This is a genomic window from Sinomicrobium weinanense (assembly GCF_018863395.1).
Classification (GTDB): Bacteria; Bacteroidota; Bacteroidia; order Flavobacteriales; family Flavobacteriaceae; genus Sinomicrobium; species Sinomicrobium weinanense.
On sequence record NZ_JAHKRR010000006.1, the window covers coordinates 115343 to 209368 of the forward strand.

Here is a 94026-nt window from a genome sequence, read left to right on the forward strand (position 1 = left end):
CAGTTGTCTCTATAGATGTTCAGGGTTTTCCCGACTACCTGCTCGCGGCCAAATAATTTTAATGCAGTGCTTTTGGTCAGGACTACTTCATTGGGTTGCCGGAACAGCCCTTTTTCCGAGCCATGGATCAAAGGATATGTAAATAATTTAAAAAAGGAAGAATCTACGGCATAAGTCCTGTCTACGGTATATAGTTTGTCCCCGATTGAAACACCTACTTTGGGTTCCCCGATCTGGTATGCCCTGGTAAAATTCGTAACCTCCGTGAGTTCGTTGGTCATCAGGGGGCCTAAAGGTGAATAAGTTTCACTGTCCTGGGTTGTGACAGATTCCCCGTCGAAGTAATCCATAGTAAGCCTTACAATATCATCTGCATTTTCATGGGTATTCTCATAACTCAGCTCAAACCTCGCATATTGTACAATGAGCAGTGTTATGGCAAACCCGGTAGACAGGCCGATCAAATTGATCAAAGTAAAGCTTTTATCTTTCCGGAGATTTCTCCATGCTATTTTAAAATAGTTTCTGATCATGGCTTTTTTAGGTTATTCGGTTCTCAGGCTTTTTACGGGATTGGACATAGCTGCATGCACAGTACTTAAACCGACCACTAACAGGGTAAGCAATAAAATAATGACTCCTATCACAACAAATAACACTGCACTTATTTCAATATGATAGGAATAGCGCTCTACCCAGTTTTTCATCAGTAGCCAGGCCACAGGCGTGACAATAGCAAAAGCGATGATAACCAATTTCAGAAATTCGCCGGACAGCAATACCAATACCTGTCTGACAGAAGCCCCCAGGATTTTTCGTATACCAATTTCGCGGGTACGCTTCTCTACGGTAAAAGAAGCAAGCCCCACCAAACCGATACAGCAGATAAAAATGGCCAGGCCTGCGAACAGCTTTGATATCTTGCTGATGAGTTCTACTGTTAAAAATTTCTTACCGAATTCCTGGTCTACAAAATTGTATTCAAAAGGAAAGGCAGGGTTGTACTTTTTCATAATATCTTCTATGGAGCGCAATGCGTTTTGCGGCTGGATGCCTTGCTGTAAACGCAGGGTGAGGACGTCGAAGTAATCGGGATTACAAAATATCATATTTGGGTTAACTGGTTCGTGTGGAGACTCCATGACCACATTATTGGTGACACCAATAACCGTATAATTTTTATCTCCATACCGCATGTTCATTCCAACGGGGTTTTTTAAGCCCATGGCTTCTACTGCAGTTTTGTTTAACAGCATGGCAGATGAATCTGCCGGCATACCTGAAAAACCCTTTCCACTTAATAATTTGATCCCCATGGTTTCGGTGAAATCTGCATCTACATTTAGTCCTGAGATAATAATTTCACCATCTGTCGATTTGCCTTTCCAGTCCGGAGAGTCAGACCTCCACTGTATTTCCGTGATGGCCGCACCGGTCCTGGTCATTGCACTGACCATACCGGAACTCAACAATTCCTGCTTTATGACATCAAAGTTTTTTTGCATATCATCTGATGAAGGGAGCATAATGAGGTTGTTAGCATCATACCCCATATCCCGGGATTTAACATGTTGTATTTGCTGGTAAACAACGACCGTTGCCGAAATAAGAAAAATAGAGACCATAAATTGCCCTACGATCAGGACACGTCTTGATAGGATGGCGTTTTTACCTGCAGAAAATGTACCTTTTAAAACCTTTACCGGGTTAAAAGAGGAAAGGTATAAGGCCGGATAACTACCGGCGATGGCGCTGGTAAAGAGTATGATGATCAATGCTCCTGCCCAAAATAACGGATCTCCTAAACTTAATGACAAATCCTTGTTTACTAAGGTGTTGAATGAGGGTAATAGTATAAAAACCATTATAATAGCCAGAATAAAAGCACTAAAAGTAAGCAGGAACGATTCTGCGAAGAACTGCCGGACCAACTGTCTTTTGACCGCTCCCAAGGTTTTGCGTATCCCCACTTCCCTGGCTCTCTTTTCGGACCTGGCTGTAGATAAGTTCATAAAATTTACACAGGCGATCAGCAATACAATGACGGCAATGATCAAAAATAACCGGACATATGCTATCATTCCCCCGGTATTCTGTCCGTTTTTAAAATCACTGTACAACCGCCATTTATGCATTGGGAAGGCAAAATAAGTGCTTATTTTATCATTGGGGGAGTGTTGTTTTTTTATGGCGTCGATGCCTTTGTTGAGTTGAGAGACGGTCGCTCCCGGGGCAATTTGGACAAACACTTCCCAGGAAGAACTGATCCATTCGTCCATAGCCCGTTTTATAGCAGGGGTGGAGTAGTTAAACGGCCTGATAAAATCAAATTGGAAGGAAGAATTGTCCGGAGTATCGGCTATTACGGCAGAAACTATTACATCCTGCTGATTATTCACCCTGATCGTTTTGTTCAGGGGGTTTTCATTCCCGAACAAGGCTTTGGCCGTGGATTGTGTCAATACAATAGAAGAAGGGTCTGCGATAGCTGTTTCGGCATTGCCCAGGACAAATTCCCAGGAAAACATATCAAAAAAATGTTTGCTCACAGTACGGCCTTCCTTGGAGAGTCTGGTATCCCCATAAGACAATACACGGGACTGAGTATGGGTCGTAACTACGGCCTTTTCTACCTGAGGAGATTCCTTTTCAACAGCTTCCGCCAGGGGTAATACCATGTTGCTGTCGGTAAACACCTGGTTGTTATAATCGCGATGGGCGATCACCTGATAAATAGAGTCATAGTTACTGTGAAATTTATTATAGGTAACTTCATCCTTTACCCATAAAAGGATTAAAACTGCACAGACAATACCAGTGGTCAATCCTAACAGATTGATCATGGACTGGAGTTTGCTTTTCCAGATGTTCCTCCACGCTATTTTAAAATGGTTCCTGATCATTTTTTTCGGGTTGTTCAGTTGCTTTTGTTGTTGAGTTACTCCGTTATCGTGCTTTATAACTTCGTAACCTATCATCCTGAGCGAAGCCGAAGGGCAACAACGCAACAACCTATTAACTAAACTATCCATCATTCGGCCCGTAAACTTTTTACGGGGTTGGCTGTGGCTGCCTTAATAGCCTGAAAACCGACGGTAAGCAGGGTGATAACAAGCGCCAGCACGGCGGCCAGTACGAAAATCACCCAGCTAATTTCAATCCGGTAGTCATAATTGGCAAGCCATTGGCTGAGATAATACCAGGCTATCGGCACGGCAATAATACATGAAGTCATTACCAAAAGCACGAATTCCTTTGAAAGCAGGCGTAACAGGTTGGCCACGCTGGCACCAAGCACTTTACGGATGCCGATCTCCTTGGTCCGTTGTTCGGCCACAAAACTGGCCATGCCAAACAGTCCCAGGCAGGAGATCAATATGGCGAGTACGGCAAAATAGGATGACAGTTTGCCGATGCGTTCTTCGGCCCTGAATTTTTTTCCGAATTCTTCATCTACGAATGTATAATGAAAGGGGACATCAGCTACGTATTTTTTCCAAACCTTTTCGATACTGCTGATCGATTGGCTGGTGCTCTGTTCAGGGTTTAGTTTTATGACAATGTTCCGCATATAATCGTGGGAATCGAAGTGATAAATCGTAGGGCGTACCGGAGAGAACGGCGACTCCTGCAGGATATCACCGACCACTCCGATAATGTTATACGACTCGGTTTGTCTAAGGTTTTTCCATCGAAGCGTTCTCTCTATCGGGTTTTCAAACGCCATAATCCTGGCGGCTGATTCATTGATAATGACTGCCATGGAATCGGTAGTTCGCTCTCTTGAAAAATCCCTTCCTGCTTTAATTTTCCATTGCACGGTTTTGCCAAAATCAGGTGACACCCAGTTATTCGGAAAGTTAACAGTGAGGTTGGGGTCTTTACCTTCCCATTCAAAACCGCTATTGGAATTCCATGCATTGGTTAGCGAGTTGTATGACCCAGCCATTTCCTCAATGGCTCCTGCGTTTATGAGTTCCGTCCGGAACGCATCGAAGTGATCTTCTAACTCCTCCTGTGACCTCAGGTTTATCAATCCGGTTTTGGTATAACCCATCGGTCGGTTTTTTGCATACTGGATCTGTTGGTAAACAATAATAGTGCCGATGATGAGCATCACGGAAACCGTAAATTGTATAACCACCAACACTCTGCGGGGTGCAGACGCAAGCCGGCCGACCTTAAATGTTCCTTTCAGGACCTTCAATGGCCGGAACGACGACAGGTAAAGTGCCGGATAACTGCCGGCTAGTAATCCGGTGATAAAAACAAAGGCCAGGTTGGCCATCCAGAACAAAGGACTTGACCAAGGGATTCTGATCTTTTTGCCGGCCACCTCATTGAAAGAAGGCAAAAATAACACCACCAATAGCAACGACAATACGAAGGCCAGCAGTACAGTGATGTACGATTCGGCAAAGAACCTGCAAATAAGCTGCCAGCGGTGCGAACCTACGGTTTTGCGGATGCCCACTTCCCTGGCACGCTTTTCACTCCTGGCTGTGGCCAGGTTCATGAAATTGATACAGGCCAGCAGCAACACGAAGATGCCGACAATGCCAAACAACAGGACGTACCGGATGCTTCCACCCGTATTTACACCATTGCGGAACTCATTGTACAGGTTCCATTTACGCATGGGGTGTAGGAAAACAGTCCCTGCATGTTTTTGCTCTTCTTCCCCCAGGTTATCCAGTATCACATTCTTGATTTTCGCTGAGATCTTTTCCATGTCTGCCTGTTCGGTAACCTGTACAAAAATCCGGGAGAAGGCAAAATCCCAGTGAGCTTCCCATTCCCTGGCCCCCGGGTTTTGAATGAACCACAATGCCCAGGGCATAATGATCTCCACATCGCTGAATGAGGAGTTAGCCGGGAGATCTTTGTAAACACCTGTAACCTTTACCTCCTGTGCCTCCTCCTGGTTCCGGTCTATGGTGATGGTTTTATTCATCGGGTCTTCATCGCCAAACAGGGATTCGGCGACCGAAGCCGATAACATGATGGAATATGGGTTGTTAAGGCCCGCCCTCGTGCCTTTCAGCATATGCAATGTAAGCATTTCAGGAGCATCCGGATCAAAGAACACCCCATTTTTGTTGACACGCTTATCACCCACAGAGAGTAAATGGCTGTCATTCCATGATGCCTGCACCACGTATTTAAAATGGCTTCCGTATTTCGTTCTTAATTCCGAGGCCATTACTACCGGATTAGGATCCCCCGTTTTTACTTCTCCGTTATAATTGGCATGCTGCATGACCTGTGCTATGTAGTCATAATTTTTATGGTAGGTATTGAATGTCAGTTCACCGTGCACCCACAGACCGATCAGCATGGCCGTGGCCATGCCCACCGCAAGCCCACCAATGTTGATAGCGCTGTATCCCTTGTTTTTAACCAGGTTTCGCCAGGTGGTTTTTAAATAGTTTCTAATCATGGCTTTTAAAATTTTATTCGCTCCGCAAACTTTTTACGGGGTTCGCAGTGGCTGCCTTATATCCTTTGTAACTCACAATGAGCAGCGTTAAGATCAGGACGCAGCCTATGGGCAGGGCAAAGACCCACCAGTTTATTTGTGTCCTGTAGGTATAATTCTGTAACCAGTCGTTCATAAAATACCAGGCAATAGGGGAGGCGATAAGGCCTGCGATGCCTATTAGCTTAAAGAAATCCCTGGAAAACAGTCCGAGGATATGAATGACATCGCCACCCAATATCTTCCGGATACCGACCTCCTTGGTTTTTTGTGCGACAAAGAAGGAAACCAGACCATAAATCCCCAGGCCACCGATAAAAATGGCCAGGAGAGAGAACAGTTTGGTCAGCGCCAGGAACTGTTGTTCTGATTTGTACATTTCGGCTACGCGGTCGTCCAGGAAGTCGTATTCGAAAATAAAATCAGAGAAATAGGACGCCCATTGTTGTTCGATATGTTGGAGGGCTTCCCTGATATTTTCAGAGTTGATCTTGACTCCTACCTCGTTGTACCATTGATCGGGGTCCTGTGCAATAAATACAGGCCTTATTTTCCCCTGGAAATCCTGGTCGTGAAAATCTTTTACAACTCCTACAATGTGCCCCTGAATATAGTTGTCACTAATCTTCACAGGTTTACCCAGTAACTCTTTGGGAGAGCTTATTCCCATTTTTCTGCCGAAGGCTTCGTTGACCAGTATTTCATCTATTGAATCTTTTTCAAAGAAATTTCTACCGGCAACAAGCTGAATCCCGAAAGTATTCAGATAATCCTTATCTCCCATTTTTCCTCGGATCAGGAAATCCTCTTTTTCCGGATTATTATTAAAATATACAGATGTTCCCCAACTGTTAACCGGTGCTCCGGGACTTGTAAAACAAACGGAAACCCGACTGACATTGGAGGATTGGGCAATTTTGTTTTTTAAAATATTTAACTGTATCCTGTCTAATGTTTTCGGAAGTTTTACCATGACTATGGCAGAACTATTGTATCCCAGATCCGTACTTGTAGCATATTTGATCTGTTTTCCGATGACCAGCATGGCGACGATCAAAACCATGGAAATAACAAACTGGCTGGTGACCAGTACTTTTCGGGCCATCGCTCCCCCGGTATCTTTTTGGGTCAGTTTTCTTTTCAGGGCGAGGACGGGGGCAATCCTGGCCAGGATGATTCCGGGGTAGCTTCCGGCCAGAAAAGCGACACCCGTCAGGAGCATAATAGCAAAAACGGCAAACCGGAGATTTAACAGCCCGGCTGCAGAAAGGGAAAGGTTGAAGATGTTGTTAAAGAACGGCAGAAAGAGCAGACTTAACCCGAACCCGATGACCAGGGCAATAAAAGTAACGAGAAATGTTTCGGCCAGGAATTGCCGGAAGAGTTGATCTTTAAAACTCCCCAGGACCTTTCTTATGCCGACTTCCTTCGAGCGATAAACGGACTGGGCCGCAGAAATGTTGATAAAATTGATACAGGCGATAAGGATCAGAAAAAAGCCGATAGCACCTAAAATCCAGAGTAGTTTTACATTAATGCTTCCGCTGTAACGGGAATCCAGATGAATGTCCCGGAAAGGTTGCAGCTTATAATAATCCGTGCCTAAAGGCTCGGCATGGTATTTATCGGGCCACACCTTCATGTCCTGTTCTATTTTCAGGGGATTCCGGTTGGGGTTTAATAATGTAAAGCATTGTAATGAAGTACCCAGGCTTGTCCATTCCTCACGGGCGATCCAGGAGGTGGTAAGTGTGTTAAAGGAAATAAAGACCTGGGAAGTGAACAGCGTGTTTTCGGGCAGATCTTTCAGAACGCCTGTCACCCGGATTGTTTCCTTGTTTTTCCACACAAAAGTCTGATTGACCGGATTGGTATCGCCAAATAGTTTTTTAGCCATTTTTTGAGTGATAATGGCCGTATTGGGAGCATCCAGTTCATCTGAAAACTTCTTGTGAAGCAGGGGAAAGTTGAATATCCGGAAGAAGTCCGGTTCTACGAAAGCCGTCCTTGGTTTATAACGGATGGGAGATGTTCCTGAATTTACGGCAATTAATTCTTCTCCCCAGTCCACTATTTTGGCTACCTTTTCTGCATAATTGTAGTCATTTTTAAAAACATTCGGTAATGCGCGGGGAACAGTGGCTTCATATTCTATATTTTTGTTGTGCCGTTCTGTGACCAGCCTGTATATTCTGTCCGGGTCCTTGTGAAAATTGTCAAAAGTCAGATGAAATTGTATGAACAGGAAAATAAGAATGGCACAGCCAAAACCCAGGGCTAAACCTAAAATGTTAATCAAGGCTACACTTTTCCGTTTCCGGATACTTCTCCACGCTATTTTAAAATAGTTTTTGATCATGGTCTTTTAGCTTATTCTGTTTTTAACGATTTCGCGGGGTTGGCTACTGCTGCTTTAATAGCTTGGGAACTCACTGTAAGCAGAGCCAGTATCAGGGCTCCTGCCCCGGCCACTATAAAAATGCCCCATCCCAGGGAAATACGATAATTAAAGTTTTGAAGGAACCGGTCCATCAACCAGTAAGCAATAGGGAAGGCGATAATGCAAGAGGCCAGGACCAACATTACGAATTCCCGGGACAGTAATTTGGTGATGGAAAATACCGAAGCTCCCAATACCTTGCGTACCCCGATCTCCTTGGTGCGGTTTTCGGCCATGTAGGCAGCCAATCCGAATAATCCCAGGCAGGAAATGAAAATGGTAAGGAAAGCAAATAGCGCAGCTAAAGTACCTGTTCGCTGAGATTCCCGAAACTTTTGTGCGTATGCCTCATCTACAAAATGATATACAAAAGGATAGGCCGGGTTGTATTTTTTAAATATCTCTTCTGTTTTGGCCAGGGCTTCTGCAGTACTCAATGAGGGATTAAACTTAATATGTATGGTGTTAAATCCAAAGACTGCAAATCCTTCTATAAGCATAGGAGGGATGGGTTCGTAGGGGGATCGCATGATAAAATCCTTTACCACACCTACTACGTGCATATCTGTGTCGTTATCCCTGATGATCTCGCCGATAGGATTGTCAAATCCCATCGCTTTTACAGCCGATTCGCTGAGTAATACGGCCGTAGAGTCTGTAGGGTATTTTGCAAGGTCAAAGTCCCTCCCGGTTACCAGGGTCAGGCCTGCTGTTTGCACAAGGTGTTCATCGGCCGAAAAGCGGTCAAAAGTGGTTTTGTCTCCTTCCTGTTTTCCCCTCCATTCAATGCCCCAGGTATTGCTCCAACCCTCAGTGAGGGGAGAAAAGGTCCGTGTTACAGATGCTGCGATGTTATTGTGAAGCAATTCACTTTTTATAAGTTCTGTATTTTTGGGTATATCACCTTGTTCCATAATATACACGAGGTTGTTTTTATCGTACCCGTCCTCCCGGTCCTTGCCGAATTGTATCTGCCTGTGAATAACAAGAGTACTTACAATTAAAATGATGGCAATGGTAAATTGAACCACTACAAGAGCTTTACGCGGATTAAAACCTGAATGAGTCTGGCGGAAAGTCCCTTTTAAGGTCTTGACAGGTTTGAAAGATGAGAGGAAGAATGCCGGGTAACTACCGGCTAACAGCCCAGTAATTAAAATGACGCCGATGGTCAACAGCCAAAATTGAGAATTGCCAAGATCAATGGACAGCGGATGATTTACAAGCGAATTAAAATAAGGAATAGCCAACAATACGATTCCCAACGAAACGATTCCCGCAACAGAGGCGATAAGGATGGATTCACCGAGGAATTGCCCTATAAGAGAATAGCGTCCTGCCCCGGCTACCTTGCGCACACCGACCTCTCGAGCGCGTTTTTCGCTTCTTGCCGTGCTGAGGTTCATAAAATTGATACAGGCAATAAGCAGGATAAAACAAGCTATAAAGGTAAACATACGGACCATCTCGATACGGCCGCCGGCTATTTTTCCGTTTTCGAACTTAGAACGGAGCCACCAATCGGGTATGGAGTGAAGAATAATGCTATTATCTTCCTGACCATTACTGCGACGTTTTGTAATGTCCCGGATTTTGTCTTCCACCAAAGCGCGATCGGCATTGGGCCTTAGCTCTACAAAGGTGGATACCGAGTTATTTCCCCAAGATTCATCAGCCCACCCCAGTTTTTTCATGTAGGACCACGGTAGCAAATATTCAAACTCGAACTGCGTATTTCCGGGCAGGTCATCTAAAACACCCGTTACAGTAGCGTAATCCGTACTGTCTATTTTTATTGTCTTACCGACAACCTGCCGCTCTTTCCCAAATATTTTTTTTGCGGTTGCCGCGGTGATAACCATATTTGAGGGATTGTCAAACAAGTGTTTTTTATCGCCCTCCAGCAAGGGAAAATCGAACATATTGAGAAAATCGGGATCTATAAATGCCCCTGAGGTATTTATTTTACGGTCTCCGTTACTAAACAGGAAACGCCCGCCAGATGCATAACGGGCCGTATGGCCAACTTCGGGATATTCTTCGCTAAGTGCAGGGCCTAAAGGTTTTGGTGTCCAGAACCAGGTGTCGATTTTACCATCAAATACAGACTGATTACCAGCAATATACAACCGGTCCTTTTTATGGTGAAACATATCCATGCTCCTTTCGTTCTGCACCATGAGCAGAATGAGCATGGCTGCCGCCATACCGACGGCAAGTCCGCCGATATTGAGCAGGGAATACCCTTTGTTTTTCCAAAGGTTTCTCCACGCTATTTTAAAATAGTTCCGGATCATGTTTAGCTCTCGGTTTTTTAGTTTGGCCAGTTTCTTTTTTAATTTTTAACCCTATTGCACTGAATTTTTATCTATTTTTCTCCACAACTCCACAACTCCACAACTCCACAACTCCACAACTCCACAACTCCACAACTCCACAACTCCACAACTCTTTATTCCGTTCGCAAACTTTTTACAGGGTTGGCAGTTGCAGCTTTTATGGACTGTCCGCTTACCGTGATCAGGGCAATAGCCACGGCTACCAGGCCTGCGAGGGCAAACACCCACCATTGTATGTTTATTCTATAGGCAAAACCTTCGAGCCATGAATTCATGCCCCACCAGGCGATGGGTGAAGCAATGAGAATGGCTATCAGCACGGGTTTTATAAAATCTTTGGATAAAAGGCTTACAATACCCCCGGTAGAAGCGCCCAATACTTTACGGATGCCAATCTCCTTGATCCGTTGTTCTGCAGCATAGGTAGAAAGGCCGAGCAGGCCAAGACAGGCAATAAGTATGGCTAACAGGGTCATTATTATAAAAATGGTTTCCCTTATTCTGTCATTGCGATAAAACAACTCCCATTGTTCATCGAGAAAATGATACTCGAGTTGATGGCCCTGGTCGATCTCATAGAATATCTCCTGCATTTTTTTCAGCGTAGGAAGGACATCAGTATCCCCCCGGGAAAGCCTCACCGTAAAATAATCTATGCTGTGAACCGGGTTATTCCGGGCCCCGAGCACCATTGGGGCCAGCGGTTCGCGAAGCGATTGAAAATTAAAATCCCGGACAATACCTACCACCCTGGCCAGGAACGGCTTATCGAGCGGAGAAAAATCACCGCCAAAATTCACGGATGGGATTTCGATAAGTTGTCCGGAGGGTTCGACAATACCCAAGGCCCTGGCGGCACTTTCATTGATCAGTACCGAGGTGGAATCTGCCGAATGGTCGGGCAGGAAATTTCTTCCCTGCAGAAGTTTTATATCATAGGTTTGTAAAAACTGATCGTCCACCCCCAGGAAAAACATATCTTTTCCCCGCGAGTCACCGGCATTGTTGTGTACAGATACGCTCGGCAGATTTTTCCACTCACCCGGAACCCTGGAGCTTACCGAAACACGGGTGACCTGTGCCAGTTTTGAAAATTCGTTCCTAATGGTTTTCCAGCTGTCCCGGACCTCCCCGCTGTTGATATCAACCACAACCAACTGATCTTTCCGGAAACCCATGTCTTTGTTGTTGATATATTTCATTTGCAGGTAGATCACCATAGTAGCTACGATCATAACGATAGATACCACAAACTGCAGCACAACCAAACTTCGGCGCAGGGAAACCTTCCCTTTGCTCATCTGGTCTTTGTGTTTAATCAACGACAGTGGTTTCAGGGCGGCCTGGACCAATGCCGGGTATAATCCGGATAACAATCCTACGGCGATAGTAATTAAACCGATACCCATCAGGATACGATAATCGGTAGCTGTTCCGAGTGTCAATTGTTTTTCTGTGAAAGTATTGAACCAGGGCAATACGATTTTGGTGATGATCAGAGCGAAAACAATGGCGATCACCGTTGTCAAAAATGCTTCGGTGAGGAATTGCCCGGTCAGGTTTTGTCTGGATGCGCCCGCTACCTTGCGAACAGCGATCTCTTTGGCCCGGTTGGTATACCGGGCAGTGGTCAGGTTTATATAGTTGATACAGGCGATAAAGAGCACAAAAAACGCAACAATGGAAAAGACATAGATGGTGGTCAGGGAACCTTTTTTCCCCGAATCACCTTCAATGTTTTCCGAATGGAAATGAATATCGGCCAGGGGTTGCAGCGCAAGTTCGATTTTACCGGGAACACTGGTATCCCGATTTTCTGCAATAAGCCTGGTGATGTCAGCTTCAACTTTTTTAGGGTCGCTTTGGTCTTTCAATAAGAAGTAGGTAGCAAAAGCATCCGAATCCCAGTCCGTATTGATGAAATTCTTAAATCCGTCACCGGTCATGCTCGATTCGGAAAAAAGCATGTTAAATGTGATACTTGAATTACCGGGAAAGTCCTTCAGTACTCCGGTGATCTCAACAGGAATGTCATCCATGTCGGTCCTTATGGTTTTTCCCAATACATCGGTAGTGCCAAAGAGCCTGTGTGCCATTTCTTCCGTCATAACAACGGTATGGGGCCCGGTTAATGCATTGGCCGGGGTTCCCTGCAGGAATTCGAAATCGAAAATATCGAAAAAATCCGGATTGCCCAGGGTAATGTACTCATGAAAGACCTGTGTATGATCTGATGCGGAAACATTGGTCCGTCCTAAGGTGATCATCCGGGCTATGCCTTGTATTTCCGGAAGGTCGGTTCTTGCATTTTCCGAAACCTGGTAGCCCGTTCCGGCGATCTTTGTCAACTTGCCATCCGAATTCGTTTTGTGATTTACCGCCCTGTAAATATTGGATGTGTGCTGGTGAAAGCGGTCAAAGGTCAGTTCGTCAAAAATATAAAGGGCGATGAGCAAAAAGCACGATGTACCGATGGTAAGCCCGAAAATATTGATAAAAGAAAAGAATTTGTTCTTTTTAAGGGTTTTCCACGCTGTTTTAAAGTAATTCCTGATCATAACAGTTTGGTTTATTCGGTTCGCAGGCTTTTTACGGGGTTGGCAGTCGCAGCTTTTATAGTATGCATACTCACCGTAAGCAGAGTGATCACTAAGGAAACCCCTCCGGCAAGGAGAAATATCCACCAGCTTATGGATATCCGGTAAGTAAAGTCCTGAAGCCAGTTTTGCATAGAATAATATGCTAAAGGAACTGCAACGAGCAGGGCAATAATGACCAGTATCACAAAGTCCCTGACCAATAGTTTCACCAGGCTGCCGATTTTGGCCCCCAGTACTTTCCGTATTCCAATTTCTTTTTTCTTGTTTTCCGCTATAAAAGAGACAAGCCCGAATAACCCCAGACAACTGATAAGTATAGCCAGAAAGCTAAGTGTAATTGAAATATTAGCGAGGCGTTTTTCTTCTGTATACAATTTTTCAACTTCCTTATCCACAAACGTATATTCAAAAGGGGTATTGGTAATGATTGATTCCCAGCTTTGTTTCAACCCTTTAAGTAAACTCTGATAATCTGTGGTCTTTGCCCGGATAATAAGCCAGGATGGAGTAGTGTCATTATAAAGTAAAATGGGTTTTATAGCCTCCTTTAGAGAAGCGAAATGATAATCCTGGGAGACGCCCACAATCTCCAATTCGGTAGATTCACCTTCGTATGTATTCATGAGTTTTGACCCTACAGCATTATCCAGAGGGATGGAAAAGATATCAAGGGTCGCTTTATTAACTACCACCTGTGAGCTGTCATTGGGACGCAGCTCTCGCCCGGCAAGTAAGGAAGTGCCTACAGTCTTAAAATAATTATTGCTGATACCGTTGTATATCACTGAAATAAGATTGGTAGGATCTTCTCCGGGGAGGTGCATGCTTAAGTCCGATGTATTAAACTCAGAAGGATAACGATTACACCCGGCCACCTGTGAAACACCGGAAACTGCCGCCATTTCTCTTTTTAAAGCGTCAAATTTTTTGCTGGCATCTTCGGTCCCCAGGCGAACGGCAATAAGGTTCTCTTTATCAAACCCCATATCTTTATCCTGGGTATATTTAAGTTGTTGGGTAATGACGATAACCGAAATGATCAGAACAATAGAAACCACAAACTGAAACACAACGAGCCCCTTGCGAAAGTTTCCGCTGCCTGCCTGTCGATGGACCGGACCTTTTAGTACCCTGGCCGGTTTAACAGAAGATAATACCCATGCCGGATAGATACCGGCAATTAAACCGGTAAAAAGCCCCAGACTCAATAGAAGAAGTAAAACCTTCCAATCCAGTAGCACCAGAAAACTCACATTTCCCTGCGTAAGTGTATTTATAAAAGGCAGTATCAATGCCGTTAACGGAAGGCTGATTAATGAGGCAAACAGGGAAAGGATAACAGATTCTCCAATAAACTGACGGATTAAGATGCTTTTATCAGCTCCTATTGCTTTGCGGACTCCAATTTCCGTGGCTCGTTTGCTTGCCCGTGCTGTACTTAAGTTAATAAAATTGATACATGCTACCAATTGAATAAACAATGCCAAAACAATCAGGATATAGAGTTGCTTTATACTGGATACCTTATCAATTTGCATAGTGATGCCATCGGAATAAAGATGGATGTCAGTAATTTTTTGAAGAAAAAGTTTTTTGTCAAAACCGGCCAGGGCAAGGTCCTTGGCCCCGTGTTTTTTTATAAAGGCAGGTAATTTTTTCTGTAAGCGACCGGCATCTGATCCGGGAGCGAGCTTTATATAGGTATGTGTAAAATTCTGGGTAGCAAAATTCTGAATGCTTCTTACAAATTCTCCTTGCCCGGGAGTATTCATGGTCAGAAAATAATTGGGATTTAAATGTGATTTCCCGAAGGTGTCATCAAAAACACCCGTAATGGTCAGAGTAAGCTCGTCTTCGCCGCTTCCGCGTATCAGTGTTTTATGCAGTGCTGTCTGGTTGCCGAACAATTTTTTTGACAATGTTGAAGAAAGCACTATGGTATTAGGAACATTTAAGGCGTTTTTGGGGGTTCCTTCAATAAAACGATAGGTGAAGACATTAAACACAGTAGAATCGGCGAGATAACCACGTGGTTCGTAATAGCTCTGATCGCTATTTGGTTTGCGTATCACTTCTCCTGTATCCGAACCGTAGTAAACAATACGACAGGCCTCGATGACCTCGGGGAAATCTTCTTTGAGCGCAAAGGCAATAGGTGGCCCGGCAGTGGCAAAATTAGAGTTTATACTATTGTTCCCGATACTTTTATTTTCTGTTCTGACCCGATAAAGCGATTCCGCATCCTTATGATGAGTGTCATAATCAAATTGTGCTATGGTATAGACCAGGATACTGAGACAGCAAACGGTGCCCACAGTTAGCCCCAGCAGGTTGATAAGCGTTTGTAACTTATTTTTTCGGAGGCTTCTCCACGCTGTTTTAAAGTAATTCCTGATCATAACCGCTTTGATTGATGGTTGTTTTTTACATTACACCAGCACATTCTCCGTCACTTTCTGCCCGTCCAGCATCCGTATGATACGGTGGCTGAACTTGGCATCGTGTTCGCTGTGTGTTACCATAATAATGGTAGTGCCCTGCTGGTTGAGTTCCGTAAGGAGGTCCATGACTTCATTACCGTTACTGCTGTCCAGGTTTCCGGTAGGTTCATCGGCGAGGATGAGCTTGGGGTTGTTGACTACGGCCCGGGCTACGGCCACCCTTTGTTGTTGCCCTCCCGAAAGTTGCTGCGGAAAGTGCTTGCGGCGGTGCATGATCTGCATTTTTTCCAGCACTTCGTGTACGCGTTCTTTTCTGTCTGCTGCTTTTACGCCGGTATAGATAAGGGGCAGTTCCACGTTTTCAAAGACCGTAAGTTCGTCGATGAGGTTAAAGCTCTGGAAGACGAAGCCGATGTTGTGCTTGCGAAGGTTGGCCCTTTTTCGCTCATTGAAGCCCGATACTTCAATACCATTGAAGACAAAGCTGCCCCCGTCGGGGTCGTCCAGCAGCCCCAGGATATTGAGCAAGGTAGACTTTCCACAGCCCGAAGGCCCCATAACCGCTACAAATTCGCCTTCTTTTACATCAAAAGAAAGTTTGTTCAGTGCAATGGTCTGTACTTCCTCCGTGCGGTAAAACTTTTCTAAGTCGGTGATCTTTATCATTGATGTTGTATTTATTTTCTTGTTTTTCTGCTTTTTTGTGGATGTATCTATCTGGGTTTACACCCCCCCTTGAGGGGGCAGGGGGGTGTCCTCCCGCAAAACCTAAATTAAAATATATCTTATTAACAATAACAGCCTAATTCAAAATAAGTTCCTGTATATCCCCAAAGTTATCATAACCGGAGGTAATAACCTTATCTCCCGGTTCCAAACCTTCCAGTACTTCGTAATATTCCGTGTTCTGGCTCCCCAGCCGGATGTCTTGTCTGTAAGCACTTTCACCGTTTTCATCCAGTTTAAATACCCAGTTTCCGCCGGTTTTCTGGAAAAATCCGCCCTTGGGAATCAGCAGGGCTTCCTTTTCCTGGCTCAGGGCCAGCCGTATCTGCAGCGTTTGTCCGCGACGTATGCCTTCGGGGACATCCTCCTCAAAGACCATATCTACCTGGAACCTGCCATTGGTGACCTGGGTATATACCTTTTTGATGACCAGGGTATAGGATTTATTGTTAAATGTAAAAGAACCGGACTGCCCGCTATATATCCTGGAAATATAGTGTTCGTCGACGTCTACCCTTACCTTGTATCCGCTGAGCACATCGATCTGTCCCAGTCGTTCCCCTTTGGTCTTGGATTGTCCTATTTCTGCATCGAGAGAGGTCAGCTGCCCGTCTACCGGGGCCCGGACCACCAGGTCGCCGACTTTTTTCCGCATGAGTTTCAGGGCGTTCCTGGTCCTGTTATAGGAGCTTTCAGCCTGACTTAATTCCTGATCGGAGGCAATAGAGTCTTGTTTCACCACCTCTTTGGCGAGTTTCATCCGTTCTTGCTGGTAATTGTAATTATTTTTCGATTCCAGCAGGTCCTGCCGGCCTATCGCATCTTTTTCATGCAGTCTTTTATTCAACTCAAAGACCCGTTTGGCTTCCACAAGGCTGTTCTCCACATCGGTCAACTGATTGAGCCTGTTAATGGTGTTCTGCCTGGCTGCATTTTGCTGTATCTGCATCTGTGTAAGCAGGTTGTACACGGCGGTTTCCTGGTTTACGAGGCTCAGTTCCAGGTCGGTGTTGGAAAGCCGGAGAATAGGCTCTCCCTTTTTCATCATGGTACCGTCTTCCACAAACTTTTCCTCCACCCGGCCACCTTCCACGGCATCGAGATAAATAGTGGTAATGGGTAATACAACACCGTTTACCGGGATATTTTCCTGAAAAACCCCTTGTGTAACTTCGCTTACGGTAATACGTTCCTTTTTGACATTGAGCTTGGAACCGCCCGCCGAGGAGACAATGGTGAAGATAATAAGTATTAAAAGCAAAAGACCACCTGCAAACATGGCAATACGCGCAGGGGTAAATCTTTTCTTTTCTATTGGAATGTCCATAAAAGATCCGTTTGGCTTGTAAATGAGTCATAATCGTGCCAAAATGTTAATAGGTTGTTAACCAAATATTTGTACTTTAAGTGACTGAAGAAGGTGTTCGGTTTCGATACACTTTATGTCCGCTGGCAATACACTTTTGCCGTTTTGGAAATTAGAGAGGGCTGTTTTTTTCTTAAAAGGGATAAAGTTGTAATATTGTAAAGGTTTGATGTTTACGGACTTCGAATACAAGGTGTTTCAAGTGAAATTTTGGGGCAAAATAGGTTGTTACACAGAGTTTCACAGAGAACACACAAAGTAACACAAAGTTTTATTGATGGTAAAATATGGAGATAAATGATCTTTCTTATAAGGTGATAGGCCTTGCTATGGAGGTACACCGGCAATTGGGGCCGGGGCTTTTGGAATCGGCTTATCAGGAATGTTTGTATTATGAAATAAGAAAGGCAGGAATCTATGTAGAGAAGGAAAAGGCCTTGCCCATAGTATATAAAGACATCAAATTGGATCACGGATACAGGATAGATTTGTTGATAGAGAACCAATTGGTTATAGAATTAAAAACTGTGGAATGTTTTACAGATGTTCACTTTGCACAGATCCTGACTTATTTGAAATTGGGAAATTATCCAGTGGGACTATTAATGAATTTTGATAGTAAAGTTTTGAAAAATAACATAAAACGCTTTATAAATTGATTTCATTTAAAACAGCAGAAAGACTCTGTGAATCTCTGAGCCTTCTCTGTGAAACTCTGTGTAATAACCCATTAGCCATATTTTAATTCTTAACTTCGATTATGCTCTTAAAAGACGCCCGCATATTAGTTATAGACGATGACGCCGATGTACTCACCGCCATGCGGCTTTTGCTGAAATCCAGGGTGAGGGAAGTGGTGGTGGAAAAAAAACCGGATCATCTCCCGTCCCTGTTGAAAACGAATAAGTTCGATGTCATTATCCTCGACATGAACTTCAACGGATTGGTCAATACGGGAAATGAAGGGCTTTACTGGCTCCGTAAGATCCGGGAAGCCGATGAGAAGGTCGATGTGATCCTCATCACGGCATATGGAGATATCGACCTGGCCATCCGCTCCCTGAAGGAAGGCGCTTCCGATTTCCTGGTAAAACCATGGAAGAACGAAAAGATATTACAGTCCCTGCAAGGCCTGCTGGAAAAGAGAAAGTCCCGGAAGGCCCCTGCCCGGTCCCTGAAAATTGAAGGGGAGAGGATCGTCGGGGAAAGCGATATTATCAAAGATGTCTTTCTCAAACTGCAAAAAGTAGCTCCCACAGATGCCAATATCCTGATCCTGGGCGAGAACGGTACCGGGAAAGACCTTATTGCAAGAGCGCTGCACGAAAACTCCCTCCGAAAAGACAAACCCTTTGTAAAGGTAGATCTCGGGGCGCTGACACCATCCCTGTTTGAGAGTGAGCTGTTCGGCTATAAAAAAGGGGCCTTTACCGATGCCCGGGAAGACCGGAAAGGCCGGTTCGAAACCGCTTCGGGGGGGACGCTTTTTCTCGATGAAATAGGAAATATAAGCCTCCAGCAACAGGCCAGGCTGCTTACCGTGTTACAAAACAGGTATATCACCCCGCTGGGTTCCAACGAAATGGTCCCGGTCGATATCCGGCTTATTTGTGCCACCAATCTCGAACTCCCAGCACTGGCAGACGAGAACAGGTTTCGCAAAGACCTGGTCTACCGGATCAACACCGTAGAGATCACCGTACCGCCACTACGTGACCGGGGAAAAGACATAAAACTGCTGGCCGGGCATTTTGTACAGCTTTATGCCGAAAAATATATGAAAGAACCGTTTACCCTGGATAAAAGCTTTATGCAGAAACTAAAGGATTACAGTTTTCCGGGGAATGTCAGGGAACTTCAGTATGCACTCGAACGCGCGGTGATCATGGCCGAAGGCGATACCCTTCGCGCCGAAGACCTGGTGTTCTCGCCCATTGAAAAATATCAGGAACCGGCAGAACCCCGAAACCTGAACCTGGAGACTATTGAAAAGAACACCATCCTCAAAGTGGTGGAGAAGAATAATGGCAATATCTCCAAATCAGCCAGGGAACTGGGTATAACCAGGGCAGCTCTGTACCGAAGACTACACAAATATGACCTCTGATTCCTATAAAAAGATCCTTTTACTGAGAGTCGGTATCCTTTTGATTTCCCTGACCGCGCTGGCTTTTGCCGTGAGTGCGGGCAATATATATGCTATTGTTCCCACACTGTTGCTCAGCGCCTGGGCCTGCTATTATCTCCATGCGTTCTGTATAAAGCGTTTCAGGGAGATCGATGATTTTTTCGAAGCCGTAAAATACCGCGATTTTTCCAGGTGGTATACAGAAAACAGGGGCCCTGAAGATATGCGCCAACTGCACCGCGGATTCAATGAAGTGAACCGTACGGTAAGGGAAATGAACAGCGAAAAGGAAACGCAATACCTCTACCTGCAAAAAATACTGGAAATGGTAGATGTGGGTATCATGGCCTATAACCTCAATACCGGCGATGTCCTTTGGGCCAACGAGTCCCTGCGGAAAAACCTCGATATCCCTTCGGTAAAGAATATCCGGTTTATTGCCAACAGGAAACCCAAACTGTTCCGTGAACTGTTGCAGGCCGATCACTCCCGGGAAACATCGGTCACCGTTGACGTTGATAACCAAAAGAATAAAATGCTCGTGTCCAATGCGGTTTTTCATGTGGGCAAAGAAGCCTTTAAGCTCCTGGTCCTTCAGAATATCGAAGACACCCTGAACCAGAACGAATCGGAAGCGTGGAAAAAACTGCTCAGCGTTATGACCCATGAGATCATGAATTCCATTGCCCCGATATCTTCCCTGGCCGATACCTTGAAGTCCAACGTGCAAATGGCCATGGAAGAACCGGATCAATATCCCCTGGAGATCGAAGACCTGCACACCGGGATCGAAAGCATAAAAAAACGAAGCGAAGGCCTGATGAAATTCGCCAAGACCTATCGCAGCCTCAATAAAGTGACCAGCCTTAACCTGAGCCGGATTGCCGTGGGCGAACTTTTCAGGAATATAAACCAGCTGATGAATCCTTCCCTGCAAACCAAGAACATCGAAGTAGAATACAAGGTCGAACCCCAGGACCTCGAAGTACATATCGACACTTACCTTATAGAGCAGGTACTCATCAACCTTATACTCAATGCCGTGGATGCCTGCGAAGGAAAAAAATCCCCCGGGATCGTGATCTCCGCAGACCGGCACCTGGATGGTAACACCGTGATCAAAGTATCCGACAACGGAAAAGGGATACCTGAAGAGGTGATCGACAATGTCTTTGTCCCCTTTTTCAGCACCAAGAAAAAAGGCAGTGGAATAGGGCTGAGCCTGTGTAAACAGATTATGCTACTACACAAAGGAAGGATACAGATACGCAGTGTGGAAGGAGAGGGCACGGTGACCAGTCTTATTTTTTAAGGTAATTTCTACAATTTACCAGTTGATCTCCGGGTGAGGACTGCTATGGTCCCTGTTTAAGATAAGTATACCGGAATGGAAAACCCCTTTTCCGCCCGGGTTGATGCTGATCCCATTCAAAATTATTCTGAAAAAATACCTGTTTAATTTTCGGTTGCCGGCCATAGGTCACGGGTATAATTTTGCTGCTATCCGGGACCCGAACGGAATACGGTCCCGGTAAACATGTAAAATTTTTAACCGATGATCTTATGCAAATAAAAAACAGATACAGGATAATGGCATTAGCCGTTGTCTTGACAGCACCTTTGTTATACGTTATAGATATTTTTATCATTAATATGTCCATCCCGGCAATACAAAAGAGTTTGAGTGCTTCGGACGGGGAAACACAGCTGGTCATAGCCGGTTATCTTTTGGGAAGTGCCGCTTTTCTCATTACCGGCGGGAGGGCAGGGGATTACCTCGGGAAAAAAAAGGTGTTTTTCTGGGGAATGTTCTGGTTTACGCTGACCTCGTGTATTTGTGGTATGGCACAGACGGTTTTGCAATTGAATACAGCCCGGTTCTTTCAGGGGGTGAGCTCTGCATTTATGGTGCCTCAATCCATAGCCTTTATACAGGTTTTGTTTCCCGAACCGGATGAAAGGGCAAAAGCTATCGGATGGTATGGGATAACCCTGAGTATTGCTGCGATCATAGGGCAGATATTAGGCGGGTACCTGGTGGAAACCCACATCATAACAGAAGGCTGGCGCCTGATTTTTTTCATAAACCTCCCCGTTGGCCTGGCAGCCTTGTGGGCCATAAACCGGTATTTGGACGAAACGGAAAAAGAGACGGGTACAGGTTTTGACTATTCGGGTTCCGTAATATTGACTTCAGGACTGGGAGCCCTCATATATGCAATTACAGAAGGACGGGAACAGCACTGGCCTTCCTGGAGTATTGGCCTGATCGTTTCAGGGATGCTGATCCTGATCTTTTTCGTCAGGGACCAGAAAAAGAAGCAGTGGAAGAAAGGATACCCGCTTATGGATATGGGCCTGTTTCGCAACAGGGAATTTAATATCGGCCTCGGCGTGGTATTGTTTCATTTTATGCTTCATACGGCCTATCTGCTGATGAGCGCGGTATACCTGCAAAGCGGATTGGGAATTTCTGCCCTGGAATGTGGAATGTATTTTCTGCTTCACGCCCTGTTATTCATGATATCTTCATTAGTAGCGTCGAAACAATTGGTGAAATATGGGAAGAAGGTCTTGCTCACAGGCCTCCTTATTATATTCCTTTCCTTTGTTTTGCAATTGCTTTTTTTTACAACAGAAACGTCCCCGTTTGTTTCCATATCATTGATCGGGCTGTACGGACTGGGCAATGGTATGGTACTGCCTTTTCTCCTGAACATTGTTCTGAACAATGTCCCGCAAAAACACGCGGGGGTGGCCTCCGGGATATTTTCCACTTTTCAGCAAACCGCATCGGCATTGGGAATTAGTATCATAGGAGGTGTTTTTTATTCGGTAATACAAAGCAAAAGTGCGCAGGAGTATACTTTAGGGATTACGTACGGGCTGATAACCAATATAATTTGCCTGGGAATAGTGTCGGTAATGCTTTACTGGCTACCGAACAGGCTTGAGAAACCTACCGGAAATGTAAAGGTAGATTGAGAAGATCTGCACCCTGTCCGGGATATCCCTGCTGGCCCGGCATCCGTTCCTGAATGTTAAAAAAACGCAAAAATGAAAGTTAAACAATCGTTTAATTTAAACGATTGTTTAACTTTGTCCCTTCAAATTTAAAAGGGAAGAAGGATGGAATTGAACGAAAAACAGGCGGCTATTCTCGAAGTCGCCGAAAAACTGTTCGCGGAGAATGGTTTTGACGGCACATCGGTACGCCAGATTGCCCGGGAAGCCAATATCAACATCGCCATGATCTCCTATTATTTCGGCTCCAAGGAAAAGCTGCTCGATGCCTTGTTATATCACCGTCTTGCCGGTTTTCGGCACGAAATGGAGAAGGTAATGCTGGACAAAGGCGATCATATGCACAAGGTAGATCGGATGGTAGCCCTGATCGTGACGAGGATACACCGTAACAGGCGGGCGTATAAAGTGGTCAGTTTTGAGTATTCCAACCCCTCCCGGCAGGTGAGTTTTGAAAATTATATCCGCCGGAAAAAGGATAATTACAGCATGATCGAGAAACTTATAAAGAGTGGCCAGAAAGCAGGGGTGTTCTCCAAAAAAGTTAATATTCCCCTCCTCATTCCCACCATACTGGGCACTTATTTCCATTTCTATAACCACAGGAAATTTTTTGAGGCTTTGCATGGTTTGGACGGAAAACAGACTGTTGAGGACTATGTGAATACCACCTTGATCAGGCATATACAACAAACTGTAAAAGCACTGCTTACCTATGAAATGCCCCGGGGCAAATCACAAATCAATTGATAATGCCCCCGGGAATATTCCTTCCCGATTTTTTCGGTCACCTGCTATCCGTCACCCGTCCCAAAAACAAGCATATATGAAACCAATATGATTAAAGGCGCCTTCAGGCCCATCAGACAATGACTGTTTTATAACTGGATCATTTAAAAAGGGATAGAAGACCGGAGACGGATGTCGGATATGTGCATCGGTCACCTGCCATTCGTCACCCGCCCAAAAAACAAACATATATGAAACCAATATGATTAAAGGCGCCTTCAGGCCTACCAGACAATGACTGTTTTATAGCTGGATCATTTAAAAGGGGATAGAAGACCGGAGACGGATGTCGGATGTGTGCATCGGTCACCTGCCATTCGTCACCCGCCCAAAAAACAAACATATATGAAACCAATATGATTAAAGGCGCCTTCAGGCCTACCAGACAATGACTGTTTTATAACCGGATTATACAAAAGGGGAATGGAAGACCGGAGACGGATGACGAATGTGTGCATCGGTCACCGGTCACCGGTCACCCGTCTAAAAATAAATAAATGAAAATTAGAGTTTTATGGATTTTCTTCCTGTGTTTTACCGTTGTGGAAAGTATTACGGCACAGCAAGACAAACCCCTGACCCTGAAAGAGGCCATCCGGCTTGCACTGGAAAACAGTGATGAAGCCAAGATTGCAGAAGAAAAAGTACATACGGCCAAAAGCGAACTGAATGTCACCAAAAATACGCAGTATCCCGACCTGAAGGTGTCCGGGCAATATCAGTACCTCACCAGCCCCAATATACAGAGTAGTTTGTTGGGTGGTACCGGCACAGACAAAGAAGGTGGTGCCGGGGACCCTCCCGATATCAACCAGCTTCTTCTGGGGCAGGTCAATGCCTCAATACCCGTTTTTTCCGGTTTTAAGCTCAAAAATCTGGTGAATGCCGGAGAAAACCGGCTGGAAGCAGCCAGGCTTACTGCTGTAAGTGACAAAGAACAGTTGACACTGCATACGGTTAAGGATTACATCGATCTGTATAAAGCCAGGCAGACCGTTAAACTGGTTCGCGAAAACCTCAAAAGCGCCCGGCAGAGGGTAAAGGATTTTTCTGCCATGGAAGAGAACGGGTTGCTGGCCCGCAACGACCTTTTAAAGGCAAAACTGCAGGAGTCTAACGTACGCGTTACGCTGGAAGAAGCCATGAAGAACGAACGTATCCTGAACTACAGGCTGGCTACCCTGCTTAAACTGCCTTCCGGAACAGAGATCGGAACGGTCGAAGAGGGGATGGATATGATCCCTGTACCCGAAAGCGATACGGTAGCCGTATCGAGGAGCGATCTCGAAGCATTGCGCTACCGGGAAAAGGCCGCGGAAAACCAGGTCAAAGTGGCTCAGAGCAAATTTTTCCCGGCTATAAGCCTGCTCGGAGGCTATGTTGCGCTGGATGCTCACAATGTACTTACGGTAACCAATGCCATGAATTTCGGTGTAGGGCTTTCCTATAACCTGGCCGATATTTTCAAATCCAAAAGCGATATAAAACTGGCCAGGAGCAGGGCTACCGAACTTCAATACACACTGAACCAGTATTCCGATCAGGTGGATATCCAGGTAAAAAACGCACTTGAAGACTATCGCCTGGCCCTGAAAAAGTTCGAAGTATATACCGAATCCCGGGAACAGGCCATTGAAAACTACCGTATCGTTAAAGATAAGTACGACAACGGCCTGGTGGATACGAACGACCTGCTCGAAGCTGATGTAGATCAGTTACAGGCCCGGATCAACCTCGCCTATTCCAGGGCGGACATTACCCGGAAATATTATGAATTCCTCACAGCACAAGGAACGCTGACAAATTACATAAATAAGTAACCCAATCATTTTTTGTAAAATGGAACAAAAGAAAAAGACCAACAAAAAATTTGTGATCATTATTTCGGTTTTGGTCGGTATAGGTATTCTGTATGGCGGATACAAGATCATCCGTTCGTTCTCTCACGAAACCACGGACGATGCCCAGGTAGAGGCCAATATGAGCCCTGTAATACCGCATGTGGAGGGCTATGTGGAAAAGGTATTTGTCACCGATAACCAGGTGGTCAAAAAAGGGGATACCCTGTTTATCATAGACGATAGGGACTACAAGGTAAAACTAGAGGAGGCCAGGGCGGGACTGGCAGCAGCCGGGAGCCAGCTTGTGGTGGCAAAGGCCGGTATCGGTTCGTCCCGGGCCAACGCTGCGGCTTCCGGTTCCCAGGCCAGGTCGGCCCTGGAAAATATCGAAACGGCCAAAACCAGGCTGTGGAGGGCCACCAGCGATTTTGAACGTTACGAGAACCTGTATGAAAATCATTCCATAACAGCCCAGCAATACGAAGAAGCACTGGCAGCCAAACAGGAAGCCGAACAGCAGCTCAAGATCCTGCAAAGCCAGCAAAAAGCCAGTAACAGTCAGCACCATGCCGCAGTTTCCCAGACCGAAATATCCGAAAAAAAGGTGGCCGTAGCCGAAGCTGATGTCAAAAGCGCACAGGCCCGGATCGATGCGGCCCTGCTCAATCTCAGCTATACCATCGTTACCGCGCCTATCGATGGGCAGCTCTCTGAAGTCAATGTGCAGGAAGGACAGTTTATACGGCCCGGACAATCCCTGTTTTACCTGGTGAACACCAAAGAAAAATGGGTGGTGGCCAATTTCAAGGAAACCCAGCTCAACAAAATGCGCAGCGGGCAGAAAGTAGTCATAGAAGTAGATGCCTATCCCGGCCAGGATTTCGAAGGAGAGATCTCTGCCTTTTCCCCGGCAACCGGGGCAAAATTCTCCCTGCTGCCTCCGGACAATGCCACGGGCAACTTCGTAAAGACCGTACAACGGCTCCCGGTAAAAATAGATTTTACAGCAAATAACGATACGGAAAAACTAAAACGATTGCGTTCCGGAATGAACGTCATTGTAGATGTACATTTAAATTAAGTCATGGCTGAAACACAGGTTCAAGACGAAAACAGCCTGGTCGAATATGGTTTCCGGAGGGTGATTATCACCATTACTGCCATCTTGTGCGCCCTCCTGGAAATCATAGATACGACCATTGTCAACGTAGCCCTGAACGATATGCGCGGAAGCCTCGGGGCTTCGCTCAACGATATTGCATGGGTCATTACGGCCTATGCCATTGCCAACGTGATCATCATACCGATGACCAGCTGGCTGTCCAAACAGTTCGGCAGGCGGAATTATTTTGCGGCTTCCATTGTCATTTTTACGGTAGCCTCCTTTTTGTGCGGTAATGCTTCCAACATCTGGGAACTGGTGATCTTCCGGTTTATCCAGGGAATGGGAGGTGGTGCCCTGCTGGTTACGGCACAGACCATCATCACCGAAAGCTATCCCTCGGAAAAACGCGGTATGGCCCAGGCCATTTACGGTATGGGAGTGATCGTAGGCCCTACATTAGGCCCTCCGCTTGGCGGATACCTGGTCGATAATTTCTCCTGGCCGTATATCTTTTACATCAATGTTCCTATCGGTATCATAGCTACATTCCTGACCCTCTTATATGTGAAGAGCCCGAAATACGGAGAAAAACTGAAAGCCAGCCAGGTAGACTGGTGGGGGATCGTGTTCCTCGCTTCCTTTATCGGGTCGTTGCAGTTTGTACTGGAACACGGCCAGCAGGACGACTGGTTTGAGAACTCCACCATTTTAATCCTCAGTGTAGTGTCTGTCTTTGGCCTGCTCCTGTTTATCTGGCGCGAACTGGTCTACGAACATCCCATAGTAAACCTCAGGGTGTTGCGGAATTACAACCTCCGGATAGGCACGATACTGACCTTTATTCTCGGTTTCGGCTTATACGGTTCTACCTTTGTGATCCCGATTTACACACAATCCATTCTGGGATGGACCGCCACCGATGCCGGATTGTTACTGATCCCCAGTTCCATTACTACCGGGCTGATGATGCCTGTTATAGGAAAACTGCTGGAACGGGGTGTTTCCCAGAAATACCTTGCTGCGGGAGGCTTTGCCATATTTTTCATATACAGCTACTGGATGTATGTGGTCATGACCCCCGATACGGGCTCCGAACACTTTTTCTGGCCGCTGGTGACCAGGGGTATTGGTCTAGGGCTGCTGTTTGTACCTATTACTACCCTGTCACTGTCTACCCTCCGGGGAAAGGATATAGGAGAGGGTGCGGCCTTTACCGGGATGATGCGGCAGCTGGGCGGATCGTTCGGTATTGCCATTATCACCACCTTTGTGGCCCGGTTGGGACAGCAACACAGGGTAAACCTTGTCCCCAACCTGAATATCACCGACCCTGCTGTCCGGGAACGGGTGAATGCCTATCAGCAAATGTTCATAAACAAAGGGTTCAGCATCAATGAATCACTGAACAAGGCCTACCAGGTACTGGAAGGGGCAATCACCAAACAGAGCACCGTGCTCTCGTATATGGACATATTTATTTACCTGGGTACCCTCTTCCTGATCTGTGTACCATTTGTACTGTTTATCAGGAAGGGTTCGGGCAAAGTGGATACTTCTTCTGTGCACTGATCTCCGGCCGTTCCGGATGGGGAAGTGCCGGACCAGACAAAACACCCCGGGGTAGGGAAGGCCCCGGGGATTTCAAAAAATCCCGGTTTTTCGGGATACTCTCCTAAAGCAGGATTTTTCTACTTTTGCCCCGGAAGCCACAATAGGGTGCAGGCTTTGAAAATATACCCATAATTATAAACAAGAGAACAAATGGACACAAATGAACAAATCGGGGCCGGTATCGGGCTGGTATCAATTATTATTTATCTCGTTATGCTGGTCGCTATGTTTGCCGGGATGTGGAAAACCTTTGAAAAAGCCGGAAAACCGGGCTGGGCAGCCATCATTCCGATCTATAACATTATAGTGCTGGTAGAGATCGTAGGCAAACCCATGTGGTGGATCGTATTATTGCTGGTTCCTTGTGTGAGCATTGTAGCAACCGTCTGGTTGACTAATCTGTTGAGCAAAAGTTTTGGAAAAAGTGAGGGATTTACGGCAGGACTTATATTGTTGCCTTTTGTATTTTACCCGATGCTTGGTTTCGGGGACGCCGAATACCAGGGACCTTCTGCCAAAGAAGCCCGGGAGGCATACTAAACCTTTAGAAAATCACAATCAAAAACGGAGATGCCTACAAAGTAACCTCTACGTCAACCTGAACTCGTTTCAGTTTCTCATCCTGATGATCTGATGAGCGTGATGGGATGCTGAAACAACCCTTCGACTGTACTCAGGGTGACAGTTCAGCATGACGGGGTACAGGATTTTTTAGACATCTCCGTTTTTAAGAAAAAAGAAAATGCATTCCGGTTTCTGGCATCGTATACAGGATTACCTCTTGCCTTGTCCGCTAAAATGGCTTACGGGCATCGATTGCCCCGGATGTGGCTTTCAGCGTTCCTTCCTGGCACTTTTACAGGGAGATATCGCCAAAAGTTTCGAATTGTACCCTGCAACCGTGCCTTTCCTTCTTCTCTTTGCTACCGCTGTTTTACATAAGTGGTTTGGTGTAGATAGAAAAGGGATCTTTTTAAAAAGCCTGATCTTTTTTACAGGAAGTGTAATGATTATTTCCTACCTGCTAAAACTATACCGGCTGGATGTATTCTCCTGATATTTTACCAGAAATTTTCTTCAATTTGCTCTCCGGAAACCGGACTCCTGAGCACTTTAATCTCTATCGGCCTTCCGGCGTGATCAGATCAATCTCTTATCGATCTTTTACCCCTGAATAACCGGGCAACTCAATAACTTCATTAATCCGTTTTTTAAAGAAATAAGACTATCTTTACCGAAAATCGGTTGAGGTGGTCTCAAAAGTCCTGAAAACCGTCAAGTGACCTTGGAGACAACCTCATTAAAAGGGAATCCGGTGAAAGTCCGGAACTGTCCCGCAGCTGTAAGCTCATAAAGCCGAAACCCGTTTTTATGGCCACTTTTCAATGTAGAAAGGGAAGGTCGGGTGTAGGGAGCAAGTCAGAATACCTGCCGCTTTTTTATTTATTCATGGCTTTCGGGGATTGAAGCTGGAATAAAGGGTCTGTTGTATTCTTTCTTCCCTGTTTTTCCACGTGTTCTTTGTGGAAAACATCTCCTCCGATGCTTTGTTTTCAGGTAAACTCAAAAAGAGATGTCGGTATACAGGAAATCAGGCGTAAAAAGACGGTTTTTCCGGTTGTGGATGCTATTCGTTTTCGTAGTAAACAGCCTCAATGCACAGGACAGGGATAACGACAGTATCGTCTATCACAAACTGGAGGAAGTGATCCTGGTCAAGGATATAAAACAGCGGCAACACACCTCTGCAACTCCCGTACAGATCCTTTCCGGAGCGAAACTCAAACAGTTGAACAGCCTTTCCGTTGCCGATGCCGTTCGCTATTTTAGCGGGGTACAGCTCAAGGATTACGGGGGCATAGGCGGGCTCAAGACCATCAATGTACGCAGTATGGGAACGGAGCATACCGGCGTTTTTTACGATGGTATCGGCCTGACCAATGCCCAGAACGGGCAGGTAGATCTGGGGAGGTTCTCCCTGGAAAACATGGAAGAAATAGCCCTTTACAACGGGCAACGGTCCGATGCCGGACAATCCGCCAGGGCATATGCATCGGCAAGTACCATCTACCTGAAGTCCGGTGCCCCGTCATTTTCGGAGGGCAGGGACCTGAACCTGAAACCCGGGTTTAAAACCGGTTCTTTCGGTCTGGTCAATCCTTCTCTGAGCGCAGATTACAAATTCAACGACCACCTGTCTGCAAGGGTGAGCACCGGATATGTCTACGCTCATGGCCGTTATAAGTTCCGCTTTACCAACGGAAGCTACGATACGACCGCCATCCGTAAAAATGCCGATGTACGGTCGTACCGGCTGGAAACATCGCTCTATGGAACCACCCGGTTTCAAAGTAAATGGAATGTAAAATATTATCACTATAACTCCGAACGCGGATTGCCGGGAGCCGTTGTAGCCAACCGCTTCCGGAGGCCACAACGCCTTTGGGACGAGCAGAATTTTTTACAGGGCGAGTTCAAACAAAAGGTCAGTGACCGTTATTTTATGGTCGTCCGCGGAAAATATGCCAGGGACCACACCCGCTATTCTGATCCGGAAATAGTGACCACTTCGGGCTACCTGGACAATCGTTACGACCAGGAAACATTCTATATGTCCCTGGCCCAGAGTTACCGGCTCAATGACTTCTGGAAAGTAGCACTGGCCACGGATTATGAGAACAACAGCCTGGAAGCCAACCTGTATCGTTTTGCCTATCCGGAAAGGAATACCTTTCTCGCTGCACTGACCACCGACCTCAGTTTTGACCGCCTTTACGTACAGGCCGGCATGTTGAGTACCACCATCCGGGAATCCGTAAAGCACTACGAAGCGGCAGGGGACAAGCAGGAATTTACCCCGACCGTAATGGCCAGCTGGCAGCCTTTCAGAACGGACGACCTCAGGTTACGGGCTTTTTACAAACGTATTTTCCGCATGCCCACTTTCAACGACCTCTACTATACCTTTATCGGCAATACCCGCCTGTCCCCGGAATATTCCGAACAGGTCAATGCAGGCCTTTCGTTCCGGCATATTTTCGGGTCGCACTACCTGGAAGCCCGGGCCGATGCCTACAAGGTGTGGATTACCGACAAGATCGTGGCGGTTCCCGGAGCCAACCTGTTCCGGTGGACCATGCTCAACCTGGGCAAAGTGGAGACGACCGGGGTGGAAGCCAGCCTGAGATCATCAGGGAAAACAGGATTTGGCGTGGGATATTCCGCACAGTTAAACTACACCTGGCAGCAAGCCGCAGACGTAACCCCCGGAGCCTCCAACTATGGCGATCAGATCCCCTATATCCCCAGGCACAGTGGCAGTATAAACCTGGCCGCCGACTATAAAAGAGCCGAACTGAATTACAGTTTCATATACACCGGCGAGAGATACAGTCAGAAAGCGAATATACGCTCCAATTACCTGCAACCCTGGTACACCCACGATATTGCCGCCCGTTATGCCCTTGAGGCATTCGGCGGGGAGGTACGGCTCGGGATGGAGGTCAACAACCTGTTCAATCAGTACTACGATGTTATAAAGAACTTCCCCATGCCGGGACGTTCCTATCGTGTTACCTTTAATTATTCATTATGATAAACCATTACACAAAACGACCGGGTTTTGCAGTTTTGCTGATCTGCCTGTTACTCATGGTGTTCAGTTCCTGCCGCAGTGATGACCCGATAGACTTCGAAGGAGAGGATCAAACCCCGGAAATTCCGAACGAACCACCGGAAACTCCAGGGGAACCGGGAGATACGATCCGCGGATTTTACCTGCTCAACGAAGGGAACATGTTTCAGAACAAGGCCTCCCTGGATTATTTCGATTACACCACAGGGCAGTACAAACGAAATATGTTCAGCCGTGCCAATCCCGACGAAGTGGGCGGGCTCGGCGATGTCGGTAACGATATCGGTATTTATGGTTCCAAGTTATACGTGGTGGTCAATGCTTCGAACAAGGTCGAGGTCCTCGACGCAGAAACAAGGAAACGCTTAAAGCAGATCAATGTAGATAATTGCCGGTATATTACCTTTTACGAAGGAAAAGCCTACCTGAGCACCTATCTGGGCACCATCGGCGACCCCAATGCCCCCAACGGTATGGTAGCAGAGATCGACACTACCAGCATGAATATCACGAGAACAGTAGAAGTAGGCCGGCAGCCCGAAGAACTGGTGGCCCGTGACGGAAAGATCTATGTGGCCAATTCCGGGGGATACAGTCCACCTGATTACGAAACCACCCTTTCTGTCATAGACATTGCCGGCTTTCAGGAGGTAAAACGGATCGAGGTAGCGGAAAACCTGCACCGGGTAAAGATCGACGACGAAGGCGACCTGTATGTTTCCTCCCGAGGGGATTATTTCGATATCCCTTCAAAACTGTTTGTTATAGACACAAAAACAGATACGGTCAAGACCTCTTTTGACCTGGCCGTGAGCGACCTGGCCATCCACAACGGGATCGCCTATGTCTATAGCACGGAGTTCAGTTACGTTACAGGGACCAATGTCATATCCTATAACAAGATCGATGTACATACCGAGGAGATCCTGGAAGGGTCATTTATCACCGACGGTACGGAAGCAAAGATCGAAACACCCTATGGCATTGCCATCCATCCCGAAACCGGGGAAATACTGCTTACGGATGCCGGAGATTATGTAACCCCCGGCACCCTGTACTGTTTTAATGCCGCCGGCAAGCTTCAATGGTCGGTAAAGACCGGGGATATCCCGGCACATTTTGCTTTTATGAATTAAACGAAAAACTTTTATGATGTATCCTTTAAAAAAGATCAGCAACAGCACCCCGGCCATACTCTGGAGTTTCGGCCTGGCCGCTTTTTTTAATTCCTGTTCCGGTGACGACGATGCGGCCCCGGGTAAGGGGAGTGGGGCGGAGTTAAGCCCCGAAGTGGAAATCTCCGGCGGAGACACCGGATTGAACCTCCGGCTGGGAGACACCCTGGTCCTGACAGCAAACAATCTCAACGAGTCGGTTTACGAAGAAGAATGGAAGCTCAACGATTCTGTGGCTTCCACCCTGGAAGAATTCACGTTCGTGCCCGCCAAAACAGGAAATTATACCTTGAAATACAGGGCATTCAATACTTCCGGGGAATTTTCGGAAAAATTTTCAGTCGACGTGGCAATCCGGATACGGCCCGTTACAGGGGAGAGCAGCCCCTACGTAGCCGAACTGTTTGAGTATAGGCCTGCCCCCGGACAGTTTATCAACAAAAACCCGGGAAATATGGAAAGCGCCCGGAGCATCCTGAAACAAAAAGGGCTGGTAAGCCTGGGCGCCTGGGGAGGAAGCATAGTGCTCGGTTTTGATCATACGGTGATCAACAGGGCGGAGGCAAAAGACGTGATCATCTATGGCAATGCCATGCCCAATTTCGCAGAGCCCGGAGTAGTCTGGGTAATGCAGGACGCGAACGGAAACGGCCTGCCCGACGATACCTGGTATGAAATAAAAGGCAGTGCCCACAATATGGAAGGCACCGTTCGGGATTATGAGCTCACCTATTTCCGGCCCGGAGATCCTTCGGAAGGCGTTCCGTGGAAAGACAACATGGGCCATAGCGGGGAGGTTGCCACCAACACCTTTCACCAGCAACCCTACTATCCCGAATGGATTGAAACGGACAGCTATACTGTTAAGGGTACGTTGCTGCCTTCAAGCAATATTGATATGAGTAACCCTTCCTACATCACGAGTATACCTTTCGAATACGGCTATGCCGACAATACCGGGGGTGGTGATGAAATAGACCTTGCCGATGCCGTGGACAAAAACGGGGACCCGGCAGCCCTGGAAGGGATTGATTTTATAAAGATACAAACCGGGATACAGGCCAATATGGGCTGGCTGGGCGAGCTGTCTACCGAAGTATCCGGGATAGCCGATTTAAGTATAACCGAATAATTAAAACCGAAAACTAAAATAACCATGAACACATCATTAAAATACTGGGCCGTCTTTGCGGCTTTTGCCGGTCTGTTAAGCTGCAACAGTGATGACGATTTTTCCGAACCCGAACCTCCTCCTTCCATAGCTCCGCCTTCCTTTTCAGAAGGTGATCAGCAGCTTTCGGACACATTGACCGTGGGAGGTACGGTGACCCTGAGCCCCCGCTTAAAGGAAAACAATGGGGTGATCTATACATGGACCATAGCCGATGAGGTGGTAAGTACTGATTCCATATATGCTTTCGGGCCGGAAGAAAGGGGAGATTATGAGATCATTTTTTCGGCACAGAACGATGGCGGGGAAATAAGTGCGGTATACAACATTTATACCCTGGGAGGCTATGAGAATGGTTTTTATATCGTTAACGAGGGTTGGATGGGACACGGAACCGGAACCTTGAGTTTTTATCGCTATGATACCGGGGCGGTTGAAGACAGTGTTTTTGTAAAGAGAAACCCGGACAAAGACCTGTTGCCCACCACCTCCACTCTGGAATACGGAACAATATTTAACGAAGAGCTATATCTCGTTGCCAAGGTAGGCGGCCCCGTTGTGGTAGCCGATGCATATTCCCTCAGGGAAAAAGGGAGAATACCCGCCCAGGGCGGAAATGACTGGCGAGCCTTTACCGGACTTGACGAAAGCAGGGGCTTATTGAGCTCCGGAGATGGTGTTTATACACTCTCCCTGAACCCGGTAGGATTGGGCGGTAAGATAAACGGTATAGAAGGCCAGACCGGGGATATGATAAAGGCCGGAAATTATGTATTTGTACTTTCGGCCGCAGAAGGAGTGGTGATATTGAACGCTGTAACCCTGAAAGTGGAAAAGACCATTCCGGGCATACAGACCGGTTTTGCCAGGACCGGTGACGGAAAAGTATGGATGGCCGGGAAAACCACGCTGACGGGCGTAGATCCGGAAACCCTGAACATAGAGGAGGTGGAGCTCGGCTTTGATGCCTATGGTTCCTGGGGTGCCTGGCATCCGGGATCGATCGCCGCGAGTGCCACGGAGGTTTATATTGCAAAGAACAGCGCCTGGAGCGGCGGAAGCGATATCTATCGTTATACCGGGAATGCCGGCTCCCTCGCTACTCCTTTTGCGACCCTCCCAGAAGGAAAGGTAATGTACGGTTCGGGCCTGCGATACGATCCGAATACCGACCGGGTAGTGGTTCACGCCGTAGACAAGGGCTGGGGCAACAGCTTTAGCCGCAATGCCCTTTATTTCTATAACGGACAAAACGGAGGACTTGTTGACGAAAAAACATATGAAGGCTATTACTTCCCCGCCGTATCCGTATTCCATAAAGAAGGATAAGTAAATTGTAAGTGGGTTTTTGTTCCCATATTTGATTCTGGTTAAGTCCAATAAGGCTCCTTCCTTCGTCACAGTGGAGGAGCCTTGTTAGTTTAAATCGGTTGGAGGTACGTTTCCCGGCTTATGGTGTACTCCCGGGATTTTCAGGAACACGGCATTTTACGCTTTATAACAACTACTATGGATTGTGGTCCAGGACCTTCAGTATTTTGGAAAAGATCTCATTGTTCTCATAAACCCCGGTAAATTCTCCCGACCTGGGGCCATAGGCAAATACAGGGACCATGGTCGCCGTATGATCGTTTGTGGTAAAGTCGCCTTCCACAACATGGCGGTCTATATTTCCCTGGGGAATACTGAATCCGGATGTTTCGTGGTCCGCAGTAATGATGACCAGGGTTCCGGGAGTCTCATCCGCAAAACGAAGCGCCTTGCCGATAGCCCTGTCAAAATCAATACCTTCGGTAACAATTCCGGCTACATTGTTAAAATGTCCGTAAGAGTCGATTTGTGCTCCTTCTATCATGGCAAAGAAGGGTTTGTTCCTGCTTTTCAGAAACTTCAGGCTATGATCTACAACTTCTGGTAAAAGGTCACCTCTTCCCTCAAGTACGGCAGGCACTCCTCTTTCACTCATAAAATATCCTACCCGGTCCGATCTGTTATGGCTTATGGCTGCCGGGCTGTCTACTATGGAAAATCCTGTTATTCCTGCGAAATCCCTTTTTCCTCCGCCGGCAAAAAGCGTCAGGTTGCTCTCCTGCAGGTCATGGGCTATGGCAGCGGTCATGTCCCTGTCTTTCTGATGGGCATAAAACGCGGCCGGAGTTGCCCCGGTAATCTGATCGGTAGTGATTACAGCCGTGTTAAATCCCCGGGGTGATAATATCTCACAGATATTGGGTACGGGCTCATTTGCAGTATTTACTCCTATCGCCCTGTTATTGGTTTTTTCTCCTATGGCAATGGCCGTTCCGGCGGCGGCAGAATCTGTGGTAAAATCATCGGCAGACGATGTTTTTATAAGTCCTATACTCTTTAACCGGGTTAATGAAAGTTGTCCGTTATTGGCCAGGGCGGAAGAAGATATCTGGGTCAGGCCGTTACCATCCCCGATCAACAGGATCACATTGCGGACTTTCTCGTCTTTTCTGTCACTCTCAAAAGTGGGGGTATAAACTTCTGAAAAAACAGAATTCGTAAAAACCCTGTCTTTTAGCGAATTGACATAAGTAACACAAGAAAACGGCTCGTCAGTGTTAATAAAGTCGACTCCAAGGTCGGTAAAAATTTTCCAGGCACTTTTGGAATCGGGTGTCCCCCAGAAGCGGAAAGGCTTATTAAAACGATGTGCCTTACCGATGACTTCTTTAACTTTCTGAAGGTCTGTATGGGTAAAACGTCCTTTTCCGTTCCACTGTGCGTATTTTTTGTAATCCGTACTGATCAGGGCCACACGGTCCCATTGCCGGGGGCTAAGGTCTTTCAGGGCCTGGTAGTCAAAAAATATAAAACCGGGATATTGGTCATATTCCGAAGGTTCGGGCTGATTTCCGGATATAACAAAAACAATATTCTTACGCTCCAGTATGGCCGGGTATTTTTTAATACTGTGTACTATCTGTTTTAAGGTTTTAACGGCATCTGTTTTGATATCTATGAGAAGTTGCAGGGGCCGGTCCCCGACCATTCCGAGTGCAACGGCCTTATTTAAGGGGTCCAGGTAAAGGCTTTCCAGGGTACGCCCTGTTTTGATCTCGGCCTTTGCATGTGCCACAAACAGCTCCCTGTCCTGTAAAACCACATCGGCTTCAACAGAGGCCGCCCCGGCATGAAGTGCACCCCAGAAAGGAACTTCCTGCAGGTAATCGTTATGAGAATGAACCATCGGGTTTTGCGCGCTTACTACTACCAGTGCGCCCCAGAAAACAAAAAGGGAAAACAAAAATCTATTCATCTGAAAAAAATAAACAAGGGAGCTGTTCAAAAGGTCTTGAAAACCGTCATTCCGAACCCCGATACATCAGGGTTCAGGTTGACGCAGAGATTACTTTTTGGACAGCTCCCTGTAATTAAACATTCTAATTTAAACACATGATAAAATATGATCGGCCATGACGTATGACTGCATGACGTAAGATATAAAATTTAAAGTGTGTATAAAAATGGTATCAAACACAACTTCATAAACTAAAAAATCCGGAAAGCCTGACTACTCTTTAATCTTAAGTCTAAAACCGACGGGTTCCGGATTTTTTGTGATGTATTTAAACATTTTAATACGATCTTACCAACCGGCATTCTGTGGTATACCGGAGCCTTCAACCACGGTGGTAGGTAAAGGCCATACATGCATATAAGAGGGATCAAAGCTCCTGGCTTTCCATATCTCTTTCACGGTATATCCGGAATCCGGGTCGGCCTTGTTGGAGTGGATCCTTCCGTGCAGTGCCCGGCTATACACCTCCTGTGCATCGCCCCAGCGTACCAGGTCGAAATGGCGGTTGGCAAACTCTCCTGCCAGTTCTACCCTTCTCTCATGTTTCAGGTCGTCCATAGTGGCCCCTGTCACTGCATCAAGTCCGGCCCTGTCCCTTACCAGGTTTAAGGGAACATCGCCATTGAGCCCCTGCATGATGAGAGCCTCCGATTTCATAAGTAACACCTCTGCATATCGCAGCAAGGGCACATTATACACCGTAGTCGGATTATTTCCGTTACTGTTTATATATGTTCCTATGGGAGACTCATAACCGTATTCGTACATATATTTGTTAAACTGGAAACCCGAAAGGGAGTTTTCGGAATAATACTTCCTGTTTTCCCCGAAAAACTGGAACTCATCGCCAAACTTCAGGATAGTCACTTCCCTTCTCGGGTCATTCGCTTCGTATGCTTCATAAAGTTCTTCGGTGGGCTGGAAATAGCCCCAACCGTTATACTTTGACCATCCCTTGTTTTCCAGCATCACTCCCGGTAATTTACTACCGTTGTCCACCCCGGAGTTAACGGACCAGATATATTCGCTGGTCCAGTTGTTCAGGTGGCTGTGCAGCAGCCTGAAATCTTCGCCGGGCTTATTGTTATCTACCAGGGCTCTCCCGGATCCCGAACTGGTCACGGCATCGCAATAGGCTACCACTTCGGCATATTTACTTGCATCATACTGCGCCCAATAAAGATACGTTTTTGCGGCATAAGCCAGCGCTGCATCCTTATGGGCACGCCCGTAATCTTCGGCAGATAATTCCGTAAACAACGGCAGCAATTCGGCTGCCTTATCCAGGTCCCGGATAATCTGTTCGTAATTGGCAATGACACTCTCGGGGCGGGTATAGTTCCCGGCTACGTTGTCCATATTCTCAACGGTCACTATGGGAATCCCCCCGTTCTTACCATCATCTCCATAAGAGTGGGCCAGCCAGAAATAGAAAAATCCCCTCATAAAATAGGCCTCTCCCAACAGGCGGTTTTTAAGCGTTTCGGAAATCTCCATTTCCGGTACGTTTTTCAGGACATCATTAGCTCTGCGGATCACCCTGAAAGCTGCGGGATACATATAGGAAGTATAGCCTTCATCGCCGGTGGCCACGAAATTCTTAATATTGTCGGGATCGGCATTGATACGGCCGGTGACCATATCGTCCGAAGCATTGATATACCAGAACATCCCCCTGGAAAACACCTCTTCTTCATGCATTTCGCTGTACATACTGTTTACGGCGCTGATGGCATCCTGCTCGTTCTTCCAGAAATTCTCATAAGAAGGCCCGCCTTCCGGACCGAGATTGGAAAAATCATCTGAACACGAACTTGTATTCAAAACTATGGCCGCTACCATTCCGGCCACTGTATATTTTATTCCTTTTTTCATATTCATAATAGATAATGAGATTAGAATGTAAATGATAACCCTGCTACATACTTGCTCGATAAGGGGTAGCGCCCTACATCAACCCCGTTATTCCCCACTTCAGGGTCCATGCCCGAATAATCGGTAATGGTGAACAGGTTGTCTGCCGATAGGTATATTCTTAAAGAGGAGCCTTCCAGCACCTTATCCATAAAACTCCCGGGAAGTGTATACCCCAGTGCAATGTTCTTTAGTCTCAGGTAAGATGCATTTTCCAGGTACCAGCTAGACATGGTTCCGAAGTTAGAATTATCATCTGCCGTAGACAGTCTCGGAATATCAGAACCCGGATTTTCCGGGCTCCATGCCCCGAGTACGCGGTTGTCGAGGTTATACCCCTGCAGGGAAGCATTATAAGTGGAATATTTATAGGCATTGAAAGCCTTGGCCCCGGCCACCCCCTGGAACAGTGCGTTGAGGTCGAAATTCTTGTAATTCAGGGTAAATCCGAAATTATAGGTGAAATCCGGCAGATAACTTCCCATAAATTTACGGTCGTTATTGTCTATCTTTCCATCATTGTTCGTATCCCTGAATTTCAGGTCACCGGGTTGCGCATTGGGCTGTATGGGCTGCCCTTCATGGGTATAGGCCTCTATTTCTTCCCGGCTCTGGAAAATACCTTCGTGGGGTACCAGGAAATACGAATAGAGCTCTTCGCCCACAGCCGAACGCAAAGGCCTCAGTACACTCCTTACATTAAAATCGTGTAATACATAATCGATCCCGGCCTCATTATAACCGTCCAGGTTAAGCACTTCATTGTCTATTGCACTTATATTTCCCCTTACGGTATATCCCAGGTCTCCCGCAGAGTCAGTATAGGTAAGCCCGAGTTCCCATCCTGTATTCCTTACCTCTCCGCCGTTTACATCGGCTGCCTCTACGCCCTGGTGTGCATCTTCCAGTCCCGGCAGGATCATGCCTTTGGTTGTTTTGCTGAAATAATCGACAGTAAGGCTGAGCCTGTTCTCAAAAAGGCTGGCATCCAGCCCCAGGTCGAAAGATTCTCCTGTTTCCCATCGCAGGTCAGGGTTGGATTGTTGTTTTACATAAAAACCTCTGCTGTCATAATTACCCTCTTCGCCCATAACAGCAAGACTGTTGCTCAGGGGAACATCGAAAGAATAGTATCCTACGGAGCTGATATTTCCTATTTCTCCCCAGGAAGCTCTTAATTTCAGGTCATTGACCACTTTGACTTTAAAGAACGGCATACTGGATATACGCCATGCCCCGGATACCGAAGGAAAATAATCGTCCTGGTTTCCCCGGCCCAGGCGGGAAGTCTCATCCCTTCGTATACTGGCGGTCAAATAGTAGGTGTTGTCATAATTATACATGGCCCTTACTATTCCCGAGGTCAGTGCATCTTTATATACATCGGTCACGGTAGGGCGGACGGTCGTAGCATTTTCCAGGAACTGGTTGTATTTCTCTTCACTGCTAAAGCCCCGTCCTTCCTGCATCATATACTCATAATTGGTCTTTTGTGCAGAATAAATGGCTGTGAGGTCTATATGATGAAGGCCGAAAGATTTTTTATAACTGATTTGGTTATCCCATACCCATCGGTTTTCATCAGAATAACTCTGGTACAGGTAATTCTCGGAATTTGCCCTTCCCAGTTCCCTGATGATCGGTTCAAAACGCTTGTACTTTGTCCGGGTGGTGGCATAAGCGTAAGACGACCTAAAAGTTAAACCGTCTGTTATTTTATAATCGAAATACACATTGGCATTCATATAATCCACAGGGTTGCTGGTCGTGGGCCGCAATAAGAGGGCCACAGGATTATACACATCACCGTAAGCTCCTGCAAAATCTGAAAGCTCATTGGGCACAACGCCCTGGAAAGTCCCGTCTTCATTGCGCACTGATGCCGCAGCCGGCATATAGATCGCATTGATAACAGCACCGGAATAGCCACTTGTTGTATTTGTTCCCAGAGCTTCAGTCCTGGAATAATACACATTTTCTCCTATGGTGATCTTGTCACTCAATTGATAATCCGATTTCACACGGAATGAATACCTGTCCTTGCTGGTCCCTACAAGTATACCGTCTGTCTTGTTATAACCGAAGGATGTCATGTAATTGCTTTTTTCCCCTGCACCGCTGATGGTAGCATTGAGATTATACAGGGCGGCATTCCGGAAAATCTCATCCATCCAGTTTGTCCTTGTCACTGTTCCCCATGGATTTGTTTCAGGGTCATGAGCCGACTGCCTCTGGGCACCCGCATTATCTGCGGCCGTATTGTATACCTCATTATTCTGTGCGGCATTCAGGGGAGTAGGCAGGTTATTGGCCGACTGAAAACCGGCATAGGTATCGATACTTACCTGCATTTTTCCCTGTTTTCCCTTTTTGGTCTGTATTACAATGACTCCCGCAGCGGCCTGTGCTCCGTAAATGGCAGCAGAAGCAGCATCTTTGAGTATACTTACGGATTCGATGTCATTAGGATTGATCGGAGGCCCGTAATATGGCACTCCGTCCACTACGGTAAGCGGGGTCTGTGAAGAAAGTGTTCCCAGCCCGCGAATTACAATACCTGCCGACGAAGTAGGATCGCCCCCGTCTTGTGTTACCGTTACCCCGGGAAGGTTCCCCTGGAGAAATTCGGAAAAATTCGACACCGGCCTGCTACTGAGGCTTTCAAGCCCTTCTACTGAAGCTACGGCAGTGGTCAGGTCTTTCTTTTCAGAAGCCCCGTAACCGATAAGTACAACCTCATCGAGGGCATTGACCTCTTCTTTGAGCTTTATGGTTAATTCCTGATCTCCGCTATACGGAACGCGCTGGGTAGCAAAGCCCATATAGCTCACCGAAATAACCCCGGATGCTTTAGCAACCGTAAGGGTAAAATTCCCGTCAAAATCGGTAGATGTTCCTTGCGACTGGTCGTCGTTGGGAATGATCGAGGCCCCGGGTACCGGTATACCGTCGGCTTCCGAGATCACAGTTCCCTGTATCGTATGCTGGGCGAACACTCCTGTTACACCCAAAATGCATAAAAACAAAAACAAATAAGTGTTTCTCATCTATAATATAATGTTTTGGATTACGGAACGAAACTACTGTTCTCCGTGTTTTGATGCAGGACATTTGTTTCAGAAAGGTGCAGAATAGATGCGTATACCCCGCCTTTTTTACCTGAAATACAGGACTATTGTTACAGTAACATTAAGTAAACACAGGAGTAATCTGGCGGTAACCTCAAAGCGTTGCCCGAAGTTTGTCTTTATAGGACCTGGGACTGGTGCCGAAATGTTTTTTAAACATTCTGCTGAAGTACTTGGGGTCGTTAAACCCACATTCAAAACTGATTTCGGAAATGTTCAGGCTTCCCTGCTTCATCAGTTGCTCTGCTTTCTGAAGCCTCAGCCCGATAATAACATCTGAGGGGGACTGGTTGAGCACCTCTTTAAATACGCGATAGCATTTGGTCCGGGATATTTCCAGCCCCGTGATGAGTTTGTCCACGTTAAAATCGGGGTTCCCCAGTTCGGAATAAATGTTTTCCAATGCTGTTTTTACCAGCTTTTCATGGGGGTTGAGCCTGCCTTCCCTGTTTTCCAGCCTGTTCAGGGCACTCCCGCCCCGGGCGAAGGACAGTTGCTTATAGCGATTGACCAGGGAAGTTGTTTTCCGGATAATAAAGGCGGCATTCACGGGGAGGTATACAATACCGTCCAGGCCGTATTCGATGACGTTTTCTTCTATGCCTGGATCTATATATTCGGCGATATACAGGCCCGGGAGCCTTTTAAAGACCGGGTTTTTCAAAACTCTTTCCAGGTCTGACGTAAAAGGGGCATTATAGATGACCAGGCCTTCGGCGGGTACCTGCTGAACGGCAGAGACCAGGGCATGGGCATCGTGCTCAAAAATAAGCGTATAAGGGCTGTCGTTAAACAATTGCCGGACAATGGGGGCTTCGCCCTCTTCACAATAAACCAGTAACAGGGTATCGTTCTTAAACTTTTCCCGTTCAAAATGTTTTAGCAGCAGCACCCCGGAGTTGTTTTTTGCTTCTTCCGTATTGCGTACCGGAATACTGATCTTCAGTTCCAGGCGTTCCCCGGCTTTCTCTATATCCAGTTTTCCCCTTACATCCCTCAGTAAGGTTTCAAATGCTTTATAGTACGGGCTGTACCGGGTAATATTTTCCCACTGGTCAGAAAGCAGGCTCCCTGCGCAGTGCACTTCCACACCTATATGACTTTCCTTAAGTACCGTATGTATATCAAAACGGGATCCTTCTTCCCCATACTTGATAATTTCACTCAGCAGGTAACGGTAAAGCAGTTTAAGGCGCAGTGCATCCACTTCTATATGGTCCGATGCTGTTACAATATCAAAACGAAGCCGCACCCTGCCTTGTATTCCCGGGGTATTTACCTGTTCGTAAATTCGCTGTATCAACGGGGTAAAACGGGTAGAAGCAAGGGAAACACGGCCTATATCGCCAATATAGTCCAGATAGTCCCATTCGGCGATAGTCCGGACCATTCCCAGTAATTCGGTTTCCAGGTGGCTCACCGGGGCTGTTTCCCCTAGCTGCCGTAATCCGGAAATGATACGGGACAGTTTGGGTTTGAAGCCCGACAACACAAAGGCTTTGAATTTATCGACCTCAAAATCACGGTTCTTTAGCTGGTGATGTAAATGGAGCACCTTTTCCTTTTGGGTATTGATCTCGCGATGCTTTTCTTCGAGTTCCCTGTTGGCCTGAAGCAACGATTCCTTTTGAGATTCTATCGTACGGGTACGCTCCCTGATCTTTGCTTCGAGCTTTTTCTGAATGCTGCGGGCCGTAATATTCCGGCGAAGGACGATCAATGAGGCAAACAAGACCAGCGCCACTACACATAATGTATAGAAAAGTATCGTCCGGTAAAAGGGTTTTTCTATCCGGAGCCGGAAATGGCTTTGCGGGGCCTTGTCCTTATCGCCCATCCTGGTCTGCATGGTATAGGTCCCGGGAGGCAGGTCGCGATATTCCAGGGGGTGTTCCTTATATTCCCGCCACAGCGTATCCCGGCCTTCCATCCGGTAATATACCGTGGGCCTGATACCTGAAAAACTGATGGGTGTAATATCTATGTCAACAGCATTATCGCTATACGGTTTTTGTATACGTGCAGAAAAGCGTTCCTTGCCATCGACCTCCATGTACAAGCCGGAATGCTTTGGCGAGAGGTCATAAGTATCCGGATGCAGATAGCTGAGCCCTGAGATCCCCCCGAAAAAAAGCGTCCCTTTCGGGTCCTGGTAAGATGCTCCTTCGGAGAATTCCTCCGCCTGCCATCCCAGGTCCTTGGGAAGGGAGGTCACCTTGAAGTTCTCTTTGTGTATTACGGCGATCCCCTTGGTGGTACTTATCCACATCTGGTCGCCGTGCTGCATCAAAGCATAGACCATATGGCTCGGCAACCCGTCTGCTTCCGACAGGTTCTTTACAATCCCGGTAACCCTGTCATACACGGTTATCCCTCCCAGGGTGGCGATCCACAGGTAGCCTGTGTCCCTGTCCAGGTACAGCTTAAAGATACTGTTTCCGGGCAATCCGTCAGAAGCGGTAAGGTGTTTGACCACACCTTCTTCTTCCGAAAAAAATACCACTCCGTTCTCTTCCGTAGCCAGTATAAGCTGTTCCCCGTCCCTGACAAGATGCCTGATATGGTACCCTCCCAGTTTTTCCTGACCGGGGAAGGCCTCAAAAGTATCTGTTCCCAGGTTTAACTTTCCGAGTCCGCCCCAACAGGCTACCCATAAATAGTTCTGGTCCTGGATAAGTGCGTAGTTGCGGTTATTGGGAAATGCCCTGTCCTTTTCTGCACGGAACAGTTCATAGCCTTCTGCCGTAATCTTTATAAGCCCGGCATAGGTGCCTACCCATATACCTCCGTCCTTTGCGGTATACATACTCCTTATACGATACCAGTCCGGTTGATCCTCTGCCTCCCTGATCCGGTAAGGAAGGAAACACCTGGTTTGCCTGCTGTAATAAAAAATACCTTTGGTGTAATACCCTAACCACAGCACCCCGTCGCTGCTACCGGTTATGGCCCGTACCGCCTCATTGGGCAGGTGCGGGTATTTCTCCGGATGCGGAATAACAGTGGTGATCTGTGCCGCCCTGTCATAGGCCATACTGATGCCCCCGTCTTTATGGGCCAGCCAGATATTACCGAAATCGTCCTGATATATCTTTTCTATTTCATTACTGGTAAAACTATAAGGAAGATACAGGTCATATGTATAATGATCTATCCGGTCATTATTCATATTTCCCGGCGCATTGGGAATAATGAACAACCCGTTCCTGCGGGTTGCATACCAGATATTTCCTTTATGGTCCTTAAAAACATCATTGATGTGGAGTTCCGGATGCTTGTCGAGTAACAGGTGTTTGAGCTTTTCATCGGGGTGCGCTGCCCTGATCTGCGCTCCCGGAACAGGCTGAAAAGCCCCTTCCCGCCACGCATAGCTTTTCCCCCGGACCACAACGGCTATTTCCCCTGTTTTGGTAAGCCGTAATTCTTCGGGCTGATGCTCAAAAATATGGTTTCTGAACTTTCCCTCTCCTTTGTACAGCGATACCGCACGATTGTCGGTCAACACCCATATCCGATGTTCTGCATCTCTTTTAAGGCCAAAAACGACATTTCCCGCAAGGCTTAACGAATCTTCGATACGGTGTTTAAACACCTCGATATCATTGCCGTTGTAAATGTTTAGCCCGTCCCAGGTAGCGATCCAGAGGCGACCGTACTTATCGGTTATGATATCATTTACAGAATTGTTGGACAGCCCTTCTTTAGTAGTCAAAGGTTTAAATTTCATGTTTTGCCCGTATCCGAGGCAACAGACCACAAAACACAACAGCCGAAATATCAACGAAATACACACTCTCATAACAAGAGGGTGAAATAATGTATACTTCTTCAAAACCGGATTACCTCAGTGTTAACTCTGTGTTAAGCTATATGAAGATATATCGTTGTCACACCGCAAGGGGTGACGGAAAACCTGTCCCAGGGCCCTGGCAGGTTACAGCAAGGGAGATAACAACCTGCATGTTTTTTCGAATAATTGTGTATATACAGGGCGGTTGAGCCATTTTTCGGCATTGATCTTTTCGGCATCCTGCAGGTCATCCTCAAAAGCGTATGCCAGCTCTGCCGCTGTTTCTTTGTTATAGACCAAAGCATTTACCTCAAAGTTCAGTTCAAAACTCCGGTGGTCCATATTGGCTGTTCCTACGATGGCCAGGTTACGGTCAGACACCAGGGTTTTTGCATGGACAAACCCTTTTTTATAACGGTATATTTCCACACCGGCTTTTAACAGGTCGCCATAATAAGAATTAGCTGCCGTATTGACCAGTAAGGAGTCTGAAATACCAGGGACCAGCAGCTTTATTTTTACACCGCCGTAGGCTGCGACAATGAGTGCTTCCAAAATACTTTCACTGGGTATAAAATAGGGCGTGGTGATTAACAGTTCTTTTTTTGCATGACCAATGGCCAGAAGAATGGAATGCTGGATGGTGGGATTGTCGGAATCCGGCCCACTGGCTGCAAACTGTACCACTTTATCTCCTTTTGCCTGTTCCGGTGCCCTGAAGGGGAAAAACTGTTCGTTGGGCTCCAGGTGGTCCCCGGCGCAAAAATTCCAGTCTGTAAGGAATGTATACTGAAGATAATAGACCCCGGGGCCTTCAATGAACAGATGGGTATCCCGCCAGTAAAGTTTATTGTGTAATTCCGGTTTGTTGATGTATTTATCGCTTACATTGATCCCGCCCACAAAGCCACATACGCCATCCACTATAATGATTTTCCGGTGATTGCGATAATTAAGGCGGTTTGCCAATGCAATGAATTTTATTTTATAAAAGGGAAAAGCCTTTACGCCGGCATTCTTCAGGCAGCTTATAAGTTTTTTCCGGATGGAATGGCTGCCAAAATCATCATATATAAAACGTATATCAACGCCTTCCCGGGCTTTTTCAATCAGGATATCTGCAATTTCATTGCCAATGGTATCGTTCTCATAAATGTAATATTCAATATGGATGTGTTTTTGTGCCTGTCTTAATTTTTCAAGTACAAGAGAAAATTTATTTTCACCATTGAGCAGTAGTTGTACATTATTATTACCGGTCAAAGAGCTCCGTCCTTCATTTAAGAGGTAGTGATACAGATGGTCATTACCGGAGATCGCCTTGTTCTCCCGGGTGTATATTTCCCTGGAGTATCTCAGTATGCTTTCATTTAACCTATCCGTGAGCTCTTTATTTTGCAACAGTTTTTTGGAGTACATCTTTCTTCTCCGGTAATTGATGCCAAATGAAAAATAGATAAAAATGCCGATGACAGGCAGGAAAACAATTAATAGCAAATAGGCTATCGTTTTAGTGGTACTGCGTGTATCATAAACTACGCGAAGACAAACAAGTATTAAAAGAAGTACATAAATTACTTCTGAGATAAGGAGCCAGTTCCAGTTCATGAATTGTAAGGTACAAAATCCGGGGATTTTATCCAATGGTGTTTTGTTTCCGGAATATTTTATAGTGTTAGTCTGTAAGATTGAAAGAGATTGATAGGAGATTGATGAAAAATTGGATCCTGATGTTAAACATTTCAATCTCCTGTCAATCTTTTTTAACCCTGCAAAAACGCATAAAAAAGCCAAAAGCGATAAAATTTAAACAGCTTCTGACCCTAAAAAGATAAAATGCGGGAATTAGGGGAAAAGTCCCCTTTAAATCCGGGTATATTTTGGTTAATTTTATAGTGTCTGAAACCAAACTACCCCCCATCTTGGGCACTTCTTATAAAATATTATACGGGAACGAAAGTACCACGGGCATAAATTATGACTGCGAGATCTCCTGGGCCGAACTGAAGGATAGGGTTAAAAGTATTTGCGAATGCTCCAAAAGCCTGATGATAAATATATTCGACATAAAAAAGAGGTCGTTTATATGTTGCAGCGGTGCCTTTAAAACTATCCTGGGCTATGACCCTGCCGAAATTATCTGCGGAGGATGGGACTTCTGGTTCAACCTGATAGATTACAGGGAAAAAGTTGTGGTGCGTAAACAGATCACGGCATTTTTGTTCAGCCACCGCTTTGGCAGTGCTGCAATTTACCTGAAATACCACCTCAGGTCGCTCTCGGGCAACTGGCATTATATAACACATGCCATAGAGAAGCATTCGTTGGAGGGCAAGACCATCGCTTTCAGCTATATTTGCGATTATACCGAAAAAGAACATATAGACCGGTGTCTGCTCGTCAGGGACAACGAAATTTATTCCCGGAACATGCGGGATATAAGTGTGTCCTCCAGGGAATGCGAGGTTTTAAAATTGATCTCAAACGGACTTTCCTCCAAACAGATCGCCCATAAACTGTGTATCAGCTACCATACGGCCGTATCCCATCGAAAGAACCTGATCGAAAAATTTGAAGTTCAGAACACTGCACAGTTGATAAAAAGGGCTTCAGAATTTATAAGGTTGTGAAACCGTAGGGTGGAAAAAGATTGATAGGAGATTGAAAGAGATTGATAGAAGATTGATGAAAGATCGGATCCTGATGTTAAACATTTCAATCTCCCGGCGTAGCCGGACCAATCTCCAATCAATCTTTTAATCATACCATAGAGCCGCAATTGGAGTTTCATGGCGAAAAAGAATAAAAAATCGCCATAAATGGGGATTGATTTGCCTCCCTTTTTTTCCAACCTTTAAACATAGATAATTCCCCGGAACTTTACATCCCGACAACCTGGCTCCCCTATGAAACTGTCCAAGTTCGGAATATTTTATAGTGTTAGTCTGTAAGATTGATAGGAGATTGATGAAAGATTGTATCCCGGTCTGAACATTTCAATCTTATTCAATCTCCCGGCGTAGCCGGATCAATCTCCAATCAATCTTTTAACCACTCCTTAGGAGATAAAACACAGAAGACAGTTTCTAACAAAATCGCAAAAGTTTAAACCAGCGGTGCGATGGAAAATGAAGTACCAATGTTAGCGGATACTTTGGTCAATGATACATTGACACAAAAAATGACATTGATCAGGTTAAAGAGTAATGTCCTGGAGTTGGGCATATTGCATATAGGACAGATATCATCATTGTTAACAGCTTATTTTTCCAACAGCGATATTCAATATCAACCGGTAAACAGCACTTTGGAGCATGAGGATGTGGATATGGTGCTCATCAATGATAATCCGGACGTGCCCCCGGCGGGTTCCCTGTTAAAAGGGATCCGCAATTTAAAGCCTGTTGTTACCTATATGGAAGCGTTTTATAGCAGGCCTAAGGCAGGTTACATTCACACTTCCCTCATTCCTGTTTTGATCAGTTACCTCTTTAAGATCAAGGAGGCCGTCATTTTTCAAAACACCAAAAAGACCAGGAACAACGTATTCCTGAAACAGGTAAACAAAGTCATTGAAGAACACATAGACGATCATACGTTGAGTATGAAAAAACTGAGCGATTTGCTGTATATGAGCCGGAGTTCTTTCAGTAAAAAAATAAAAAGTTACACCGGCTTAAAACCAACAGAATATATCAATCGATACAAGTTGAACAAAAGCAAGCACCTCCTTGTCATCACCAATTGGCAGATAAGCAGAATAGCTGACGTATTGGGGTTTAGCTCCCAGCATTATTATTGCCGGTTGTTTAAAAGACAGGAAGGGGTAAGCCCGTCGAAATACAGGTACGATAATCAGTATGGTCTTTAAGATTGAAGAAGATTAATGAAAGATTGGATCCTGATGTTAAACATTTCAATCTCATTCAATCTGACGGCGCAGCCGGACCAATCTCCAATCAATCTTTTATCCCCGCGTGAGCACGGAAAAAGACGCATAAAAGAACAATAGTATAAAAAACAGGATCAATAGTACAAATAAAAGCCATACGTATCTCCTAATTTTAAGGAGGCGAAAAATTCAGGTCCATGAAACCACATCTCCTCATAAAGCTGAACGATTCTTCTTCAATACCTCAATATGAGTATTGGGAAGACCTCATACACGACAAACAAGATCTGAAAAAGGATTTTTTGCCGGAGATAGACCGTATTATACGCCATAAATACCACCTCGATTTTTTCCCCGCACAAAATTATGCTTCAAAGTACAGGGAATGGACCATGGACGAAATTAATTCCGGCCTGAACAGGATATACCGGTTGATATTACTCACTAACAATCCCGATATTCCCGAGCAGTTGGTCAAAGACATTTCCCTGTTGCCATCGGTCTCATATGTAAAGCCCGGCAGGGTCATGGCCAGTCATATACCCGAAAAAGAACTTGCGGGGGCGCAAAGCCTGAGTTCAAAATATGTGGATAATTCCATTTACCTCAAAGAATCTCACCTTATTACCAGAGGCAGTAAGGATGTGATCATTGCCGTATTGGATACAGGTATAGAGACCAACCATCCGGAACTCAGGAATAAATTTACGCCGGGCAAGGATCTGGTCAACATCATTGACGAAGAGAAAAAATTCATAGGCGATTTCCTGGATATGGACGATATACCCGATGATAATGTGGGGCACGGCACCCATGTAGCAGGGATTCTGATCTCCCGGGGAATAAAAATGCCCATAGGCGTAGCGCCTGCTTGCAGAATAATGCCTATAAAGGTGCTCGGCGCCCTGAAAAACGGCGATAAGCTGGTAGGGGCAGGGCTGGTGGACGATATAGATGCCGGAATTAAATATGCCGTAGACCACGGGGCAGACATCATTAATATGAGCCTGGGCATCAAACACAGCGGCGGGGGACTGCCTCATGAAGATATTATTAATTATGTACTGAAAAAAAATGTGTTTGTGGTAGCCGCTTCCGGCAATGACGGCAGGAATGATAAATATTATCCCGGAGCATTGGATGGGGTGTTTGCCGTTGGTGCATCAGACAATACCGGAAATATAGCCCCTTTCTCTACATATGGAGGCCATGTTTCGGTATCTGCTCCGGGTATTAATGTATACAGCACTTATTTGGATGATGGTTATGCCCTGTCTTCGGGAACCTCCCAGGCAGCACCTTATGTGAGCGGTACGGTCGCTTTGCTTAAATCATACGCCTTGGAGAAGGGGAAAAAGGCAGATAATGACCTTATAAGTTACGTGCTGAAAAATACCTGCGATAAGTTTTCAACCCAATATAAAGATCAAAAATCCGGTTACGGAAGAATTAATGTGCTCGATGCTTTAAAACTATTGCGATATAATCTGTAAAAATTTGAATTATGACTATAAATGGAATATTAACGAAGGGAAAAGTGAGTAACCTGACTTACTACAATGAAATCCCGAGAACCAGCGATCTGTTGAAATCGGCTGAATTTTCGGTTAAACTGTCGTCAGACCTGGTAATTTCCAATTACTATATAGCGCCTGCCACAGTTAAGTTCGATAGTATGGTTGAAGAATCCATATACGAGATCAATCAAACCATATACAACTATCTTTTGGTACCTGAAGAAAAACAGGACATCCTCAATTTAACATTGGAAGAATACATCGGTAAGTATAAATCGGAAGCCAAGGTCGTAAACCTGTTCAAGGACGACCTGCAAAAGAAAGGGTTTTCCGGCGAACTGATAAAAGTGGCTTCCAACATCAATGCTTCCAACTTAAACCAGCTTACCAGGGCATTGCTTTCTGAAGAAGGTATCTTTTTCTATCTGGCGTACAGGGCTGTTATAGGCAATGATATTAAAGATGCAGAAGGTATTGCCGCCAATATCATGGATGCTCTGGGCCTGATAAAATCGTTTATCAATATCAAACTGGTCGATAAAGTCATTGCAAAAGAGAATCTCAATGTCTCTGAAAGTGAAGTCCAGAAAATTAAAGGCTATTTGAGCAATAAAACCATAAGTTATGCTTCGGGAAGCCCGGAAAAAACCATAGTGGGCCTTATCGATGATTTCAAAGCAGGAGGTAATTTATACACCATGGTGAGAGATTTTCTAACCAGTGGTAAGGTCGACCTGCCCCGGAATGTAAATATTGATGCACTGATACAAAAAATGGTGAATTATCTCTTAAAGATAGGGTATAACTACGAAGAGAATGAAACCGGCCCTGTTCCCGGGGAAACTGACGATAATTCTGATGGCAGCGTGGAAATTGTGGTTCCGGATGATTTCAGGTCGGCCATAGAAGGCGTAGGAGATGCATTAAACAGGCGATTAACAGAATCTGGGATCACTACATTCAGCCACCTGGCAAGCTTTAACAATGAGACACTCAAGGTTGAAATGGGATTGGAAGGCAATTTTAACTACGATAACATTATCGAACAGGCAAAATTGATAGCAACAGGCAAATTTAAAGAACTTGTCAAATTACAGGATAAATTATATAAAAGGCAATAGTTATGAGTACAGATGCAATATTATGGCATACGCTAAGTGAAGTGCTTAACAGTTCTGAAGATACGGTAAAGGACCCGGTTAAAAATGTGTACTACAACGAGGTTAACGAGTTCGATCATATTAATTCATTCCAGTTTTTAGATCCGCTCAATCTGCCGGGAGGAACCATAAATACGGTAAATATTCAAAATGCCGCATCCCTGTATGCCATTATGATCTTAGGCGATGAAATGGGCATTTTCCGGATTGCAGATACTGTTCTTAAGTATGTGACCATGGGCAAAGTAGATGTAGAATCTACCACCACGGCCACAAGGCTCTACAATTACATGCAATTGAGAGATGACAGAACATCTTTTGAAGAGCGTACCATGTGGTATAAACAGGTATTTAACATCGGGGGAGGCGACACGGTTTCCGATATGGCCGTAAACGAAAATTTCCTTCCGCTTTGGGAAACCCTTATGAATGAGGTTATAAAATACATCGGCAAATACGAAAGTGCAGAAGATCCTTTGCGGGTATCTAAATCAGGGATCCGGCAGGTGGTTACGGATCTGCAGCACAATCTTTCCAGGGCAGCAGCCGGTATGGTAAAAATATTCATACCCGAAATGTATGCCCATCTCGAAGATGCCATTCAGATCATCAATGCCGAGGAGCTGAGAGATCAGCTTGGACATGGTATTTCCAGGGACCTCTGGAATGTTGTGGAAAGTGTGAGCATGGAAGAATTCAATTATTTCCCGAACACTTCCGCTTTACGCACTATTGCAGACACAGCAAGGAATATTATCCTTGACATTGCCACCTATAACCAGGCGAGTTTTAGCGAAGAGCAGTTTCAAAAACTGGTGAGGAATGTAGACCGGTTTATCATAGCCCAGAATCAACTCCAGGGAAGTACGCTAAGTGAAGAAGAGGAAACTCCTGAAGATATTGAAGATGAAATGGAAAGCATGGAAGAAAACTGGGACTTCTAACAAATTGTTTAAAGTTTTAATTTATGGACCAAATACAACAAATAAAGGATACAGCGCGGAACCGGGCCAGGGAGATCCTGGTAGATAACGACACCTTTAAGAACATGAGCCTGGAAGACCAGAAGAAAATGTACATCAGTGTCGTGGAAGAACAGATAGAGGCGCTGCGCAAAAAAGATCAAAACGGCACAATACTCGCTGAAGCAAAGGCCAGAAGGCCGGGAAGAGCCTCAGATCTGATCGACGACAAACGCCACGAAAAAGGTTTTGATGAAGGTGTAGATGCTTTTGAAGACCTGGTAGACTCCGTAGACTTTCCGGCTTTTGTAAGGGACCTGCTCAAATCTGTCTTCGATGCCAATATATCCGTAATGAAGGCCCAGACCGACGATTTTATACGGTTGATGAAAGAAGCGACTTCGGGCCTGGCCAAATTTATAAAACAGATAGACGATACCACCACCTTTGCCTATCTGGCAGAAAACAACCCGGATGAGTTTGGTATTAATATGGAAGAAGACCCGGAAGGTGGCGAAAAAATGACACTGACCAACCCCAAGGGTGAGGTGGTAGACATAGGAGACAACGAGGTCAGGGCACGTATCATGGATGCCAAAATAAAAATGGCACAGGAACACAGAACGGCCTTACGGGAATTAATAACCATGGGGGCTACTCGCCTGGTTGTGGAAAAAGGGGAGATCGAAGCAGAAGTGAATTTTGAATTTAAGGGTACGCGTACCGGTGAAAAGCAAGATAAGGCTTTGAAGAAAACCACCAGATCCAGCGGTACCTCTGCCCGTGCAAGCACAGGTCTGATATCCAAATTATTTGGAGGTGGCAGCGGGGGACACACCAGGAGTTCCAGGACAACGGAGTTCAGCGTGTCATCGGCCAAAAGCAAATCAGAAGATGAACTCAAGGCCAAACTCAGGGGCTTTGTAAATATCCAGTTCAAGACAGACTACTTTAAGCTCGACAATTTTGCACAAATGTACGGCCCGGTGGGAGAAGAAGAGAAAAAGGCGGCGCTTCCGCAGGGACAATAATTTAATGAAGCGTTATGGCACTATCGGTCATACAGTTCAGAGGCAGGGATCAGGGACATTACGTGTTTAATGCGGATATAGGAACAGCCCGGTATTTCAGATATGTTTTGGGCAGTGAGGCCGTAAAATTAAAAACGGGCAAGAACAGAAAAGATACCATACAGGTGGTTTCGGGCCGTAAAAAAGCATCCCGGTTATTTGAGGTCAATCCGGCTTTGCAAAAGATCAACCGGGGCGAATTTCCGCTGAAAATACCGGAAAATGAGATCGATGAAAATACCAGGTACATCCAGCTTTACAGCTTTTCCGGTAAAAAGCAGAAGGTTCCGACAATTTCCAGGATCATAAAACTATACCCGCCCATTACAAAAAGAGTTCCTGAACACAAAGGGCATTTATGGAGCGGGGAGCAGTCTAAAAGAATGATAAAACAGGTGAAGATGCAGGATTTTACAGTTACAAATAAAGCCTTCGGCCACAGGGAGCCTTCCATGAGCAAAGTAATGTTCTGGAATACCATTGTAAGCCGGTTACCGGATATCATTGCAAATGCAGCACCCATTATAGGCGGATTGTTAAAAAAGGACAATGGCCAAAGCGGTCCGGATAATGCAACACAGGAAAATAGGGGAGGAAATTCAGCCCAAACCGAAGAATTGATAAAGAGCATTGTAGCTATTCTCCAATCGGCTAATGGTTCGGAAGCTGCAACACCCCGGGAAAGCGAACAAAACGGGGTTTCTGAGTCTCAGTCGGCAAACGGCCGGGGAGAGGGGTATAACATAGAGCCCGACACGCTGATCGGCTTAGGCCCTGTTTTAGAAAAGATACTGTCGCCCGAGGCTATACTGGCCATTGGCGACGACCCTCAAAAACTGTTTAAAGCCATAAAAGATGCCGTCCGGAAAACAGAACCCAATCGTCCTGTAACTCCCCCGGCAATAAAAACCACCCCCGCATCAAAATCCATGTCTTATCATTTGCAGCCGCATTCGGCCATACACCGGAAAAATACCTATTCCAAAGCAAAAGTTGCCCCGGCACTACTGGCAGCCTTGCCGGCCTTAATGCCGCTGTTGCAAAAGGTGCTGAACCCCGAAACCCTTAAAGCGCTCAATCCCGCTCAATTGTTTAAGGTCGTAGGCGATACGGTCTTAAAAATGGATACCCGGGAATTGGAACACCTGGAAAAGATTAACCCGGGTATAGATACGGCAGACGATATTAGCAAACTGTTGCAGGGAATGAGCATAACCCCGTCCCATACGTCCGACGAAATAAAGTTCAAACTCATAAAAAACCTCAACCTGGATTTTATAGCTACGAAAACCGTGGCATTTAAGAACAAAAACCGGGTATTGTACAGCAAAAAAGGCCGGGTGGTCATTCCCTTTAAGATAAGCAGGGCATCGGGCCAGGCTGTAAACCGCATATTAAAAAGGTCTGTGGTCCAGATCACCTTAAAAGAGGCCGAAAGTTTAAAAGAAGTGTTCCGGAAAAACATAAAGCTCCTGGATGTAGACCTGGGGCAGCCTGTTTCCGAAGCCTACCTTACTCCCGAAGAAGTGAAGCAGCTCCCCTGTAATTCCGAATTAAAACTGGAAGTGGCTTATATATGGAAATCCGCTGAAAATAAAAATATCGGAGTATTCAAGAGCCATTACGTTCATTTTACGGATACCTACACATTTAACCGTATTGGAAAAAAAATCGGGAACCCCATGCCGTTAAACGATATCGATATTCACAGAAAGTTCTGGCATAAAGTATGGGAAGGCGGATTTTCAAAAAGCAGGAGATGGGAAATAGATTTCGACCTCAAATACTTTTATGTTTTTGACCCGAAAGAAGAAGGGATCTCCAAACTGGAAACCCGGAAGCGAATTACAGATGACAATGCAGACCCGGGCGAAGAACATCCCGGCAGAAGAAAAGTAAGGGCCAGGCTCAAAAGCGGTATTGATTATGGTATAGGGGTTTTAAACTCGCTATTAAGCCTCACCGGAAGGGAAATTTTTGACGAAGAATTGATCCGGGCGCTAAAAAACAGTAAGCTGGGAGGAAATTTACAGGATGCAGCACGGTTAAGGGTAGAAATGAAGGGCAGGGAAGGCGATACGGGTACCCTGTGGGCCTATCCCGAAATAGCGTTTCACACATTGCATTTGTCCAGGCCCGGTGAAATAGATCAATACGGCCAGGTGGTAAGCCTGGAACCGGTAGAAAAAATAATCCCCAAACCCGACGCCATACATTTTATAGGAACAAAATCTGAAAGATAAATAAGATGGAAAACAAAGTGCCAGACATGTCGTATATGTCGTCCAGTACCCTGGAGCTGGAACCTGTTTTAATTGACGGGCAAAGAGTATTGTTTGATGAAAAAGTGAAACTTATGCCGGTGACCCTGGAAAAAAAAGAGGCAGACCATGAATGATGATTATTTAGATGAGGATTTTATGTTTTTAAGCCGGTTTATAGAAGATATGGCCGCGGTCGATGAAGTATTGCAGGACAGTTATATGGATAAGGCCATGACGATGAATATAGAGAGCATGGAAACCCGGACCCCATGCGAACTGCATATTGAAGTTGACGAAAACAACCAGGTCCGTATAGGTGCAATACCGCCTTTATATTATGTAGAGACCACAGTAATGCCGGTTTTTCACCATATAACACTAAAGATCGTAAAGGAAAAGTAAATGGCATCAACCAACAAATCCTGGAAACTGGAGTCTTTTCTGGACTCCCTGATCGTAGAGCTCGACAAGGCCAGGGAAACACTGGCCGTAAAGGCTATTAATAAACCTTTGACCTATGCCGTAAAGGACGTAAATCTCGAAATGCAACTCTTTCCGAGTTTTGACGGGAATCACGTAGAATTTATAACCGCCCGGCCCGGCCAGCAGGGAGCCTCAAAAATTGGCATACAACTGGGGTCCATAACCGATCAGCAAATACGAAAAACAACCAAAGAGCCCGTAACCTCGGATGATGTTTCGATAGACCTGGTCGATGAGATCGATGAAGACACCAAACAGTCCCTGAGAAAAATAGGGGTTACCTCGGTAGAAGACCTGAACGAAGTAAAAAAGAAAAATGTAGATATAGAAAAAGCGAGTAACAGAAAAGTAAACTATGCTAAACTCGCCAAATTATTGAGCAAGGCCAGAAGGGGAAATAGTCCCCCAAATGTAAAAAATGTTCATTTTAATATCAGTAAAAGCGGTTCTACCCTGCAGGTAGAAGGGAATAACCTGGTACTGGACAACAATTACACCCCGGTCGTGGTGTTCAACGGCAAACTGGCCGACCTCAGGGGATATGGAAAAGAAAATTTAGAGATCGGTATAGACGAAAGGGATATGAATAAAGACGAAAACGAACTGGTAGTGGTATCCGATCCCTATACCATATATAAAATGAACCTGAACCATAGAAAACAGTGAGGTTATGGAAAAGTATAAGAGTTTTGTTATGAATTACGGGAGCCGCCCCGAAGAGAAAAATGGCGGGGATACTGTGGCCCAAAAGGAGGTGGAAGAACCCCAAAAAGCGGGTGGTGCCATTGAAATTGCCCATTACGATGACCATACCCCCATTTCCCTCACCTTGCCCGAAAGCCTGATAAAAGACGATACACAGCAGGCAAACGAATATGAGGATGATGAAAATGAGAAAAGCAGCAACACCCCGTTGCGGGCCTATCCCCAAAGCAGTGAGGAATACAGTGATGCCAATGCATATTTTCTGGCGGAAAGAGAAAATGATCCGGTATACGATGATTATGCCGGGGCTCAGGAGGAATATAAAGAAGAAGCCACCCCCGCTGGAGATACTGCTCCGGAAGCCGGTACGGCAGAAGATGACGATGACAACACCAGGGAGGAAAGCCATACAGACAGGGCAGAAGAGGCCGTTGTCACGGAACCGGAAGATGAAAAAGAACGCGATAAGAAATTCAAAGACGACCTGTGGGCCATCATGGAGCACCAAAAAGACTATCAAAACTACCAGGAAAAAGCCATGCCTTCAAAACCCGGGGCATCCCCACAAGAGAACCCCGGTGCAGAAAATGAAGATACCGGTGTAAAAAAAACAAAAAATGAACATGCCATTTTCGACAAAATAGCACAGAGCATGCAAATGGCCAATACCTACGATTTCGGGGCCATAGCCATGGAAAAAAAATTCGATACCCTGGAAAAGGAAACGAATACGGATTTTTCAAAAAAAATAAAAGAATTGCTGGACGAGCAGGAAAATGATAAGGAAGCCAAAAAGCCATCATATGTCAATACAGAAGATGAAGATAAGGTCCTGACCGAGGATTTTCTGGACGACATCGATATGTTGAACAAATTATCGGCAGAAAAATCAAAAAAGACCTCAGAAAAATTCTTGAACACCCAACCCTTATCCCCGGAGAACGGAGGCTTTTTTGTCAATACGGAAACCCTGCAACCGGGCGATCTCATTCTCTGGTCTGTCAATCGCACCGAAGATCCGGTGCCTGGGGATAAATCCAAAGCCGAAAATTTGAGTTCGGCCGGGGTTTACCTGGGCGAAGGTATTTATCTGGAGGCCGGTAAACAAGGCCTTAAAGAGCAAAAGCTGGAGGAAGCGCTCAAAAACCACAAGGCTACCGTAGGATTGAGACATCGGGATATAAATGATGAAAAAGCCGGTGCGGTGGCCAAAAAATTAAAAGAAGATCCGGGGCAAAAAGAAGCTCCGGGGCAAGGGGCCATAATAAGAAATTTAGCGGTGCAGGTCATAGACTCTTATTGTACAACCCTGCCCGCCGACCTCGCAGGGAAGTGCAGGGATTTTAAGGGAAAAGTCTACCTGGGCACCGAAGGCAATAACGCGTTTTATTGCGCTAAAAATATACTGGAGGCTTTTGACCAGGCAGGACTTAAACTGTCAGATACCCAACCGCAAACATCTGAAGAGTTGGTACAATTAGACTACAATGGCGCCTTGCGCTATATAGGTCATTTAAAAATTTAAGATAAATTGAAATTAAGAATGTCATGAACAGGTTTTTGTTTTTAGAAAGCGATTTAAAGAGCTTTACCGGCGACCCCGGTAAGTTTGTAAAAAGCAGATCGGTGTATTCCACTCAGAAAACCCCTGCGGCCGTGGCTGGTGCCGTTATTGCCGGCGCAGGCCTGGGATGGAAGATCTTTGAATTTGCATGGAACAATGCAGAGGGCGATATTTATGTAAAACTCGCCCGTTTGGAAGGAGCAAAACATCCCAGTGATGATGAAGAAAAATATAAGAATAAAGGTGTTTGGAAAGAAAAAACAGTAAAAGTATACGGCAAAGTCGTCAATAAACTGGTGGAGACCTCAGCCAAATTCGACCTTCGGTTTAAGTATAACGGCCATAGTGTGGGTTATATAGATATGGATCATACACACTCTAACGACTCGGTTTTCTGGGGGCTTCACGTAGAGGCGAAATTAATGGTAGACCCCAATAATTATAAATCTAACAAGGGAGGGCAACTCATGTCCATGATCGAAGTTACCTTTAATTACAGGTTTACCCGGACGGGCCGGGACGATATCATTAAGATTAAACGCTATAAATTATACGGTGACGGTACGGTTATAGAAAAATAGGCACCCGATAAAATTTCAGCGATGGGCAACAGGTTTATAAAACTCGAAAATGATATTAGGACGTATAGGACTAAAAGTTTCTATCCCAAAACACAATCTTATGTAAAAAGTACCGGGCAAAACCACCTGGTGTCCACGACAGCCCCGGAATATGCTAAAATGTATCAAAACCTGGTATTTGCCAGGAGCGGGAAGAAGAGAGAATCCCCTTCTAAATTAACAACCAGTAAAAAAGGGGTAGCTTTTATAAAAGAATGGGAAGGGTTCCGGAGTAAGGCCTATAACGATTCCGAAGGTTATTGCACTATCGGCTACGGTCATTTGATAAAGAAAGACAAATGTGAAAATATCGCCCTGCCTGAAGAGTTCAAAGACGGTATAACGAAAGAAGAAGCAGGTAAATTGTTCTTAAAAAGGTTGCCCCAATACGAAAAAGCCGTACAAAGGGACATCACAAAGCCACTGTATCAACACGAATTTGATGCGCTGGTAAGCCTGCTCTTCAATACGGGGGCTAATTTTCTCAATACCGGCGGTGCAGGTGGCAAGGAAACGAAGATAAAAAAGAACATAAACGCAGGGAAGTACAGTGAAGGCGCAGACGAAATGGCCGATGTCACCAACAGAGGAACACCGGGATTGGTCAAACGCCGGAAATCAGAGATCAAACTATTTAAGAAAGGCATTTACGATGCCAGTCATTAAAGTCGAGAGCCATGATGCATTATCAAAATATAAGCAGGTTTTCAGGGGCAGGGGCCCCAACCCGGAAAAAGGGAAAAAAATTAAGGGGGAGGCCTTTTATTGCCGGTGTTAAGGCCTTTAACTATGCAGAACCGGAATTGGTGAGGTCATCCTCTTACGATGTTCCCTATGCCGTGCAGCAGACCATTGACGCTTCGGGCTTAAAGTGGGACGGTGCAAGCCCGGAACAACTGGAGTTTATGAAAAAGGTTTACAATATCAATGTAAAACGCTCTTCTGCCAGGGGGACATTCGTGGCCGATGTGCCCGAATCCGATCTGAGTACCGTAGAAGGCCGTTTTAAATTAAGGGCCAATGCGGCCGGTTCCTGTATTAAAATGCTCAAAAACGTAAGGGAGGCCATTGAGGAAGCCGGGGCCGATGCCACGATAGGCCTTGTCAGTGCATACCGGTCGGCCTCGCACCAGTTTAAACTGTGGCAGGATTATTTTCCCGGGTACTATGCAGACACGGAAGCCCAAAGAAAAAAGAAAGACGGTGGGGAACATGGCGATGAAGCGGCCCAATACCTGGCTTCTTATATCAGGGTTCGTATTGCAACCCCCGGGTTCAGTAATCACAATAACGGGCTGGCCGTCGATCTACGAAATGTTCAGGATGGGAAGACCTATCGTAATAAGACCCGGAAAAAATATACCGATGCCTGGCGTACAACCTGGCTCTGGGATTGGTTAGAGGCCAATGCAGCAACGTATAAATTTTACCAGAACACCCATATCGATGAACCCTGGCACTGGGAATACAGGGAAACTGCCAGTTAGAAATCCATGAAATTCACATAAATTTATCTGCGGTATTCAACATTTCCGCGTCATGGCCTTTGTGTGCCACGGAAGCCTCGCAATACCCGGTTGCCTAAGCGGCGAACCGGGTTACGTTTAGAGCTTAAGGGAATGGGTATGCGGCATAAGGGCTCCGGCTTGCTGCATACGCAGTTCCGTTTACCGCTTAGCGGGTTGCCTCTGCAGCAAACCGAACCCGGTTCGGTGTATACGCATTCCCTTATACGGGCCTATCCGGAAATAAAACTCCGGTAGTTTCCATGACCTGGAGCGCTCCCAGGGGTTACAAACGCTTTTATCGATAGGTCCTCGTTTCTGCTACGCTCAAACGAGGACCAGATATCAATAAGGATTAAAAAAAAGAAAAGCGATTATCCACCAAAAAAGAAAACCCTTATAACACCGGTGTTATAAGGGTTTTTTCGCGGAGGAAGAGGGATTCGAACCCCCGGAGGTGTTACCCTCAACGGTTTTCAAGACCGCCGCATTCGACCACTCTGCCATTCCTCCTAAGCGGATGCAAATATAGAAAGGTTTTTTTGTTCTTACAAAACATTTTTTTGCTTTTTCCGGGAGTGCGGGAAGGCCTGGTGCAAACTGTTGAACCACAGGAATACCAGGGCTTTTGAATGGACTATATATCCATGATGGGGGTGGGTTTTTTATGGTCGTCCACGGCTACAAAGGTAAAGATACCGGTCACAGCTTTTTCACGGATATCCTCGTACATATGCTCCATAAAGATATCTACCTGTACCACACAACTGGTCCTGCCCACTTTGATCACATGAGCGATAAGCTCCACCAGGGTGCCCTGGGGAATGGGTTTGGTAAAATCGATCTTGTCGGTCGACACCGTAACCACTTTTTTCCGGCTGAACCGGGTAGCACAGATAAAGGAAGCCTCGTCCATAAGTTGCAGGGCAGTACCCCCGAATAAGGTGTCGTAATGATTGGTCGTATTTGGGAAAACGGCTTTGAATATATGGGTTTCCGCGTTTTTGATACGTTCCCTGATGTCATGGTCCATAATGTGGTGTTGTTATTAATTTGGAGTCCAAAAATACTATTTCTTTACCCATTATTCTTACATTTGTTATGGTTAATCTATAGAGGGATCCCCCGTCAGGGGATGCAAACAGGTTTATCTTATTGGACCTCAGTTTTACCCAAAATAATATTAGGATGAATATAATTGAACAATTGCGATGGCGCTATGCCACCAAAAAATTTGATGCTGCCCGTAAGTTGGAGGACAACCAGATAGAAACACTCAAGGAAGCGTTTAACCTTACGGCACTTTCCTTTGGATTGCAGCCCGTAAAGCTCGTTATCCTGAGCGATCAGGAAAAAATGGAAGAGCTGCTGCCCCACGCCTTTGGCCAGCAGCAGGTGGTCGATGCTTCACATCTTTTCGTCTTTTGTATAGAAAAGGTTATAGACGAGGAATTCATACGCAGTTATTTCGATAAAGTAAAAGCGGTGCGCAATACCTCAGAAGAAATATTAAAGCCGTACCGGGATTTCCTCATTGCCGACTTTAACAAAAAGACCAGTGAAGAGATAGAAGCATGGGCCAGGAACCAGGCCTATCTGGCCATGGGTAACCTGCTTACCGTGTGTGCTGTTGAAAAAATAGACGCCTGCCCCATGGAAGGTTTTCTCCCTGATAAATTCGACAAGGTGCTCAAGCTCGGAAAAGAAGGCCTGAAATCGGTATTGATCATGCCCGTGGGCTACCGTTCGGAGCAGGATGAGTGTTCAACCATGGAAAAGGTAAGAAAGGAGATCAGCGAAAGCGTTATAGAGATCAGATAATTTCCGGTAAGCCCGAAGTTGCCGGATGATGAACAAAGCTATCACCATTTCTGCTTTTTTGTCCCGGGTACCCCCGGTATTCCCTTAATTTATAACGAAATAATCCAATAACTCAATACTTATAGAATATGCCCGGATTTGAACTCTTCGGAGATACAGAACGAAAACATCTCAATGATGTGCTGGACACCGGTGTCCTGATGCGATATGGCTTTGACGGCATGCGCAAAGGCCACTGGAAAGCAAAAGAACTGGAAGCGGCATTGTGCCGGAGGATGCAAAGCAAACACGCTCAACTGGTGAGCAGCGGCACCGCCGCACTTACCGTGGCCCTGGCCAGCGCCGGAGTAGGGGCGGGCGATGAGGTGATCATGCCTACCTTTACCTTTGTGGCCAGCTTTGAATCGCTCATGGCCGTGGGGGCTGTTCCCGTACTGGTGGATATAGACGATACCCTGACCCTCGACCCCGTAGCGGTAGAAAAGGCTGTAACCCCCCGGACCAGGGTGGTGATGCCTGTACATATGTGCGGATCTTCCGCACAATTAAAGGAGCTGAAGGCCATTTGCGAGAAGCATGGCCTGCTATTACTCGAAGATGCCTGCCAGGCGATCGGGGCTACTTACGAAGGCAGGCCGCTGGGAAGCTATGGCGACCTGGGCTGCTTTTCTTTTGATTATGTAAAGACCATAACCTGTGGCGAAGGTGGGGGGATCATTACGGACAATGCCAAATATGCTGAAAATGCCGACCACTATTCCGACCATGGACACGACCATGTAGGACAGGACAGGGGAGCGGAGCAACACCCTTTCCTGGGGTATAATTACCGTATATCCGAACTGCACGCCGCAGTGGGACTGGCACAGATATCCAGGCTGGACGAATTCCTTGAGATACAGAAAAAAAACTATACCATTTTTCGTGAAGCCTTGAGCGTGGTTCCCGGAATAACATTCAGGCGTGTCCCGGAAGAAGCGGAAGAAAACTATTCTTTCCTGAGCTTTTTCCTTCCGGACGAAGCCGCTGCCCGGAAAGCGCATAAAGCCCTTGGAGAAGCAGGGGTGGACGGCTGCTTTTACTGGTACGACAACAACTGGCATTACATCAAGAAATGGGACCACCTCAAAGACCTGAGATCCCCGGGGAAATTACCGCAGGAGATCATCGATGGGATGCCGGATTATAAAAACCGTGATTTCTCTGCTTCCAATGCCATTATCGGACGCACGATCTCCGTACTCATTAAACTGGGCTGGACGGAAGAAGAAGTCAACAGGAGAGCGGAAAAGATGGTAAAGGCAGTTAAAGGTTAGAAGTACGAAGTTAGAGGTACGAAGTATGAAATTCCGTTATTTACTTCGTATTTCGTACCTCTAACTTTGTACTTCAATAATTCACATATTCCACAATCTCCAGCCCGTAGCCTATGATACCCACACGTTTGGTCTGTTCGGAATTGGATACCAGGCGTATTTTGGAGATGTCCAGGTCGTGAAGGATCTGGGCACCTATGCCGAAATCTTTCCGGTCGAGTACTACTTTCGGGGCTTTTACAACATCCTCGCTCTGCAGTTCTTTTAAGTGCCCCAGGCGTTGCAGCAGGTTCAGCGACTGGTTTTGCTGGTTAATGAACACAATGGCACCACGCCCTTCCTCGTTGATCACCCGGAACATGTTGTCCAGTTTTTTGTCCAGGTTGTTGGTTAGTGTACCCAGGATGTCATTGTTTACCAGGGTAGAGTTGATCCGGGTAAGCACGGGGTCTCCGAGTTTCCAGTTACCTTTGGTCAGGGCAATGTGTACCTGGTTGTTTGTGGTTTGTACATAAGCCCGTAAGCGGAAATCACCGAAGCGGGTCTTGATGTCGAAATCCTCTTTTTTCTCAATGAGGCTGTCGTGTTGCATACGATAGGCGATAAGGTCTTCTATCGATACCAGCTTGAGGTCCAGTTTTTTGGCGATCTCTGCCAGTTGCGGTAATCGGGCCATGGAGCCATCTTCGTTCATGACCTCTACGATAACCCCTGCCGGTTTTAACCCGGCAAGCCGGGCAAAATCGATGGCAGCTTCGGTGTGGCCTGTTCGGCGCAATACTCCGCCTTCTTTGGCAATAAGCGGAAATATATGTCCGGGCCTGGCCAGTTCAAAAGGTTTGGTGTCCGGGTCGATCAGCGCTTTAACAGTCTTGGCCCGGTCTCCGGCAGAAATTCCCGTGGACACCCCTTTGCCTTTCAGGTCGACAGATACGGTAAAAGCGGTTTCCATGGGGTCTGTATTGTTGGTTACCATGGCGCTAAGTTCCAGTTCTTTACATCTCTTTTCAGTGAGCGGGGCACAAATAAGCCCCCGACCGTGCGTAGCCATGAAGTTGATCATCTCGGGGGAAACCATTTCCGAGGCGGCAACAAAATCACCCTCATTTTCCCTGTCCTCATCGTCAACGACGATAATTATTTTTCCTTCGCGTATGTCGGCAATGGCTTCTTCTATGGTATTCAGTTTTATTTCCTGTTCTTCCATTGTGGTGGTATTCATCGTTATGGATTTTAGACAACAAAGATACCCAATTTTCCCTCGGCTTTAAGCCCGTCCCGGGAAAAATTGAGGGGTGTTCGGTAGTCAGTAATCAGTATCTAACACACCGATCACCGAATACCGAATACCAACCTATCCGTCATCCTTCTTTTTAAGTTTTCCGAACAGTTTTCGAATGGGTTCCGTAATGCTGTCTACATTCAGTACCCCTTTGTCTGCAGTAGCTCTCCTGGTGAGAAATATTCCGAGGGGAAGCATGATAAGTGTGGATAACCAGGAGCCCAGAATAGGGGGGATGCTGGCATCTTTGGCGTAGTTTCTGGCAAACATGCCAAGGAAGTGATAGGTGAGGAAAAGGACAATGCCGACAACCATGGGCAGCCCTATTCCTCCTTTACGTATAATGGCCCCGAGCGGAGCGCCCACAAAGAAGAGGATCACACAGGCAAAAGCGAGGGCGTATTTGCTGTGCATGGCCATAATATAATAGTTCAGTACCATGTCTTTTCTTTGCAGTTCTTTCTTCTTGCTGTTTATAGTGTTGACAATGTTGGTAATATTGCTCAACGCTATATCGATCACCTGCCCTTTTTTCCGGTCTTCCAGTAAGTCCAGCATATGCACTCCCTGCAAGGGTATCGTTTTCTCCTTTTGGAGTGTGACCGTAGTGTCTTTTTCTTTTTTGTTATTGTTTAAAGGGCGGTTCAGCATGGTAATGCCCGTACGCTTGTATATGTTGTCGCTGAAGTTGCGCACGGTGGTGCTGTTGTTTTGAGCTATGGAATCGATAAGATAGTCCAGCTCAGTGACATTATACATTTTGTAGGTGTTGTAACTTTCGTCTTCGAAATCCACATCGTTCAGTTCGGAGAGGTCCACATTCATGGTGTAGATCTCGAATTTGGCCTTGGCATGCGGGTAGTTGTCAATATTTCTCGGATTGCTGGGCTTTTGGTCTTCGTAGTAATACCCGTCCATGAGTTTTAACTTCAGGATGTCGGATTTTTCATTGCTGATAAGCTCTCCTTTTTTAGCTTTTATGACTGTCTTGTTCTCTCCTCTGGAATCCTTTTTATGCAGGATAACATTGTCCAGCAGCCTGTCATTATCCCCGTGTTTTTTCTCCACCTTGATATTCATTTCCTGTATATCGTTGAACATACCTTCGGAAATGGCCATGGCGGGTTTAACCTTGGCGATATTCTTCTTCAGGTTATAGGCCTTGAACTCTGCGCGGGGAATAACACTGTTGGCAAAATAAAAGGTAAACCCTCCCAGTGCTATCATAAATACGATGAGGCTTCGCATGGCTCTGTAAAGGGAGATCCCGGAAGATTTCATCGCGGCAAACTCATAGTTCTCGGCAAAACTCCCGAAAGTCATCAGGGAGGCCAGGAGTACGGTAAACGGCAGTACTGTGGGTACCAGGCTGGGGGAGTAATAGAGCAGGAACTTTCCGATAACCCAAAGATCCAGTCCCTTCCCGGCAAGGTCATCGATAAATAACCATATGGCCTGGAAAATAAAAATGATCATCAGTATGCCAAAGCTGCTGATGAAATTGATCAGGAATCGAGACAGGATATATCGGTCTAATATTTTCAATGCAAATTAATTCAAAAGTACAAAGTATAAAGTACGAAGTACAAAGTATAAAGTACGAAGTTTCAGTTCTGACTTCGTACTTGGTACTTCTGACTTTGCATTATTGTTCTATGATGTAATATCCTTCGTCCTCGTACTTCTTGGCGTTGAATTTAAAGAGGTTGCCGGACAAAGGCTGATCGGTTTTGAACGAGTTGACGGTGATCGTGGTCTTCGTCCCGTTCTTGCCTGTTTGTATCAGATCGTAAATATGTTTGGTCTGGGCGTCAATACCCAGAAGGATCTCCTTCATTTCTGCATTGGTGTCAATGGGTACCAGTTTAATATACTGTATCTGCCTGCCTCGTACATTTTCCTGTTTATCCCAGCTATAATTATAACCTTCGCGGTAAAAAGTGAGCATTTTAGACGGAGTAATGGCGTTGTCTTCTTCCACATCCGGACTTTCTATCACCACTTCCTCATTTTCCGGGATGATGGTTACGACCTTGTTACCGTCAAATATCTTGGTAGCACCGAGATAGTTGAAAAGGTATTTGTTTCCCTGGATGGTAACATCTCCCCGGGTTTCCTGGCGGATATTTTCTGCTTTGTTGTTCAGGGCATATTTAAAATCTACATAGATATTGTCGTAGCCCTTTACTTTCTGATACACTTCATCCAGCAAGGCTTTGGCTTTTCCGGAATCCTGGGCATATCCGAATCCCGCAAGCAATAAAGCGATGATGGTAACGATCTTTCTGATATCATTCACTGTTTTCATCTGTAAATATTTGTAATGGTTTGACATAGGGCTTCAGGATATATTGCATGTCATGGACTAAACCGGTCCTATGCCATATATCCTGAAATTCTGCGTCTGTTTATTCGTTCTTATTCTGTTCGTTGTTCAAAAACTGTTCGAGGGCATAAGTGTCTGGTATGAGCACTTGCCTTGCCTTGCTCCCTTCAAAGGGGCCTACGATCCCTGCGGCTTCGAGCTGGTCAATGATCCTGCCGGCCCGGTTATAGCCCAGTTTCAATTTTCGTTGCAATAAGGATGCCGATCCCTGTTGGGCGATAACAATTACTTCTGCTGCTTCTTTGAAAAGGGCATCCCGCTCCTCAGCATCTATATCAAGACTCGTGCCAGACTCTTCACCGACGTATTCGGGAAGCATATGAGCGTCGGGATAGGCTTTCTGGGAACCAATGAAGTCGGTTATTTTAGCGACTTCGGGAGTGTCTACAAAGGCACACTGCAGTCGGGAAAGGTCATTGCCCTGGGTATAGAGCATATCTCCCCGGCCAATGAGCTGATCGGCGCCCTGGCTGTCCAGGATGGTCCTGGAGTCGATCTTGGAGGTCACGCGGAAAGCGATCCTCGCCGGGAAGTTGGCCTTGATAATACCGGTGATCACGTTTACCGAAGGCCGTTGTGTGGCAATGATAAGGTGAATACCGATGGCACGGGCCAGTTGGGCCAGCCGTGCAATAGGGGTCTCTACCTCTTTTCCGGCGGTCATGATAAGGTCGGCAAATTCATCTACCACCAGTACGATATATGGCAGAAACTTATGCCCGTTGTTAGGGTTTAGCTTTCGGGCCTTGAACTTGGCGTTGTATTCCTTGATATTACGAACCATGGCATCTTTCAATAGTTCGTAGCGGTTGTCCATTTCTATACAGAGCGAGTTCAGGGTGTTGATCACCTTGGTGTTGTCTGTAATAATGGCTTCTTCCGTATCGGGAAGTTTGGCCAGGTAATGCCTTTCGATCTTGTTGAAGAGAGTGAGTTCTACCTTTTTCGGGTCAACCAGCACAAATTTTACCTCGGCCGGATGCTTTTTGTATAGCAGTGAGGTGAGTATGGCGTTCAATCCAACCGATTTTCCCTGTCCGGTAGCACCGGCCATAAGCAGGTGGGGCATTTTGGCCAGGTCCACCACAAAAGTCTCATTGCTGATGTTCTTGCCCAGGGCCACGGGAAGCTCCATTTCGGCATTCCGGAAACGCGACGAAGCGATAACCGACCGCATGGAAACCGTAGAGGGGTTCTTGTTGGGCACTTCGATACCGATGGTTCCTTTGCCCGGTATGGGAGCGATGATCCGTATACCCAGTGCGGCAAGGGATAGAGCTATATCATCTTCCAGGTTTTTGATCCTGGAGATCCTGACCCCTGCGGCAGGAACGATCTCATATAAGGTTATCGTAGGACCGATAGTAGCCTTGATCTGGGAAATGTCTATTTTATAGTGCTTCAGGGTCTCTACGATCCTGTTTTTGTTTTCTTCCAGCTCTTCCTGGTTGATGGTAATACCGCTTTGTCCGCCGTGGTCGTTCAGCAACTCGAGTGAAGGGAACTGGTAATTACCAAGCTCGAGTGTGGGGTCGAATTCGCCGAAATCCTGCACCAGTTTATCGGAAAGAATGTCTGTTTCTTCCATTTCTTCCTCGACCTTTTCCACTTCCATTTTGATCTCGTCGTGTTTTTCACTTCCCCGATCCTCCCGTTTTTCCTTAACCGACGGAAGATCCGTATCTTCTTTTTCCGTGGCCAGTTTTACTTCAAAGGAATTTTCGATATCTACATCGGAGGTTTTGTCTATATTGGAATAACCGGGTATAGCGGGACTTTTTTCCTGTTTTTCCAGGGCCTCTTCGAAGGGCGATTTGGCTTCCCCGCCTGTTTTTATGGATCCTTCTTCTTTTTCTTCGGGAACGGGTGTTTCTGTATGGGCCTTGCGGAAATCGCGACGTACACCATCCCGCACTCCTGCAAAATAGTTGCCGATCTTCTCGGGGGTGATCTTCATTTTTTTGACTGCAAATACGATAAGTCCGAAAAGCAGGAGGAGGATAACCCCTGTCTTTCCGACATAGTCCTGCAGAAAATCATTCATTTCATATCCTACAATACCACCGAGCAAGGGAGCTTTTACCGCAAAGAAACCGAGAAAGACAGACAGCCATATAATGGCCAGGATACCCCAGACCCAGTGATTGACCACCTTTTTCCGGTCAAGGCCTATAAACCAGTGAAGCCCTGTGAGGAAAAAAAGATAGATAAACAGGAATGCTGCCAGTCCAAAACCTTTGTAAATGAACAGGTGGCTCACCGAAGCTCCGAATTTGTTGAGCCAGTTTTTGGCTTCTGCATTTCTGTCGGCAAACTCAGACAGTAGGCTCTGGTCTTGCTGCCAGGTAAAAAAGAAAGAAACAAAAGCAATGCAGAGAGCAATGCTCAGCAACATACCCAGGCTCCCGAGAATGATCTTATTTTGTTTTGAAAAAGTAAATCTTGAGGTTTTGGGCTTTGTTGAAGTAGCTTTTTTTCTATTCCTTTTTCTAGCCATTATATACGTTAGGTTTTATGTACTTGCCCCGGCAAGCTCAAGGCAAAAATACAAATTACAAACGTACAGGATTCAAATATATTTTTAAAATATTTTTGGAATATAGATAATACCACCTACAATAACAGCCATAACGGCAGCTATAAAGACAGCTCCGGCAGAAATATCCTTGATAGTTCCGATCTTGTGATGATGGTCCGGATGGATAAAGTCGGCCATCTTTTCTATGGCGGTGTTTACCCCTTCAATACTCATGACCAATGCTATGGTAATGATTTGTATGGCCCATTCCAGGGCAGATATATTAAAGTAAAAACCTGCAACAGTCACTGCAATGGCAATGGCGAGCTGTACCTTGATACTGGCTTCCGTCCTGAGAAGGATCAGGGCACCCCTTGCAGCATAGTGGATGCTTTTTAACCTGTTTTTGAGGAAAGGACCCATTTTTAGGGGATTGAATACGAACAAAAGGCAGCTGGCCGTATATTCTTAGTCGGCTAACTGCCCTTTATTTTTTCCGGAGAATTATTTCAATGCTTCGAGAGCAGCATCATAATCGGGTTCGTCTACGGTTTCGGCGACCTGTTGGGCATGGCGTACTACGCCATTTTCATCGAGGACCACTACCGACCTGGAAAGCAGTCCGGAAAGAGGGCCGTCAACAAATTCCACACCGTAATCTTTCCCGAAATTCCGATCCCTGAAATCAGACAGGGTAATGACATTGTCCAGGCCTTCGGCACCGCAAAAACGGGCCTGGGCGAAGGGAAGGTCTCGTGAGATACACAGTACGGTCGTGTTTTCGAGATTTGCCGCTTCCTGGTTGAATTTCCTGACCGATGCGGCACAGGTTCCGGTATCGACACTCGGAAAAATGTTCAGTACCAGTTTTTTTCCTTTAAAATCCTCGAGAGAAGCTGAAGAAAGGTCGTTCTTTACCAGTGAGAAAACAGGAGCTTTGTCATTGACCCCGGGCAGGTTGCCGGCAGTGTGTATTGCATTTCCTTTGAGTGTTACTGTTGCCATTTTTTATATTTTTTGTGATTTACATGGTATGTTTATAACCGGAGCCGGCCATATAAGAAAGGTAAAGATAGCCAAACTTTAAGAAACTGTCTAAATTTTGTTTTTGGAAACCGAACTTGTGAGGTACACGAACCTGCCATAGCAGGTGGGAACGAAGTGGTAATATTTGAGTGTGGTTTGTTGTCGGAGCTGTAAGGTGGAAGGAGATTGGTAGAAGATTGATAGGAGATTGATCCGGTTATGCCGGGAGATTGAATGAGATTGAAATGTTTAACATGGATTCAATCTTTTAACCCACACTGCCGGTACAAAAAATCCCCTTTCCGAAAAGGACGGAAAGAGGATCATTAGCAATTTTTTCCCAACCGGGAGGGGGTATATTATTTGTCTATTGAGCCCAAAACCCTGCTCATAAAGGTGTTGAGGGCCTCTTTTTGCGGCTTGCCTTCTTTGACCATTTTATCTACTTCAACCGCGCCGTACATATTGGAGATCAGTTCTCCTATAACATCCAGCTCTTCATCTTTGAGAGAAGGAACCTCGGTGAGCGCCTCCAGGGTTTCTATGGCTTCAATAACATAGTCCTGGTCGTTCTCTTCTATAAAATTGGCCAGATGTTTTATGATAGGTAATTTCATGTATTTGTTTTTTAGACAGGGGACCGGTGACCGGTGACAGATGTTTTTATATATAGCAACCGTCACCGGTCATCGGTCATTTGTCCATTGCATTACTTGTTTTCGTCAATGAACGATTTTAAAACGTCGGTTTTGTTGGTCTGAACCTGGTTTACCAGTTGCCCGTTCTTAAAAGCGGCAAAGGTAGGGAGGTTGTCAACATTGGCCAGTTTCCTGGATTCCGGGAATTTTTCAGCATCTGCCACGACAAATGCAGCGTTTTCCGTTTCCGAAGCAAATTTCTTGAATTTCGGCTTCATGATCCGGCAATTACCGCACCAGCCGGCCGAATATTGTACAAATACCGTATCGTTTCCGCCTACAACTTCAGATAAGTTGTCTTTGTCTAATTCCTGTATCATAATGCTCTCAATTAAATCGAAAATTCAAAAATTGTCCCGGTAAATCCATATCGTGCCCGGGATGGGGTAAAAGTATCCCGACTTCATCGTGGGGGATCCATACTTTTGTTTTAAAACAAAACCAGGTATCGGTGAAGTCGGGAAACCAAACACCAAAATTTAACTTGTTGGTTGCTGGTTGAGGGTTACAGGTTGCAGGTCGAATTAAAACCTGCAACCTTTAACCTGCAACTCTTTAGTTTGCACTCAGGTACTCGGCAACTCCTGTTCTGGTTGCAGACATGGCTTCTTTACCGTCTTCCCAGTTAGCAGGGCAAACTTCGCCGTTTTTCTGTACGTGGGCATAAGCGTCGATGAGGCGTAAAAACTCATTGACGTTTCGTCCTACGGGCATGTGGTTTACACTTTCGTGGAATACGGTACCTTCTTCGTCAATGAGGAAAGTAGCCCTGTAAGTTACGTTATCACCTTCGTAAACGTAAGAATCGGTATCTTCGTTGTATACTTCAGACTGAAGGTCGAGTATACGCAGCATGTTGGCGAGGTTACGGTTGCTGTCTGCCAGCAGCGGATAGGTTACACCCTCTATTCCCCCGTTGTCTTTGGGAGTGTTGAGCCATGCGAAGTGTACTTCGGCAGTGTCACAGGAAGCTCCTATTACTACAGTATTTCTTTTGTCGAACTCGGGCAAAGCAGCCTGGAAAGCGTGCAGTTCCGTAGGGCAAACGAAAGTAAAGTCTTTCGGATACCAGAACAATATCACTTTTTTGTTGTTTTTAACTGCTTCTTCCAATACATTCACTTTGAATGTATCACCCATGTCGTTCATAGCGTCAACAGCTATGTTTGGGAACTTTTTACCTACTAATGCCATAAATAGTATTTTTATTGGTTTAATATTTTCTACTGCAAAAATAGCATAGTATCCCGAGGGACAATATCATCTTAGATTATAATATTTTATAGGTTGATAGAGGTTCTTAATGATGATAGAGAACCGGGGTGTTTTTTGCGGACTTCTTAAAAAAGGACTGTGTAGTTTGATGGGTTAGTAATTTAAAAAGCAAATCGCAGGGAAATTATTTTTCCATTGTGATTTTGGTTGAACTCCCTCCTGTTTTTTTAGAAACTGTTTTGAATTTATCCTTTGGCTCTTTTATGCATCTTTTTCCGCCATACTTCAGCTATTTTTCGGTCTATGGCTATGCCCCTCAAAATACCTTCGTCTGGCGAAAAAATACACTATAAAATATTCCAAAAACAAATTCAAAACAGTTTCTTAGCAGTTTTTTACTTTTTGGCCAGCTGTCTGATCTTGATGCGGAATGCTGCAAAAAGCAGGGTCATAAACGGGCTGAGCCAGTTGAATATGGCATATCCGGCATAGGCGGCCGGGGAAACGCCAAGGACGCCGCTGTGATAAGCTCCGCAGGTATTCCACGGAATGAGTACGGAGGTTACCGTACCGGAATCTTCAAGGCTCCTGCTCAGGTTTTCCGGTGCCAGGCCTTTGTCTTTATAGGCTTTGGCAAACATTTTTCCCGGTACCACAATAGCCAGATACTGGTCAGATGCCGTAGCGTTCAGTGCAAGGCAACTGGCCACGGTACTGGCAAACAGGCCAAAGGTGGTGTGGAAAAGTTTTAGCAGGCTATCTGTTATTTTGGCCAGTGCCCCGATGGCTTCCATGATTCCGCCAAAAACCATAGCACAAATAATGAGCCATATAGTTCCCATCATGCCGGCCATACCCCCGGCAGAGAACAGTTCGTTGAGTTCGGGGTCGGAGGTTTCTACGGAGGTGCTTATGGTTATGGCATCCATGATGCCCTTGTAAGCGGAATGAAAAGTGAGAGTGTCTTCACCTGCTATACGTGTCACGATATCCGGTTGAAAGAAAATGGCAAATGCCCCGCCTAAAAGCGTACCCACAAGCAAGGCTATCAGGGGCTGGGTTTTTTTGATAATCATAAAAATCACAAGGACCGGAACAATGAACAGCCAGGGGGAGATATGAAAAGATTCTTTGATGGTGGTGAGAATGCCTTCGGTATCGGGTGTCCCGGAAGTGTCTATGGTAAAACCCAGAATGATAAATACGATCAGGGTAACGATTATTGTAGGAACTGTGGTAAACGACATATACCGGATATGGGTAAAAAGGTCGGTACCGGCCATGGCCGGGGCAAGGTTGGTGGTATCGCTCAGGGGAGACATCTTATCGCCAAAGTATGCTCCGGAAAGTACGGCCCCTGCTGTCATTCCCAAAGAAATGCCCAATGCATCCCCGATGCCTATAAGTGCTATACCCACGGTTGCCGAAGTAGTCCAGCTGCTGCCGGTTGCCAGTGAGATAATGGCACAGATGATCACGCAGGCTGCCAGAAATATTGTAGGATTGAGGATCTGTAATCCGTAATAGATCATAGAAGGGATAATACCACTTATGAGCCATGTACCCGACAAGGCACCTACCAGCAACAGGATCAGAATGGCTCCGGTGGTAGACTTTACATTGTGAGCTACTTCTTCCATCATAAGATCGTAAGGAACCTTGTTATAGAAACCCACTATGGCCGCGACGGCAGCTCCGAGCAGCAGGATAAACTGGTTGGAGCCCGAAAGGGCATCGTCCTTATAAACAAAAAGAACGTTGTAGGCCAACATTCCTATAAGTGCAAATACGGGGATAAGGGCCTCCCAGATAGATAATTCCTTGTTTTCAATGATCTTATTTTCTTCCATATGTGTTTAAAGTTGTCAGACAGCCGGGAGTTTAGAGGCTGTAATAATACGATTTTGCAGAAATGTATACAAGTTTTATTAGAAGGTGAGAAAGTGAGAAGGTGAGAGGGTGGGAGTTATTTTTCATAGGTGGATTTGATTTTTGACACTTTCAGTACCTTCGGTAGATAATTCATTCAATTCTGCAACGTTGCCTATCCTGGATTTTTTCAGGAATTCCGTCCGGTAAAGGCATTCATCGGCTTCTTCTACCACGATGCAAATCTTGGCATAGCGTTCCTTTGCGGAGCGTCCTCTGCAGAACGCCCTGAAATTTGCTCCGACCGAAGTAGACGACTTGGCGAGCTGATAGCTAACCACTTTGGCCGAAACATTTTTCGGAAGCGTTTCCAGAAAAGCTAATACCCTCACAGCATATTCCAAGGTACGGTTTCTCATCTGCTCATTAAATTCCGCGTTTGTCATATAACATGCTTTACGATCTTCCCACCCTCTCACCTTCTCACCTTCTCACTTTCTCACTTTCTCACACCCCCAACGCTTTCATGCAAGCCTTCATTTTGTCGTAAGTCCGTGCTATATCCTGGTCCAGCCCGATAGAGAAACGGATAAGACCGTCGGTGAGGCCCATTTGTTTTTGTTCTTCTTCGGGGATCTCGGAAGAGGTGGAAGTACCGGGGGCACTGAACAGGGTTTTGTAGAAACCGAGGCTTACGGCCAGATAGCCGAGGTTGTCGTTCTGCATGCGTTCCATCAGCGCATTGGCCTTGCCCAGGGAACCTACGTCGAGGGTCATCATACCACCGAAGCCGTATTCGGGATTGAGCTGTTTTTTCATGGTATCGTGCCCGGGGTGAGATTCCAGCCCAGGATAGACCACCCGCATGCCGTCCTTTTCGAACTGTGTGGCCAGGAACATGGCATTTTCACTGTGTTTTCTGATACGTATATGCAGGGTACGGAGGTTTTTAAGGATGGAGGCGGCCCGGAGGCTGTCCATAGTGCTCCCTAAAAGCATGCCTGCACCGCTGTTGACATCCTTCAGAGACAGGCAGAAATCCTTGGTGCCACACACCACGCCGCCCACACAATCACTACTGCCGTTGATGAACTTGGTAAGGCTGTGGATGACCACATCGGCCCCGTGCTGTGCAGGAGCAATGCTGAGCGGGGAAAAGGTATTGTCAATGACCAGTGTGATATTGTGCCTTTTGGCGATTTCTGACAAGGCCTTGAGATCGGCTATTTCCAGGAGAGGATTGCTCACAGCTTCGCAATAGATCATCCGGGTCTTGTCGGTGATGGCAGCTTCGACCTTTTCGGGCGAAGTGATGTCTGTAAACGAGGTCTGAATATCGAAACGGGGCAGGAAATTTTTCATAAAAGCATAAGTGCCCCCGTAAACCGTTCTGCCCGATACGATATGACTTCCGGCTTCACAGAGTTGCAGGGTCACGGAGGTGATAGCTCCCATGCCACTGGAAGTGACATTGGCTGTCTCTGTTCCTTCCATAGCGGCCAGGGCTTCACCCAGGTACAGGTTGGAAGGCGAAGAGTGGCGGGAGTACAGGTAGCACCCCTCGGTATTGCCTTCAAAAGTATCGAACATGGTCTTTGCCGAGAGGAATGTGTAAGTGGACGAATCGGAAACGGAAGGGTTAACCCCTCCGAACTCCCCGAAATATTGCAGGTCCTGTATTTTGTTTGCAGGGTCGAATGCCATTGAGATCAGTTTTAAAAATTAACGCTGCAATCTACCGAAACCGCGGGATTTTAACAAATCATTTTTTAAATTATTGATAAAATGGAGGGGGTTTTTTGATGTTGTTTTGAAGGATGTTTTGTGAATGTTGCTTTCTGTTGCGGTTTTTTGAAAGTAGGGGAAGGAGGGAGGAAACTGTTTTTTCGGGAGGAAGTAACCACAGAGGGTACAAAGTACACTGAGGATGTTCAGAACTATACCCCCCCTGCCCCCCTCAGGGGGGGAGCATTATCGCTTTTAAAGGGACTTGTAGCTCCCCCCTTGAGGGGGGCAGGGGGGGTGTTCCCCAATTGGATGTAGAATACTTTATGTACCCTTTGTGGTTAAAAAATATATCGGCCTGCCCCCGATCAGGAAACGGGTTGGTCTACTTTTTTCCTGATCTTTTTAGCGGCCTGTACCATATTGACGAGAGCGGCTTCGGTCTCTTCCCATTTCCGGGTCTTGAGGCCGCAATCGGGGTTAACCCAGATGTTTTCGGCAGGGAGCAGGTCGCTGGCCTTTTCGAGCAACACAACCATTTCTTCCACGGTGGGTACCCTGGGGGAATGGATGTCATAGACTCCCGGGCCTATTTCATTCGGGTATTTGAAATCTGCAAAAGCCTCCAGCAATTCCATTTGCGAACGGGAGGTCTCTATGGTAATGACATCGGCATCCATGGCTGCAATATGCTCAATGATGTCGTTAAATTCGCTGTAACACATATGAGTGTGTATCTGGGTTTCGTCTTTTACACCACTGGCGGCGATGCGGAAAGCCCTGATAGCCCAGTCGAGATAAGCGGGCCAGTCCTTTTTTCGCAGTGGCAGCCCTTCGCGGATGGCAGGTTCGTCGATCTGTATCATCTGTATACCTGCTTTTTCCAGGGCAAGCACTTCGTCCCTTATAGCCAGTGCGATCTGGAAGGTGGTCTCCTGGCGCGGTTGGTCATCCCTGACAAAAGACCATTGCAGTATGGTAACGGGACCCGTAAGCATACCTTTTACAATTTTGCCGGTATGCTCCTGCGAAAAACGGCTCCAGCGAACGGTCATGTCCTCCGGGCGGCTTACATCACCATAAATGATCGGAGGTTTTACGCACCGGCTACCGTAGCTCTGTACCCATCCGTTTTTGGTGAAGATAAACCCTTCGAGCAGTTCGCCGAAATACTCTACCATATCGTTGCGCTCAAATTCGCCGTGGACCAGTACATCCAGGCCAATGCTCTCCTGGATACGGATAGCCTCTATGGTGGCTTCCTCGATCCTGCTCTCATATTCGGCCTGGGTGAGCTCTCCTTTTTTCAACCTTGCCCGCAACCTTCGTATGTCTGTGGTCTGGGGAAAAGAACCGATAGTCGTCGTCGGGTAGAGGGGCAGCCCAAAACGTTCTTTCTGGATCTTTTGCCGGAGCGCAAAGCCCACATGTCGTGAAGTATCCTTCCCGGAAATACCGGCTACCCGCTCTTTAATCTCCTTCTTGTGAATACGGGATGAAGCGCGCCTGTCTGCCAATGCTTTTTGATTAGCTTCCAGCGGGGCTGCGTTGCCATTCAGTATTTCATAAAGATCGACTGTTTCTCCGAGTTTCTGCTTTGCAAAAGCCAGCCAGTTCCTGATCTCCGGGTCTATACCGGTCTCTGCTTCCAGGTCATAAGGCGTGTGAAGTAGGGAACAGGAGGTAGCTATCATTACGTTTTCTACGCCCAGTTTGGCAATGGCTTTACGGAGGAGTTGCAGGGATTTATTGTAGTCATTCTTCCAGATGTTACGTCCGTCCACAACACCGAGGGAAAGGATCAGGTTTTCGGGGATGGTTTCCAGTATGGTATCCAGTTGCTGTGGCGCCCGGACCAGGTCTACATGCAGGGCAGATACGGGAAGTGAGACAGCCAGGGCAGTGTTGTCTCCCAACGCTTCAAAATAAGTGGTGACCATGATTTTCAGTCCTTTGCAGGCTTCGGCTATGGTTGCATAGGCTTCTTTGCAGGCGTTCTTTTCTTCTTCGGTAAGGTCGAGGGACAAAAAAGGTTCGTCCAGTTGTATCCATTCTGCTCCCAGGTCACGGAGCTCATTGAGGATATCCACATAGACAGGAAGCAACTTCTTTAAAAGCTCTATACGGTGAAACCCTTCTTCCTTTTCTTTTCCCAGTAACAGGTAGGACACAGGGCCGATGAGGACAGGTTTCGGGGTTTTGTCCAGGACTTTCCGGGCTTCCGTAAACTGTTGGGTGATCCGGGAGGAAAACCGCCGGAAGGACTGGTCCTTGTAAAACTCCGGTACGATGTAGTGATAATTGGTGTCGAACCACTTGGTCATTTCCATGGCGGTGATATCCAGTCCGTTTTTCTGATAGCCCCGTGCCATGGCAAAATAGAGGTCGAGCTCAGTGTTTTCCTTGTTTTCTGTCAATACGGGAGTGTAGCGCTTCGGGATGGCACCCAGGCTAAGGGTCATGTCGAGCACCTGGTCGTAAAAGCTGAAATCATTACAGGGCACGAGGTCAATGCCGGCTTCCTGTTGTACCGTCCAGTTCTGCCGGCGCAGTTCTTCGGCGACAGAGAGCAGTTCCTCCCGGCTGGTCTTTCCTGCCCAGTACTGTTCGCAGGCCTTTTTCAGTTCGCGCCGGGCACCGATACGGGGATAACCCAAATTGTTTTTTTGCATGTTAAAATAGCATTAAGTTAAACATTAAATCAGGCGGAACATTTGAGGTTGTATGTTGTAGGTTACAGGTTGCAGGTTTCATTTGTCTCTAACCTTCAACTTGCAACCTGTAACCTGCAACACCCCATAAACGTTTTCCTGAACATTAAATTAATGTCCCTTACTATTTTTCCGTATGCCTTAGAAGAATCGTAGAAGAGAGGATATAACAATACAGGTAGTGAACAACACATATAATGCCGCAAACCGCTGAGAAATATCCCGACTACTGCTTCAAGACCGCGAAAGCATACGTCTCTGCATTATAAGCAAGTCTCCTGGCTCGTAACATTGCTGCCATCCTTCTCATCCCGTGGGCGGGACAATGGATTCCTTAGTGCAGGCAGCAACTTTATATTACTCACAGTTGCGCGTCAGCCCGTGATTTTCACACGGTTCCTTTTTAAGGAGTTGCCCAATAGGCTTTGGTACAACCCCACTTATAATGGGAAATAGTATGTATGAACACCACAAAGGTAGCTAATATCCCGGTAACAATTGTGTAAGGGACCGTTTTATACTGATAAATAACAAATATGAAGTTAGAGGTTAGAAATACGAAATTGGAAGTTTGTGGAGTGGAGGACACCCCCCTGCCCCCCTCAAGGGGGGAGCCTTATTTCTTTTAAAGAGCATTACAACTCCCCCCTTGAGGGGGGCAGGGGGGGCTTAAAACAATTCACCCTTCCTTCATACTTCCAACTTTAGTTCGTACTTTTGCGCCAAAATCTGGTTCGGCATTGCCGATGAAAAGGGAACCGGGTGAGAAACCCGGGCTGTACCCGCAACTGTATGCTTAGTCCTGATACCTATCGGGATGCCTGTTGTTATTACTTCGTTGCCACTGATCTCTCCGGAGAATGGGAAGGCTGACAGCAGGACGCAAGCCAGGAGACCTGCCGGATTTTAAAACGGATGTCAAACTTTCGGGATAAAGGTTTGCGTATGTACAGCCATACTTTTTCCCATTTATTACACAAATCAATGAAGAAAAGAACAATTTCTTTCGGTGCACTGGCCCTTTTATGCACAGCGGGTTTTGCCCAGGAAGTGCAACAACTGGATGAGGTGGTGGTCACGGATTCCCGCTTCGAACTGAAACGGGAGCATTCCGGGAAAACGGTCATTAAGATCAGTGCTGAAGAACTGGAAAAGAACCAGGGAAAGAACCTGGCCGAGGTGATCAATACCAAAAGCGGTATTGAAATTGGCGGGAGCCGGAGCAATGCCGGGCAAAACCTGGGATATTATGTCCGTGGCGGAGGAAATCGCCAGGTGCTGGTGCTCATAGACGGCGTGCAGGTTACAGACCCGTCTTCCATTTATAATGATTTTGACCTTCGGCTGGTAGACCTGGCCCAGATCGAATCCGTAGAGATCGTAAAAGGGGCGGCGAGCACACTATACGGTAATGCCGCAGCAACGGCCGTGATAAGCATTACCACCAAAAAGGCTTCCGAAAAACCCGTTTCGGCCACCTTCCGGTCCAGTATCGGTACCAATCAGGCCCACGACGACCAGGACTACGATATTGCCGATTTTTCCAATAGTATCGCTGTGAGCGGGACTTCCGGAAAGGTCAATTACCAGGCCGGTTTTGCCCAGCAGTATACCGATGGCCTGTCTGCCGCTGCCTCGGGGACGGAAAGAGACCCTTTTTCCCGCTTTAATACCAATGTAAAAGTGGGATACCAGGCGACAGAACGTTTTTCGGTCGATGTATTTGGGAATTACGATAAGTTCAAGGTGGATTTTGACGGGAGTGATCCGGCAGACTACACCAGACTTATCGATACTCCCGATCAAAGTATGAGCAAACAGTACAGGGTAGGAGTAGTACCGAAATTTGACTATGGCAATGGAAGCGTACAGGCGAGTGTGGCGTATAACAAGATCGAACGGGAAACCCGGTCGGCCGGTTCCACGGTTTATAATGCCAACAGCCTGGTAGTGGATGTTTTTAATAAATATAACTTCAACGATCGTTTTTATACCATCGTTGGGGTCAATTACATGAACAATGAAGCCGAATTTGACAGGGACAGGGATTTTTCCGTAGTAGACCCTTATGCCAATGTGGTGTGGGTTTCCGGTTTCGGGTTGAATATGAATGCAGGGGCAAGGCTCAATAACCACAGCGAATACGGTACGCATTTTACGTATAACCTGAACCCATCCTATACATTTTCCCTGGAAAATGACCGCTATATCAAGGCTCTGGGATCCTTCAGTACTTCATATATAGCCCCGAGCCTGTCGCAATTATACGGATATTTCGGGCCTAATCCAGACCTCGACCCCGAAGAAGACCGTACTCTCGAAGGCGGACTGGAGTTCGGCTCCGGTGCATGGCGGTTAAGCGCGTTGTATTTTAACAGGAAAGAAAAGGATTATATATTCTATGGACCTGAAGGTTATGTCAACGTCAATGAGGATTTTAACGTAAACGGTGTGGAAGCTGAAATTTCCATAAAACCATTGGATTTTATGCAGCTGGATGCCAATTATACTTTTACCGAGAAAAAGGACGAATTGCTCCTGCGCATCCCCAAACACAAGATCAATGCCACCGCCGGCTTTACCCTGTGCCCGACTACTTTCGCCTCGGTAAGCTACCAGTACATGGACGACCGCCTGGACGCCGGCAATGTGGAAATGGACAGTTTTTCTATTTTTGATGTATACTTAAGCCACAGTATCCTGAAAGATAAAATGAAACTCTTTGCCAATGTAAGTAATATCTTTAATGAAGATTATGTGGAGTTGGTAGGGTATACCACAAGGGGGAGAAATGTGAGAGTAGGGTTTAGTTTGATGTTTTAAGGAAGAACGGTAGATTAAGAAGGAAGAGGCCGTGGAAAAGCAATTTTTCACGGCCTCTCATATTTTTTTAATGTGTTGCAAAGTTTTACGGCTCCATCTCAGCAGGAGTGATATACATTTCTTTGGAGAATGGCTTTTCTTTTAACCCTTTTACATCCCTGGCGGTAGATTCGGGCGTTACCGCTGCTCTGGCTGCGAGTCCCGAAATGTGATTTAAAGCAGCACGGAGCAATGATTCTTCGGTATCTCCGAACGGTTTAAGGTCTTCATAAGATTCAAATTCCCTGACTTCTATATCCGGGGTAAACCCATGGACATAATCACTTTCGTCATTCTTGTTATAAATGGTGAAAGTAATAGGCTGCATGGCATATTTATGGTTGGGGTTAATGTTTCTGGTTCCGAAACCCGGAGCGTCAAAAAGTGTAAAAGACCCTACGTTTTTGCCATAGGTGGTTTCTCCTATGAGAATGACTTCCATATATGGGCTTAAACCGTTAATGATCATTTCACTTGCAGAAGCAGTGTCTTGTGAGGTTAGGATATAGACCCTGTTTAATGAGGTCAGACGGTTTATTTGGACTTCGCTTCCCGTAGGGTCACCGGTCGATTTATCAAAGGTCCTTGCCTTATCTGCAAAAGTGTCGGAATTATTTTCTTCCTGGTGTTTGGGATTGTAAATGGACTTGGCAAATATATCACTGGCCGAAGCCTCTCCGTAGATCATACTGGCCAGGTAGGTCGATGTTTCTACGGAGCCTCCGCCGTTATATCTCAGGTCCAGTACCAACTCATCTATATTCTGGTTTTTAAAGCCTTCGAATACAGTGTTTAATTCTTCGTTATAGGTGTTGACAAAACCGTTGTATACCAGGTAGCCGATATTTTTACCTTCATAAGGAATCACATCCGAAAAATGCACGGGGTTTTCCTGGACGGTTTGTCTGTTTAGTGTTGCCTCTTCCCCTGTTGGCGATAGTACCCCGTTATCTACTGTGGCAAATTCGAATTTTATAGAATTATTATTAAAATAATTACGGTTTAACTGATCGATGGTATTTTCATCATCTTTCAGTACAATACCGTCGAATTTATAGATAAGGTCTCCTCTCTGCATTCCCGCATCAGCTGCCGGAGAATTGGGCATTACATAGGCCACATACCAAATAACATCGCCATTATCATTAACCCGAACCAGGCTTCCGGGCCCAAAGCCAAAAGTTTCGTTTTCTCCCCGGAAAGAGTTCAATAGTTCTTCATAATCATCTACAATCCATGAAAAGCGGTCAATATCGCCCTTTCTGAATAACAGGTGGTCAAACAGATCTTCAGGGGCTGAATAATTCCCGAGAAAATCCTTGTATTCCTCATTTGAAGAAAATTTCGTGTCACTCAGATCGGTGACATCCCCCTGCCAGAAATACCATTCGTTCAATCCTTTCCATATAAAATCCTGGACTTCCAGGTTTCCCGAAGGTTTGGGAACAAATGCATCATCATCTTTGTCCGAACAACTCCAGAGGACCAGGCCCGACAGAAAAAGGTAAAATAGTTTTTTCATGTGCTCAATTTTTTAGCCCAAGACAAAAAGCGAGGGTGTATTCCACTTTATTATAGAGGTGAAAAGATAGTCGTTATTTTCATCAATTATTTCTGCAAATTTTAAGACGGCATGTAAGTTGTCCGTGTTTTAGCAGGAAAAGGGGACATATGTTTTATAAAACGCTAAATTTACTTTAATTATTGGCTTTTTAAAATTTTTTGTAACATTTTTTAAGCTCGTTCGTCTTCCTTTTGAGTTGATGAGGTGAGAAGGTGAGAAGGTGAGAAGGTGAGAAGGTGAGAAGGTGAGAAGGTGAGAAGGTGAGAAGGTGAGAAGGTGAGAAGGTGAGAAGGTGAGAAGGTGAGAAAAAGTTGTAGACGACAAATTACAAAATTTCTCCCGATCTCCAGGTCCCCAAGTCTCCCCGTCTCCAAATCTCCCAAACTCCAGGACTCCAGGTTTAACCAACTAAATATGAAACAGGCAGAGTTTTTACATACTGTAATGCCGTTTAAGGACAAATTGTTCCGTTTGGCCAAAAGGCTTCTGGTTTCAACAGAGGAGGCTGAAGACGCCATACAGGAAGTATTACTTAAATTATGGGCCAATAAGGGTAAGATAGCAACTTACCGGAGTGTGGAGGCCTTTGCGGTTACCACTACAAAGAATTACTGTCTGGACCGTTTAAAATCCAGACAGGCGGGAAACCTGAAACTGGTACACAGCAATTACAGCGATGAAAATGCATCCCTGCAACGACAGGTGGAAGCCCGGGACAGCGTGGCCCTGATGCAGAAAATCATGGAACACCTGCCCGAACAGCAGAAGATCGTTTTACAGCTCAGGGACGTGGAACAATACGAATTTGAAGAAATAAGTGATATGATGGACATGAACCCCACCGCGGTACGGGTGGCCCTTTCCAGGGCAAGGAAGGCAGTCCGGGAAGCACTGATAAAAAAGCACAGTTATGGAGTTGGCTAAGATAGAAAAGTGGATCGAAAAGTATTTTGAAGGGACAACCACCGTAGAGGAGGAAAAAGCGCTAAGAACCTATTTTTCACAGGATGAGGTGGCCTCCCACCTACGGGCATATCAGCCGATGTTCCGGTATTTTACTGTGGCCAGGGAAGAGAAGTCCACCAAAGAGCTTCGTATGAGAACGGGACGCAAAAAAAACTACGCCTGGCTTTCGGTGGCAGCAACAGTGGCCATAGCCCTGGGGATCTGGTTTTCTACCCGGCCTTCTGTGGAAGAAAAAGAAGCGTTGGTAGCCTACCAGGAAACCGTACAGGCCCTGTATATGATAGGGGAAAACCTCAATAAGGGCACGGATAAAATAGAATATTTAAACGAATTTGAAGAGACCAAAAATAAAATATTGCCGCCCGAAAACAGATAAGCTACGGAAAGAGCCACAAGGCATTGCAAAATGATCGCATCAACCGTAGAGGGCGGAAAATTTTCCGCCTCCCAACCTCCCGACAGAGCGTTGGCCGGATGAGTAACAGGAAATAAAGAATAAATTATAGTAAAAACAGAAAAAGATGAAAGAATTAAGAGCATTACATGGTCTTGCCGGTAAGGGAAGCCATGAGAGGTATGACGAAAAAAAGCGGTTAAATAAAATGACAGCCAGAAAATTAGTGATATGTATGCTGCTGGCGGTATTGCCTGCCCTCGGTTTTTCGCAGGCCGTTTTCGACCGGTTCGAGGCCATGGACGATGTGTCGGCCGTAATCGTTAACCAGAATATGTTTAAGCTGTTTTCCAGGATAGAGGCAGACGACCCCGAAGCCAAAGAGTTCATGGAAATGGTAAAGACCCTGAAAAACCTGAAAGTGTTCTCTACAAGCAACAAGAATATCGCCCGGGAAATGCAGTCTACAATGGGCCAGTATATTCAAAGTTCGTCACTCGAAGAACTGATGCGTGTTAAAGACGAGAACTCCAATGTGAAGTTCTATATAAAACCAGGCAAAGATGAAGACCATGTAAGCGAATTGCTGATGTTTGTTTCCGGGTTGAAAGATGTGGAAGTGCATGGAACGCAAGTGGAAACAGTACTGTTGTCGCTTACAGGTGATATTGACCTGAATAAGATAAGTATGCTCACTAAAAAGATGAACCTTCCTTCGGAACTGGATGAAGCGGGAAAGAAGCAGTAGGATAATGGGGTGAGAAAGTGAGAAGGTGAGAAGGAAAATATAAATAGAACTTAAATCTGAAGTATGAAAAATTTAATAGCAAGTGCTGTGTTTGGGGCCTTTCTTGTGTTCATGAGTTCCTGCAGCAATAAAGAAAGCCTGCAACAGTACTATGTAGACAGTGCTGAGAAGGAAGGGTTTGTAAACCTGGATATACCGTCGAGTATGTTGGATATATCTAATGTGCAGCTTACGGAAAACCAGAAAGAAGCCTATAATTCCATTAAAAAACTGAATGTACTGGCTTTCCCGGTAACAGCAGAGAACAAAGCGGTTTACGAAGCTGAAAAAACCAGGGTGAACAGCATACTTTCCGGCAGTGATTTTCACGAGCTGTTGCGATTATCTGACAAAAACAAACGGGCCGTCCTGAAATATACAGGGAATGAAGGGGCCATAGACGAGGTGATCTTCTTCGGGACAGATAACGACCGGGGTTTTGCTCTTGTCCGTATCCTTGGCAATGACATGAATCCCGAAAAAATGGTAGAGTTCATAAAAATCATAGAAAAGGGCGACATTGACGACGACAGGCTGGGGGAATTGAAAGGCCTTTTCGGAAAGTAAAGAGTTTTGCCCGGTAAGATAAAAATTTTATCAGGCAAATGGTAATGATATTCCTGTCACGTCGAGGCCTTCGATAAACTCAGGACAGGCTGGAGTCGAGACGCTTTGGCCGACCAAGGCCCCTCGACTTTGGTTTATCCTGAGCAAGGCCGAAGGGCTCGGGGTGACAGTTGTTATTATATCCCCGTGTAGTTGGCCGGGGTTATTTGCTTCAGTTCATTTTTAATATTGTCCGAAACTTCCAGGGTATCTATAAACCTTGCGATCGACTCCCTGTTTATTTTTTCGTTGGTACGGGTAAGTCCTTTCAGGGCTTCATAAGGGTTGGGATAGCCTTCCCTTCGCAATATGGTCTGTATGGCTTCGGCTACTACCGCCCAGTTGTTTTCGAGGTCCTGGGCAAATTTATCCTTGTTGAGCAGCAATTTGTTCAATCCTTTTAAGGTCGATAAAAAACCGATGACCGTATGTCCGAAAGGTACACCGATATTACGGAGCACCGTACTGTCCGTGAGGTCGCGTTGCAGCCTGGAAACGGGGAGTTTGGCCGAGAGGTGTTCAAATACCGCATTTGCGATACCCAGGTTCCCTTCCGAATTTTCAAAATCTATCGGGTTGACCTTATGTGGCATGGCGGATGAGCCTACTTCTCCTTTTTTGATCTTCTGTTTGAAGTAATCCATGGAAATATAGGTCCAGATATCCCTGTTGAGGTCAATAAAGATGGTATTGATACGCTTCAGGACATCGAACAGGGCCGCCATATGGTCGTAATGCTCTATTTGTGTCGTGGGGAAGGAGTGGTGTAATCCGAGGACCTCTTCTACGAAACTGGTACCAAAGGCTTTCCAGTCCTTATTCGGATATGCGACGTGATGTGCGTTATAATTTCCGGTCGCCCCGCCGAACTTGGCAGCGTAGGGGATGGTTTTTAATGTGTTTAGTTGTTCTTCGATACGGGTGATGAATACCTGTATTTCTTTTCCAAGGCGGGTAGGGGAGGCCGGTTGTCCGTGTGTTCGGGCCAGCATGGGAATATCTGCCCATTCCGCAGCGAGTTCTTTCAACCTGGCTATGACCTCGTTCAGGCAGGGGAGATACGCTTCGTAAACAGCTTCCTTGAGGGACAGCGGAATGGAAGTGTTATTGATGTCCTGGGAAGTCAGTCCGAAGTGGATGAATTCTTTGTGTGCGGAAAGCCCGAGCGCATCGAATTTTTGCTTGATAAAATATTCTACCGCCTTTACATCGTGATTGGTGGTTTTTTCGATCTCTTTTATGGCCAGGGCATCTTCAGAGGAAAAACCGTTGTATATATCCCGAAGGTCGTTAAAAAGGGTATGGTCAAAACCCTTTAGCTGTGGCAGCGGAAGGTTGCACAGGGCAATAAAGTATTCGACCTCTACCCGGACCCGGTATTTTATAAGGGCTTCTTCAGAAAAGAAAGGCGCCAGGTTTTCGGTTTTGTTTCTGTATCTTCCGTCGATGGGGGAAATGGCATTCAGCTCTGTCAGTTGCATTGTTTGATCTGTAAATAAAAGAAATGGATTTATATTGTTTTCGGAGGTGTTTTTTGTTTAGAGGAACACAATGATACCCAGTTTCAGTTCGGTGAGGTCCAGCCCGAAGCCGTAGTTGTCAGAGTCTTTTCCTTCGTTGTCATATCCGAACCGCCCGATAATGGCATCGAAAGCGATGCTGTCGTTAAGCCTGTAAGTAAGTCCCGGGCGAAGGTTAACGCCCCAGGCAAAATTGTCTGCACTGCTATCCTTGGCCCATCCCAGGCGAACGTCGCCCTGGGCAAAAGGCATGAGTTTGGAAGCCGGGAACCAGTATTTCCTGGCATAAGGGAGTACACCGTAAAATTCTTTTTTGGAACTTATGCCGTCAATTTTCACTTTGGTCTGTTCGTATCCGGCGCTCAGTCCTATTGCAAAATCGTTCTCCAGGAAGAAACCCACAGAGGGCAGTATGGAAAAATCGGTGGTTTCCGTTCCGGAATTATTGTCCTTGGAAAAACCTACGGCCCCCCCGACGAGCCATTTGTTTTTCAGCAGGCTCTGATCATCTTCCTGCGCATGTAAAGCTCCGGCAGCAAATAAAACAATGGCGATTAACGATACGATCTTTTTCATATTATCAGAATTTAATAAGTATTGATCTGGCAAAAATAAGACTTATCCAGAAGTTTGTGGCAACAGTTCCGGGCAATTTTCAGAGGGGGCGGGTTGTTTACGCTTCCCGGAGGTATTTTTTCTCGGCATAAAAAGTGCCGAATGGCAGAAGGGCTGCAATGAACAGCAGGGAAAACCTTTTGAGGCTCCATTGCCTGTGATAGCACACCAGTATGGCCAGAACAACATATAATATAAATAGAAAACCGTGGATATATCCGATTATCATATTGGTAGTTGTATGGGCAAGCAGATATTTTAACGGCATCCCCACCAGGAACAGAAGCAGGTATGAAATGCCTTCGAGTATAGCGGTTATCCTGAAATTTTTCAACATGATGGAGGAATTAAAGATATTTGTGAATAAAGTTGAATTACGATTTTAAAAGAGCGCAGTTGAAAAGTCAATTCAGGGACTCCTCGACTGCGCTCAAAGGGACAGATATGTCTCTTGATATATGATATTACAGGTGGATGACCTCGTCATAGGCATCCGCAACGGCTTCCATGACCGCTTCGCTCATGGTGGGGTGCGGGTGCACGGCCTTGAGGACTTCGTGCCCTGTGGTTTCCAGTTTTCGGGCTACGACAGCTTCGGCTATCATATCGGTAACCCCGGCGCCGATCATGTGGCAACCGAGCCATTCGCCGTATTTGGCATCGAAAATCACTTTTACAAAACCGTCGGCATTACCGCTGGCCTTGGCTTTACCGGAGGCGGAGAACGGAAATTTACCTACTTTGATATCGTATCCTTTTTCTTTGGCCTGTTTTTCCGTAAGTCCTACGGAAGCTACTTCGGGCATACAGTATGTACATCCGGGAATGTTGCCGTAATCGAGGGGTTCCACGTGCATTCCGGCTATCTTTTCCACACAGAGAATACCTTCGGCAGAGGCTACGTGAGCGAGTGCCTGTCCGGGAGTTACATCACCTATGGCGTAATAGCCGGGGATGTTGGTCTGGTAGTGGTCGTTGACCAGTATTTTGTCCCTGTCGGTAGCAATGCCCACTTCTTCCAGGCCTATATTTTCGATGTTACTTTTAATACCTACGGCAGAAAGTACGATATCGGCTTCCAGTATTTCTTCACCTTTTTTGGTTTTTACCGTGGCTTTAACACCTTTGCCGGAGGTATCTACCTTGGTCACCTCGGCAGAGGTCATAATTTTTACGCCGGCTTTTTTGAAACTTCTTGCCAGTTGTTTGGAGATTTCTTCATCTTCGACAGGAACAACATCGGGCATAAATTCTACTACGGTAACTTCGGTACCGATAGCGTTATAGAAGTATGCAAATTCTATTCCTATGGCGCCAGATCCTACTACGATCATCTTTTTGGGTTGCTCCGGCAGGTTCATGGCTTCCCTGTACCCGATGACTTTTTTTCCGTCCTGGGGCAGGCTGGGCAGCTCTCTGGAACGCGCTCCGGTTGCGATGATGATATGGTCGGCCTGGTATTCTGTCTTTTTATCCTTATCGTCGGTAACTTCTACTTTTTTACCGGGTTTTACCTTTCCGTAACCGTTGATCACGTCGATCTTGTTCTTTTTCATGAGGAACTGAACACCTTTGCTCATTCCGTCGGCTACATTCCTGCTCCTTTTTACTACCGCATTAAAATCCTTGTCATAATCCTTTACTTTGAGCCCGTAGTCTTCGGCGTGTTTCAGGTATTCGAATACCTGTGCGCTTTTGAGCAATGCCTTGGTAGGGATACAACCCCAGTTAAGACATACGCCTCCCAGGTTTTCTTTTTCTATAATAGCAGTTTTTAAGCCCAATTGAGAGGCTCTGATGGCAGTAACATATCCTCCGGGACCACTGCCCACAACTATGACATCGTATTTACTCATTTTTATCGTTTTTTATGACCAAAAAATTCGGTTACGAAGGTACGTAATTAGTTTTAAAATTCAGAAACCGGGATTTTAGATTATAAGAGGTGTGATATATCAGGCCACGGGCAATCGGGAAAGATCAGGATTTTTCTTTCGTCCGGAGAACCGTCTTGTTATATTCCGAAGACGCTCCCCGGGGAATGGAAAGGGATTTCCAGTCCTCGTCCTTTAATTGTTTGGCGATATGAACAATCTGGCCGATGTGATAAGGATAGTGAGCGAGTTGACGGTTGATAGCCTCTGTCACGGTATGTGCTTTGCCGCGTATGTAAACGCTCCTTTCCAGGTCTTCGGGCCGGATGGAGTTGAGGGTGTCGAGGAAACAGGTCCAGCCTGCTTCCCATCCGGCTTTCATATCTTCCACGGAAGTGTAGGTGTCCGTAAATTCATTGTCCCTGTGGCGCCATTCTTTTTCCCCGTCCTGAGTGAAGAAATTTGTCCACCTGCTTAGCATATTGCCCGCAAGGTGTTTTACGATAATAGCAATGCTGTTGTCTTCTTCTCCTTTATGCCAGTGAATATCGTTGTCCGAAAGCGTTTGAAATGTTTTGTCCCCTAATGATTTGTAGTGGAGGAACTGTTTTTTTACACTGTCCAGATAATTGCTGTTGCTCATGATAGTTTTATTCAGATTACAGTATGATTGTTACGATTGTTGAGGTACGATCTTTACGATGCCTTTTCCTTCTACCGAAACATAAATATACCCGTCCGGGCCCTGGCGTACATCGCGTACCCGGCCTATACCGGGAAGGAGTTTTTCCCGGTAGGTAACCTTGTTGTCCCTGATTACAAGTCTTTCGAGATATTGAAAGGAAAGCGATCCGGCCAGGAGGTTATTTTTCCAGTCGGGATAAATATCAGAGGTTACAAATGCCATGCCGCTTGGTGCGATGGAGGGCACCCAGTAATAGAGCGGTTGTTCCATGCCTTCTTTTTCGGTCTCGTCGGTAATGGTAGTGCCGCTGTAATTGATGCCGTAAGTGATCACAGGCCAGCCGTAGTTGGCTCCTTTTTTTATAATGTTGATCTCATCGCCGCCCCTGGGGCCGTGTTCGTGTATCCATATTTCCCCGGTTTCCGGATGTATGGCCATCCCCTGGGGGTTTCGGTGGCCGTAGCTGTAAATGGCGTGTTTGGCACCGGGCTTGTTTGTGAAAGGGTTATCGGAGGGAATACTTCCGTCGTCTTTTAAACGATATATTTTTCCCCCGTCACGGGTAATGTCCTGAGGGTTTATATCCCTGTCTCCCCGTTCGCCTATGGAGAAATACAGGTATCCATCCCTGTCAAATTCGAACCGGGAACCGAAATGGTGGGATTTTCCGGTATTGGGAGTGGCCTTGTACAAAAGCTGTTTTTCCACAAGGTCGTTGCCCTTCAGTTTAGCTCTTATCACAGCGGTATGAGCACCTTTTTCTTCTCCTTCAGGAGAGGAATAGGAGAGGTATATCCAGCCATTTTCTTTATACCCGGGGTGCAGTTTTATATCCATGAATCCACCCTGGCCCCTGGCATAGACTTCAGGGACATTGTTTATATTGATCTTTTCTCCGTTCCTGAAATGAATGAGTTCTCCGGACCGTTCTGTAATGAGCATGCTTCCGTCGGGCAGAAATGCCATGCCCCAGGGAACGCTGAGCCCGTCAACAACGGTTTCGACGGTATAATTTACATTTTCAGGCTCGTGTATGCCGGTGTCTTTTTGTTGTGCACAGGCCACGAGAGACATGGCCAGGCCCAGGCAAAAAGCGGGAAATTTTTTCATATAAAACACCATTTTTATCATAGCCGGATTGATCATGTTCTTTGGTCCGAAGTGTTTATATAGCCAATTTACAAAGTTTTATACGTAAAGGGTACGGAAGTGATTTTTTTAACAAAAAAATCCTATATTTGCACCCCTTATATTTAGATATTGAAATTTGCATCGTTCAGATGTTTTCGGGGTGTAGCGCAGCCCGGTAGCGCGCGTCGTTCGGGACGACGAGGTCGTAGGTTCGAATCCTGTCACCCCGACTTTAGTATATTAATGAAAAACAAAGCACTGTTAATCGTATGGTTTTCAGTGCTTTTCATTTTTTATGATATGAACTGAAGTCATCTAAAATCACCTAAAAAGTGTGCAATTCGGTGTGCAAATTGGTGAGCATTTTTAAGGTTATTATCTTATCTTTGAGGTAATTAGTGGCGGTTTGACTTTCGTCTTTACAGGAAAATATGTGTAATTTAAGACGAAGCCATGAAAACAAGCAGTACTTTTGGGGTGATTTTCTTCACCCGAAAATCCCGAAGCAATCCTGATTTTTTAGACATTTATGTGCGCATTACAGTTAATAGACAGCGTGTAAGGCTCCCCTAAACAGAAGCACTTTCAAATATAGTATTTTCCCTTAAGTGTTGGTCGATTATAAGGGAGGCAAACCGCGTTTTGCTTCGTTGTACTATAAAATCTACTGGTGTTTTATATCCC

Annotated in this window: 70 protein-coding genes, 2 tRNA genes and 3 riboswitches (1 of these 75 running past the window's edge); of the genes, 36 read left to right on the plus strand and 36 right to left on the minus strand. The window is 45.9% G+C overall.

Going from position 1 to position 94026, the window contains the following annotated elements:
• The 9 genes from KN811_RS16500 to KN811_RS16540 all read right to left on the minus strand — a co-directional run.
• A protein-coding gene (locus tag KN811_RS16500) for an ABC transporter permease (RefSeq protein ID WP_187963917.1) crosses the window boundary here: on the minus strand, window positions 1-533 show its 5' end (the start). The gene continues 1891 nt to the left of window position 1, outside the view; only the first 533 of its 2424 coding nucleotides appear in the window; the start codon lies at window positions 531-533; the stop codon falls past the left edge of the window.
• Window positions 534-545: 12 nt separating this feature from the next.
• Entirely contained in the window at window positions 546-3035 is a 2490-nt protein-coding gene (locus KN811_RS16505) for an ABC transporter permease (RefSeq protein WP_187963918.1), read from the minus strand.
• On the minus strand, window positions 3032-5440 hold the full coding sequence (locus KN811_RS16510) for an ABC transporter permease (protein ID WP_187963919.1): 2409 nt from the start codon (window positions 5438-5440) through the stop codon (window positions 3032-3034). Before KN811_RS16510 ends, KN811_RS16505 begins: the two co-directional genes overlap by 4 nt.
• A 13-nt stretch (window positions 5441-5453) precedes the next feature.
• Complete coding sequence (locus KN811_RS16515) at window positions 5454-7838, minus strand: ABC transporter permease (RefSeq protein WP_187963920.1); 2385 nt, start codon at window positions 7836-7838, stop codon at window positions 5454-5456.
• A gap of 11 nt (window positions 7839-7849) precedes the next feature.
• Entirely contained in the window at window positions 7850-10216 is a 2367-nt protein-coding gene (locus KN811_RS16520) for an ABC transporter permease (RefSeq protein ID WP_187963921.1), read from the minus strand.
• A gap of 155 nt (window positions 10217-10371) precedes the next feature.
• Window positions 10372-12816, minus strand: a complete 2445-nt coding sequence (locus tag KN811_RS16525; protein ID WP_187963922.1) for an ABC transporter permease — start codon at window positions 12814-12816, stop codon at window positions 10372-10374.
• Window positions 12817-12827: 11 nt separating this feature from the next.
• Window positions 12828-15257, minus strand: a complete 2430-nt coding sequence (locus KN811_RS16530; protein WP_187963923.1) for an ABC transporter permease — start codon at window positions 15255-15257, stop codon at window positions 12828-12830.
• A 30-nt stretch (window positions 15258-15287) separates the two neighbouring features.
• The gene (locus KN811_RS16535) at window positions 15288-15965 is read right to left on the minus strand and encodes an ABC transporter ATP-binding protein (RefSeq protein WP_187963924.1); all 678 of its coding nucleotides are present in this window, start codon (window positions 15963-15965) and stop codon (window positions 15288-15290) included.
• Window positions 15966-16101: 136 nt separating this feature from the next.
• Window positions 16102-17352 carry an efflux RND transporter periplasmic adaptor subunit gene (locus KN811_RS16540; RefSeq protein ID WP_187963925.1) on the minus strand — a complete coding sequence of 417 codons (1251 nt, stop codon included), beginning with the start codon at window positions 17350-17352 and terminating at the stop codon, window positions 16102-16104.
• Between the two features lie 326 nt (window positions 17353-17678).
• On the opposite strand from KN811_RS16540, the gene KN811_RS16545 reads away from it, so the two are divergent.
• From KN811_RS16545 to KN811_RS16610, 14 genes are all read left to right on the plus strand, one after another.
• Window positions 17679-18050 (plus strand): GxxExxY protein, encoded by a 372-nt coding sequence (locus KN811_RS16545; protein ID WP_187963926.1) that lies wholly within the window; start codon window positions 17679-17681, stop codon window positions 18048-18050.
• Between the two features lie 101 nt (window positions 18051-18151).
• Window positions 18152-19498 carry a sigma-54-dependent transcriptional regulator gene (locus tag KN811_RS16550; protein WP_187963927.1) on the plus strand — a complete coding sequence of 449 codons (1347 nt, stop codon included), beginning with the start codon at window positions 18152-18154 and terminating at the stop codon, window positions 19496-19498.
• Window positions 19488-20831 carry a sensor histidine kinase gene (locus KN811_RS16555; protein WP_187963928.1) on the plus strand — a complete coding sequence of 448 codons (1344 nt, stop codon included), beginning with the start codon at window positions 19488-19490 and terminating at the stop codon, window positions 20829-20831. The genes KN811_RS16550 and KN811_RS16555 overlap by 11 nt, the downstream gene beginning before the upstream one ends.
• Before the next feature lie 278 nt (window positions 20832-21109).
• Window positions 21110-22504: an MFS transporter gene (locus KN811_RS16560; protein WP_187963929.1), complete on the plus strand. Its 1395-nt coding sequence runs from the start codon at window positions 21110-21112 to the stop codon at window positions 22502-22504.
• 144 nt (window positions 22505-22648) lie between these two features.
• Window positions 22649-23293 carry a TetR family transcriptional regulator gene (locus KN811_RS16565; protein WP_187963930.1) on the plus strand — a complete coding sequence of 215 codons (645 nt, stop codon included), beginning with the start codon at window positions 22649-22651 and terminating at the stop codon, window positions 23291-23293.
• 536 nt (window positions 23294-23829) lie between these two features.
• Window positions 23830-25152 carry a TolC family protein gene (locus KN811_RS16570; protein WP_187963931.1) on the plus strand — a complete coding sequence of 441 codons (1323 nt, stop codon included), beginning with the start codon at window positions 23830-23832 and terminating at the stop codon, window positions 25150-25152.
• Between the two features lie 19 nt (window positions 25153-25171).
• Complete coding sequence (locus tag KN811_RS16575) at window positions 25172-26254, plus strand: HlyD family secretion protein (RefSeq protein ID WP_187963932.1); 1083 nt, start codon at window positions 25172-25174, stop codon at window positions 26252-26254.
• A gap of 3 nt (window positions 26255-26257) precedes the next feature.
• Entirely contained in the window at window positions 26258-27847 is a 1590-nt protein-coding gene (locus KN811_RS16580) for an MDR family MFS transporter (protein ID WP_187963933.1), read from the plus strand.
• Between the two features lie 192 nt (window positions 27848-28039).
• Window positions 28040-28429 (plus strand): DUF5684 domain-containing protein, encoded by a 390-nt coding sequence (locus tag KN811_RS16585; RefSeq protein ID WP_187963934.1) that lies wholly within the window; start codon window positions 28040-28042, stop codon window positions 28427-28429.
• A gap of 202 nt (window positions 28430-28631) precedes the next feature.
• Window positions 28632-28946: a DUF2752 domain-containing protein gene (locus KN811_RS16590; RefSeq protein WP_187963935.1), complete on the plus strand. Its 315-nt coding sequence runs from the start codon at window positions 28632-28634 to the stop codon at window positions 28944-28946.
• A 181-nt stretch (window positions 28947-29127) separates the two neighbouring features.
• A riboswitch (cobalamin riboswitch) is annotated at window positions 29128-29328 on the plus strand.
• Between the two features lie 134 nt (window positions 29329-29462).
• The gene (locus KN811_RS16595; protein ID WP_187963936.1) at window positions 29463-31484 is read left to right on the plus strand and encodes a TonB-dependent receptor plug domain-containing protein; all 2022 of its coding nucleotides are present in this window, start codon (window positions 29463-29465) and stop codon (window positions 31482-31484) included.
• The gene (locus tag KN811_RS16600) at window positions 31481-32659 is read left to right on the plus strand and encodes a YncE family protein (RefSeq protein ID WP_187963937.1); all 1179 of its coding nucleotides are present in this window, start codon (window positions 31481-31483) and stop codon (window positions 32657-32659) included. The genes KN811_RS16595 and KN811_RS16600 overlap by 4 nt, the downstream gene beginning before the upstream one ends.
• A 13-nt stretch (window positions 32660-32672) precedes the next feature.
• Complete coding sequence (locus KN811_RS16605; RefSeq protein WP_187963938.1) at window positions 32673-33830, plus strand: cell surface protein; 1158 nt, start codon at window positions 32673-32675, stop codon at window positions 33828-33830.
• Window positions 33831-33854: 24 nt separating this feature from the next.
• Window positions 33855-35198 (plus strand): DUF5074 domain-containing protein, encoded by a 1344-nt coding sequence (locus KN811_RS16610; protein ID WP_187963939.1) that lies wholly within the window; start codon window positions 33855-33857, stop codon window positions 35196-35198.
• 178 nt (window positions 35199-35376) lie between these two features.
• Here KN811_RS16610 and KN811_RS16615 read toward each other — a convergent pair whose 3' ends face one another.
• The 5 genes from KN811_RS16615 to cls all read right to left on the minus strand — a co-directional run bounded on the left by KN811_RS16615 (window position 35377) and on the right by cls (window position 47637).
• Window positions 35377-37155: an alkaline phosphatase gene (locus KN811_RS16615; RefSeq protein ID WP_187963940.1), complete on the minus strand. Its 1779-nt coding sequence runs from the start codon at window positions 37153-37155 to the stop codon at window positions 35377-35379.
• Between the two features lie 330 nt (window positions 37156-37485).
• A complete protein-coding gene (locus KN811_RS16620; protein ID WP_187963941.1) occupies window positions 37486-39072 on the minus strand; it encodes a RagB/SusD family nutrient uptake outer membrane protein in 1587 nt (528 codons plus the stop codon).
• Between the two features lie 20 nt (window positions 39073-39092).
• The gene (locus KN811_RS16625) at window positions 39093-42158 is read right to left on the minus strand and encodes a SusC/RagA family TonB-linked outer membrane protein (RefSeq protein ID WP_187963942.1); all 3066 of its coding nucleotides are present in this window, start codon (window positions 42156-42158) and stop codon (window positions 39093-39095) included.
• A gap of 175 nt (window positions 42159-42333) precedes the next feature.
• The gene (locus tag KN811_RS16630; protein ID WP_187963983.1) at window positions 42334-45966 is read right to left on the minus strand and encodes a two-component regulator propeller domain-containing protein; all 3633 of its coding nucleotides are present in this window, start codon (window positions 45964-45966) and stop codon (window positions 42334-42336) included.
• 207 nt (window positions 45967-46173) lie between these two features.
• Window positions 46174-47637 (minus strand): cardiolipin synthase, encoded by a 1464-nt coding sequence (cls, locus tag KN811_RS16635; RefSeq protein WP_187963943.1) that lies wholly within the window; start codon window positions 47635-47637, stop codon window positions 46174-46176.
• A gap of 272 nt (window positions 47638-47909) precedes the next feature.
• Between cls and KN811_RS16640 the strand changes: the two genes are divergently transcribed.
• The 14 genes from KN811_RS16640 (at window position 47910) to KN811_RS16705 (ending at window position 61753) form a co-directional block, all read left to right on the plus strand.
• Window positions 47910-48659: a LuxR C-terminal-related transcriptional regulator gene (locus KN811_RS16640; protein WP_216334901.1), complete on the plus strand. Its 750-nt coding sequence runs from the start codon at window positions 47910-47912 to the stop codon at window positions 48657-48659.
• Window positions 48660-49150: 491 nt separating this feature from the next.
• Window positions 49151-49900 (plus strand): helix-turn-helix transcriptional regulator, encoded by a 750-nt coding sequence (locus KN811_RS16645; protein WP_187963945.1) that lies wholly within the window; start codon window positions 49151-49153, stop codon window positions 49898-49900.
• Window positions 49901-50118: 218 nt separating this feature from the next.
• Complete coding sequence (locus KN811_RS16650) at window positions 50119-51414, plus strand: S8 family peptidase (RefSeq protein ID WP_187963946.1); 1296 nt, start codon at window positions 50119-50121, stop codon at window positions 51412-51414.
• 11 nt (window positions 51415-51425) lie between these two features.
• Window positions 51426-52559: a hypothetical protein gene (locus KN811_RS16655; RefSeq protein ID WP_187963947.1), complete on the plus strand. Its 1134-nt coding sequence runs from the start codon at window positions 51426-51428 to the stop codon at window positions 52557-52559.
• Window positions 52560-52561: 2 nt separating this feature from the next.
• Window positions 52562-53542, plus strand: a complete 981-nt coding sequence (locus KN811_RS16660; RefSeq protein ID WP_187963948.1) for a hypothetical protein — start codon at window positions 52562-52564, stop codon at window positions 53540-53542.
• 23 nt (window positions 53543-53565) lie between these two features.
• Window positions 53566-54591, plus strand: coding sequence for a hypothetical protein (locus KN811_RS16665; RefSeq protein WP_216334903.1), 1026 nt, complete (start codon window positions 53566-53568; stop codon window positions 54589-54591).
• 14 nt (window positions 54592-54605) lie between these two features.
• On the plus strand, window positions 54606-56873 hold the full coding sequence (locus KN811_RS16670; protein WP_187963949.1) for a hypothetical protein: 2268 nt from the start codon (window positions 54606-54608) through the stop codon (window positions 56871-56873).
• Between the two features lie 5 nt (window positions 56874-56878).
• Window positions 56879-57028, plus strand: a complete 150-nt coding sequence (locus KN811_RS16675; RefSeq protein WP_187963950.1) for a hypothetical protein — start codon at window positions 56879-56881, stop codon at window positions 57026-57028.
• Complete coding sequence (locus tag KN811_RS16680; RefSeq protein ID WP_187963951.1) at window positions 57021-57296, plus strand: hypothetical protein; 276 nt, start codon at window positions 57021-57023, stop codon at window positions 57294-57296. Before KN811_RS16675 ends, KN811_RS16680 begins: the two co-directional genes overlap by 8 nt.
• Window positions 57297-58043 carry a hypothetical protein gene (locus KN811_RS16685; RefSeq protein WP_187963952.1) on the plus strand — a complete coding sequence of 249 codons (747 nt, stop codon included), beginning with the start codon at window positions 57297-57299 and terminating at the stop codon, window positions 58041-58043. It begins immediately after the preceding gene.
• Between the two features lie 4 nt (window positions 58044-58047).
• Window positions 58048-59607, plus strand: a complete 1560-nt coding sequence (locus tag KN811_RS16690; RefSeq protein ID WP_187963953.1) for a C40 family peptidase — start codon at window positions 58048-58050, stop codon at window positions 59605-59607.
• 23 nt (window positions 59608-59630) lie between these two features.
• Window positions 59631-60227 carry a hypothetical protein gene (locus KN811_RS16695; protein WP_187963954.1) on the plus strand — a complete coding sequence of 199 codons (597 nt, stop codon included), beginning with the start codon at window positions 59631-59633 and terminating at the stop codon, window positions 60225-60227.
• A gap of 21 nt (window positions 60228-60248) precedes the next feature.
• A complete protein-coding gene (locus KN811_RS16700) occupies window positions 60249-60932 on the plus strand; it encodes a lysozyme (RefSeq protein WP_187963955.1) in 684 nt (227 codons plus the stop codon).
• 11 nt (window positions 60933-60943) lie between these two features.
• Window positions 60944-61753 (plus strand): M15 family metallopeptidase, encoded by an 810-nt coding sequence (locus KN811_RS16705; RefSeq protein ID WP_187963956.1) that lies wholly within the window; start codon window positions 60944-60946, stop codon window positions 61751-61753.
• A gap of 446 nt (window positions 61754-62199) precedes the next feature.
• Here the strand turns inward: KN811_RS16705 and KN811_RS16710 are convergent.
• Both KN811_RS16710 and KN811_RS16715 read right to left on the minus strand, forming a co-directional pair.
• Window positions 62200-62284 (minus strand) — tRNA-Ser (locus KN811_RS16710).
• 124 nt (window positions 62285-62408) lie between these two features.
• A complete protein-coding gene (locus KN811_RS16715) occupies window positions 62409-62804 on the minus strand; it encodes an acyl-CoA thioesterase (protein WP_187963957.1) in 396 nt (131 codons plus the stop codon).
• A gap of 155 nt (window positions 62805-62959) precedes the next feature.
• Here KN811_RS16715 and KN811_RS16720 point away from each other — a divergent pair, with 155 nt between their 5' ends.
• Complete coding sequence (locus tag KN811_RS16720) at window positions 62960-63592, plus strand: NAD(P)H-dependent oxidoreductase (RefSeq protein WP_187963958.1); 633 nt, start codon at window positions 62960-62962, stop codon at window positions 63590-63592.
• Window positions 63593-63720: 128 nt separating this feature from the next.
• Entirely contained in the window at window positions 63721-64908 is a 1188-nt protein-coding gene (locus KN811_RS16725; protein WP_187963959.1) for a DegT/DnrJ/EryC1/StrS family aminotransferase, read from the plus strand.
• Between the two features lie 73 nt (window positions 64909-64981).
• On the opposite strand, the gene ribB is transcribed toward KN811_RS16725, so the two are convergent.
• The 13 genes from ribB to metE all read right to left on the minus strand — a co-directional run bounded on the left by ribB (window position 64982) and on the right by metE (window position 80299).
• Window positions 64982-66130, minus strand: coding sequence for a 3,4-dihydroxy-2-butanone-4-phosphate synthase (ribB, locus tag KN811_RS16730; protein ID WP_247716533.1), 1149 nt, complete (start codon window positions 66128-66130; stop codon window positions 64982-64984).
• A 132-nt stretch (window positions 66131-66262) separates the two neighbouring features.
• Window positions 66263-67735: an LptF/LptG family permease gene (locus KN811_RS16735; RefSeq protein WP_187963960.1), complete on the minus strand. Its 1473-nt coding sequence runs from the start codon at window positions 67733-67735 to the stop codon at window positions 66263-66265.
• Between the two features lie 100 nt (window positions 67736-67835).
• Window positions 67836-68498 carry an outer membrane lipoprotein periplasmic chaperone LolA1 gene (gene lolA1 / locus KN811_RS16740; RefSeq protein WP_223129344.1) on the minus strand — a complete coding sequence of 221 codons (663 nt, stop codon included), beginning with the start codon at window positions 68496-68498 and terminating at the stop codon, window positions 67836-67838.
• Window positions 68499-68598: 100 nt separating this feature from the next.
• Window positions 68599-71073 (minus strand): DNA translocase FtsK, encoded by a 2475-nt coding sequence (locus tag KN811_RS16745; protein ID WP_187963961.1) that lies wholly within the window; start codon window positions 71071-71073, stop codon window positions 68599-68601.
• A gap of 84 nt (window positions 71074-71157) precedes the next feature.
• Window positions 71158-71517, minus strand: coding sequence for a diacylglycerol kinase (locus KN811_RS16750; protein WP_187963962.1), 360 nt, complete (start codon window positions 71515-71517; stop codon window positions 71158-71160).
• A gap of 81 nt (window positions 71518-71598) precedes the next feature.
• Window positions 71599-72099, minus strand: coding sequence for a thiol peroxidase (tpx, locus tag KN811_RS16755; RefSeq protein WP_187963963.1), 501 nt, complete (start codon window positions 72097-72099; stop codon window positions 71599-71601).
• Between the two features lie 380 nt (window positions 72100-72479).
• Window positions 72480-72737: a DUF6952 family protein gene (locus KN811_RS16760; protein ID WP_187963964.1), complete on the minus strand. Its 258-nt coding sequence runs from the start codon at window positions 72735-72737 to the stop codon at window positions 72480-72482.
• A gap of 92 nt (window positions 72738-72829) precedes the next feature.
• Window positions 72830-73135 carry a thioredoxin family protein gene (locus KN811_RS16765; RefSeq protein WP_216334908.1) on the minus strand — a complete coding sequence of 102 codons (306 nt, stop codon included), beginning with the start codon at window positions 73133-73135 and terminating at the stop codon, window positions 72830-72832.
• Window positions 73136-73373: 238 nt separating this feature from the next.
• Window positions 73374-74012, minus strand: a complete 639-nt coding sequence (locus KN811_RS16770) for a peroxiredoxin (protein WP_187963966.1) — start codon at window positions 74010-74012, stop codon at window positions 73374-73376.
• 416 nt (window positions 74013-74428) lie between these two features.
• A complete protein-coding gene (gene nhaC, locus KN811_RS16775) occupies window positions 74429-75883 on the minus strand; it encodes a Na+/H+ antiporter NhaC (RefSeq protein WP_187963967.1) in 1455 nt (484 codons plus the stop codon).
• A gap of 123 nt (window positions 75884-76006) precedes the next feature.
• A complete protein-coding gene (locus KN811_RS16780; RefSeq protein WP_187963968.1) occupies window positions 76007-76348 on the minus strand; it encodes a four helix bundle protein in 342 nt (113 codons plus the stop codon).
• A 61-nt stretch (window positions 76349-76409) separates the two neighbouring features.
• Window positions 76410-77606, minus strand: coding sequence for an aminotransferase class I/II-fold pyridoxal phosphate-dependent enzyme (locus KN811_RS16785; RefSeq protein WP_187963969.1), 1197 nt, complete (start codon window positions 77604-77606; stop codon window positions 76410-76412).
• 389 nt (window positions 77607-77995) lie between these two features.
• Window positions 77996-80299, minus strand: a complete 2304-nt coding sequence (gene metE, locus KN811_RS16790; protein ID WP_187963970.1) for a 5-methyltetrahydropteroyltriglutamate--homocysteine S-methyltransferase — start codon at window positions 80297-80299, stop codon at window positions 77996-77998.
• 290 nt (window positions 80300-80589) lie between these two features.
• Window positions 80590-80797, minus strand: a riboswitch (cobalamin riboswitch).
• Between the two features lie 254 nt (window positions 80798-81051).
• Window positions 81052-81256, plus strand: a riboswitch (cobalamin riboswitch).
• Window positions 81257-81322: 66 nt separating this feature from the next.
• Between metE and KN811_RS16795 the strand changes: the two genes are divergently transcribed.
• On the plus strand, window positions 81323-83161 hold the full coding sequence (locus KN811_RS16795) for a TonB-dependent receptor plug domain-containing protein (protein WP_187963971.1): 1839 nt from the start codon (window positions 81323-81325) through the stop codon (window positions 83159-83161).
• 85 nt (window positions 83162-83246) lie between these two features.
• Here the strand turns inward: KN811_RS16795 and KN811_RS16800 are convergent, their stop codons facing one another.
• On the minus strand, window positions 83247-84722 hold the full coding sequence (locus KN811_RS16800; protein WP_187963972.1) for a S41 family peptidase: 1476 nt from the start codon (window positions 84720-84722) through the stop codon (window positions 83247-83249).
• Between the two features lie 456 nt (window positions 84723-85178).
• On the opposite strand from KN811_RS16800, the gene KN811_RS16805 reads away from it, so the two are divergent.
• The 4 genes from KN811_RS16805 (at window position 85179) to KN811_RS16820 (ending at window position 87478) form a co-directional block, all read left to right on the plus strand.
• A complete protein-coding gene (locus KN811_RS16805; RefSeq protein ID WP_187963973.1) occupies window positions 85179-85688 on the plus strand; it encodes an RNA polymerase sigma factor in 510 nt (169 codons plus the stop codon).
• Window positions 85675-86106 (plus strand): hypothetical protein, encoded by a 432-nt coding sequence (locus tag KN811_RS16810; protein ID WP_187963974.1) that lies wholly within the window; start codon window positions 85675-85677, stop codon window positions 86104-86106. Before KN811_RS16805 ends, KN811_RS16810 begins: the two co-directional genes overlap by 14 nt.
• 145 nt (window positions 86107-86251) lie before the next feature.
• On the plus strand, window positions 86252-86872 hold the full coding sequence (locus KN811_RS16815) for a DUF4252 domain-containing protein (RefSeq protein ID WP_345725262.1): 621 nt from the start codon (window positions 86252-86254) through the stop codon (window positions 86870-86872).
• 63 nt (window positions 86873-86935) lie between these two features.
• Entirely contained in the window at window positions 86936-87478 is a 543-nt protein-coding gene (locus tag KN811_RS16820) for a DUF4252 domain-containing protein (RefSeq protein WP_187963975.1), read from the plus strand.
• A gap of 176 nt (window positions 87479-87654) precedes the next feature.
• On the opposite strand, the gene purB is transcribed toward KN811_RS16820, so the two are convergent.
• From purB to KN811_RS16850, 6 genes are all read right to left on the minus strand, one after another.
• Window positions 87655-88998: an adenylosuccinate lyase gene (gene purB, locus KN811_RS16825; RefSeq protein ID WP_187963976.1), complete on the minus strand. Its 1344-nt coding sequence runs from the start codon at window positions 88996-88998 to the stop codon at window positions 87655-87657.
• Window positions 88999-89055: 57 nt separating this feature from the next.
• Window positions 89056-89613 carry an outer membrane beta-barrel protein gene (locus KN811_RS16830; protein WP_187963977.1) on the minus strand — a complete coding sequence of 186 codons (558 nt, stop codon included), beginning with the start codon at window positions 89611-89613 and terminating at the stop codon, window positions 89056-89058.
• A gap of 97 nt (window positions 89614-89710) precedes the next feature.
• Window positions 89711-89989, minus strand: a complete 279-nt coding sequence (locus tag KN811_RS16835; RefSeq protein ID WP_187963978.1) for a DUF3817 domain-containing protein — start codon at window positions 89987-89989, stop codon at window positions 89711-89713.
• Between the two features lie 127 nt (window positions 89990-90116).
• The gene (gene lpdA, locus KN811_RS16840) at window positions 90117-91508 is read right to left on the minus strand and encodes a dihydrolipoyl dehydrogenase (RefSeq protein WP_187963979.1); all 1392 of its coding nucleotides are present in this window, start codon (window positions 91506-91508) and stop codon (window positions 90117-90119) included.
• Window positions 91509-91632: 124 nt separating this feature from the next.
• The gene (locus KN811_RS16845) at window positions 91633-92169 is read right to left on the minus strand and encodes a DinB family protein (RefSeq protein ID WP_187963980.1); all 537 of its coding nucleotides are present in this window, start codon (window positions 92167-92169) and stop codon (window positions 91633-91635) included.
• 30 nt (window positions 92170-92199) lie between these two features.
• Window positions 92200-93321, minus strand: coding sequence for a PQQ-dependent sugar dehydrogenase (locus tag KN811_RS16850; RefSeq protein ID WP_187963981.1), 1122 nt, complete (start codon window positions 93319-93321; stop codon window positions 92200-92202).
• A gap of 177 nt (window positions 93322-93498) precedes the next feature.
• Between KN811_RS16850 and KN811_RS16855 the strand changes: the two genes are divergently transcribed.
• A tRNA-Pro gene (locus KN811_RS16855) sits at window positions 93499-93572 on the plus strand.
• Window positions 93573-94026: the final 454 nt, after the last annotated feature.

What these genes read in the sequence shown, in the direction of transcription:
- KN811_RS16505 (WP_187963918.1), bottom strand. Translation starts at nt 3,035, where the DNA reads ATGATGGATAGTTTAGTTAATAGGTTGTTGCGTTGTTGCCCTTCGGCT.
- KN811_RS16510 (WP_187963919.1), bottom strand. Translation starts at nt 5,440, where the DNA reads ATGATTAGAAACTATTTAAAAACCACCTGGCGAAACCTGGTTAAAAAC.
- KN811_RS16515 (WP_187963920.1), bottom strand. Translation starts at nt 7,838, where the DNA reads ATGATCAAAAACTATTTTAAAATAGCGTGGAGAAGTATCCGGAAACGG.
- KN811_RS16520 (WP_187963921.1), bottom strand. Translation starts at nt 10,216, where the DNA reads ATGATCCGGAACTATTTTAAAATAGCGTGGAGAAACCTTTGGAAAAAC.
- KN811_RS16525 (WP_187963922.1), bottom strand. Translation starts at nt 12,816, where the DNA reads ATGATCAGGAATTACTTTAAAACAGCGTGGAAAACCCTTAAAAAGAAC.
- KN811_RS16530 (WP_187963923.1), bottom strand. Translation starts at nt 15,257, where the DNA reads ATGATCAGGAATTACTTTAAAACAGCGTGGAGAAGCCTCCGAAAAAAT.
- KN811_RS16535 (WP_187963924.1), bottom strand. Translation starts at nt 15,965, where the DNA reads ATGATAAAGATCACCGACTTAGAAAAGTTTTACCGCACGGAGGAAGTA.
- KN811_RS16540 (WP_187963925.1), bottom strand. Translation starts at nt 17,352, where the DNA reads ATGGACATTCCAATAGAAAAGAAAAGATTTACCCCTGCGCGTATTGCC.
- KN811_RS16545 (WP_187963926.1), top strand. Translation starts at nt 17,679, where the DNA reads ATGGAGATAAATGATCTTTCTTATAAGGTGATAGGCCTTGCTATGGAG.
- KN811_RS16550 (WP_187963927.1), top strand. Translation starts at nt 18,152, where the DNA reads ATGCTCTTAAAAGACGCCCGCATATTAGTTATAGACGATGACGCCGAT.
- KN811_RS16555 (WP_187963928.1), top strand. Translation starts at nt 19,488, where the DNA reads ATGACCTCTGATTCCTATAAAAAGATCCTTTTACTGAGAGTCGGTATC.
- KN811_RS16560 (WP_187963929.1), top strand. Translation starts at nt 21,110, where the DNA reads ATGGCATTAGCCGTTGTCTTGACAGCACCTTTGTTATACGTTATAGAT.
- KN811_RS16565 (WP_187963930.1), top strand. Translation starts at nt 22,649, where the DNA reads ATGGAATTGAACGAAAAACAGGCGGCTATTCTCGAAGTCGCCGAAAAA.
- KN811_RS16570 (WP_187963931.1), top strand. Translation starts at nt 23,830, where the DNA reads ATGAAAATTAGAGTTTTATGGATTTTCTTCCTGTGTTTTACCGTTGTG.
- KN811_RS16575 (WP_187963932.1), top strand. Translation starts at nt 25,172, where the DNA reads ATGGAACAAAAGAAAAAGACCAACAAAAAATTTGTGATCATTATTTCG.
- KN811_RS16580 (WP_187963933.1), top strand. Translation starts at nt 26,258, where the DNA reads ATGGCTGAAACACAGGTTCAAGACGAAAACAGCCTGGTCGAATATGGT.
- KN811_RS16585 (WP_187963934.1), top strand. Translation starts at nt 28,040, where the DNA reads ATGGACACAAATGAACAAATCGGGGCCGGTATCGGGCTGGTATCAATT.
- KN811_RS16590 (WP_187963935.1), top strand. Translation starts at nt 28,632, where the DNA reads ATGCATTCCGGTTTCTGGCATCGTATACAGGATTACCTCTTGCCTTGT.
- KN811_RS16595 (WP_187963936.1), top strand. Translation starts at nt 29,463, where the DNA reads ATGTCGGTATACAGGAAATCAGGCGTAAAAAGACGGTTTTTCCGGTTG.
- KN811_RS16600 (WP_187963937.1), top strand. Translation starts at nt 31,481, where the DNA reads ATGATAAACCATTACACAAAACGACCGGGTTTTGCAGTTTTGCTGATC.
- KN811_RS16605 (WP_187963938.1), top strand. Translation starts at nt 32,673, where the DNA reads ATGATGTATCCTTTAAAAAAGATCAGCAACAGCACCCCGGCCATACTC.
- KN811_RS16610 (WP_187963939.1), top strand. Translation starts at nt 33,855, where the DNA reads ATGAACACATCATTAAAATACTGGGCCGTCTTTGCGGCTTTTGCCGGT.
- KN811_RS16615 (WP_187963940.1), bottom strand. Translation starts at nt 37,155, where the DNA reads ATGAATAGATTTTTGTTTTCCCTTTTTGTTTTCTGGGGCGCACTGGTA.
- KN811_RS16620 (WP_187963941.1), bottom strand. Translation starts at nt 39,072, where the DNA reads ATGAAAAAAGGAATAAAATATACAGTGGCCGGAATGGTAGCGGCCATA.
- KN811_RS16625 (WP_187963942.1), bottom strand. Translation starts at nt 42,158, where the DNA reads ATGAGAAACACTTATTTGTTTTTGTTTTTATGCATTTTGGGTGTAACA.
- KN811_RS16630 (WP_187963983.1), bottom strand. Translation starts at nt 45,966, where the DNA reads ATGAAATTTAAACCTTTGACTACTAAAGAAGGGCTGTCCAACAATTCT.
- cls (WP_187963943.1), bottom strand. Translation starts at nt 47,637, where the DNA reads ATGAACTGGAACTGGCTCCTTATCTCAGAAGTAATTTATGTACTTCTT.
- KN811_RS16645 (WP_187963945.1), top strand. Translation starts at nt 49,151, where the DNA reads ATGGAAAATGAAGTACCAATGTTAGCGGATACTTTGGTCAATGATACA.
- KN811_RS16650 (WP_187963946.1), top strand. Translation starts at nt 50,119, where the DNA reads ATGAAACCACATCTCCTCATAAAGCTGAACGATTCTTCTTCAATACCT.
- KN811_RS16655 (WP_187963947.1), top strand. Translation starts at nt 51,426, where the DNA reads ATGACTATAAATGGAATATTAACGAAGGGAAAAGTGAGTAACCTGACT.
- KN811_RS16660 (WP_187963948.1), top strand. Translation starts at nt 52,562, where the DNA reads ATGAGTACAGATGCAATATTATGGCATACGCTAAGTGAAGTGCTTAAC.
- KN811_RS16665 (WP_216334903.1), top strand. Translation starts at nt 53,566, where the DNA reads ATGGACCAAATACAACAAATAAAGGATACAGCGCGGAACCGGGCCAGG.
- KN811_RS16670 (WP_187963949.1), top strand. Translation starts at nt 54,606, where the DNA reads ATGGCACTATCGGTCATACAGTTCAGAGGCAGGGATCAGGGACATTAC.
- KN811_RS16675 (WP_187963950.1), top strand. Translation starts at nt 56,879, where the DNA reads ATGGAAAACAAAGTGCCAGACATGTCGTATATGTCGTCCAGTACCCTG.
- KN811_RS16680 (WP_187963951.1), top strand. Translation starts at nt 57,021, where the DNA reads ATGAATGATGATTATTTAGATGAGGATTTTATGTTTTTAAGCCGGTTT.
- KN811_RS16685 (WP_187963952.1), top strand. Translation starts at nt 57,297, where the DNA reads ATGGCATCAACCAACAAATCCTGGAAACTGGAGTCTTTTCTGGACTCC.
- KN811_RS16690 (WP_187963953.1), top strand. Translation starts at nt 58,048, where the DNA reads ATGGAAAAGTATAAGAGTTTTGTTATGAATTACGGGAGCCGCCCCGAA.
- KN811_RS16695 (WP_187963954.1), top strand. Translation starts at nt 59,631, where the DNA reads ATGAACAGGTTTTTGTTTTTAGAAAGCGATTTAAAGAGCTTTACCGGC.
- KN811_RS16700 (WP_187963955.1), top strand. Translation starts at nt 60,249, where the DNA reads ATGGGCAACAGGTTTATAAAACTCGAAAATGATATTAGGACGTATAGG.
- KN811_RS16705 (WP_187963956.1), top strand. Translation starts at nt 60,944, where the DNA reads ATGATGCATTATCAAAATATAAGCAGGTTTTCAGGGGCAGGGGCCCCA.
- KN811_RS16715 (WP_187963957.1), bottom strand. Translation starts at nt 62,804, where the DNA reads ATGGACCATGACATCAGGGAACGTATCAAAAACGCGGAAACCCATATA.
- KN811_RS16720 (WP_187963958.1), top strand. Translation starts at nt 62,960, where the DNA reads ATGAATATAATTGAACAATTGCGATGGCGCTATGCCACCAAAAAATTT.
- KN811_RS16725 (WP_187963959.1), top strand. Translation starts at nt 63,721, where the DNA reads ATGCCCGGATTTGAACTCTTCGGAGATACAGAACGAAAACATCTCAAT.
- ribB (WP_247716533.1), bottom strand. Translation starts at nt 66,130, where the DNA reads ATGAATACCACCACAATGGAAGAACAGGAAATAAAACTGAATACCATA.
- lolA1 (WP_223129344.1), bottom strand. Translation starts at nt 68,498, where the DNA reads ATGAAAACAGTGAATGATATCAGAAAGATCGTTACCATCATCGCTTTA.
- KN811_RS16745 (WP_187963961.1), bottom strand. Translation starts at nt 71,073, where the DNA reads ATGGCTAGAAAAAGGAATAGAAAAAAAGCTACTTCAACAAAGCCCAAA.
- KN811_RS16750 (WP_187963962.1), bottom strand. Translation starts at nt 71,517, where the DNA reads ATGGGTCCTTTCCTCAAAAACAGGTTAAAAAGCATCCACTATGCTGCA.
- tpx (WP_187963963.1), bottom strand. Translation starts at nt 72,099, where the DNA reads ATGGCAACAGTAACACTCAAAGGAAATGCAATACACACTGCCGGCAAC.
- KN811_RS16760 (WP_187963964.1), bottom strand. Translation starts at nt 72,737, where the DNA reads ATGAAATTACCTATCATAAAACATCTGGCCAATTTTATAGAAGAGAAC.
- KN811_RS16770 (WP_187963966.1), bottom strand. Translation starts at nt 74,012, where the DNA reads ATGGCATTAGTAGGTAAAAAGTTCCCAAACATAGCTGTTGACGCTATG.
- nhaC (WP_187963967.1), bottom strand. Translation starts at nt 75,883, where the DNA reads ATGGAAGAAAATAAGATCATTGAAAACAAGGAATTATCTATCTGGGAG.
- KN811_RS16780 (WP_187963968.1), bottom strand. Translation starts at nt 76,348, where the DNA reads ATGACAAACGCGGAATTTAATGAGCAGATGAGAAACCGTACCTTGGAA.
- KN811_RS16785 (WP_187963969.1), bottom strand. Translation starts at nt 77,606, where the DNA reads ATGGCATTCGACCCTGCAAACAAAATACAGGACCTGCAATATTTCGGG.
- metE (WP_187963970.1), bottom strand. Translation starts at nt 80,299, where the DNA reads ATGCAAAAAAACAATTTGGGTTATCCCCGTATCGGTGCCCGGCGCGAA.
- KN811_RS16795 (WP_187963971.1), top strand. Translation starts at nt 81,323, where the DNA reads ATGAAGAAAAGAACAATTTCTTTCGGTGCACTGGCCCTTTTATGCACA.
- KN811_RS16800 (WP_187963972.1), bottom strand. Translation starts at nt 84,722, where the DNA reads ATGAAAAAACTATTTTACCTTTTTCTGTCGGGCCTGGTCCTCTGGAGT.
- KN811_RS16805 (WP_187963973.1), top strand. Translation starts at nt 85,179, where the DNA reads ATGAAACAGGCAGAGTTTTTACATACTGTAATGCCGTTTAAGGACAAA.
- KN811_RS16810 (WP_187963974.1), top strand. Translation starts at nt 85,675, where the DNA reads ATGGAGTTGGCTAAGATAGAAAAGTGGATCGAAAAGTATTTTGAAGGG.
- KN811_RS16815 (WP_345725262.1), top strand. Translation starts at nt 86,252, where the DNA reads ATGAAAGAATTAAGAGCATTACATGGTCTTGCCGGTAAGGGAAGCCAT.
- KN811_RS16820 (WP_187963975.1), top strand. Translation starts at nt 86,936, where the DNA reads ATGAAAAATTTAATAGCAAGTGCTGTGTTTGGGGCCTTTCTTGTGTTC.
- purB (WP_187963976.1), bottom strand. Translation starts at nt 88,998, where the DNA reads ATGCAACTGACAGAGCTGAATGCCATTTCCCCCATCGACGGAAGATAC.
- KN811_RS16830 (WP_187963977.1), bottom strand. Translation starts at nt 89,613, where the DNA reads ATGAAAAAGATCGTATCGTTAATCGCCATTGTTTTATTTGCTGCCGGA.
- KN811_RS16835 (WP_187963978.1), bottom strand. Translation starts at nt 89,989, where the DNA reads ATGTTGAAAAATTTCAGGATAACCGCTATACTCGAAGGCATTTCATAC.
- lpdA (WP_187963979.1), bottom strand. Translation starts at nt 91,508, where the DNA reads ATGAGTAAATACGATGTCATAGTTGTGGGCAGTGGTCCCGGAGGATAT.
- KN811_RS16845 (WP_187963980.1), bottom strand. Translation starts at nt 92,169, where the DNA reads ATGAGCAACAGCAATTATCTGGACAGTGTAAAAAAACAGTTCCTCCAC.
- KN811_RS16850 (WP_187963981.1), bottom strand. Translation starts at nt 93,321, where the DNA reads ATGAAAAAATTTCCCGCTTTTTGCCTGGGCCTGGCCATGTCTCTCGTG.